The organism is Clostridium folliculivorans (assembly GCF_024341905.1).
GTDB lineage: Bacteria > Bacillota > Clostridia > Clostridiales > Clostridiaceae > Clostridium_AR > Clostridium_AR folliculivorans.
In genome coordinates, this window is the sequence record NZ_BQXY01000003.1 from 1 (window position 1) to 115,343 (window position 115,343).

General features: G+C 30.5%; 108 protein-coding genes and 1 other annotated feature (1 of these 109 running past the window's edge). Of the genes, 10 read left to right on the forward strand and 98 right to left on the reverse strand.

Features of this window, described 5'->3' with window-relative positions; translation table 11 throughout:
- Positions 1–631: 631 nt before the first annotated feature.
- From OCU55_RS10175 to OCU55_RS10185, 3 genes are all read right to left on the reverse strand, one after another.
- Positions 632–1,918 (reverse strand): VTT domain-containing protein, encoded by a 1,287-nt coding sequence (locus OCU55_RS10175; RefSeq protein ID WP_261852210.1) that lies wholly within the window; start codon positions 1,916–1,918, stop codon positions 632–634.
- A 475-nt stretch (positions 1,919–2,393) separates the two neighbouring features.
- Positions 2,394–3,515 carry an NAD(P)-binding protein gene (locus OCU55_RS10180; RefSeq protein ID WP_261852211.1) on the reverse strand — a complete coding sequence of 374 codons (1,122 nt, stop codon included), beginning with the start codon at positions 3,513–3,515 and terminating at the stop codon, positions 2,394–2,396.
- Positions 3,516–3,737: 222 nt separating this feature from the next.
- Positions 3,738–4,325 (reverse strand): DUF1349 domain-containing protein, encoded by a 588-nt coding sequence (locus tag OCU55_RS10185; RefSeq protein WP_261852212.1) that lies wholly within the window; start codon positions 4,323–4,325, stop codon positions 3,738–3,740.
- A 373-nt stretch (positions 4,326–4,698) separates the two neighbouring features.
- On the opposite strand from OCU55_RS10185, the gene OCU55_RS10190 reads away from it, so the two are divergent.
- The 5 genes from OCU55_RS10190 (at position 4,699) to ahbB (ending at position 9,217) form a co-directional block, all read left to right on the forward strand.
- Positions 4,699–4,908, forward strand: a complete 210-nt coding sequence (locus tag OCU55_RS10190; protein WP_261852213.1) for a hypothetical protein — start codon at positions 4,699–4,701, stop codon at positions 4,906–4,908.
- A gap of 700 nt (positions 4,909–5,608) precedes the next feature.
- Positions 5,609–6,784 (forward strand): putative heme d1 biosynthesis radical SAM protein NirJ1, encoded by a 1,176-nt coding sequence (nirJ1, locus tag OCU55_RS10195; RefSeq protein WP_261852214.1) that lies wholly within the window; start codon positions 5,609–5,611, stop codon positions 6,782–6,784.
- A 295-nt stretch (positions 6,785–7,079) separates the two neighbouring features.
- Positions 7,080–8,063: a putative heme d1 biosynthesis radical SAM protein NirJ2 gene (nirJ2, locus tag OCU55_RS10200; protein WP_261852215.1), complete on the forward strand. Its 984-nt coding sequence runs from the start codon at positions 7,080–7,082 to the stop codon at positions 8,061–8,063.
- 226 nt (positions 8,064–8,289) lie between these two features.
- Complete coding sequence (ahbA, locus tag OCU55_RS10205) at positions 8,290–8,757, forward strand: siroheme decarboxylase subunit alpha (protein ID WP_261852216.1); 468 nt, start codon at positions 8,290–8,292, stop codon at positions 8,755–8,757.
- Complete coding sequence (ahbB, locus tag OCU55_RS10210; protein ID WP_261852217.1) at positions 8,750–9,217, forward strand: siroheme decarboxylase subunit beta; 468 nt, start codon at positions 8,750–8,752, stop codon at positions 9,215–9,217. Before ahbA ends, ahbB begins: the two co-directional genes overlap by 8 nt.
- A 73-nt stretch (positions 9,218–9,290) precedes the next feature.
- Here the strand turns inward: ahbB and OCU55_RS10215 are convergent, their stop codons facing one another.
- From OCU55_RS10215 to spoIVA, 3 genes are all read right to left on the reverse strand, one after another.
- The gene (locus tag OCU55_RS10215) at positions 9,291–9,686 is read right to left on the reverse strand and encodes a bacteriohemerythrin (RefSeq protein ID WP_261852218.1); all 396 of its coding nucleotides are present in this window, start codon (positions 9,684–9,686) and stop codon (positions 9,291–9,293) included.
- Between the two features lie 141 nt (positions 9,687–9,827).
- Complete coding sequence (locus tag OCU55_RS10220) at positions 9,828–10,721, reverse strand: MBL fold metallo-hydrolase (protein ID WP_261852219.1); 894 nt, start codon at positions 10,719–10,721, stop codon at positions 9,828–9,830.
- 821 nt (positions 10,722–11,542) lie between these two features.
- Positions 11,543–13,021, reverse strand: coding sequence for a stage IV sporulation protein A (gene spoIVA, locus OCU55_RS10225; RefSeq protein ID WP_261852220.1), 1,479 nt, complete (start codon positions 13,019–13,021; stop codon positions 11,543–11,545).
- 505 nt (positions 13,022–13,526) lie between these two features.
- Here spoIVA and OCU55_RS10230 point away from each other — a divergent pair.
- Positions 13,527–13,976, forward strand: a complete 450-nt coding sequence (locus OCU55_RS10230) for a GNAT family N-acetyltransferase (protein WP_261852221.1) — start codon at positions 13,527–13,529, stop codon at positions 13,974–13,976.
- A gap of 146 nt (positions 13,977–14,122) precedes the next feature.
- Here OCU55_RS10230 and OCU55_RS10235 read toward each other — a convergent pair whose 3' ends face one another.
- From OCU55_RS10235 to OCU55_RS10290, 12 genes are all read right to left on the reverse strand, one after another.
- Positions 14,123–14,470 (reverse strand): inorganic pyrophosphatase, encoded by a 348-nt coding sequence (locus tag OCU55_RS10235; protein WP_261852222.1) that lies wholly within the window; start codon positions 14,468–14,470, stop codon positions 14,123–14,125.
- Positions 14,471–14,497: 27 nt separating this feature from the next.
- Positions 14,498–15,232, reverse strand: a complete 735-nt coding sequence (locus OCU55_RS10240; RefSeq protein ID WP_261852223.1) for an aminoglycoside phosphotransferase family protein — start codon at positions 15,230–15,232, stop codon at positions 14,498–14,500.
- Positions 15,233–15,300: 68 nt separating this feature from the next.
- On the reverse strand, positions 15,301–15,564 hold the full coding sequence (locus OCU55_RS10245) for a hypothetical protein (RefSeq protein WP_261852224.1): 264 nt from the start codon (positions 15,562–15,564) through the stop codon (positions 15,301–15,303).
- A gap of 209 nt (positions 15,565–15,773) precedes the next feature.
- Positions 15,774–18,149 carry a preprotein translocase subunit SecA gene (locus OCU55_RS10250; protein WP_261852225.1) on the reverse strand — a complete coding sequence of 792 codons (2,376 nt, stop codon included), beginning with the start codon at positions 18,147–18,149 and terminating at the stop codon, positions 15,774–15,776.
- A 367-nt stretch (positions 18,150–18,516) separates the two neighbouring features.
- On the reverse strand, positions 18,517–18,732 hold the full coding sequence (locus OCU55_RS10255) for a hypothetical protein (RefSeq protein WP_261852226.1): 216 nt from the start codon (positions 18,730–18,732) through the stop codon (positions 18,517–18,519).
- Between the two features lie 105 nt (positions 18,733–18,837).
- Positions 18,838–20,271, reverse strand: coding sequence for a DHA2 family efflux MFS transporter permease subunit (locus tag OCU55_RS10260; protein WP_261852227.1), 1,434 nt, complete (start codon positions 20,269–20,271; stop codon positions 18,838–18,840).
- A gap of 192 nt (positions 20,272–20,463) precedes the next feature.
- Positions 20,464–21,033: a TetR/AcrR family transcriptional regulator gene (locus tag OCU55_RS10265; RefSeq protein ID WP_261852228.1), complete on the reverse strand. Its 570-nt coding sequence runs from the start codon at positions 21,031–21,033 to the stop codon at positions 20,464–20,466.
- Positions 21,034–21,202: 169 nt separating this feature from the next.
- On the reverse strand, positions 21,203–21,994 hold the full coding sequence (locus OCU55_RS10270; protein WP_261852746.1) for an ABC transporter permease: 792 nt from the start codon (positions 21,992–21,994) through the stop codon (positions 21,203–21,205).
- A 1-nt stretch (position 21,995) separates the two neighbouring features.
- Positions 21,996–22,814 (reverse strand): ABC transporter permease, encoded by an 819-nt coding sequence (locus OCU55_RS10275; RefSeq protein WP_261852229.1) that lies wholly within the window; start codon positions 22,812–22,814, stop codon positions 21,996–21,998.
- Positions 22,814–23,821: an ABC transporter ATP-binding protein gene (locus tag OCU55_RS10280; protein WP_261852230.1), complete on the reverse strand. Its 1,008-nt coding sequence runs from the start codon at positions 23,819–23,821 to the stop codon at positions 22,814–22,816. The genes OCU55_RS10275 and OCU55_RS10280 overlap by 1 nt, the downstream gene beginning before the upstream one ends.
- Positions 23,822–24,536: 715 nt before the next feature.
- A complete protein-coding gene (locus OCU55_RS10285; RefSeq protein ID WP_261852231.1) occupies positions 24,537–25,661 on the reverse strand; it encodes an SGNH/GDSL hydrolase family protein in 1,125 nt (374 codons plus the stop codon).
- A gap of 113 nt (positions 25,662–25,774) precedes the next feature.
- A complete protein-coding gene (locus tag OCU55_RS10290; protein ID WP_261852232.1) occupies positions 25,775–26,410 on the reverse strand; it encodes a flavodoxin family protein in 636 nt (211 codons plus the stop codon).
- A 445-nt stretch (positions 26,411–26,855) separates the two neighbouring features.
- On the opposite strand from OCU55_RS10290, the gene OCU55_RS10295 reads away from it, so the two are divergent.
- Positions 26,856–27,215 (forward strand): winged helix-turn-helix transcriptional regulator, encoded by a 360-nt coding sequence (locus OCU55_RS10295; RefSeq protein WP_261852233.1) that lies wholly within the window; start codon positions 26,856–26,858, stop codon positions 27,213–27,215.
- A 138-nt stretch (positions 27,216–27,353) separates the two neighbouring features.
- Here the strand turns inward: OCU55_RS10295 and OCU55_RS10300 are convergent, their stop codons facing one another.
- The 13 genes from OCU55_RS10300 to OCU55_RS10360 all read right to left on the reverse strand — a co-directional run bounded on the left by OCU55_RS10300 (position 27,354) and on the right by OCU55_RS10360 (position 38,399).
- Positions 27,354–28,205 carry a pentapeptide repeat-containing protein gene (locus OCU55_RS10300; RefSeq protein ID WP_261852234.1) on the reverse strand — a complete coding sequence of 284 codons (852 nt, stop codon included), beginning with the start codon at positions 28,203–28,205 and terminating at the stop codon, positions 27,354–27,356.
- Positions 28,206–28,424: 219 nt separating this feature from the next.
- On the reverse strand, positions 28,425–29,069 hold the full coding sequence (locus OCU55_RS10305) for a YidC/Oxa1 family membrane protein insertase (RefSeq protein ID WP_261852235.1): 645 nt from the start codon (positions 29,067–29,069) through the stop codon (positions 28,425–28,427).
- 493 nt (positions 29,070–29,562) lie between these two features.
- Positions 29,563–30,276: a histidine phosphatase family protein gene (locus OCU55_RS10310; protein WP_261852236.1), complete on the reverse strand. Its 714-nt coding sequence runs from the start codon at positions 30,274–30,276 to the stop codon at positions 29,563–29,565.
- Between the two features lie 206 nt (positions 30,277–30,482).
- Positions 30,483–30,746 carry a hypothetical protein gene (locus tag OCU55_RS10315; RefSeq protein ID WP_261852237.1) on the reverse strand — a complete coding sequence of 88 codons (264 nt, stop codon included), beginning with the start codon at positions 30,744–30,746 and terminating at the stop codon, positions 30,483–30,485.
- 111 nt (positions 30,747–30,857) lie between these two features.
- Positions 30,858–31,904 carry an ROK family protein gene (locus tag OCU55_RS10320; RefSeq protein ID WP_261852238.1) on the reverse strand — a complete coding sequence of 349 codons (1,047 nt, stop codon included), beginning with the start codon at positions 31,902–31,904 and terminating at the stop codon, positions 30,858–30,860.
- A gap of 32 nt (positions 31,905–31,936) precedes the next feature.
- The gene (locus OCU55_RS10325) at positions 31,937–33,121 is read right to left on the reverse strand and encodes an MFS transporter (RefSeq protein ID WP_261852239.1); all 1,185 of its coding nucleotides are present in this window, start codon (positions 33,119–33,121) and stop codon (positions 31,937–31,939) included.
- A 382-nt stretch (positions 33,122–33,503) separates the two neighbouring features.
- Positions 33,504–33,683 (reverse strand): hypothetical protein, encoded by a 180-nt coding sequence (locus OCU55_RS10330; RefSeq protein ID WP_261852240.1) that lies wholly within the window; start codon positions 33,681–33,683, stop codon positions 33,504–33,506.
- A 280-nt stretch (positions 33,684–33,963) separates the two neighbouring features.
- Complete coding sequence (locus OCU55_RS10335; RefSeq protein ID WP_261852241.1) at positions 33,964–34,605, reverse strand: cyclase family protein; 642 nt, start codon at positions 34,603–34,605, stop codon at positions 33,964–33,966.
- A gap of 25 nt (positions 34,606–34,630) precedes the next feature.
- The gene (locus OCU55_RS10340; protein ID WP_261852242.1) at positions 34,631–35,284 is read right to left on the reverse strand and encodes a carbon-nitrogen hydrolase family protein; all 654 of its coding nucleotides are present in this window, start codon (positions 35,282–35,284) and stop codon (positions 34,631–34,633) included.
- 115 nt (positions 35,285–35,399) lie between these two features.
- The gene (locus OCU55_RS10345) at positions 35,400–36,314 is read right to left on the reverse strand and encodes a metallophosphoesterase family protein (protein WP_261852243.1); all 915 of its coding nucleotides are present in this window, start codon (positions 36,312–36,314) and stop codon (positions 35,400–35,402) included.
- A gap of 308 nt (positions 36,315–36,622) precedes the next feature.
- Positions 36,623–37,228, reverse strand: a complete 606-nt coding sequence (locus OCU55_RS10350) for a DJ-1/PfpI family protein (protein WP_261852244.1) — start codon at positions 37,226–37,228, stop codon at positions 36,623–36,625.
- Between the two features lie 250 nt (positions 37,229–37,478).
- Entirely contained in the window at positions 37,479–37,868 is a 390-nt protein-coding gene (locus OCU55_RS10355; protein ID WP_261852245.1) for an ACT domain-containing protein, read from the reverse strand.
- Between the two features lie 99 nt (positions 37,869–37,967).
- The gene (locus OCU55_RS10360; protein ID WP_261852246.1) at positions 37,968–38,399 is read right to left on the reverse strand and encodes a GNAT family N-acetyltransferase; all 432 of its coding nucleotides are present in this window, start codon (positions 38,397–38,399) and stop codon (positions 37,968–37,970) included.
- Between the two features lie 574 nt (positions 38,400–38,973).
- Here OCU55_RS10360 and OCU55_RS10365 point away from each other — a divergent pair.
- Positions 38,974–39,180, forward strand: coding sequence for a hypothetical protein (locus OCU55_RS10365; protein ID WP_261852247.1), 207 nt, complete (start codon positions 38,974–38,976; stop codon positions 39,178–39,180).
- Between the two features lie 240 nt (positions 39,181–39,420).
- Here the strand turns inward: OCU55_RS10365 and OCU55_RS10370 are convergent, their stop codons facing one another.
- Both OCU55_RS10370 and OCU55_RS10375 read right to left on the reverse strand, forming a co-directional pair.
- Positions 39,421–40,098: a lysozyme inhibitor LprI family protein gene (locus OCU55_RS10370; RefSeq protein ID WP_261852248.1), complete on the reverse strand. Its 678-nt coding sequence runs from the start codon at positions 40,096–40,098 to the stop codon at positions 39,421–39,423.
- Positions 40,099–40,122: 24 nt separating this feature from the next.
- Positions 40,123–40,464, reverse strand: coding sequence for a hypothetical protein (locus OCU55_RS10375; RefSeq protein WP_261852249.1), 342 nt, complete (start codon positions 40,462–40,464; stop codon positions 40,123–40,125).
- A 214-nt stretch (positions 40,465–40,678) separates the two neighbouring features.
- Here OCU55_RS10375 and OCU55_RS10380 point away from each other — a divergent pair, with 214 nt between their 5' ends.
- Positions 40,679–41,293, forward strand: coding sequence for a manganese efflux pump (locus tag OCU55_RS10380; RefSeq protein ID WP_261852250.1), 615 nt, complete (start codon positions 40,679–40,681; stop codon positions 41,291–41,293).
- Between the two features lie 105 nt (positions 41,294–41,398).
- Here the strand turns inward: OCU55_RS10380 and OCU55_RS10385 are convergent, their stop codons facing one another.
- From OCU55_RS10385 to OCU55_RS10650, 54 genes are all read right to left on the reverse strand, one after another.
- Positions 41,399–42,394, reverse strand: coding sequence for an NAD(P)H-dependent glycerol-3-phosphate dehydrogenase (locus tag OCU55_RS10385; protein ID WP_261852251.1), 996 nt, complete (start codon positions 42,392–42,394; stop codon positions 41,399–41,401).
- A gap of 4 nt (positions 42,395–42,398) precedes the next feature.
- Positions 42,399–43,715: a ribosome biogenesis GTPase Der gene (gene der, locus OCU55_RS10390; protein WP_261852252.1), complete on the reverse strand. Its 1,317-nt coding sequence runs from the start codon at positions 43,713–43,715 to the stop codon at positions 42,399–42,401.
- 2 nt (positions 43,716–43,717) lie between these two features.
- The gene (locus OCU55_RS10395) at positions 43,718–45,052 is read right to left on the reverse strand and encodes a DUF512 domain-containing protein (protein ID WP_261852253.1); all 1,335 of its coding nucleotides are present in this window, start codon (positions 45,050–45,052) and stop codon (positions 43,718–43,720) included.
- 626 nt (positions 45,053–45,678) lie between these two features.
- Entirely contained in the window at positions 45,679–46,335 is a 657-nt protein-coding gene (phoU, locus tag OCU55_RS10400; RefSeq protein WP_261852254.1) for a phosphate signaling complex protein PhoU, read from the reverse strand.
- A 23-nt stretch (positions 46,336–46,358) separates the two neighbouring features.
- On the reverse strand, positions 46,359–47,108 hold the full coding sequence (pstB, locus tag OCU55_RS10405; protein ID WP_261852255.1) for a phosphate ABC transporter ATP-binding protein PstB: 750 nt from the start codon (positions 47,106–47,108) through the stop codon (positions 46,359–46,361).
- An 11-nt stretch (positions 47,109–47,119) separates the two neighbouring features.
- On the reverse strand, positions 47,120–48,019 hold the full coding sequence (gene pstA / locus OCU55_RS10410; RefSeq protein WP_261852256.1) for a phosphate ABC transporter permease PstA: 900 nt from the start codon (positions 48,017–48,019) through the stop codon (positions 47,120–47,122).
- Positions 48,019–48,909 (reverse strand): phosphate ABC transporter permease subunit PstC, encoded by an 891-nt coding sequence (gene pstC, locus OCU55_RS10415; protein WP_261852257.1) that lies wholly within the window; start codon positions 48,907–48,909, stop codon positions 48,019–48,021. Before pstC ends, pstA begins: the two co-directional genes overlap by 1 nt.
- Positions 48,910–49,164: 255 nt before the next feature.
- The gene (locus OCU55_RS10420) at positions 49,165–50,073 is read right to left on the reverse strand and encodes a phosphate ABC transporter substrate-binding protein (protein WP_261852258.1); all 909 of its coding nucleotides are present in this window, start codon (positions 50,071–50,073) and stop codon (positions 49,165–49,167) included.
- A 160-nt stretch (positions 50,074–50,233) separates the two neighbouring features.
- The gene (locus OCU55_RS10425; RefSeq protein WP_261852259.1) at positions 50,234–52,234 is read right to left on the reverse strand and encodes a methyl-accepting chemotaxis protein; all 2,001 of its coding nucleotides are present in this window, start codon (positions 52,232–52,234) and stop codon (positions 50,234–50,236) included.
- A gap of 311 nt (positions 52,235–52,545) precedes the next feature.
- A complete protein-coding gene (gene pnpS / locus OCU55_RS10430; RefSeq protein WP_261852260.1) occupies positions 52,546–54,249 on the reverse strand; it encodes a two-component system histidine kinase PnpS in 1,704 nt (567 codons plus the stop codon).
- Between the two features lie 3 nt (positions 54,250–54,252).
- Positions 54,253–54,951 (reverse strand): response regulator transcription factor, encoded by a 699-nt coding sequence (locus tag OCU55_RS10435; protein WP_261852261.1) that lies wholly within the window; start codon positions 54,949–54,951, stop codon positions 54,253–54,255.
- A 12-nt stretch (positions 54,952–54,963) separates the two neighbouring features.
- Positions 54,964–55,689 (reverse strand): peptidoglycan editing factor PgeF, encoded by a 726-nt coding sequence (gene pgeF / locus OCU55_RS10440; protein ID WP_261852262.1) that lies wholly within the window; start codon positions 55,687–55,689, stop codon positions 54,964–54,966.
- 461 nt (positions 55,690–56,150) lie between these two features.
- Positions 56,151–56,624 carry a transcriptional regulator NrdR gene (gene nrdR / locus OCU55_RS10445; RefSeq protein WP_261852263.1) on the reverse strand — a complete coding sequence of 158 codons (474 nt, stop codon included), beginning with the start codon at positions 56,622–56,624 and terminating at the stop codon, positions 56,151–56,153.
- Positions 56,625–56,767: 143 nt separating this feature from the next.
- The gene (locus tag OCU55_RS10450; RefSeq protein WP_261852264.1) at positions 56,768–57,028 is read right to left on the reverse strand and encodes a YlmC/YmxH family sporulation protein; all 261 of its coding nucleotides are present in this window, start codon (positions 57,026–57,028) and stop codon (positions 56,768–56,770) included.
- A 145-nt stretch (positions 57,029–57,173) separates the two neighbouring features.
- A complete protein-coding gene (gene sigG, locus OCU55_RS10455) occupies positions 57,174–57,947 on the reverse strand; it encodes an RNA polymerase sporulation sigma factor SigG (RefSeq protein ID WP_200274257.1) in 774 nt (257 codons plus the stop codon).
- Between the two features lie 540 nt (positions 57,948–58,487).
- Positions 58,488–59,195, reverse strand: coding sequence for an RNA polymerase sporulation sigma factor SigE (sigE, locus tag OCU55_RS10460; protein ID WP_261852265.1), 708 nt, complete (start codon positions 59,193–59,195; stop codon positions 58,488–58,490).
- Positions 59,196–59,210: 15 nt separating this feature from the next.
- On the reverse strand, positions 59,211–60,017 hold the full coding sequence (locus tag OCU55_RS10465) for a sigma-E processing peptidase SpoIIGA (protein ID WP_261852266.1): 807 nt from the start codon (positions 60,015–60,017) through the stop codon (positions 59,211–59,213).
- 278 nt (positions 60,018–60,295) lie between these two features.
- Positions 60,296–61,393, reverse strand: a complete 1,098-nt coding sequence (gene ftsZ, locus OCU55_RS10470) for a cell division protein FtsZ (protein ID WP_261852267.1) — start codon at positions 61,391–61,393, stop codon at positions 60,296–60,298.
- 13 nt (positions 61,394–61,406) lie between these two features.
- Positions 61,407–62,639 (reverse strand): cell division protein FtsA, encoded by a 1,233-nt coding sequence (gene ftsA / locus OCU55_RS10475; protein ID WP_261852268.1) that lies wholly within the window; start codon positions 62,637–62,639, stop codon positions 61,407–61,409.
- A gap of 339 nt (positions 62,640–62,978) precedes the next feature.
- Positions 62,979–64,265: a glycosyltransferase family 2 protein gene (locus tag OCU55_RS10480; protein ID WP_261852269.1), complete on the reverse strand. Its 1,287-nt coding sequence runs from the start codon at positions 64,263–64,265 to the stop codon at positions 62,979–62,981.
- A gap of 811 nt (positions 64,266–65,076) precedes the next feature.
- Positions 65,077–66,129, reverse strand: coding sequence for a type IV pilus twitching motility protein PilT (locus OCU55_RS10485; protein ID WP_261852270.1), 1,053 nt, complete (start codon positions 66,127–66,129; stop codon positions 65,077–65,079).
- Between the two features lie 162 nt (positions 66,130–66,291).
- Positions 66,292–66,990: an RNA polymerase sporulation sigma factor SigK gene (gene sigK / locus OCU55_RS10490; protein ID WP_206869773.1), complete on the reverse strand. Its 699-nt coding sequence runs from the start codon at positions 66,988–66,990 to the stop codon at positions 66,292–66,294.
- Between the two features lie 290 nt (positions 66,991–67,280).
- Complete coding sequence (locus OCU55_RS10495; protein ID WP_261852747.1) at positions 67,281–68,672, reverse strand: MATE family efflux transporter; 1,392 nt, start codon at positions 68,670–68,672, stop codon at positions 67,281–67,283.
- 137 nt (positions 68,673–68,809) lie between these two features.
- On the reverse strand, positions 68,810–70,891 hold the full coding sequence (locus OCU55_RS10500; protein ID WP_261852271.1) for an AraC family transcriptional regulator: 2,082 nt from the start codon (positions 70,889–70,891) through the stop codon (positions 68,810–68,812).
- A gap of 581 nt (positions 70,892–71,472) precedes the next feature.
- Entirely contained in the window at positions 71,473–73,101 is a 1,629-nt protein-coding gene (locus tag OCU55_RS10505) for a penicillin-binding transpeptidase domain-containing protein (RefSeq protein ID WP_261852272.1), read from the reverse strand.
- Between the two features lie 69 nt (positions 73,102–73,170).
- On the reverse strand, positions 73,171–73,791 hold the full coding sequence (gene udk / locus OCU55_RS10510; RefSeq protein WP_261852273.1) for a uridine kinase: 621 nt from the start codon (positions 73,789–73,791) through the stop codon (positions 73,171–73,173).
- Entirely contained in the window at positions 73,791–75,017 is a 1,227-nt protein-coding gene (locus tag OCU55_RS10515) for a peptidase U32 family protein (protein WP_261852274.1), read from the reverse strand. Before OCU55_RS10515 ends, udk begins: the two co-directional genes overlap by 1 nt.
- Positions 75,018–75,022: 5 nt before the next feature.
- On the reverse strand, positions 75,023–75,667 hold the full coding sequence (locus OCU55_RS10520; protein ID WP_261852275.1) for an O-methyltransferase: 645 nt from the start codon (positions 75,665–75,667) through the stop codon (positions 75,023–75,025).
- 27 nt (positions 75,668–75,694) lie between these two features.
- Positions 75,695–76,711 carry an endolytic transglycosylase MltG gene (gene mltG, locus OCU55_RS10525; protein WP_261852276.1) on the reverse strand — a complete coding sequence of 339 codons (1,017 nt, stop codon included), beginning with the start codon at positions 76,709–76,711 and terminating at the stop codon, positions 75,695–75,697.
- Positions 76,712–76,880: 169 nt separating this feature from the next.
- Positions 76,881–78,698 (reverse strand): translational GTPase TypA, encoded by a 1,818-nt coding sequence (gene typA, locus OCU55_RS10530; protein WP_261852277.1) that lies wholly within the window; start codon positions 78,696–78,698, stop codon positions 76,881–76,883.
- A 105-nt stretch (positions 78,699–78,803) separates the two neighbouring features.
- Positions 78,804–79,154 carry a YlbF family regulator gene (locus OCU55_RS10535; RefSeq protein ID WP_261852278.1) on the reverse strand — a complete coding sequence of 117 codons (351 nt, stop codon included), beginning with the start codon at positions 79,152–79,154 and terminating at the stop codon, positions 78,804–78,806.
- 16 nt (positions 79,155–79,170) lie between these two features.
- The gene (locus OCU55_RS10540; RefSeq protein WP_261852279.1) at positions 79,171–80,838 is read right to left on the reverse strand and encodes a ribonuclease J; all 1,668 of its coding nucleotides are present in this window, start codon (positions 80,836–80,838) and stop codon (positions 79,171–79,173) included.
- Positions 80,839–80,881: 43 nt separating this feature from the next.
- Positions 80,882–81,340, reverse strand: coding sequence for a Fur family transcriptional regulator (locus OCU55_RS10545; protein ID WP_261852280.1), 459 nt, complete (start codon positions 81,338–81,340; stop codon positions 80,882–80,884).
- A 17-nt stretch (positions 81,341–81,357) separates the two neighbouring features.
- Positions 81,358–81,618 carry a DUF1292 domain-containing protein gene (locus OCU55_RS10550; protein ID WP_261852281.1) on the reverse strand — a complete coding sequence of 87 codons (261 nt, stop codon included), beginning with the start codon at positions 81,616–81,618 and terminating at the stop codon, positions 81,358–81,360.
- A 53-nt stretch (positions 81,619–81,671) separates the two neighbouring features.
- Positions 81,672–82,088, reverse strand: coding sequence for a Holliday junction resolvase RuvX (gene ruvX, locus OCU55_RS10555; RefSeq protein WP_261852282.1), 417 nt, complete (start codon positions 82,086–82,088; stop codon positions 81,672–81,674).
- Between the two features lie 318 nt (positions 82,089–82,406).
- Positions 82,407–82,664 carry an IreB family regulatory phosphoprotein gene (locus OCU55_RS10560; protein WP_183276796.1) on the reverse strand — a complete coding sequence of 86 codons (258 nt, stop codon included), beginning with the start codon at positions 82,662–82,664 and terminating at the stop codon, positions 82,407–82,409.
- Between the two features lie 152 nt (positions 82,665–82,816).
- The gene (gene alaS / locus OCU55_RS10565) at positions 82,817–85,456 is read right to left on the reverse strand and encodes an alanine--tRNA ligase (protein ID WP_261852283.1); all 2,640 of its coding nucleotides are present in this window, start codon (positions 85,454–85,456) and stop codon (positions 82,817–82,819) included.
- 240 nt (positions 85,457–85,696) lie between these two features.
- Positions 85,697–85,870 (reverse strand) — a binding site (T-box leader).
- Between the two features lie 244 nt (positions 85,871–86,114).
- Positions 86,115–87,140, reverse strand: coding sequence for an AI-2E family transporter (locus OCU55_RS10570; RefSeq protein ID WP_261852284.1), 1,026 nt, complete (start codon positions 87,138–87,140; stop codon positions 86,115–86,117).
- Positions 87,127–87,624, reverse strand: a complete 498-nt coding sequence (locus OCU55_RS10575) for a PRC-barrel domain-containing protein (protein WP_261852285.1) — start codon at positions 87,622–87,624, stop codon at positions 87,127–87,129. Before OCU55_RS10575 ends, OCU55_RS10570 begins: the two co-directional genes overlap by 14 nt.
- Before the next feature lie 89 nt (positions 87,625–87,713).
- Positions 87,714–88,319 (reverse strand): GNAT family N-acetyltransferase, encoded by a 606-nt coding sequence (locus OCU55_RS10580; RefSeq protein ID WP_261852286.1) that lies wholly within the window; start codon positions 88,317–88,319, stop codon positions 87,714–87,716.
- Between the two features lie 381 nt (positions 88,320–88,700).
- Positions 88,701–90,527, reverse strand: coding sequence for an ABC transporter ATP-binding protein (locus OCU55_RS10585; protein WP_261852287.1), 1,827 nt, complete (start codon positions 90,525–90,527; stop codon positions 88,701–88,703).
- Positions 90,520–92,250 carry an ABC transporter ATP-binding protein gene (locus OCU55_RS10590; protein ID WP_261852288.1) on the reverse strand — a complete coding sequence of 577 codons (1,731 nt, stop codon included), beginning with the start codon at positions 92,248–92,250 and terminating at the stop codon, positions 90,520–90,522. Before OCU55_RS10590 ends, OCU55_RS10585 begins: the two co-directional genes overlap by 8 nt.
- Entirely contained in the window at positions 92,250–92,702 is a 453-nt protein-coding gene (locus tag OCU55_RS10595) for a MarR family winged helix-turn-helix transcriptional regulator (protein WP_261852289.1), read from the reverse strand. Before OCU55_RS10595 ends, OCU55_RS10590 begins: the two co-directional genes overlap by 1 nt.
- Positions 92,703–93,158: 456 nt before the next feature.
- Complete coding sequence (locus OCU55_RS10600) at positions 93,159–93,443, reverse strand: DUF3846 domain-containing protein (RefSeq protein ID WP_261852290.1); 285 nt, start codon at positions 93,441–93,443, stop codon at positions 93,159–93,161.
- Positions 93,444–93,674: 231 nt separating this feature from the next.
- Positions 93,675–94,394, reverse strand: coding sequence for an SGNH/GDSL hydrolase family protein (locus tag OCU55_RS10605; protein WP_261852291.1), 720 nt, complete (start codon positions 94,392–94,394; stop codon positions 93,675–93,677).
- A 129-nt stretch (positions 94,395–94,523) separates the two neighbouring features.
- Positions 94,524–94,841: an immunity 53 family protein gene (locus OCU55_RS10610; protein WP_261852292.1), complete on the reverse strand. Its 318-nt coding sequence runs from the start codon at positions 94,839–94,841 to the stop codon at positions 94,524–94,526.
- A 358-nt stretch (positions 94,842–95,199) separates the two neighbouring features.
- Positions 95,200–96,159, reverse strand: a complete 960-nt coding sequence (locus tag OCU55_RS10615) for an acetylxylan esterase (RefSeq protein WP_261852293.1) — start codon at positions 96,157–96,159, stop codon at positions 95,200–95,202.
- 367 nt (positions 96,160–96,526) lie between these two features.
- The gene (locus tag OCU55_RS10620; RefSeq protein ID WP_261852294.1) at positions 96,527–97,693 is read right to left on the reverse strand and encodes an anti sigma factor C-terminal domain-containing protein; all 1,167 of its coding nucleotides are present in this window, start codon (positions 97,691–97,693) and stop codon (positions 96,527–96,529) included.
- On the reverse strand, positions 97,683–98,195 hold the full coding sequence (locus OCU55_RS10625) for an RNA polymerase sigma factor (RefSeq protein WP_261852295.1): 513 nt from the start codon (positions 98,193–98,195) through the stop codon (positions 97,683–97,685). Before OCU55_RS10625 ends, OCU55_RS10620 begins: the two co-directional genes overlap by 11 nt.
- A gap of 529 nt (positions 98,196–98,724) precedes the next feature.
- The gene (locus OCU55_RS10630; RefSeq protein WP_261852296.1) at positions 98,725–99,243 is read right to left on the reverse strand and encodes a GNAT family N-acetyltransferase; all 519 of its coding nucleotides are present in this window, start codon (positions 99,241–99,243) and stop codon (positions 98,725–98,727) included.
- Positions 99,244–99,433: 190 nt separating this feature from the next.
- The gene (locus OCU55_RS10635; RefSeq protein WP_261852297.1) at positions 99,434–101,353 is read right to left on the reverse strand and encodes an FtsX-like permease family protein; all 1,920 of its coding nucleotides are present in this window, start codon (positions 101,351–101,353) and stop codon (positions 99,434–99,436) included.
- On the reverse strand, positions 101,343–102,107 hold the full coding sequence (locus tag OCU55_RS10640) for an ABC transporter ATP-binding protein (RefSeq protein WP_261852298.1): 765 nt from the start codon (positions 102,105–102,107) through the stop codon (positions 101,343–101,345). Before OCU55_RS10640 ends, OCU55_RS10635 begins: the two co-directional genes overlap by 11 nt.
- A 73-nt stretch (positions 102,108–102,180) precedes the next feature.
- Complete coding sequence (locus OCU55_RS10645; RefSeq protein WP_261852299.1) at positions 102,181–103,206, reverse strand: sensor histidine kinase; 1,026 nt, start codon at positions 103,204–103,206, stop codon at positions 102,181–102,183.
- A complete protein-coding gene (locus OCU55_RS10650; RefSeq protein WP_261852300.1) occupies positions 103,196–103,903 on the reverse strand; it encodes a response regulator transcription factor in 708 nt (235 codons plus the stop codon). The genes OCU55_RS10645 and OCU55_RS10650 overlap by 11 nt, the downstream gene beginning before the upstream one ends.
- A gap of 144 nt (positions 103,904–104,047) precedes the next feature.
- On the opposite strand from OCU55_RS10650, the gene OCU55_RS10655 reads away from it, so the two are divergent.
- A complete protein-coding gene (locus OCU55_RS10655) occupies positions 104,048–104,491 on the forward strand; it encodes a hypothetical protein (RefSeq protein WP_261852301.1) in 444 nt (147 codons plus the stop codon).
- Between the two features lie 54 nt (positions 104,492–104,545).
- Here the strand turns inward: OCU55_RS10655 and OCU55_RS10660 are convergent, their stop codons facing one another.
- From OCU55_RS10660 to OCU55_RS10710, 11 genes are all read right to left on the reverse strand, one after another.
- Positions 104,546–104,833, reverse strand: a complete 288-nt coding sequence (locus tag OCU55_RS10660) for a putative quinol monooxygenase (protein WP_261852302.1) — start codon at positions 104,831–104,833, stop codon at positions 104,546–104,548.
- Positions 104,834–105,215: 382 nt separating this feature from the next.
- Complete coding sequence (locus OCU55_RS10665) at positions 105,216–106,412, reverse strand: ABC transporter permease (protein WP_261852303.1); 1,197 nt, start codon at positions 106,410–106,412, stop codon at positions 105,216–105,218.
- The gene (locus OCU55_RS10670; protein ID WP_280923795.1) at positions 106,409–107,122 is read right to left on the reverse strand and encodes an ABC transporter ATP-binding protein; all 714 of its coding nucleotides are present in this window, start codon (positions 107,120–107,122) and stop codon (positions 106,409–106,411) included. Before OCU55_RS10670 ends, OCU55_RS10665 begins: the two co-directional genes overlap by 4 nt.
- A gap of 25 nt (positions 107,123–107,147) precedes the next feature.
- The gene (locus OCU55_RS10675; RefSeq protein WP_261852304.1) at positions 107,148–108,557 is read right to left on the reverse strand and encodes an efflux RND transporter periplasmic adaptor subunit; all 1,410 of its coding nucleotides are present in this window, start codon (positions 108,555–108,557) and stop codon (positions 107,148–107,150) included.
- Positions 108,558–108,918: 361 nt separating this feature from the next.
- On the reverse strand, positions 108,919–110,466 hold the full coding sequence (locus OCU55_RS10680; RefSeq protein WP_261852305.1) for a sensor histidine kinase: 1,548 nt from the start codon (positions 110,464–110,466) through the stop codon (positions 108,919–108,921).
- A complete protein-coding gene (locus OCU55_RS10685; RefSeq protein WP_261852306.1) occupies positions 110,463–111,143 on the reverse strand; it encodes a response regulator transcription factor in 681 nt (226 codons plus the stop codon). The genes OCU55_RS10680 and OCU55_RS10685 overlap by 4 nt, the downstream gene beginning before the upstream one ends.
- 223 nt (positions 111,144–111,366) lie before the next feature.
- A complete protein-coding gene (nfsA, locus tag OCU55_RS10690; RefSeq protein WP_261852307.1) occupies positions 111,367–112,104 on the reverse strand; it encodes an oxygen-insensitive NADPH nitroreductase in 738 nt (245 codons plus the stop codon).
- A gap of 245 nt (positions 112,105–112,349) precedes the next feature.
- Positions 112,350–113,426: a tRNA 2-thiouridine(34) synthase MnmA gene (gene mnmA, locus OCU55_RS10695; protein ID WP_261852308.1), complete on the reverse strand. Its 1,077-nt coding sequence runs from the start codon at positions 113,424–113,426 to the stop codon at positions 112,350–112,352.
- A 7-nt stretch (positions 113,427–113,433) separates the two neighbouring features.
- The gene (gene nifU, locus OCU55_RS10700) at positions 113,434–113,862 is read right to left on the reverse strand and encodes a Fe-S cluster assembly scaffold protein NifU (RefSeq protein ID WP_183276773.1); all 429 of its coding nucleotides are present in this window, start codon (positions 113,860–113,862) and stop codon (positions 113,434–113,436) included.
- A 2-nt stretch (positions 113,863–113,864) separates the two neighbouring features.
- Complete coding sequence (gene nifS, locus OCU55_RS10705; RefSeq protein WP_261852309.1) at positions 113,865–115,049, reverse strand: cysteine desulfurase NifS; 1,185 nt, start codon at positions 115,047–115,049, stop codon at positions 113,865–113,867.
- Between the two features lie 19 nt (positions 115,050–115,068).
- A protein-coding gene (locus OCU55_RS10710) for an RrF2 family transcriptional regulator (protein WP_261852310.1) crosses the window boundary here: on the reverse strand, positions 115,069–115,343 show its 3' portion. The gene runs 172 nt beyond the window's last position; the window shows 275 of its 447 coding nt (coding positions 173–447); the start codon falls outside the window, past its right edge; the stop codon is at positions 115,069–115,071.

Below are 115,343 nucleotides of genomic sequence, written 5' to 3' on the forward strand. Positions count from 1 at the left end.
TCGTCCTGAGCCAGGATCAAACTCTCAATTTAAAGTTTAATCATAGCTTACTTACTTAGTAAGTCTTTTTTCAAAAGAATTGCTGGTTTAGTTTAAGTCTAGTTTTAGACTTTATGTTATCTTCTCTGTTTAATTTTCAAAGACCAAGTTTTTATCGCCGTCTTTCTGACAGCTTATTCATCTTACCACTGTAAGATTTCTTTGTCAACACATTTTTCAAAAGTTTTTTAAATCTAATTTAAATTTCACTTTAAAATCTTGTGTTATTTTGTCGAACTGCGTTGCAGCGACATAACCTATAATATCACATCCATTGATGCTCAATAATATGTAATATGTCCTTAGAGTAATTTAATTATACATTCTTTTAATATATCTCTATATTCCTAAATATTTCACTAATTGATACACTTGGAAGTGTTTTCGCCTAAATATTGTTACAAAACAAACTATAAAGACACTATGAACATAATATTCATAGTGCTTTTATGCTGTTACCCCTGATATTTTACACAGCTGTACCAGTCGCAAATAAAATCCATAAATTAAGTAAAGTTCTATTAATAGTTAAAAACTAAAGTAACTACATATTAGTAAACTTCACATTTTAAGTGTATAGATTACTTCTCTATTAAATTTTAGGTAATATACGATAACACTCTAATAGTATAATATTCAAGGTTAGCCATACTCCGCCAAAAACATATCCTGCATAAATATCACTTGGATATTGTGTTTGATAAAATAGAACACTTATTCCGCCGAGAAAACATATTACTATAGTTATAACTACAGATGATATTCTAAGCCAAGTAATCTTCGTATGGCGTAATATGAGGAAACATACAAATCCATATGTAACTATAGCCATCAAAGATTGCTCACTAGGAAAAGTATATTTAATATTTCCTGCGAGCGATATGCCAAGTGGTCCCATATGTTTGAAAGCAAGCCTTAATAGAGCTTGTAAAGCCTCTCCACCTAAAACAGTGAAAAATGCAAACCTAATTTCAAGAAACTTATCTATACCTTTTATCATTATAAATGTAATTATACAAACAACAACGAATATTAGTGTACTTAAAGCAGTTATATAATAAAACACACTCATCAAGAATCGCCAATTTTCAGTAAAGATTATTTTCATAAGATAACTTACGATTGTATCAAATTGATTGAATTCATTAGCTAAGAAATCTTCAATGACACCTATTAAAAGAGCAAAAAAAGTAACAAAGGCAATAGCAACACCTAACATTGCAACTTTAATCTTACCGAAGGAATTAAATGTCTTCATACCCTTTCTAAGTATTCTTATAGTAGCTTCAATAATCTGTTGCTTATGACTCCTATACAAATAGATAATGACTATAATTATAGATATAATCACTCCACCTATGATTAAATATTGGGTAATTAGTTTATGATACTTCTCCCACTTAGTTCCTAAAAGCTTACCTAATGAAATAAATGTTGTAGTCCATAATATAGCTCCTATGTAAGAATTCAAAGCAAACTTTTTATATGAAATCTCCGTTATACCTGAAAAATATCCTGTAATATGTCTAACACCTGGTATGAAATATGCTATAATTAGCAACCTATTCCCATACTTATTAAACCATACTGAAGTTTTTTCCAATCCTTTTGGTCCCAGATGTATAAAATGACCATATCTTTTAAAAAAGCGGACGCCTAATCTTTTGCCGATAAAGTACGAAATTGTTATCCCAATAATTGTTCCACTTGATGCAACTGCAATACTAAAGAACCAATTTAATTTTTGCTGATTTACAAGAAAGCCACAATATGTCATGAGAAGTTCACCTGGAAGTGGAAATGCAATTAATTCTAATACTAATGCAATTAGCAACACTATATATCCATAATGATCAAGTAGTCCCGTTATATACTGCATTTTTCATCCCTCCACGGCTTAATTTTTATAAATTCATTCTAAATATAAGATATGGTTCTAATAAAATTATATCTTATCTTATGAAATTATACACAGATTGTCCATTAAACATATTAATTTTTTAGTATTAATCCTTAATACTTCTCGCTGACCATTTAATATTTATATTATATACCATTTCCTGTATTGATATCCTACTAAAGTTTTTACACATTTCTAATTCGGAGTGTACCTTAGAAAAATCCACCAAAGCAACAAGATTTATTTTTCATTGTATGAACTAAAAACCATAGATGAACCACTTCATACTTAAGTCAATGGAAAATACTACTTTATCTAACATAAAAATTATCCACTTTCCTAATTTATAGTAAAATAATAAAGCCTATAGCTAAATAAAAGGTGATAATTAGGTATAAGCTTTATTTTGATAATCCATACTATTTTAAATTTTATTTATGCTCTTACTATAACATTACCTGCTATGGCTATGTTCTTTATAATTGTTCCATAATCTCATAACAGGTGTTGATAGTTTCATTAAATCAATGCCGTTTTCATTGCTGCATACTCTATCAATCATATAGTCTAGACTTTTATTATCTAAACTTTTAATATAAGTGTCCATTTGCTCATTAGTTTGACTCTCTAAAAATCTTCTAAGAGTCAAGGAGTGATTATAGTTTTCAAACAATGGTTTAGTTAGTTCCTCATAAACTCCTATGTTGCAAATATCGTATGCTGCATATACACCAGTTAAAATAGAAGCGAATTGTCCGAAGCCAAGTCCAGGTGATATGGTACCAAAACAATTTCCAACGAAATATGTATTGTCTATCTTAGCTTTATTACATATCCCCATCATGTATCTAGTGATTTCAAATTTATCAGTAATTTTAAAGTTTTGTTTTAGATCCTTACATACTAAACTATACGCTTTTTCCCACATTACCTCTATATCTAATTTTATGTTGTCAGGATAATCAGGATAAGCAATAACTATATTTCCTTCTTTTTCAGAGAATGGGATAACCCAAATATATCCTTTAGGTATTATGTCATAGTTAAACCATACCTGTGGATTACTAGTCACAAAGTTTCCTTCAACAGTAGCACCTTTTATCGTTACAGTTAAATCACACTTATAATTACCCATATCTGTTGAATATTGTCCATCACCAGTAGCTAACACTACACAATCGAAGTGTTTGCACAAGTATGGATAATCATAGGTTGAGTTAAAATTAATTTCAGATTGTACTTGTCTAGCTAATTGATTTTCGTATGAATTATTATGTCTTCCTCTTACATTTGTATATCCAATTCTTCCCTCGATGTTCCCTATTTCATTTTTAGAATGAATAGTTAGCTTTTGAACACGCTCTAGAGGTTCTAAATTTATATGGTAATTTTCCGAAATATATCCTATTCCATCTTTAGCAGGCCTGTTTAAAACACCAAACATAGCTTCAGCGTTAATAAATCTATCACCTACTATACTACGGCTTTCAAAAATCGTTGGTGTAATCCCATGTTTTTCTAAGGTTATAGCGCAGGAAAGTCCTGACATTCCAGCTCCCATAATAGCAACTTTCATTTACAACACCTCTTGATATTTAGAAATTTTCAAATTACTTCTATAAAAGAATAATTTCATCTTCTCCATAACTGCATAATTTCAACAATATTATTAAACATAGCCCTAAGTTTTTATTTAATAATACTATCTTGTTAGTGTTAACCTTATTAAAACTCCTATGCATTTACACTTCAAATAACTTTATATATTTACAAGCCATTCTAATATAGTTGACATTTATCATTTATGCTCTAACCATCTGCATTCAGTAATATCCATTTCAGTAAAGGTCGCTTTAAAAGAAGATTTCTCAGGACTGCAAGCGTATATACCAAATCTTATTTTATCTGAACCTTCAAAAAGGTGACAGATTCTCATTTGTTTATAATCCACTCCATCATAAGAGTATTCTATACAAAAGTCACTTCCACGACGACTTAATCTGTAATACATAGATTTTATATCTGCTGCTATATCAGTAGTAGCCCAATCTGAATATCCATTATTAGTAACCACACTACCAAGTCTCTGATACTCATCATTTTCATATTCAACAGATGCTTTAAGCCAGTTATCACTATCTTGGTAAAGTACTATACCACATTGATCAAAGCGATGCTTAGTTTCAAATTCTGTCTTTACTGTAAAAGAGAAAAACTTCTCATCAGTTTCCATGATTAGCGCTGGCGCATTGTCATTTCTAAACCCATAATAAGTTCTCTGCCATAAATCTGTATTTGGCTTAGTGATCATAACTATTTTATCCTGTTCTACTGACTTTTCTTCTAATTCTCTTATCCAAAATAATTGTTTAGCATCAAATTTCATTATTCTCCCCCACCTTTTAGCCTACTATTCTAATATTAATTTAAGTTTTTAAAATAACTTACTACCTTTAATAATATCTAATTTCTTTAATTATATTTAATTTCTTTAATTATATAACTCTAACAATTAAGTTATACATAAGCTACCATCTTCAATCATACGTAGCTACACCTTTATAGAATTTAACTACAGATACTTACCAATCACCTTTATTGTTTTTCATCTATTACTATTACTCAACTTATTATACCATAAATTCACAGTTTCCCTTTTGTATTCTATTACTCTACAGGCAATAATAATGAATACATATATAAACTCAAGAAGGAAAATATAAAAATAAGTAATTAGAATTATTCTGGAGGTTATAGTTATGGAGAAAAGTCATGTAGACATGGAAAAACTTAATGGAATAGCTGAAGGCGAGCATTTTGAATTTAGAGACGTTGTATCTGCCACTTTACCAAAAAATGAACATGCACAAGATGGAGCTATTTTTAATAGGGAAGTTGAAGAAGGAGTTTATAGAGACATAGTTGTTGTCAATGAGGATGTGGATCATGTAAGATATAAAAAAGTTTAATTTAAAAACGGTGAGCGGAACTTCTATTTCTGCTCACTTTTATAATTTATATGAAAGCATGAAATTTCCAAGTTAGTTAAGCCTAGATATTTCAATGGTTTTATAAGTTTTTTATGACTATACAGTAAAAATTAAATTTCAAATTTCATATTCAATCCTCTACCTCATACTATTAACAGTAAAAACTATAAATCCAGCCGCTAGAAGTAAAAATATTACCACAATTGTTGAAATAAGCAATAATATATACAATATTTTAAACTCACTTCTTTTCAGAAAAACAGATAATATTATAGAAATTATAATATCCCCCACCCATAAAATGTACCCCAAAGTATTATCTAAGATTGTCCAATTAAACATCCAAAAATATGTTATGAGTATATTTAAAATTATGAACAGTACTCCTACCAATTTTACTTTCTTAGCCCGTGACACAATCGCCAACCCCTTTTTTAATACAAATATACCATAATAAGGTTATTACTTCAATTTATAATTTAGTCCTTTATACCGTAGTGGTTAAAATATACTAAAAAAACATATGTCATAGTCTTTTAATTTTGCAAGTATAAAGCCAATGGAATTTATGCATAATAAAACAAAGATCCATGGCATAATATTCCTAAAACAGACTAAATTGTTGATTCTTAATGTGATTACGTAAAGAATTGATATTAAGAGAGGATACTAAATAAATATGATAAGTATAACTAAACTATTATGTAATTCTATGAATTACGGGGATAGCATAAGATATGTAGAAGGTGCTGCTTTAGAAAAGTATGGGGTTAGTCCTGGAAAGGGTCCCGTAGTTGCTTGGAATTGCACAAAAACCTGTAATCTAAAGTGTAAGCATTGCTATGCAAGTTCAGATAGTAAAAAATATGATGGTGAGCTTACGCTATATGAAGCAAAAAAATTCATTGATGACTTAAAGGATTTTAATGTACCTGCACTGTTATTTTCTGGTGGCGAACCATTAATGAGAGAAAACATCTTGGATTTATTAGCTTATGCAAAAGAAAGAAAAATCAGAAGCACCATCTCCACCAACGGAACACTTTTAGATAAATTTACTTGCAAAGCTTTAAAGAAAATAAATCTTGGATATGTTGGTGTAAGTCTTGATGGAATCGGATCAAATCATGATAATTTTAGAGGGGTTAAGGGTTCCTTTGATAACGCTCTTAAAGGTATAAGAAACTGTATTGAAGCAGGTCAAAAGGTTGGACTTAGATTTACTATAAACAAAAATAATTATAAAGAATTAGAAGATATATTTAAATTAATAAAAGAAGAAAAAATCCCTAGAGTATGCTTTTATCATTTAGTTTACTCAGGTAGAGGAAATAAAATGATTGAAGAAGATATTTCTAACGAAGAAACTAGGCAAGTTTTAGATTTAATCATAAATAAAGCTATAGAATTTGGCCCTAGTGTTGAGATACTTACAGTAGATAATCATGCAGATGCAGTTTACACATACTTAAGTTCAATAAACAAATTCAAGGATAAAACTGAAAATATGTTAAAGCTTTTAAAAACTAATGGGGGAAATAGATCCGGAATGGCTTTCGCTAATGTCGATTTTTATGGAGATGTTCATCCAGATCAATTTACATGGCAATATACTTTAGGAAATGTTAAAGAAGAAAGTTTCGGATCAATTTGGAAAAATTCTAATAACGAAATACTAAATGGTCTTAGAAATAGAAAGTCTTTGTTAAAAGGTAGATGCTCAAACTGCCAATGGTTAAGTGTATGTAATGGAAACTTTAGAACCAGAGCAGAAGCAATACATAATGATTTTTGGGCAGAAGACCCTGCTTGTTACCTCAATGATGAGGAGATCTTACTGCAGCCCCAATTATAGCAGTATATTCATACAACTATATATCTTTTTAACTATTTATATATTTAAATAGTTGATTATAAAGTTTTGTGAATTCTAAATCTTATAGTTAAACAGGTTATAAGCTTTATTCTAGTGAAATTATGGATGTACCACTTCGTAATGAAATTTATTATTTTTAAATTCTCTCACCAGAAGCCGTGAGAGTTTTAAAAATAAAGTGAGGTTCGAACTAGTACATCTATAAGTATATCAAGATATATATTGATGTAGCACGAAAATAAGCAAAAAATTATAAAAAGGTGTGTAAAAACAAGTGATAATATCCTGGAATACAACAAACAAATGTAATTTAAAATGCAGCCATTGTTATAGAGATTCTGGAAAGGAAGTTCAAGGTGAATTAAATACTGAAGAAGCAAAAAAACTTATAGATCAAATTGCAAAAGCTAATTTTAAAATTATGATATTCTCCGGCGGCGAGCCCTTAATGCGTAATGACATTTTTCAACTTATAAGTTACGCTTCTAAAGCTGGGTTAAGATCTGTTCTTGGAACAAATGGTACCCTTATATCTAAAGAAATGGCTCAAAGATTAAAAGATTCTGGAATTTCTGCCATAGGCATAAGCCTTGATAGCTTAAATCAAAATAAACATAATCTTTTCAGAGGAAATGCTACAGCTTTTAAAGATACTCTTAATGCAATGAAACATTGTAGAGATATTGGGATTAGGTTTCAAATTCATACAACCGTTATGGATTGGAATAAAGATGAGATTATTAGTTTAACTGATTTTTCAGTGGCCATGGGTGCAGCAGCACATCACATTTTCTTTCTTGTTCCTACTGGAAGGGGAAAAAATATAGAAGATGAGTTATTAAGTCCAAAAGAATATGAAGCTCTACTAACTTCCATAATGAAAAAGCAAAGTGAAGTTAATATAGAAATAAAACCAACTTGTGCTCCCCAATTTGTCAGGATTGCAGAAAAATTAGGTATTGATAGTAGATTTAAACGTGGCTGTATTGCCGGGATAGATTATTGCATAGTTAACCCTATAGGCGATGTTCAAGCCTGCGCTTATTTAACTGAGGTAGCAGGCAATGTTAGAGATAGTGATTTTAATGAAATTTGGAGAAATAGTCAACTTTTTAATAGCCTAAGAGATCAAAAATATAATGGTCACTGCAACAGTTGTTCCGCCAAAAAAAATTGTGGTGGTTGCAGAGCACGATCTGCATATTATCACAATGGAGATTACATGTCAGATGATAAGATCTGCATGATCAACAATTAGGACAAATAAACTATTTAATATATAGATAAACCAGTTCCAAGTGAAATGTATCTAACAAGTTAATTAATAATAATAGTTAAATGTATTATTAATGTGTTTTTTAATAATGGAAATGGGTTATCTATTCCACTTAATCAGATAAACTACTTCAGTCCTTAAACTCCTAGTATAGATTCTAATATGAAGTAGTTTATCTATACTAGACCATTTCTAAAGGAGTATTTTTATGGATGTAATAGATGAAAATTTACTTAACCTAATGCAAAATGAAGTTCCAATAGATAAAAGACCTTTTAAAATACTAGGCGAACAGTTGTCACTTACAGAAGATGAAGTTCTAAAAAGAGTAAACAGATTAAAAAGTGAAGGTATTATAAGACGAATAGGCGGTATCTTTAATTCAAAAAAAATCGGTTATATAAGTACTCTTTGTGCTGCTAAGGTTCCAGAAAATGAAATTGAGGAAGTTGCATCATTAATAAATCAGTATGATGAAGTAACTCATAATTACATAAGAGAAGCTGATTATAATATGTGGTTTACAGTAATAACCGATTCTCATGAAAGCTTAAATAATATCCTACAGGAGATACAAATAAAAACTGCCTTAAAAGATATAATAAGTTTGCCATCAATTAAGTTATTTAAAATCAAAGTAGCTTTGAACCTTCAAGGAGATGATAAGATTGATTGATAGTTTTGATAAAAAAATAATAAGAAAATTGCAAGAGAATATTTCAATAACTGCTACCCCATATAAAGAAATGGCTGATGAACTTAATATCAGTGAAGATGAACTTATACATAGAATAAAAACTTATAATGAAACTGGTGTATTAAAAAGAGTCGGAGCTATACTCTATCATAGAAAAGTAGGATTTAATGCTAATGCTATGGTAGTTTGGAGAATTGATAATGAGACCTTAGATGAAGCAGGAAAATATATGGCTTCTTTTTCTGAAATAAGCCATTGTTATGAAAGAAAACCTTGTGATTCTTGGAATTATAATCTTTATTCAATGATTCACGGAAAAGATAAAGAATGTTGCAACAAAATCATTGAGAAAATTTCTAATGATATAGGTGTTAAAAATTATAAAATTTTATATAGTACTAAAGAACTTAAAAAGACCAGCATGAGGTATTTCTTATAAAAAACCAATTATCATAACTTATTATTGAATAATTGGTTTTTTATTTTAACTATCACATTTATAAACATATGTACTATTTTGCGTTTACGTATTCTCTGTCTTTTTCCATTATGTGTTCTTTAATCCATATAACTATAAAATCTAATAGATCTTGAACATACTTATCTTGATTTGAATCAACATCATTTAAGTTAACATTACTCACCTTTTGAATAAAGGAATCATGTTCAATCTTATGAGTAAATAACTTTTTATATCCTATGCTTGCAAGATATTCCTCTTCAGCAGAAAAGTGAAATTGAGCATAATCTCTTAGCTCTACTATTATCTCCATTATTCTGTCATACTTGTCCACATAGAAATCATTCTTTAAAAGCTCATAGCCTTTATTAGCTATTTCAAATAGTTTCTTATGTTCATTGTCTATCTTTTCCATACCAAGTTCAAATTCAGGTTTCCAATTAAACATTATAACCGCTCCTCTTTAAACAATTATTATTCACAAATATAAATAATTATATCATGTATATCTAAAAAATACTGTAAATAAAAAATACATTTACAATAAATATTTTATCAAATTAAATTAAAACCAACTATTATAATTTTGTTAAGATTTCCAGTATTTAATTAATCCATCCTCTATCTGAAAAATTAAACTTCCTGTTTCGCTTAAATATTCAATATACGGTCTTAAAAGCCTTTCAATTAAACCATATCTAGCCATAGTATCTATTCTTAAATTGAAATTTTTAGTAACAGCTGACCTAATACGATCCATTGTCATACCATCTTCTATCACTTCATATACCTTTAAGGATATAGCTTTGTAGAATTCTAGGTTAGCTCCTATAAGCTCTGTGATATTCTCGTAGATTCCCTTATGTGCGACAATGTATTTGCTACATTTTAAAGCATAAAGCTTATTCTTACTTTTTAAATCTTCACTTACTATATAAGCATATGGAAGCTTTGCTCCTCTCATAGTTTCATAACTTACTAAAGCATCTCCTAAATAACAAACCTCATCTGGAGTGGTAATGCAAATATGAGCAGCACTATGCCCTGGAGTATGAAAAACATCAAACTTAATTCCGCAAACTTCCATATAACTTTGCTTATGAGAAATCATAATATCTGTTTCACAAACCATATCCCCAAACTGTTCTCTAATCTCAGTTAAGGTTAACATGCTGTAATATCCTTTTAAATTAACAATAGAGCTGCAAAGCATAGCTTCATAAGTCGGCATTGCAATAATGCAGTTATATTTATTCTTAAAATATGTATTATTTCCTATATGATCAACATGGGCATGAGTGCATATTATAGCCGATATCTTAAAATTATTATCTACAAGAAGTTTTTCAATTCCCTGTCTTTCTCCTTTGGCTAAACCAGAGTCCAACATAATTATTTCTTCATCATTTATCTTATAAAATGGAATATAAGTTCTTCCAGTATCTATACAAAAAGTATTCCCCTTAACTTCTTTTATCTTCATATAGTATCCTAGTAAAAGAGTGTGCTATATCTATTAGAGCCACTAAATACTTTTCCTTTCCTAATATGCTAATATACTACATCAGTTTAAAAGTATTTTCAATATCACCAAAAGATTGTCAGAGGAATGTGCTAAATCCTTTATTTATGTCTTGGACTACTCATCAATGGAATTTGGTTAATCTCAAGTCATTTTAATTTACTGCCTGATTTTTATTGGAGGATTATATGTATGTGCTGGATTATCCTTGATACTGGTGGGATTATATGCATAGAATCATGATATTTCTAAGTTAAAAAATTATGGCTATGTTTAAGAATATTGTTGAAATTGATTGGTTATACAGGAGACGCTATATGAGCAAGCAACTAGAATTAAATGATTTTTTCAGATGGAATGGCTCTAAAAAATCGCTAATCGTTCTTTATTAGTGATTTTTTTACGCATCTGCCTTTTCTGAACGTATGTGAAGAAATTCTGGCAGGCGATATATTTTTACTTTTTACTTTTTAATCAAATAACCTTTTTATTTTCTTAAATTTAAGATATGAAAGATTTATAAAAAGTATGGATTATTAAAAAGTAAAACTGTACTGTTCGAACGTAGTAAGTTTACAGTTTTAGCCATGGAATATGAAAAAATCATATTAATTCTTTGCGTAAGCTCATTAAAGCGTCAGATGATTAACCAATCAATTTCTACACGGTGCTTTAACTCTCCAAAATTACAAAAGAACTTTATCTAAAAAAGCTTTTGGAAAATAAAAATAACCAATTGCATCAATAAATAACGCAATTGGTTATACTTTTCAACTAATTTACTATAGAATTATGCAGATAAGTCCACCATTACCTTCATTTATTATCTTCTGAAGGGTCTTTTGGATCTTAACTTGTACGTCTTCTGGCATCTTGTAGAGCTTGTTTTGTAGTCCTTCTTTTACAAGAACTTCAAGAGACTTACCAAACATATTACTCTGCCATAGTTTTGTTGGATCACTTTCGAACTGTTCTAGAAGAGATTTAAATAGCTCTTCTGTTTCTTTTTCTGTACCCATTATTGGTGATATCTCTGTTTCGATATCTGCCTTTATGAAATGCAAGCTTGGAGCGCTGGCTTTTAGCTTAACCACATACTTTCCACCTTGCTTTACAAACTCTGGATCTTCAAACTTCATTTCTGTTAACTGAGGTGCTACAAGTCCATAACCGGTTTCTTTTACTTCCTTCAAAGCATCTGAAACCTTATCATATTCAACTTTAGCTTCATTAAGGTCTTTCATCAAAGTCATAAGTTCACTTTCTGATGATATATCGTTGCCACATAATTCACTAAGTATTTTGTAGAAAATGCCTTGCTTTGGATTTAGCTTTATTCTTGCTGTACCATCGCCTAGGTTCATCTCATCAATATCAGTTAATCCCATGAAATCTTCTTCTCTATATCCATCTAAGCAAGTCTTTATGTCTCTAACTTTAAATATGTTTTTACACATATCCTTAACTATGTTTAAGAAATTCTCTTTTAACCAGTGAGATGGATCTAATTTTTCTATCCATTCTGGCATATCTATGTTTACTTCCTTCACTGGGAATTCCTTAAGTACTTTTTTGAATAAATGGGTTATGTCTTCTTCCTTCATGGATAATACATCCATAACCTGCACTGGAACACTGTACTTTGCTTCAAGTTGAAGCTTAAGCTCCTTTGTTTCAGGTGCATTTACTTTAGTTGTATTAAGTACAATAATGAAAGGCTTATCTATTGTTTTTAATTCTTGAATTACTCTTTCCTCAGCATCAACATAATCTTCTCTAGGTATTCCTGTTATACTGCCGTCTGTTGTTATAACTAAACCGATAGTTGAATGATCTGTAATTACCTTTCTTGTACCAATTTCAGCAGCATCTTCAAAAGGAATTTCATAATCAAACCATGGAGTGGTAACCATCTTTGCTTGCTCACCCTCCATATAGCCTAAGGCTCCTTTTACAATATAACCAACACAATCAACCATTCTTACCTTGAATTTTAAGCCTTCATCTAAAGAGATTTCTATAGCTTCATTAGGTATGAATTTAGGTTCAGTAGTATGAATACTTTTGCCTGATCCTGATTGTGGCAGCTCATCCTTAGCCCTTTCTTTTTTATATGAATTTTCTATCTTTGGTATTACCATAAGATCCATGAATCTTTTAATAAATGTAGACTTACCAGTTCTTACAGGCCCAACAACACCAACGTAAATGTCACCTTGGGTTCTTTCAGCTATATCCTTATATATATTAAAGCTGTCCAAGATATACCCTCCTATATATATTATTAACACTACATATATATTGAAATAATTCGGAAAATATTCATAATTTTTTCTGATTTTAGAATATATATTAGTATTTTTGAAAATGAGAAAACCTCACACATCTCATATTTCAAATATATTCAAAGGATTATATAAATACTTCTTTTTCTAATGAAATAATTAAAAATATTTTTTATACCTTATTCATATTTTTAGGTCTTCCCCTATGTTTTCTATCTGAATCATACTGCTGCCACTATACTACTTTTTCATTATATTGAGTCCTCGGTTCCTTTACTTCTGCAAAATATCCAACATAAATACCTCCTAGAGGAATAACATGTTCTGGTATGTTTAAAATATTTCGAACATGAATGAAGCTAGAATCCTATAATTAAACTATGTTATAATTTACCGAGATCATAATAAATACTGGTATTAATAAAAAAATAACTTATACTATATTAAGTTATTTTTTCCTATATGAATTGAGGGATGAAGAATGAAAATTATAAAAAAGAACCCTACAGATTGTGATGCTATTATCCTGATGGAAGAGTTATCAAAAACTTTAGAGTCAATTACAGGTGACAGTGGAAAAAATTCTTTTGATCCAAGTGATGTCTGTATTCCACGTTCTTTGTTTGTAATTGCATACGACGAAGCTTACGAACCATTGGGCTGCGGTGCTATCCGCCCTATTGATGAAGATATAGCTGAAGTTAAAAGAATGTTTGCTAAAGCTAAAACGAAAGGGGTTGGAACGAAGATTCTCCTACATTTAGAATCGGAAGCATTAAAGCTAGGTTATTCAACTATATGGCTTGAGACTAGAGTGATAAACAGAGCTGCAGTATCTTTCTATAAAAAGAGAGGCTATATTCAGATTCCAAACTACGGTAAATATATAAATAACCCTAAAGCAATATGTTTTGAGAAGAAATTACTTTAAAGAAAGGCTGTGTTTAATAATATTGTTGAAATTATCCTTGTCTTTTCTTTTAACTTATATTTTATTAAATCTCTTAATAAGTCTACATTCTGCACATTAATAATATAATAAGGCCTAAATTATAGGATCTAAGAATTACATCTCTCCTACTTATATAAACAATAATACTCTGTAGTGAAAAATTGTTCTTGGAAATTCACTGCATTCTTTATATCTTCTTCTTTTAAAATAATATCCTCAGGAACTACAATCCACTTATCTTCCACATCATTTAACCTATGTACTACTGCTATTACCTTTCCAGTAAAACTTTTTACTGGAATATCAATTCCTAAAATATAAGCATCCTGTTCTGCCCCATCTCCAGCAATTATTCCTTCTACATACCCATAGTTTACGGTATAGAAAATAGTTTTGTGTCTAGGATGATATGTGCCTAGTGGTCTATCAACTGTAACTGTAACCATCTTTCCTAAAATATCATAGCTATTCATAAAAACTTTATCTCCTTTAATGAAATTTTATTCGTTTGGACATTCTCCCTTTCTTGCAAGGATGATTACAGATAAATAATCCTGTATCATTTCTCTTGTAACTTCCATCTCACTTAAATATAAATCCGCTAAAGCTTTTTTAAACTCTAGTAGTTGTTCTCTATTTCCAGCATTAGTTGGAACAGGTGTATATTCCACTAAAAATACTGTTCTTGCTACATCATACAAAAAATCTCCGTGGCATATATTCATAAAGTCAATAACAATAGCATGCTCGTTCGATATTAGTATATTATCTGGATGGAAATCTCCATGACAAAATGTATTACCTTCTGGAAGCATGTCTAATATACTCAAAGCCTTTTGCTGCTCTGTTGTTTTTAATGAAGATATATTTACTATATTTTCTCTTAAGAAATCCTTGTAATTAGGCACATCACTAACTTTATTCTGCCCCATTTTCTTGTGCAGTTTTGCCATAATTACTGCACACTGCTGCACATTTCCTGTCTTTATAACCCACTGGAGAAGTGATTCTCCCTCTACTTTATCGTATATAATACCAGTCTGTTCTCCTAAATCTAGGATTTCGTAAGCCTTTGGTTTTTCAAAACTCATGTCTTCAACGGACTTTGCATTATGAAATTCTCTTTCTATAGCATCTTTAGAATATCCTTTATGAAAAAGTTTAAGAACCCTATCATCTTCCCACTGATATACTGTAGCAGTATTTCCTATACCAATTATCTTCTTAATCTCCACTTCCAACCTCCTAATCATAAAATTACTAACTTCTTAAATTATAATTTCATTTTAATCGATATATATTTCTATCTTTTGTTACTGTTTTTTACTTTATCATATCCATTAACAACTAATACCGACGCTATTAAAGCTAAGAAATATGAAATGCTACTTATACCGCTTTCACTGCTTCCTTCAGTTGTAAGGAAATTTCCTGCTAGTATATATAGAACCAAAGACAATCCCAAAACTTTAAGTACATACTGATTTTCTTTTTTCTTTAAAAAGCTGCTTACAGAAAAATACTCTTCTTCGTCAGTTATATTCTTATTTTTATTATCCTCTTCCACAATAATCCCCTCCACAATTTCACCATTTCACAAACTGTATTACACTTCAATTAATGGTAATTATATCATAAAAAGATATCCGTCAATAATATAAATCTTAAATATTAAAACTCCAATAGTTTCAAATTAATACATTAAAACTATTGGAGTTCTCTCATAGGCTTTTTTGAACAACAAGTTATTCAATATATCAGAGTAGATGTCTTACATTATATATTTTTATTAAAAAGCTTATAATACACTGCTTCAGCATCAAACATCAATGCAGAAAAATGTTTCTTTAAACTTTTGTTACCTAATAGTTTTCCAACTTCCACCACTGCAACTATTGCTAACATCCCTATACCCAGAATACCATCAAGGGAGTTATCATTCACAAAATATGTCCAAGTGGAAAGCGGCGGTTTATTCCTCTCATTAATTTCTTCAAAGGTAATTTCTGAGTTTTGAAGTTTTATATAATCATTCTTTATTGACTCTTCTATCTCTTGCTGTAAAATTTCAAACTCTTCTACTAAAGTTATATTAAATACTGTTAGTGGATTTTTACCACCCAAGATATTAAGATGAATTCCTTCTTTAATGTTAGCAATTTTATCAAGATAGTCTGCCCAGCCTTTATCAATATGAAATAATCTTAGATTTCTTTTAAATTGTTCAATCTCAGTATCAGTATATTTTAGTTTTAATTTCTCATATAAGGTTGAAAAATCTTTATGCAAAATCTCATCATTAAATTCGCCATTAATTATTTCTATACGGTTATTGTACATGCATTGTCTTTGATCATTTAATATAAAGGCAAACCTATATAATTCTCGTCTTAAATCTGAGTTCTTTCCTTGAACAATCCTCTGCACTTGGTTTATTTTATAGTTGAATATGGGATTTGATAGTGCCTCATTCGTTTGTCTGGGCATTCTTTTCTCTGGAATAATATTCTGTATTCCATACTTTACGATAAGTTCATCCTCTAAACTTATAAAGAATCGTGTTATCCCTGGATCACCTTGTCTCCCTGATCTTCCCTTCAACTGTTTATCAATTCGTAGACTCTCATGAAGATTTGTTCCAATAACGTATAAACCACCCAAGTCTTTTATTTTTTCTCTTTCTTCCCCTTCAGGGCCACCTAGTAATATGTCAATTCCACGTCCAGCCATATTGGTTGAAACAGTAACTGCTCCTAAAACCCCTGCTCTTTCAATTATCTTTGCCTCTAACTCATCGTTTTTGGCATTCAGTACCTGGCAGTTAACTCCATTACCTAGTAATTGCTCTGCTAAATCCGAAGACTCTTTAACACTACTAGTTCCTATTAGAATAGGTTGACCAGTCAAGTGTACCTTTTTTATTTCCTTAACCAAAGCTTCGTATTTTGCTTCCTTATGAGTAAATACGTAATTTGGTAGGTCCTTTCTGATGGATTTACGATTAGATGGTATTACTGCAATCTCCTTACCATAAACATCATAAAGCTCATATTCTGCATCAACAGCAGTTCCTGTCATACCAGCTACACCTTCATATAATCCAATAAAATGCTGAAGGGTTATTTGTGTTATAATACGCCCCTTTGTCTGTACATCTAAATTCTCTTTAGTTTCTAATGCACCTTGAAGTCCATCAGGCCAATGTCTATTCTTTGCAACACGCCCTGTAAATTCATCTACCATTTCAATCTTGCCATCTCTTACAATGTAATCTATATCCTTTTCTAAAAGTACATCAGCATAAAGAGCGCTATTTACTTGTCTTAATAAATCAAAGTTTTCTTCTGCATACAGGTTTCCACAACCTAGTGACTCTTCAATATGATCTATCCCACTATCTGTTAGATATACATTTATTGAGTATTCGTCAGTAGTGTAATCAAAGGCTGGTTTTAGTGTTGCTACTGCTTCTCTAACCTTTCTAAGATTTAACTCTTTTTCATCTGAGCTAGAAGCTATTACAAGTGGAACTCTTGCTTCATCTATTAGTATAGAATCCGCCTCATCTATAATTGCAAAATGGAAAGGTCTATGTATTAAATCTTCTTTTCTGTAACAAATTGAATCCCTAAGAAAATCAAAACCTGCTTCCTTTGCGGTAACATATGTTATATCACAGTCATAAGCTTGCTTCTTTTCATTAATACTCATATTTTCTTGGATAAAGCCAACAGTTAAGCCTAAAGATTCATATATTGGTTTCATCCAAAGAGCATCTCTCTTTGCTAAATAATCATTAAAGGTAAGTATATGCACACCTTTTTTGAAAATTCCATTTATATAGGCTGGAAATACTGCTGTAAGAGTTTTTCCTTCACCGGTCTGCATCTCAATCAATTTTCTATCGTTAAGAGCTACAGCAGCTAATAACTGCACGTCATAAACTTCAAATCCTAAAGTTCTTTTTACAGCCTCTTTTACTAGAGCAAAGCCACCTATAAAAAGTTCACTAGTTAACTCTCCCTTAGATGCCCGTTCCTTTAATCTATTTGACTTACTTAATAATTCCTCATCACATAGAGATTTATAATCAACTTCTTTAATTGCTTCTACTATACTTTTATAGTTATTCATAATAGTTTTCTTAAGCATTTCAATTCCCTCCTTTGATTTTATACTCATATGATAAAATCCTAATATATCATATTAGAATCTGAAGCTCTCATTTACTTAGGCAATTACAATACAACTCTTTTAAATAGAAAAATATTTATAATAATCTAATACTACCATATTGTGTAAATGATACAATATATGATTGCAATAAAAAATCCGATTAAGTCTCCTAATAATCTATTCAACACAATTGAAATTAATAGGTTTATTCAGCTTGTAATTTTTATAATTCTTTATAAAGTAAAAAAAAGTTGGTACACATGAATTATCTATTTCATATGCACCAACTCTTCATCTGTTTATTTTTTTACTGCTTTCATCGCAATGTGTGTTAGGTAATTTTCTATATCAGCCTCATGAAGATTAAAGTCAGAGTGGCTCTCCACAACTCTTTTCCATCTTCTATTGTGTCTACATAAGTGACATCAACAATGCTGTTCTTACCCCACAATTTCTTCCACCAAATAGTACTATGGAAACAGTACATATCTGGCTCATAAAACTCTTTCATTTTCTCAGGTAGTCCGTTCGTGAATTCTCTTGTAAGTCCAGGACTCACAATTCCAAATTGCTCACCTTTCTTGCCTAACTTTTAATAATAGTTAAGATTATAACATCCTCTTATAACGCGATAAATATATTTATGATAAATATCTTATTTCTATTATGCAGCCTTCATATCTTCTTCAGTTTCTTTCTTAGTCCCTCCAAAGGAAAATGATAAAATAAGACCTACTACCACAATGCCAAAGGCTACCAATGCTGCACTTGAGAAACCTTTTGCCACTGCAGCTTCATTTGTCATATTGCCTAAGGCTAAAGTCTTTGTTTGAACCGCTGACATTATTCCAATAAAAAGTGAAGATCCAATAGCAGCAGAAACTTGCTGAAGTGTATTCACTATTGCAACTCCGTCAGGATAATACTTTTTAGGCAGCTGATTTAAAGAATGTGTTTGAGATGGTGACATAGTGAATCCTACTCCAATACATAAACATATATATGTTATTACAATTCTAGCCAATGATGTTTCATTACTAGAAAAAGATAATATAAGTGTAAAAACCGCCATTATAGCTATTCCCATAGGTACTAAACGTTTCACACCAATCTTATCATATAATTTCCCACCTATTGGCGTTGCTATCCCATTAAAGATTACAGCTGGTAACAGTGAAAGAGCAGCAACAAAACTTGTTTTTCCAAGTGACCCTTCGATATACATCGGTAGCATTACATTCATCGTAAACATGATCATCATAGATACCATAACTAATAATACACCTATTACAAACTTAGGATACTTAAAAGGAGATAAATTAAGCATTGGCTCATCCAAGGTAAGCTGTCGCTTTATAAAAATTGCTGTTGCAATTAGCCCCAGTATGAAGCTTACTAAAGCAACTTTAATATCACTGCCACTAATACTGCTTATCCCATATATTATAGCTCCAAGACCCAAAGTGGATAATATTACTGACATAATATCTAATTTTGGATTTGTAAGTTCTGCAATATTTACTAAGATTAAGTTTCCAGCTATCATAACTAATATTATGATTGGAATTAAAGCTATAAATAAAGCATGCCAACTGAAATACTGTAATATTATTCCCGATACTGTTGGTCCAAAAGCAGGTCCAAGCGATATTGCTGAGACACATATAGCCATAGATGCTCCAATTTTTTCTTTTGGTGCTACTAGTAATACTGTATTCATCATGATTGGAATCATCATCCCTGTTCCAGATGCTTGAACCATTCTTGATATTAATAGCATACTAAAAGAATTAGAAAATGCCGCTAATATAGTTCCTACAAGCAATAGCCCTAATGCACTTAAAAATAAGTTTTTGGTCTTAAAGCTTTGTATAAGAAAAGCAGTAACAGGCACCATTACAGACGTTACTATCATATATGCTGTAATTATCCACTGAACTGTTCCCGCGTTAACTCTCATTTCTTTCATGATCCCTGACAAGGCTACATTTAATATAGTTTCATTAAATGTAGCAATAAATGCACTTAATACTAATACTGCTATAATTGCTGTTGAATTCACCTTTTTTTTAGTGTTAACTTTGTTTTTTGCTTCCATTAATTCTCCTCCATTCACTAGACCAGTCTACATAATTAAACTTCATAAAAATGGAGCATCTAAAGATTTTTCGTATTTAAGTGTAATCTTTAGATAACTCCTATACTTTCATATACTTATAATTCTATTGAAATTAATTCTTTTGAGTAAGCTCATTAAAGCGTCGGATGAATAGCCAATTAATTCAGCACCTTATACTTTTATTAGTGCTCCAATTTGCTTAGCTGCTGTTCTCAAAGCTTCTCCATTTTTTCTGGTTAAACTAAGTATTATAGCGCCTTCTGTTAACGCCAAGATAAGCGTCGCTATTTCCTTAGCTCTATCTTTATCCACACCATACTCTGTAAGTTTTTCAAAATATATATGTTCTATAGAAGAAAAGGTTTGTTCACAGGCTTCACGTAAAATTTCACTAGTATCATAGATTTCTAAGGCTAATAAACTTATTGACATATCTCTTAGCTTCTTCTCATTTTCCAATATTTCAGCTAAACCTATGATATTAGCTGTAATACCTTCAATTGGGTTATTGAATCTATCTAAGGATTTTTTTAAATTCTTAGTTATCTTATCGCATGCAAATTTAATTGATTCTAATGCAAGTTCTTCTTTTCCATTTGGAAAATGATAGTAGAAAGAACCTTTTGGAGCTCCACTTTCCTTAAGTATTTCATTTAATCCAGTAGCGTGATATCCCTTCATTTCAAAAAGTCTACATGAAGTTTCTATAAATTTAGCTTTTGCATTTGTATTAATTCCCATAAGCTTATAAAATCTTACCTTTCAGTTTATTATGGTGACTGGTCTACATGTAAATTATAATTATATTATTTCAAAATTTCAACAGATTTTTTATTTTTATTTTTGGATTTTAAAAAACCCCTCTTAAAACTAAGAGGGATTTCAAAAATAGATTCTATTTAGAACTGGTTTAACTTCCTGAGCTTTCATAACTCTTAATTCCTCGAGTCCAAAGTCCGTATGCAAGTATCCAAGCCACCATTGCACAAAGTATAGTTCCCCCTACTCCATACACAAAACTGACCTTACCTAACATATATTCGGCAGGAACGAAGGCCGTAAAAGCAAATGGAACAATAAACTGAACTACAATACTTATTGCTCTTGGATAAATACTTATTGGATATTTTGCAAAAGTACTAATGTTATAAACCATAAAAACAAGGTTTATAGAATTTTTAATCCAAAATGCAAAGGATGCAAAAAATAACTTTATGGAGGTATAGATTACTGCTCCAGCAAATACAAGTATTATGAAAATTATGATATTAACTATAGATATAGAAATACTTATCTTAGGCACTGAAATCGCTAGAATTACTATTCCTACAATAATTTCTCCAAAGGCATCAGGTTGAAACCTCTCAGATATCATCTGAAAAAAAGGGTTTATCGGTCTTACTAAATATCTATCAAAAGTCCCTTGAATCACCATATCTCTTGCGAAAATCCAAATGTTATCCATAATTAAATGATCTATTCCTCTAGGTAACTGTGCAAATCCGTAAATAAATAACATATCATAATAACTCCACCCATTCAGAGTTGGGATATTATTAAATACTAAGTTAATAAAAGCTATACCAGAGGCTTGGATTAGGAAAAATCCGAACAACCCAAAGAAAAAATCCACTTTATATTCCATTAGACTTTTTAAATATTGAACTAAAAACTTTTTATAAAGCTTAACATATCTCATAATATTAACCTCCAAGTATGGTTAGTTTCTTCATTGATCTATTCCACATGAAAGTACTTAATAAAGCAAGCAGCACTATCCAAACTACTTGAACTAACAAACTATTTATAATTTCGTAGCCTTTTATTTTCCCTAAATATATCATTATAGGAGTATAATTCATTGATGAAAAAGGTACAAATTTTAATACATTCTGAAACCAGTGTGGAAAAAATACTAACGGTATTAGTGACCCTGAACAAAATTCAACAACTGCTGCTTGTATTTGAGAAATTCCCCATAAATTTGTGAAGGAAAATGCTAGTAAACCAACACAATAGTTAAAGAAGAACAGAACAAAATATGCTAATATGCAACTAATTAAATATAAGCCTAAAGTCATTATATCTGGTGGTAGTTCTCCAATAGTTACATATCTTACAATCAACAATATTACCCATAGAGGTAAGGCTGCAAATATCAGAAAGGCTGCTGTTCCTCCAAAGCATTGAAAAAGCACTCTTCCCATAAAATTTATCGGCTTAATTAGAGACATAGCTATAGAACCATCCCTAACTTCTCCTCCTACAAAATAAGTTGCATTATTATCTAAAATTCCAGCTGTTATCCTACTCATAAATACATATAAAGCCATCTCAGCAGCTGTAAACCCATACATAACTCCTTGAGGCGAATTGGCAAAAATAGCTTTCCAAAGATAATAAACTACAAAGGTTGCGATTATATTGCCTAATATAAACATGTACACATTTGCTCTATAGGCTACGAATCTTTGAATAGAACATTTTAAGAAAGGCATATAGACTTTTGCTAACCTTCTCATTAAACATTCACCTCATTCCTATATATCTTCTTGACTATTTCCTCTATGCTTGTTTCTTTGATTGATACATCTAGCACTGGACACTCTTTCATAATCACATAAATTATATCTGATACTGGAATTTTGTTCTTATTAAATGTGACTATTACTGCCCCTACTCCCTCTTCTATTAACAAATCTTCCTTTGAGAAATTTAATGATTTATTAATATCAAATCTTTCAAACACTTCAGTACTTTTTACCTTTATCTCCACTTGACTCATATATCCAAAGGTACTCTTTATTGCTTCAATACTTCCATCATATATTTTCTTACCATTATCTATAATAATTATCCTATTACACAGTTCTTCAATATCGTTTAGATCATGAGTAGTTAATATAACGGTTGTACCAAATTCTTTATTTATCTCTTTAATAGCTTTCCTTACTTTTTCCTTTACTATTACATCAAGTCCTATAGTTGGTTCATCTAGATATAGTATTTGAGGGTTATGAAGAAGTGATGCTGCAAGATCTGCTCTCATTCTTTGTCCTAAAGAAAGGCTTCTTACAGGTGTTGCCATGAATTCACCAAGTCCTAATACGTCATCTAAAAACTTCATCCTATATTCAAAATCCTCATTTGAAACTTCATATATCTCTTTCAATACAGTAAAAGTTTCTCTTAAGGCTAGGTCCCACCAAAGCTGAGTTCTTTGACCAAAAACTACCCCTATTTTCTTTGCATTTTCTGTTCTATTTTCATATGGCACTATACCATCTACGGTAACTTTTCCACTAGATGGTGTAAGAATCCCTGTCATCATCTTTATTGTGGTAGACTTCCCTGCACCATTAGCCCCTATATAACCTACTATTTCTCCCTTATTTATTGTAAAGGTCATGTTGTCAACTGCCTTTTTTAAAGTATAATCTCTTGAGAACAAACCTTTAAATGCTCCCTTGAGTCCTTCTTGCTTCTTCACTGTTTTAAATTCTTTGCAAACATTCTCTAATACAATCATGTATTCTCCTCCTAGCTCCTATACATAAAGATAGTCCTTCTAGCCTTAATATTCTTTAACAACTTATATTGAAAGCTTTTATTTACTAAATATTAATATTTTCAAAATCATCTTCGTGCTGTATTGCTTAGTTCTACAATAAGCAACCGATTGCACAAAGTAGAATAAAAAATCCACTTTATTGCCACTTTTCATTGTAGTTTGCTTTTATTTAGTTGTCAATATATGTAACTGTTTTTTGTAACAACCTATAAATCCTATTCTCATATAAAAAACTAACTAAACCGACCTTCTTCAGTTGTTTTTTTGCATCTACCTTTCCGAATGCTTACGAGAAAACTTACAGACGAACAAGTTTGTTTTTTACTATATCCCCTAAAAAGCTATGCTAAACACTCAAAATTATTAGGTTTAGCTAGCCTTAAAACTTTATACTTTCCTATGAAAAAAACAAGCTCCTTTTCATTACACTTTGTGAAGATTTTACTTTTATGACTGATTCCTTTACAGTAAAAAATAAGAACTCCCATGTATATGAGAATTCTTATCTTATTAATACTAAAATATCAACTACATACGCTATCAATATAACATTTAGTCTTTATATAGATGTACCACTTCGAACCGAAATCTATTTTTAAAGCTCTCACGGGTTCTGGTGAGAGAATTTAAAAATAATATATTTTATTACGAAGTAGTACATCCATAGCAATGATTATTTCAAAAGTTCTTTTATATATCCGCTTAGTTCTTTTGCTGCTTTTTCATGAGACAATAATCCAGGATGATTTCTTGCCCCCACTGTTTCATCTGTTGTGTTTGGAAGTTGGAATACAGTTACCTTGTCATCTTTTGTTGCTTTAACATAAGTATCTACAGCTCTATAGATGGCTGGCATCATAGGTATACCAAGCATTCCATATGCCCATATAATCTGAGCTTTCTTATTATATTTTCTGATTTTAACAAGAAAATTATAAACAGCCTCCTCAAAGGATTGTAGATCCTCTCTATTATAAGTACCATCTTCATTCAATCGTTGCTTATGAGTCTTACCACTTATTTCATCTTTCCATTCTGGATTATTGAATGCCCCTGAATCATTTGTCCCAAGATTAACTACTACAACATCTGGCTGCCAGGATTCAAAATCATTTTCTTTAAATGCCCCCAAACTTTCGTTTTTAGCCCCAGTGAGCAAACCGCATACCTTATTATAATATTTAGGTATATTGTAATAAGGATTATTATCCCAGCTTGTATATACTCCCCAACCACTTTGAGATATAATCCTATAATCTGCATTTAAAGCTTCGGATGTAAGATTGCAATAGTTATCTATTGCGCTAAACCACATAGGTATCCAATCCTCTTCAACTTTACTTCCTATTGCCCCTTCACCAGATGTTATACTATCTCCTATAAATTCAATCTTATATGGTTTTTCTTCTATTGGAAAAAACTCTCCATCAAATTTTACTGCATGTATTTGCATTAAGCATCCTGGATCTCCGCTCATAGCTTGTACATCTTTCACTACCTTAATATTTTTTATCATATCTTTATTCATTCCCCTAAATACACAAACCCAATATTTTCCAGCTACTAGCATTTGCCTACTTACAGGAACCGAATTAATAATTACACTAATCCAAGGTTCACAAACATCATAGTCAATTTCTACTTCAATCCAAAGTTCAGTTCCCTTTGCATTCAATTCAATAGCACTACCTGTCCAGAATAATGTAAGAGGTGAAAGACATCCAGTTGTCCTACCATGAACTTTTAAATTTTCTATATCAGATAATTTTTGCACCCTCAATTTTTCATTTTCTCTCACTATTTCCTCACTCCTAACTTTTATACTACTTTGAATTATATCACTATAGCTATTTTTCCAGAATAAGTTTTTAAGCAATTTAAAGAAAAACGGAGGTATTCCACAAAAAATACTTATCTTATAAAGTTAGTAAATATTTTGTCTTCTCTTTTATTCTCTTCTACGGTACCTTCCCCTGCCTTAACAAGCTTCAATAACCATGCCATATTTTTACCTAAAACGCTCATGATTTGCATTCCCTCTTCATCTTGTAGTGCTTCTCCAGGTGCTGTTCCATTGATTACATTCCAATAATTAGATGTAGGCATTAACATTTCAGAATAATTTAAATAATTATTTAGCTGATTGAACACAGGAACTCCTCCAGCTCTTCTTACAGCCACAACACTTGCTCCAACCTTATGTCTAAGCATTCCTTTATTAATGGATGTAACATAAAATGCTCTGTCTAAAAATGACTTCATTGTACCTGGTATTGCAGCATAATGTACAGGTGATCCCAAAATAATCCCATCAGCCTCTTTCATTTTTTGAATCCACTCATTAACTTCATCATTTTGCATTACACATCTTTCATTCATATTTCTGCTACATCCACCACAATCCATACATCCACGGATCGTCTTATTGCCTACATGAATAATCTCTACCTCTATATTTTCTTTCTCCAATTCTGCAGCCACTGCCTTTATTGCCTCATAAGTATTTCCATTCTTCTTTGGACTTCCATTAAAAGCTACAACTTTCATAATTAATACCTCCACACACTTTAATTTAAAATCATGTGCTTATTATATGATTACGCAAATTAAGCCACAAGTACGCACTTTTTAGTTAGATGACTTACCTTTTAGTAAGATTTATTGCAATCTCTATATTCTAAGCACAAATTAAATTTATATTATTATAGATGGGCCACTTAATAATTAAGCTTATATTTTCAAATTCTCCTCTCAGAACCTAGAGGAATTTTAAAAATAAACTTCAGACTAAAGTGTTTCATCTTTAGCAAACTCTATGTATTTTCATCAATGAATTTGCTATTATAAGTTCAGTTGATATATACTGTAATTCTAATTACTATTAAGTTAAATTAGACTCTGTTTAATATTATTGTTGAAATTAAGAGATTTCTAAAAGAATTATATTTACCAACAAATTGGACTATAAGATTGAAAGTAGGTAGTTAGTTAGATGATTAGTTATAATGGCAAAAAATATGTTTGCTTATTAGATTTTGCTATGGATTTTATTAGAGGTAAGTGGAAAGCTGTTTTGCTTTGTCATTTATACGATGAGCCTAAAAGATTTCTAGAACTTCAACGGATGACTAAAGGCATAAGCCAGAAGGTGTTGAATGAAAAGCTTAAGGAATTGGAAGTTGAAGATTTAATCGATAAGAAGGTTTATGCAGAAATCCCTCCAAAGGTTGAGTATTTTCTTACTGATAAGGGAAAAGACCTAACTAAAATTATTAAAGAAATTGAGTCTTGGTCTATTAAATATTATCCTCATTTAGATGAAGAATGTAAACAATCGCATACTGCAGACTAACTTTAATATAATAATTATTAAAATAAAAGCATCGTAAAATCCTATTTTTTGAATTTTACGATGTTTTAAACCGTTTTAAATTATGGAGTTGTTAAAGCCCCGTGTTAAAATCAGGTAATTAGCCATCCGATGTTTTAATTATTTCATCCAATGGCTTGGGCGTACTAACCTCAGTGGAAGACTTGTACTAGCATCTCCCCTTGCTGCATTTATCTGTGCTTGGTTAAGAAATATTGTATCTACAAGATTAGAACCACAAAAATCAGCATCTCTTAAATCTGCTCCTATTAAATCCGCACCACTCAAATCAACACCTTTAAGATTTGTAGCAATTAAACATGCGCCTCTTAAATCTGCTCCTATAAGCTCCATATTCCTCATATCAGCACCGAAATAATCAAACCTTTTAGCAGTTGGCCGTTTCTTTTTACTGTTGTATTTCTCTTTACTTTTAGCATTATTGCGCACCATTTCACTGGTATTTCTAAGAAATATGTTGACCTTATTTCTGTGAGCCTCTATATCGAATTTTAAAAGACCTTCCGCATCCAGAAGCGTAATTTCCTCTGTTCTATTAATCAATGCTCCTATTTCTTGTTTTATCTTACTCTCATTGTGAATATTAAAAGCTTCTGTAAGATACCATAACATTTCATGAAGCTGTCTCATTATTAAAAAAGCTTCGAACATTTGCTTAGATGCTTCAGGTACTTGCCGCCAGTCTTTTCCTTTATAAGTTACTTGAGCTATCTTTTGACCGGCACCAAAACATTCATATGCAGTACAGCCTTTAAGTCCCTTATTTCTAAGACTCGTATGTACAGAACAAGTAAAGTCCTCCTTTAAGTTTATACAAGATTTACCTGCGTCTTTATTGGTTGGGAAACCATCTGAAGCTGAAAAGTACAAAGCTATACAGCATAATCCGAAACAGTTTTTACAGTCAGCTTTTAGCTCCCTATTAAGTTTGTCTTGATCTATATATAACATATTTATTTACCTCATATTAGAAAAGTGTAATCAATTTTTCACTTTAATATTATATCATACAAAATATACTTTTCAGTTAAAGTTCTTACAAAAACAATGAAACTTGCTGTGGTTTTGAACTAATACTTATATTTTTTTAAAAATAAAAAGCAAAAACATCTCACTACTTATTTTGAATAGCGAGATGTTAAAAGTTTTATATATTAATAATTAGATTTTTTAAGCAACAAGTTCTCTTCTTCTTACATAAATCCTAAAGACTATTTCTTCTATAGCAGAAAATAAACTCGTAGTTATTAGATATAATCCAAGAGCAATAGGAGCTTTAAAAGTTATTATTGCACTCATTAGACTGGATACTAATATGTTAGTCTTACTAATTTTAGCCTGAGTTGTTATGCTTAGAAATGGTACATAAGGTAGTAAGTTTGGAATTAACACTGTTATAACATATGCAGTAGGTATAATAAAGAAATTATCTGCCATTTTTAAACTTGCTACCCAAGGAACAAGCATAGTTGCTGTGCTCATTGGCATTTTTAATATCACATTGTACAATGCAAAAAATATAGGTAGTTGAAGAAAGCTCGTTAAACATCCTAGCATGCTTTTTGAATTTTCCTGATAATATTTTTGTGTTTCACTTTCTAACTTTACTTTATTATCCTTATATTTTTCTTTTATTTCCTCTAGCCCTCTTGCAAGTTTTTGCTGTTCCTGCATTCCAAACTTCTGTTTAAAAGATAATGGCATTAACACTACTCTCACCGCTAATGTAAGAAGTATTATAGCTATACCAAAATCCCCTGTTATATTAAAAAAATAACCTAGTATCGAATTTAATAGATTTGAAATGATGTTCATAATTTCCCTCCTAATTATTAAAGTATATTAAGATACATCACTTCATCTAAAAAAGCTCACAATACCGCCAAATATCATATTTTTCATAGGAAAAATAGTTTTCTTTTATCATAAATCTAGAAAAGTCTAGATATTTCGAACATGTCCTCTTTATGTAATTATACTTAAACTTTCTAATGCAGTTCCTTGCTTCTCTAATTGTATAGGCAATAAAACCTATAAAGAATATTAGAATAAGGAATACATGTATACTGTTCAATAATTCCGCTCTCATAAAGTTACCTCGTCACTAAATTATATATGAATTATACCACTTTATAAGTTATTATCAACCACGTTTGTAATATTTAATAATTTCTTTATATATTCTTAAGCTTGAGTTCTGACTATTTCCTTAATATGAGCCAAGTTATTGTATCGCAAGAGCTTGTATTATTGGTACAAATAAAGCTTTCTTTTGTATCTTTCAATATAAAAAAACTAAAAAGTGTGATTAGCTTATCACACTTTTCATAGCCTTACCTTTTTCACAATAGCTAGTGTCATTTACAGATTCAACTGTAAAGTTTCCATCTTTATATATTATCTTTGATATGCTTGAATTATCCATATTTCTTAAATCAAAGCTTTTATCTAAATAGTTTATAACTAGTCTAATTATCCCTCCATGAGATACTACAAGTACATTTTCATCTCGATCAGTTAAATTTTCTAGGCAAATCTCTTTTAAAGCTTCCATAATTCTTTTTAATGCTGTGTCATGATCTTCTGCCTCCTTTGTTTCATCTAAGGCAGCAACTGAATTTACATATTCTTTTTGAAAATCATATTTTTCTACTGCTTCTTCAAAGGAACTTACCTTAAGGTAGTTAAGTATTGCATTGAACTTAACATGTTCAAGCTCTCCTTCAAATTTCCCAAAGTATACTTCTCTTAATCCTTCAACCTCTCTTAATTCTAAAGTGTCACTGGCTCTATTTTCCTTGATTACTATCTTTGCAGTCTTTGTAGCTCTACCTAAGTCACTGCTGTAAACAGCCTTAAATTTAACATCACTTACCCCTAATCCAACATTTACAGCAACTTCTGTTCCTTCTTTTGTAAGAACCCCATCACACCAACCTTGTACTCTTCCAGCCTTGTTTAAAATAGTTTGTCCATGTCTCATTAAATATACAGTAATCTTTCCCACTTTTTTATCGCTCATTTTTTCCCTCCATATTAAAAAATCGCCGAAGCGACTTTCTTAAGTAATTTTTTTCGCATCTGCCTTTCAAAATGTATAAAGAAACTTACAGGTGCAACATTCTTCTTTTCTTATTCTTTAACTTATATTATGTTTTAAGAATATTATGCATTCCTATCCTCAAATCTATTTAAATTATAAATTTTAGCAAAAAAACAAACTCTTTTTCATTTATCTTTTTCATCGTTTACTAGCTCGATAAATTTACTTTTTCTTTTATTGTACATCATCATTAATGATCTCAATACTTCATCATCACTATAGTTTTGTTTAACTTCAAGTTTAGCCTCAACTATAGAGATTTTCTTTATTAGCATTTCTAATATAAACTGTGTATCCTGCAATAATTGAAGCATAATTATATCTTTTTCGTGATTCTTGTTATAATCCTCATAATTTCCATCAACATTTTCATAATTAAATTCAATCATTCTATATCTCCTAAATATTAATTACTTAATTATATTTAAAAATAACTATCAAACCCATTTCTCTAATCCTTTGTTTTAAAGTTTGGTAGCCTTAAGACTATTGAAAGAAAATTATAATCTTTTTGTTGTCACTAGCCTAATCCCTGAATTCATTTCTTCAATAGTAAGATGCATTATTCCAGAAATATAATCCTCTCTATAATCCTCTGCGTATATGATTTTAGGTCTAACATTCTCTGGAATACAATTAGAACAATATTCATTTATTAAGTCTAAATTATGTTCTTCAAATGCATCTCCTCCTATTACAACATACTCTGGGTTTACTATACAACTTAGATTTCCTATAGCCATTGCTATCGCACTTGCATACTCATCATTTGTATGTTCTCTCATTACTGCATCAAATAAGTTATCTCCATTGCCCAGTTGAAGAAAAGATATTTCTCCAGCATAATTTGAAAAGCCTCTGATTAGCATTCCATTAGCTATAATCCCTGATCCAATACCAGTGGTCATAAAATTGATATAAATCATATTCAAAAAGTTAGAAGAAGCTCCATCTTCTTTAAGATGATTATTAGCAAAACCAACAACAATTGCATTAAGATCATTTTCCATAATCACTGGAACATTGTATTTCTTTTCAAGATAATCCTGAACATTAAAGTTATGCCACTCTTCTAATTTTGTACCTGTAAAAAGGCGTCCATTAGCTACCGCTGCAGGTACCCCAATACCAATACATTTTATTGAAGCAAACTTATCTATTAAGCATTTCAAAACTTCTTCCACTGCATTAATTTGTTTAGTATCAGCGATTTCTACTCGTCCTTCTTCTAATATAGCTCCAGCTGAATTACCCACTGCATAATCTATGTATTTATTCTCAACACATAAAGCAACTGCCAGAGAATAATTAAGATTAAGAGTATATCTCTCCGCTCTTCTACCTCCACTAGACTCATCGTAACCTTGATTTTGAACTTCACCATCTTCTACAAGCTTACTAAGTATAACTCCAACAGTAGTAAGACTTATTCCGGTTTCTTGTACTAATTCTGCTTTCGTTGCAGATTCCAAGTTTTTCAAAGCATTTTTGATTATGTCACTATTTAATCTCTTTAGAATATTAGGTCTTCCAGAAAGTTCACTCATTGAGTTCTCCTAAATCTTAATAACTAATAACTTTAAAATACATGTCCTTTTTTCACATCAAGTTTATCAAAATGGTTTGTCCTAATTAGAATAATTAACGCAACTACAAAAGCTGCAGTACCTAACATATAAATCATATAACTATTTCCATATTGATATACAATTCCAAATGCATACCCAAATATAGCTCTTCCAATGGACATTGCAGCATTGAACAAAGTAATTGCAGTACCTAAAACTGCTGAATTAACTGAATTCCTAATATAAGTCAAGTTTCCAACTGTCACCATTGCTACCCCTAAGCAATGAACAACGCTTACTGCTAAGAATGCATATTGATTATTAGAAAATGAATAAACTCCGAATCTTACTATCATTGAAATAACAACTAAGATGTAATATTTCTTAAAACCTATCTTATTAATAACCTTAATGGCAACCATTAAAAATAACACTTCTGGTAGCACTGTTATAAAAGTCATCCAGCTAATTAATGATTTTGTGCCATGTAGAGTAGAAACTAGATGATTTCCAGCATAACTCATTGCAGAGTCTACTACTACTGTTGTAAGAATAGCAATGCACAAAATAAATATGTAATTTTTATTGGCCAATAATTCTTTAAAGCTACTCTTTTGCAATTTATCTTCTTCTCGTTCTTCTTTGTTTCCGTTTTTAGGAAAAGTAAAACTAATTGGAATAGCTATAGCTAATAAAAAAGCATAACTAGCAAAAATAGGTCCATCTAATCCAAATTTATCTGCTAAGAACCCAACTGCCATACTGGCTAGCATATATCCGAGTGACCCCATAGCCCTAATGGCGCCATAATTACCACCACTTTCATGACAATACTTAGTAGTTACTGTATCTGTCATAGGTATAGTGCCTAATCTCATTGTTTCTAGACCAATTGCACAGAATATTATCATCGGGTATGTTGCTGCTTTATGATATAAAGCCACCATCACTAAAGCTCCAGCAAGAGACACTCTTAATAAAGCATTATATTTTCTAGTTTTATCGCCAACTACTCCCCAGATAGGAATCACAGTAAATCCAACAACTGAGCTCAAAGCTGCAATTAATCCAATCTGAGAACCATTTAATCCAACACTTTTTTCTAAATATACATTTACATATGGCATAAAGGTTCCAACAGCGCCTAAATATATAAAATAGAATGCTTTAAAACTTAAACTAAAACGATTTTTCATTGGTTGTCCCCACTCTCCAAACTTATTACGCAAACTTTTAAAAGTTTATGTAATAAGACTAGCATACCACCTTATATTAATCAATTATCGTTTCAAAACTTGCATACTCTTTTCTATTTCTGAAAAACATCATTTTAAGACTAACTTCTTTTCACATTTTTTTCTATATATAAGTAAAACACCGTAGCTATTTCTAGTACGGTGTTTTATATAATATTCAATTAGCATAAAGCTTATTAAATGAATAACTGGCTAAGATATAAAAACATTCTTATCATATGACTTTTTACACAAAAATTACATTAAGTATTTAATATGATAAATGCTTCTTCTATTTATGGAACTTGCCATCAGCAACTTTCAAACATAAAGTCCACTCAATTTATTTTTCTTGATTCCACCTATCAGCATTTCTAAAGATATTTAATATGTTTACAACTAATATTAAAACAAGTGCTGTTATTCTTGCTGTATTGTTATCTTCTCGTATACCAATAAACAAAATTATGGCTGATATTATTAACAATAAGATTGCTGATATTAATAATATTTTTTTCTTCATACTTCTCCCCTCATTTAGATTGATAAAACCATAATTAAAAGCTTATAGGCTCTACCCTTATCAATTATAATTATTATACATAATATATTTATATTATCTTCAATAATATGGTATGTAATAAACTACCAAAGTCTTTTAATTTATTTTTTTGTTTTAAGCCATTAAAGGGACGCCATTTTCAGGCCTCCCTTTATCATATTTTGCATATTATATATGGATGTACCACTTCATATTTTACTTTTAATGATTGACGTGTTTCATCTTTATTATCTTACTTGGCTTATAAGATTGCAATTGCCCTAATAGGCGCTCCATCAGCATTCTCATATTTTAAAGGAAGTGCGCATAGCGTAAACAATTCATTGCCAACTTTCTTTAAATTAGTCAAATTTTCAATAACAACTATTTCAGTTTCAGCAAAAAGTTTTTTGTGCAAGGTTAAATTATTATCTGCAATTGGATCTATACCAATTACATCTAAACCAACACCTTTCTTTTTACTTTTTATCAAATAGTCTGCAACCTCTTCAGTAATATAAGGATATTCTCCAAAATAGTCATCTGAACCCCAAAACTCATCCCAACCTGTTCTAAACAATATAAACTCTGCCTCATCAGCTTTTTCTTTCACATCTTCAATATACTTTATGGTGATTTTCTCACCTTCCTTTAAATCACTGCAATCAATAACTAATGCTTTTCCTACAAATTGCTCAGCAGGAAATGAATCTAAAGTAGTTTTTTTATCAAATATATGAGCTGGCGCATCCATGTGAGTTCCTGTATGAGAGAACATCGTTAATAATGTTTCCTTAAAACCACTTTTATCATATGTGTTTACAACCTCTAATTTAGGTTCATCTGTACCCGGATATACTGGCATTCTTTCTGAAATTATATGTGTTAAATCAATTACTTTCATAGTTTAATCTCACTTTTCATAGCTTCTATAGTTCAATTTCTAAGATTCCTTCTAACTCAGGAATGGATATAATAGTCCCCTCATTTATATAAGTACTAAAACCGTTATTTTTATCTGAAACTATACTACTAGCCAATACTGGAATTCTTCTTTCCCTTACAAATTCCTTTAGCTCTTTAATTCTTTTTTCATAATTCTCATTAGTGAAATGATAAATAAATAATACAAAATCTAAATCTTTTGTTTGTATAGATCTCCAATGTTTAAAATCCATACAAATAAAAATCTTAAATTTCTTATTAAACATTTGAAAAGTTTCATGTTCTTTCCCAGCTTTTATTCCTTGCGTTTCTTCTGTTGAATCCGGAAAAACCTTAATTTGTTTTTTATCTTCAGGTAGGAATTCACAACAGTTATAAACTTCTTCATTTATTTTTACTAAAGAATTAGTCAATAATAACTTCCCTACAGGTATATTCAAGTTTTTCTTTGCTACCTCTCCTTCAATTATCCACTTATCTACATCAACGTTATCTTCTGAAACCAATGAACCTGTAAAAGCATACTCTGGTAAAATCAATAAATCTCCCTTACTTGAATCAATCAACTCTTGTATGTGTGCAATATTATTTCTAATGTTACCTCTTTCTATTTTAGGCTGTAATAGTGAAACTTTCATTTTATTTCTCCATTCATTTAATATTTTTATATAATCTAACTTTCAATAACCCCCACTTTAATTATTAGTTTATTTTCTACTTAATATTATTCTAAAAAATATAATAAACCACTTACTACTTTCCAGTATTCAATGAAGAGATCCTAACTGCTATAGCGCGTCCATTCCACTCTCCTTCAATTCCAAGCTCTTTTGGCGAAACATTCTGATAGTGTCCTTCCATACCGTCTATTTTAATATTTCCATCTTGTGATATAGTTACAATAGTATATAGCCCCTCTTCATAAAGTACTAAATCTTTAATAAAAGGATACTTTTGATGTATATCCTCAGAATAAGTAAAATGCTCGTACTGTGGTCCAAACCAAATATAAGACATTGCATTTACTCCAAAATAATATGTATCTCCAATCTTTCTTATAGAGTCTGCATGATCATGGCCATTTAAACAGATTAGTACTCTTTTCTCAGTTTTATTTATATCATTGATTAACTGTTGCACTTCATTACGGTTATGAACTCCTCTTTTCATAAATTCATTTTCAAAACTATGATGAGAAAGTATAACAAAGTAAGGGCATTCTTCTTCAAGTTCTTTCTTAAGCCAATTTAACTCCTCCTCGGGTAATACTGGATAAATTCCAGTAGAAGAATCATAATTGTTTTTACAATATGGTACATACTCTCTGTCATACTGCATAAAGCAAGTATCCAAAGCAATAAATTTTATATCACCATACTTAAAGGAATAGTAGCTATCTTTCATACCAAAAAATCTAAGTACTTCTTCTCTAGCACATGAATCTGAATCATGATTTCCAATTAGGCTATAATAAGGCTTACCTGTCCTATTAATTATATCTAGTAATATATAATTTTCTTTTGTGGCTTTGCAAAAATCTCCTAGATTGACGATAAAGTCTATATCTTTTCCTCGCACATCAGCTAGGAAATTCTTTAATCTTCTTTGTCCATCGTGAATATGATCGTAATGCAAATCAGTAAAGACTGCAAACCTTACCTCTTTCATATAATTCTCCTATTACCTTTATTTAATGTCTAACTGATATATAAACTAATAATCTTGATAATAATATTTCATTTATATAAGTTCATCTATTCTTCTCCATCGATTAATAGCCTATAATATCCTTACTTCAACACTTTTCATAAATAAAACTTATTAAAACTTATATGTATTAACCTTTTATAATTTTTTATAATAAAAAGTAGCTTCATGAAGCTTACCGTTAATTGACTCTGCGTATTCAGGAATTTTCCCAACTTCTATATACTGAAGTTTTTTTAATGCTTCTACTAGTTTTTTAAGATGCTAAATTACTCATATAACTTAGAAAATGGATCATAACTGCTATCTTCGTTCCAAATATACTCTATCCTTCGACTAGTATCCAATGCTTTTTCTTTACCTAAAAGATCTTCTATAAATCCTAAGGTCATATCCATACCAGCAGATACTCCAGAAGATGTGTAAATATTTCCGTCCTTCACCCATCTTGCCTCTTTTACCCATATAACTTTTTCATCTTGCTCTGTTACCCACTTATAGGCTTTTTTATTTGTAGTTGCTCTTTTGCTATGTAGTATTCCTGCTTTAGCAAGTAAAGCTGAACCTGTACAAACACTAAGCGTATATTTAGCAAGTTTATGTAATTCTTTAATTAAGGAAATAAAACTTTCATCATCAACATTTTCTCTTGTACCATTGCCACCTGGTACAATTAAAATTCTTTCTGAGTCTTTCTCTTCTCTATATAAATTAGTTTCAACTCTTACCTTTTGGGAGCTTTCAGTGATTCCTCCATCTATTGATATGAAATTCAACTTAAATATATCAGGAAGTTTACCAAGTATTTCAACAGGACCAAATACATCCAAGGTTTCAAAATCATCAAATAAAAGTACATCAACTAAATAAATCATTGTTTTTCCTCACTTTGTTTTTGATATATTACCAACTAAACTTATGTTTCATATATTTTGTTTAAGTCTATAGGTCACTTAAGTCAAAATAGTTCTCTAGCTTCACAATAAAATTTCTTAATCTAAAGTTCAACTAATCATATTTGTACTATACTCAATACGCATTTATTAACATACCAAAAATCCAACTACGCTCAATATAATTTTAAACTTTATTATTTAAAGCCTTGCTATCGAAATTTAAAAGAATCTATTGAATTATTTCGTATCTTTCTTCAATTAATGATTTCACTGCGTTTTCTATATCCTTATTCTTGATTAGTATATAATCTGTATCATAGGTGGAAACAGCAAAAATACTGATGCCTTTATTTGCTAATATTGAACTAATTGACGAAAGTATACCAATCAAAGAAAAATCTAACTGTCCTTCAATCTTTAAGATCTTCCAATCTTTTTCACAATTTATATTGTCAGGAATATTACCTTCATGGCACACGATAGATAGCTCATCAGTTGTTTTTGTTATAGAAAAAAACTCTCCCTTTTGAGCCCAAGCAGGTATAAGCTCATTTTTATCTAATCTACAAACTCCATACGTATCTTTTAATAATATCATGGTCAATATTTTTTCTATCATCTTCTTTACGTCCTTTCTTCATAAACAAATTATTATACTTTTTACTAAGTAGTGCCAAACATGCAAGTTAGAATGTTTTTCTCTATAATTCTACTGCTTTTAATTATTATTTTGATTAATGCTTAAATTTCTATATACTAAATCATCTCTTCCTTCAAAACCAATAGATTTCCAAAATCTATTTCCTACATCATTTGAAGCAAAAGCAACAAGTGCAACTTTATTTATTTCTTCTTGTCTTAAAGCTTCAAGCACAGCTTTAACTAAAACTTTTCCAATTCCTTTACCCCGATATTCACTGCTCACTGCAGTATGATAAATATATCCTCTTCTTCCATCATGGCCACACAATATTACTCCTACAATTTCATTTTCTGCCTTTGCAATAAAATTAGTTGTAGGATTTCTTTTTATAAATTTATTTATTCCTTGAAAGGAATCATCTAAGCTCCTTATCCCCATACCAGATGTGTTAGTCCATAGTTTATATACTTTTTCATAATCATCAATAGTCATTAAACTTATATCCATAGCTTGCACCCCAAAACTAATATTTAAATGTATTTTTCAACCATCAAAAGATATTTTATATACACAATATACCATAAAATCATTCATTTATAGATACTATTATTCTTATTTAATTCAATTTTATGACAGAGCTCATTTTTAGTGCTCCACTATAAAACCTTAGTATCTTATTTAGGTATAGATATTCCATTTCCATGATTCAAAAATATACCAAAAATCATTTTAACTATTAATGGTGTTTTACTTTATAAATAGATTTGGTACTTAGGTGATACATCTTTAATAATAGGCGCTGTTAAAGCACCGTGTTGAAATTGATTGGTTAATCATCCGACGCTTTAATGAGCTTACGCAAAGAATTAATATGATTTTTTCATATTTCATGGCTAAAACTGTAAACTCACTACGTTCGAACAGTACAGTTTCTTAACGCCATTCCATCTTAAAAAATCATTTAATTCTAGTTGCTCGCTCATATAGCGTCTCCTGTATAATCAATCAATTTCAACAATACTCTTAAACATAGCCTAATAATAAAATACTAAATGAACATACTAAGCTTGGAGGTGGTTTTATGAAAAGAACAAAATCAAGTGAACATGATAAAGTACTTACTTCTTCTTCAACATCTGGTTCTTTTGGCTTATCAACTTCTTCAAACTTAACTGTTGAATCTTCAGACATTGAAGGTGATGGAAGCGATTCATTAATACCAGAATTTCTCAAAGATAAAAGTTGGTCTTCAAAAACTACTGCGACCTTTGATGATAATGATGAATAAGTAAAAGTAAAGACCATGCATATGAATGGGTATATCCCTCAACTTATGCATGGTCATTGACTTCCATAATATTAAATTTACTTATTGATATCCATATTTTATTACTATAATTGCAATATTTGTTTTTATATAGAATTCCTGGATTAACTATCAATTTATACTTGTACGAAAATCCTCAGAAGCAGCTATTTTCCAACAAGTATAAAATAAGTTTCGCCACAGGAACCCTTTATTAACAAACTACTTCATATACTTTTCAACAAGTTCATAGCATCTACTTTTTGTAGTATTTGCTAAAGAATAAGTATGTTCTACCGGCTCCAACGTGCCTCCTTTTACTCTTGCTGAATCTTCTTCTGCTTTTTTATCCCTATAGGATATCCATTTTACTTCTTCATCCTGCAATGCCTTCATCTCACTTTGAGATAACTGTGTCTTTAGCATGCCATAGATTTCATTTAAAGCCTGATCCCATTGCTTATAGGTTTCACCAGCTGCATTCCGCATATCTAAAGTCGTAGACGAATATTTAGGATCTTCTAAATATTTAAGACTTTGTTCCACTTTATCCAATTTCTCTTTGTATTGTTGCTTATTATTTTTCTGTTTTTCATTTTCTGTATCAGTCGCTGAAGAATCAATTTTTTTCTTCAAGTCATTGATAGTATTTTTTTGCGTATTATTAAGCTCTTTGTTATTTAGCTCGGTTATAAGCTTATTTGCATCCACATATTTTTTTTCATTAACCAAAGCCTCTAACTTACTAATACTACTGTTTATTTCCTCGTTATCATTTATCTTATTACTTTCTATATTGTTTTTTGAAGAATCATTAGATTCTTTACTTCCATCATTACTTTGACATCCTACTAAGGTTAATGCTATGGCAAATACTAAAAAGCTTATAATTTTCTTCATATTTATTCCTCTTATAAATAAAGCTTATTTTTCAATCTTCTTAATCTTAAATCCTTTATCTTTTTTAGGCGCAGCCATTCCAGTCTCAAAAATAACATCAGTAAAACTATTAAAAAATCCTATTATAATTCCAAATCCCACAACACCTAATTTAAAGAAATCTTTTATTAAAACAGATAAGACTATTGTTATTAAAAAACTAATATTTCTTATAAGTGCCTTTCTTTTTAACTTACTCACTACTTTTTTGATTGGTTTAAACAACTGTAATATACTTTCATCAAGCACACTAAGGATTATATAAAATATAATACCTGATGCAATCGCTGCTACAACACAATATAAAAACTCATAAAAAAACTCCATTGCTTATTCCTTTCTAGCAACTTTATTTGAAAATTATTCCTTTACTTGATTATATAATTAATAACTATATAGTTCAACCTACTTTAATCTCAATTTAGCTGCTCTATAATATGTATTCACAATATATATTTATGTTCCATATATTGAGATATAAGAGAATTTATAAAACATTTTTTAAACTTTAATTTACACATAGTTAAAAAGGAGAGAATCCATGATATTTTTTCTATCCGCCTTACTTTTTAGCCTATCTTCAAATCTAGATAACCTAGTTATTGGGATGGCTTACGGCATAAAAAAAATCAAGATATATTTCTTCAATAACCTTGTAATAGCTGGTATTACTACTACAGGAACTTTTTTATCAATGTTCCTAGGATTATTTATCTCAAAATTTCTATCTAATTCCATAGCAAATAAATTGGGATCCATGATAATAGTTCTTTTAGGCGTATACTTCGTTATTCAAAGTATAAGAAAACTTGTAAGTGATGTTAATTTAAAAGATTTGGCTTTAAAAGATATTAAGGATATGGTACAGTATGCAGAAAAATCTGATACTGATAAATCTGGTGACATAAGTGCTAAAGAATCTATTCTTGTTGCTCTAGGCTTAACCTTTAATAACTTAGGTACAGGCATAGCAGCTAGTATAACAGGTATAAGTGTCCCCTTAACAACTGTATTAACATTCATATTAAGCATTGTTACTATAATGTTTGGTCAAGCATTAGGTAGCAGTATAATAGGAAAACTTTTCGGAAAGTATGCTCCACTAGTATCTGGGATGTTACTTATAGCACTCGGTATAATCGAATTTATAAATTAGTACTTTCAAAAATAAAAAAGACTTGCATCCATCTCCAGATCATCCCTACAAATATCACTATCTGTAGACTGGGTTAAAAGCAAGTCTTTAAATTATACATATTAATTATTGATATTTTTCGGATTTCTTATCTCTTTCCATAAGTCCACTTACTGCTTCATTTGGACTCAGTCCATCAAAAAGTATTCTATGAAGAATATCCGTAATCGGCATATCAACATCAAGTTTTTCTTTTAATTCATAGAAGGCTCTGCAGGCTTTAACCCCTTCAACAACCATTCCTACTTCTTTTTCTGCTTCAGCAAGACTCTTACCTTGACCAATCAGTATTCCAGCTCTTCTATTTCTAGAGTGCATACTTGTACAAGTTACTATAAGATCTCCCATGCCTGTCAGTCCAAAGAAAGTTTCCATCTTTCCGCCAAGCTTAAAACCTATTTTACTTATCTCCATCATACCTCTAGTCATAAGAGCTGCTTTAGCATTATCTCCGTAACCTATACCATCACAAACTCCAGCTGCTAAAGCTATGATATTTTTTACTGCTCCTCCTATTTCTACACCAACAAGATCATCATTGGTATATATTCTAAGGTGTGGAGCCATAAATAGGTCCTGCACTTTTTCAGCAGATACCATATCTTTAGAACTTGCAACTAAAGTAGTTGGGTATTCTAAGGCAACTTCTTCTGCGTGAGAAGGTCCAGATAAAACTACTATTGGATTATTAAGCTCCTGCTCTATTACTTCCGATAATCTTAAATCAGTACCTTCTTCAATTCCTTTAGCTATACTTACAACCACAATATCCTCTGGAAGCTTTCCTTTTAGTGATTTGCAAGCATTTCTTATAACATGGGAAGGTACTGCAAGCACTAAACATCCTGTATCTTTAAGTGCTTCTTGTAAATCGTAATAGGCAGTGACATTTTCAGGAATGTGTAACTCCTTAATGTATCTATTGTTCGTTCTTTCGTTGTTTATCTCGTCAACAACCTCTTTATCTCGGTCCCAAATAGACACTGTTACACCCTTTTTGGCCAGAAGAATTGATAAAGCTGTTCCAAAGCTTCCTCCTCCTAAAAAAGTCACCTTATTCATACTTTTATTCCTTCCTTTCTCTATACTCTATTTCTAAGCCTGTTCCCTTAAAATCAAAGCTCTCTCTTAGCTGATTTTCAAGATATCTTCCGTAAGAAAAATGTAAAGCATTGCTGTCATTTACAAAGAATATAAATTTAGGTGGTTTATTTGCAACTTGAGTTGCGTAATATATCTTAAGTCTCTTAAGTCCAACTACAGGTGGCTCTTTCATAAGTACCGCTCTATTTATAACATCATTAAGGATCCCTGTAGAGATTCTCTTTGAGTAGTTATCATAGCAGCCCTTAGCCATCTCTAATACCTTATGCACTCTTTGACCAGTTAATGCTGATATAAATAAGAAAGGTGAGTAGGATAAGAACTTTAAGCTTGATTGAAGGTCTTTCAGATAAGTATTCATTGTCTTATCATCTTTTTCAATCAAATCCCACTTATTTACTATAACCATTATAGCCTTGTTCATTTCATGAGCAAAACCTATAATTTTTTCATCTTGATCAGTAACACCTTCTTGAGCATCAAGCATAAGTATAACTACATCTGCTCTTTCAATTGAAGCGTAAGTTCTTATAACACTATATCTTTCTATTTCTTCCTTAACCTTGCTTTTTCTTCTAAGACCAGCAGTGTCAATAAGTATAAACTTTCCTTCATCTGTTTCAAGGTAACTATCTATAGAATCTCTAGTAGTACCTGGAACATCACTTACTATAACTCTATCTTCACCTAGAAGCTTGTTTATAAGAGATGATTTACCTACGTTTGGTTTACCAACCATAGCTATTCTTACATATTCATCTTCTTCATCATCTGTTCCAAGATCTTTGAAGTGTTCTACTACTCTGTCAAGCATATCTCCAAGAGCGAGACCTTGAGTCGCTGATATTGTTATAGGATCACCTATACCTAAATTATAGAACTCATAAGCATTAGCTTCATCTTTTAAATTATCAATCTTGTTTACAACAAGTACAACAGGTTTTTTACTCTTTCTAAGCATTTGAGAAACTTCTTTATCTGCAGCTGTAAGTCCTTCCTTACCATCAACGATAAACACTATAACATCTGCAGTTTCAATTGCTATTTGTGCCTGTCTTCTCATTTGTTTTACTATAATATCTTCACTTTCTGGCTCAATACCACCTGTATCTATCATAGTAAATTTGTAATTTAACCACTCAGCCTCTGCATAAACTCTATCTCTAGTAACTCCAGGTGTATCCTGTACTATAGATATTCTTTTTCCTGCTAATTTATTAAACAATGTAGATTTACCTACATTTGGACGTCCAACTATAGCAACTATTGGTTTTCCCATGTTTATTCCTCCTCACAATATGTGTTTATAATTTGTATCAAGTCTTCTCCAGTGTAATCACATACAATGACTTTCACATCTAGCTGCTCTTCAACATCTTTTATCTTTAGATCATCAAGCATTATCTTATCCTGAGAATCACCTAGTTCATAACCTTTTCTGAACATATTATCAGCCATTATAAGGTATGGTGCTTCAAGGTTTTCTTTTAGCTGATTTATAATATCTTTACCAGTTAAAAGTCCATTTACTGTAATAGTTTCTCCAAAGAAATGATTTATAACTTTATAAACATCAATTTTTATATTATTGTTTTTATTCATAATGCTATCTGCTACTTTTTTTACTTCATCATATGCAGAAGCACCTGTAGCAATAGCGAAATGGCCATTTATATTGTCTTTTAGTTCTGATATATCTCTGTCGATGGTATTTCTAAGCATTCTTATAACACCTACACCATCTTCAATTTGCTGATATCCATCGTAGAAATCTTCGTTAGGTATGTCATAATCACTTAAAACATAAAACTCGTCGGATAATCTCACAAAAGGTGAACCTATCTCTTTCATGAACTTCTCTTGAAGCTTCTCTACCATCTCAATTTCTTTTCTTGCACTGTCACCATCAAAAATATCCAATTTTGCAAGTCCTTCTCTATGTTTAGTTACCCCGATAGGAACTGCAGCTATATTTTGAATAGAAGGATATAGCTTATATAGGTCTAAAACGGTCCTTTGAAGCTCTTCAGCATTGTTAACACCTGGTACAACTACTATTTGAGCATTCATTTCAATGCCAGCCTCTGCTAGTCTCTTAAGCCTGTCATAAACATTACCTGCAAATCTGTTATTTAACATCTTAACTCTAAGCTCTGGATTGGTTGTATGTACTGATACATTAATAGGACTTATTCTGTATCTTATTATTCTATCTATGTCACAGTCCTTCATATTTGTTAAGGTTACAAAGTTACCTTGAAGAAATGAAAGTCTTGAGTCATCGTCTTTAAAATATAAAGTATCTCTCATACCCGTAGGTAATTGATCTATAAAACAGAATATGCATTTATTGGAACAGCTTATTGCCTTATCCATTATAGAAGCCTCAAATTCTACGCCTAAGTCTTCGTCATATTCTTTTTCTATTTCATAAACCCAAACTTCACCGTCTGGTTTCTCTACTTCTACATCTAAGTATTCCTCTGCCATCAAAAACTTATAGTCTATAACGTCATTTACTTCTGTTTCATTTATCGAAATTAGATAATCTCCCACTTCAATTCCTAATTCTTCTGCTATTCCGCCAGGAAGAATCTTCGCAATTTTGTTTTTCATTTTTTTCACTCCTGAAAAATACTTCAATATGTAATATACCCTATTAGCCCTTAGTAGTCAACAATTAACGCTTCATGTACATTTCCATGTAATTCTAATTTTCCAACATTTATAGAATAAAAACTCTATTCATTATAAATTTTGTCCATTTTTTTAATAAGTTATATATTATCTGAAAAATTATTATTAGAAATCATTTAATTCTTATATAGAGGTACTATATAGCATATATATCCTAGCTACTCGATTCTAACACCATATCTTAATTATATTTTTTTGCGCATCTGCCATTCAAGATTAATATCAGAAAAATTTACAGATGAATACTTCTTTCTCTATATCTATAAAAACTTCTAACCCCATTGAAATATCTATATTTAATGACAATAACAATTCTACAATTTCATTTACAGTAAAAAATAGCCCGAATATCCTCAAGGAATTCAAGCTATTTTTATATTTAATAATAATATATTTATTAAATACCCTATTCACCATAGTTAAATTGTTAACTACATAACTTAAAATTAAACTGTTTATTTGTACATGTAAAAAAGTATACATATCAAATATTAAATAATTATACACTACTCTTTAACTAATTACTTATAGATACTACTTGATTATTATTCATTAAGATCAACAAAGTTACCAGTAACAAGGTAGATAGTCCACTCACATATATTAGTAACGTGATCAGCTATTCTCTCTAGATACTTGCATACAAATAATAATTGACTTGCTTGAGTCACTGTTTCATGATGAGAGTTCATATATGCTAAAAGTTCAGTAAATACCTTCTTATACACAGCATCTACTTCATCATCCATCTTACAAATCTCATAAGCTTTATCTGAATCTCCTTCTATATAAGCATCTATAGAAAGCTTAATCATTTCTTGTACAACTGATGCTATCTTTGGTATGTCTATTAACTTCTTAATATACTTTTCATCTTTAAGTCTTCTTGTTATCTTTGCTATATCAACTGCATGGTCAGCCATTCTTTCAAGATCTGTAACTATCTTTGTGGTTGTAAAAATATTTCTCAAATCTTTTGCTAGAGGCTGCTCCCTACCAATTAACTTTATACACTTGTCTTCAATTTCTCTTTGAAGATCATCTACTAAATCGTCACCCTTTATTATTCTTTCAGCTAATTCCACATCCTGATTGACTAAGGATTCAACTGAACCGTGTATTTGTTTTTCTACAATGCTTCCCATTTTTATTAGATCATCATGTAAAAGCTGTAGACCATAATCGAAAGATGTTCTTGTCATTTATATCACCTCATAAAGTAATTTTAACCGAATCTACCTGTTATATAATCTTCTGTTCTCTTATCTCTTGGCTTATAGAATATGTCATCTGTTTTTCCGTATTCTACTACTTCTCCTGTTAAGAAAAATGCTGTATTATCCGCAATTCTTCCAGCTTGCTGCATATTATGAGTTACAATTATAACAGTATATGTCTTTTTTAGTGTATCCATTAGTTCTTCTATTTTATTCGTTGAGATAGGATCAAGTGCAGAAGTTGGCTCATCCATTAAAAGAACTTCTGGTTCTACTGCAAGAGTTCTTGCTATACAAAGTCTTTGCTGCTGACCGCCTGAAAGACCTAAAGCACTTTTCTTTAATCTATCTTTTACTTCATCCCATAGAGCTGCTCCTCTAAGACTTTTCTCGATTATTTCATCTAACTTAGCTTTATTTTTTATTCCGTGAATTTTTGGCCCATAAGCTATATTATCATAGATGGACATTGGGAATGGATTTGGTCTTTGGAAAACCATTCCTACCCTTTTTCTAAGCTCTATTTCATCAAAGTCATTATAAATATTTCTGCCTTCGAAGAATACATCTCCTTCTATTCTAACAGAATCTATAAGATCATTCATCCTATTCAAGGTTCTCAAGAAAGTTGACTTACCACAACCAGAAGGTCCAATAAGTGCAGTTACAGTATTTGATTCTATATCAAGGCTTATGCCCTTAAGTGCATGATTATTTCCATAATATAAGTTTAAATTATTCGTTGAAATTATTGACATGTTGTATCCTCCTACTTACCACTATAAGACTTATAAAGTGCATTACCTACTAATCTTGAAATAATATTAAATAAAAGCACCATTATTATTAAAACTGCTGAAGCACCATTTGCGATTTGAGTAGCATCAGGCACTGAACCTTCTGATTTAAGTTTCCATATATGAACTGCTAATGTTTCTGCTGGTCTGAATAGATCATATGCAGACATCCTATCAGCAGAACTCATACCAAAAAGCGAAAATCTACCAAATTTAAATAAAGGTGCACTCATACCTGCTGTATATAAGAAAGCTGCTGCTTCACCAAAAATTCTTCCTGCAGCCAGAATAATTCCTGTTAATATTTGCGGCATAGCATAAGGAAGAGTTATCTTTCTTATAGTTTGAAATCTTGTTGCACCAAGACCAACACTTGCCTCTTTTACTTTTTTTGATGCTTCTCTTATAGCATTTTCACTTACTCTTGTCATCGAAGGAAGGTTTAATATGCTAACTGACAAAGCACCAGCTAAAACAGAATACTTCCATTGAGCCAACGTAACAAATACTAAAAGTCCAAAAAGCCCAACAACGATCGAAGGAAGTGAAGACATAGTTTCTATACATAATCTTAAGAAATTAACGAATCTTCCTTGTCCTGCATATTCTGAAAGATAAATACCAGCACCTAGTCCAATAGGAACTGTAATTATAAGAGATACAATTAACATATAAAAGGAGTTAAATAGCTGTGGTCCAATACCACCGCCTGCTGCTCCATTTTTAGGCTGACCGAATAAGAAATTAAAGCTAATCATGCCAGCCCCCTTGTATATAATATAACCTAAGAAAGCTATTAAAAGCAAAACTATTGATACAGAAATTATATAAAGTATTGAAGTTGCTATTTTATCTGCGGTTTTTGCCTTCATTATGCTTCACCTCTTCTTCCTATTTTTCTAACTATAACAATAAAGATAAAGGATATTATTAATAGCATCAAAGCTAATGACCATAAAGCATTATTCCACTCAGATCCAAAAGCTGTATTAGCCATATCCATTGTAAGTACGCTTGTAAGCGTAGTTGTTGATTGAAGAAGATTTGTTGGAAGCTTTAATGTATTTCCAATAACCATTTGAACTGCAAGTGCCTCACCAAAAGCTCTAGCAAGACCAAGCACTACCGCAGTAAGAACTCCACTCTTTGCAGCTGGAACAACAACTTTATATATGGTTTGCCATCTAGTTGAACCTAATCCATAAGCAGCTTCAATATAATCGTTAGGTATAGTCCTAATTGCATCAGATGATAGTGATGCAATGGTTGGAAGAATCATTACACTTAACACTAAAATACCTGCTAGAAGACTTGATCCATCACCATGAAAACTATTTCTTATTATTGGCACAAGTACGCTTAAACCAATCCATCCATATACAACAGATGGTATTCCAACGAAAAGCTCTAAAGCTGGTTGTAGAACTTTCTTACCATACTTTGTAGATATCATATTCATAAAAATCGCAAGAGATATTGCAATTGGTGTACTCACTATAACTGATCCTATAGCAACTGCTGTTGACCCTAAAATTAACGTCAAAGCACCAAATTGAGGTGAATCTGCATTTGGTGTCCACTCTGTACTAAATAAAAACTTAAATATAGAATATCTATCTTTTATGAACAAATTTAATCCTTTTGACGCTATAAAAAATATAATGGATAGAGTCAATACCACTATTAAGAGCCCACAAAACACTGCAAAACCTTTGCCAATATATTCAGATTTTAATTTTTGCCAAAAACTTCTTTTTTTCATAACTCTTCCCTCATAATATTTATTGTTGAATATCATTCATCTAATATTTATTGATTAAACACTTCATAATTAAATTTATATTTTCGGATTGAAGTGATTCATCTTTACAACGATTTGAAAATTATCATTATGCTTATTAGAACAAATTTTATTTACTAATTTCTTACTCTTAATTCATAAGAATTTTAAAGCTTGCATATATCTTTAAACACCTTAAGACTGGCGTAAGCCAGCCTTAAAAGCCAATTATATAAACTATTTAACCTTCATATCTCCAACTGAGATAAATCCCAAATCTTCAACTGCCTTCTTGTTATCAGCACTTGTTATATAATCTATAAATGCTTTAGCAAGGTCTTTAGCTTCACCCTTTGTATACATATGTTCCCATGACCAGAATATATATTTACCAGTTGTTATGTTTTCTTTTGTTGGTTGTACGCCTTCAATTGATACTGGTACTAATGATTTCTTAGCTTCATCATCTAATAAGTATGAAAGAGCTACATAGCTAATTGAACCCTTTGTGCTTTCAAGTGCAGTCTTAACTGAACCATTAGCATCTTGAACTACGCCTATTTTATCATTTTCAACATCTTTTTTACCATCTAAAACTGTCTTCATAAAAGTTGCTCTTGTTCCTGATGAAGCTGGTCTATGAACAACAGTTATAGGTAAATCAGTTTTTCCATCAATAGCTTTCCAGTTTGTAACCTTTCCTGAGAATATATCAGCTATTTGAGCTTTAGTTAAATTAGTTACTGGAACATCCTTACTTACTGTTACAGCAAATCCTAAAGCAACAACTTGATGATCTACTAATTGTGATGCTTCTTCTGATTTTAATTTATCAGCAGCTGGAACATCTGAATCTCCTATTTCAACTGCACCTTGCAACACTTGTGTAAGTCCAGTTCCACTTCCGCCTCCTTGTGAATTTATTTGCGCATCTTTATTCTTAGCTTGAAAATTTTCACCAGCTTTATCTATTAATGGCTTTAAAGCAGTTGATCCTGATATTGTTATTGATCCAGCGATTGCTGATCCTTTTCCTGAATCTGTAGCTGAATTATTATCGCTCTTCGAAGCACAGCCTGCGAAAATTCCAGTTGCCATAGTTAATGCTAGTGCGATTACACCAAATTTTAAACTTCTTTTATTCATATTTGATAACCTCCAAATTTTATTTACTAATTTATTATTTATCTACCTTACATAATAAATTATATTATCCTTAAGTTAAGTGAGTATTAGCTGTTTGTTAAGTAATCTTACGGTTATGTAAATTTTATTTAACAAAGCGTATAAATTTTATAAATATCTTTTACTCTACCTTAAAGTTTGAAATTGAGCTCTGAAGCTTGTAGACAGTCTGATTCATGGAGTTTTTAACCTCATCAAGCATTGCTGAATCTTCCCATTGTTTATTAACAGAAACTGAAACCTCTTCAATACTTTTGTTAAATTCCTCAAATGTAGTGTTAACATCTGATAATCTTTTATTCATTTCATTCTTATCATTATTAATTCCAGTTATATTTGTATTAACATCTTGTATATAACCAATAATCTTGTCTGTACTCTTTATAATAGTATTAAACTTATCTACACTTATATTTAATACATCCACTTGCATATTAAAGAAGTTGTTAAGCTCATCCATACTTTCTGAAGTCTCACTTATGTTGCTATTTATCACTTTGATTAGACTATTAATTGATTTCATTTCTCCTTCAATGGACTTCGACAGTTTTCCGATTTCTTCTGCTACAACAGAAAAACTCTTTCCAAATTCTCCTGCTCTTGCAGCTTCTATTGAAGCATTAAGTGATAATATATTTGTCTGCGTTGATATATTGGTTACACCTTGAGCTATTGTATTTATGCTATTTAGATTTGTTATAAGTTTTTTTATGCTTTGATTTATAGCATTGAAATTAATACCGGCATTATTTCCTATATCTCTTAATTCATATATAGAATTCATTCCTTCACTGTTCACTGTTCTTATAGAACTTGCATGCTTGTACATTTTTTCTGATTTCATATTAATTTCGTTTAGCTTTTCTTCATATCTTTCAAAACCTTCGATACACCATTTTATTGCTTCATCTATATTTCTAGTTTCCTCAACCATAACTTTTGATGACTCCTTTATAAAAGTCATGCCTTCATGATTATCTTCTTGAACTGCTGAGAAGCATTCATTTATGTTAAGCAGATCATTTGCTGAGCCTTTAATTTCATTTATTAAAACTCTTATATTTCCTATCATCTGATCAAAGTTATTAGATAAATCCCCTAATTCGTCCTTACTATTCACTCTGCTTAAAACAGTAAGGTTACCTTCAGATATTTTTTTTGTACTATTAGTGAGATTTTTAAGTGGCTTTAATACCGAATTTATCATAATAATTATTAAAGGAATTAATATTAACTGTTCTATAATTCCAAATATTATTAAAACTCTTCCTATGTATGTAGATGCTTCAAGAATTTCTGCTTTATCTGAAGTAAGTACAACCATCATTTTAAGTTCAGGTATAGTAAGGGTTTCCGCCACCATTGATTTTCCATTCTCTTCATACGATTCTATATTGCTATTATCCTTAGTCAGATACTCTGGATTTTTAATTAGGCTTGCAATTTCTTTTATGGATATAGGTTTGTTAATCTTATGCATATCTGGATGGTATACGATTTTATTAGAACTATCCACCATAAAAACAAATCCTGTATTAAGGAATTTAAAAGAATTAAATCTTTCAGAGAAATAACTGCTATCAACAACTTTTCCCACTGCCCCAACTATTGTTCCATACTGATCTTCTACCGGAACTAAGAAATACACAATAAACTTTCCAGTTATAATTGAACTTTCCACAGATCCAACTGCCTCTTTTCCTTGTTGTGTAGCTTTAAAGTATTCCTTTGTCGAAAGATCTAAACTCATATATTGATCATTTGAACTTGCTTTAATTACACCTTTTTTATCAGTAACAAAAATTGCTTCATCATAACTTGTAGAAACCTTCTTTAGTCTTTCATTTAGACTTGTCTGTTTCTCTTCACTTAGATTACTTCCATAGTATTCTGTTAAAACATTTTCTTTACCTATACTTTTTAAATTTTCTATTTGATATGCTATCGAGGATTTAAAACTATTTCCTATTTCGCTTGTTATTATCTTCATATTGTTATAGTTCGAATTCATAATCTTGTTATTTGCTACTGTATAGATAGAATAATTTGTAATAACAGTGAATACTACAAGGAAAAGACTAATTGTGGTTACAATTTTTATTGATATCTTCCTTTTTTTCATCCAAATAACTCCCCTTCAGGCATTTTTATAATGCGCTATTTTCTCTTATTGTTGAATATTTTGTTTCTAATGTATATTTTACATAAAAACTATTAAGCTAAGATTAACCAATATTAAGCCTGCGTGAACCACTGTTAACTATAGGTAAATTCCTAAGTTTTATTTTTTTACTGTATTACCTAAAAAATCATCCTAATCACTTGAAATCACTGGGTTTATCCGGTATTAAAATTTCATCTTTCTTATTCAGTAAAAAAAGACTAAAGAATTGTGATTATCTCAAAATCCTTTAGTCTTCATCTTTTTTTATTTTATTCTTTTATACCCTTCATCTTTATGATAAATTTGGTACCTACTCCAAGTTGGCTTTCTACCTCAATATTTCCATTAAAGGTTTTAACTATATGTTTAACAATAGCGAGCCCTAGACCAGTTCCACCCTTAGCTCTTGATCTAGCTTTATCAACTCTATAGAATCTTTCAAATACTCTTGCTACATCCTTCTTAGGTATACCAATCCCTGTATCTTCTACTGTATAAGTTATAATACCTTTTTTATTATTTGAGGTTATTAAAACTGAATCGCCTTCTTCAGAATACTTCACTGCATTATCAATAAGGTTTATCATCATCTGCTTAAACTTATCTGGATCCCCTACTAATGAAAGTGTATTATTTAAATCCACAGACAACTTCATATTCTTCTTTTCAGCTTCAATTTTCATTAAAGTATAAACATCTTCTATTATTCTATCTCCACTAAAGTTTATTCTTGTACATTCTATATTTTGTTCTATGTTGGATAAGGATAATATGTCATTTATAAGTCTTGTTAATCTCTCTGCTTCTTCATTTATAATATTCAAAAACTTTTGTCTATTTTCTTCATCCTCTACATATTTTAAAGTTTCAGCGAACCCTTTTATAGATGTAAGCGGAGTTTTAAGTTCATGAGACACATTAGCAACAAATTGTGATCTCATATTTTCAAGCTTCTTTATATCCGTTATATCCTGAACAACTGCAACAGTACCAATGTGCTCTCTATCATTGATAATTTCTGCAGTTCTTATTCTTAGTTCTCTCTCTTCTGGCCAGATTATTTTTATCTCTTTATATGCATCAGAAGTCTCAAAAACATTATCTAATTCAAAATCTCTTATATGATCCATAAGAGTTTCTCCGATTATATCTTTGTCTATTCCGAATATCTTTTCAGCATAAGGATTTATCATTATTATCTTATGACTTCTGTCAACTGCAATAACTCCACTATCCATACTTTTCAAAATTGCTTCAAGTCTATTTTGTTTATCGATTAATTCATCCATAGTAACTTCAAGCTTATCAGCCATTTCATTAAAGGTCATCCCTAGGCTTCCAAGTTCATCAACAGAACTAACTCTAACCCTTCCATCTAATTCTCCTCTTGCTATTCTTGCTGTAATAATCTCTAATTCCTTTACTGGGTCAACTATAAATCTAGTTAGTTTTAGTGAAAGAACTACTGATAAAACTATTACAAATACCAAAGTTATTAGATAATATTTTATGTTAGTGTCTTGAAATATTTTTACGTTGTCTAACGGTATTGAAGTTCTCACAATACTACCATCTTGGAGCTTAGTTGCATAGTAGACTAGATTTTTATTTAAACTTTTACTAAATCGTACACTTGATCCTTCACCACTTTTTATAGCTTGTGCTATCTCAACCCTCGTAAGGTGGTTATCAAGATCTTCAAGACGTTTATCCGTATCGAATTCTACAACTCCCGTTTTACTTATATAGGTAAAACGTATTTCTCTATCTAGAGCTTTTACTTGATTTAGTTTCACTATCTTATCAGGCTCATTTGCGAGAATTAAAGTCGAAAGCAAGTCATTATAATGCTTCAGATTTGCCTTAGAGTTCTCTAGGTACTGATAATTAGATATAGCTATAAAAGAAGATGTTACTACAACTAATGAAAAAATTATTGTTATAATTACCGAAAACATTATTTTTTTCTTCATAAATTATTCTCCGCTTGAAAATCTATATCCGATTCCTCTTATTGTTTCTATAAATCTTGGATTTTTATCATCATCCTCAATCTTTTTCCTTAAATGTCTTATATGAACATCTACAGTTCTTGTTTCTCCAATATATTCATAACCCCAAATCTTATCTAAAAGCATATCTCTAGTTAAGACCTTACCTCTATTTTGAACCAAAGTTTCTAAAAGTTCAAATTCCTTCAATGTTAATTCTACTTTCTCACCGTTCCTAAGCACATCATGTTTTAAGAAGTCAATCGTAAGATTTCCAATATTCAAGGATTTCTCAAAAGATGGAGTACTTACAGTTCTTCTAAGTACAGCCTTTACTCTTGCTACAAGTTCTCTTATTGAGAAAGGCTTTGTTATATAATCATCTGCCCCTAGCTCAAGTCCCAATATCTTATCAAGCTCTTCACCTTTTGCTGTAGTCATGATAATTGGGATATTAGCTGTCATAGAATCCTTTCTTATTTCTTTGCATACGTCAAATCCATCTAAGCCTGGCAGCATAAGGTCTAACAATACTAAACGAGGATGCTCTGATTTAGCAAGCTTTATAGCATCAATTCCATTGTAAGCTGTTATTATTTTGAATCCTGCATTTTCTAAATTAAATTTCATAAGTTCAACTATATGTTCTTCATCATCTACTATAAGAATTTTTTCATCAGCCATAATGTTCCTCCGTTATTTTAAATAGATGTAGGTAAACATCCTTCCTGAATGCTCCCCATCTTTTCTGTAAGAATGAAGTTTTGTATCTTTTTCGCATAAAGTACAAAAACCACTCTTTATTATATTATCTTTATTTACACCTATATACTTTAGTTGCATTTCAATACATTTTTCAAGACTTAAATATCGTCCATTATTTATATCTTGTTCTGCGTATAAGTTGTTTTTCTTAAACTTATCTATAAGTTCTTCACTCACTTCATAGCAGCACTGCCTAATATGGGGTCCTATAAAAACTTTAATAGAACTACTATCACAATTAAAATCTTTAATCATAACTTCTATTGTCTTTTTCACAATACTGTCAAAAGTACCCTTCCACCCACTGTGAACTGCTGCAATTACCTTCTTATTACCATCCCATATTAAAACCGGAATGCAATCGGCCGTAAACACACCGATCATAGTATCTATGCTAGTAGTAATAAGTGAATCCCCTTCAACTTGACCATGTAACTCAACGCCTTCACTCGCCATAATGATCTTATCACTGTGGATTTGCTTTAAATAACAAATTTTCTTAACTTGCAAAGCATTTTTAAGTTTTGTTAAGTTATTTCTGCCTTCTTCAGTATCAAACTTAAAGCTTGCGTCATTAAAAGCCGTTGTTACCCCTAATTCAACTAGTGAATCTTCATAGGTTAAAATCTGAAAATCATTTAACATTTTCTCTTTCATAAATTAACTTCCTTTACATTTTAGGTAAATTAATAAACTTTTTCAATCTTTTCACTTATAATTTTAACATTATCATTACATAAAGCAAATAAAAGCGAATTTATTTTAACTATCTTTAACTAACATTTAACAAGAAATCTTATTTCCTAGGCAATTTTATATGTTAAAGTAATACTACATTTAAGATCTTTTTTGAAATAAAATTGTTATGAAGGAGATGCTATATGAGCGAGCTATTAGAATTAAATGATTTTTTCATATGGAATGGCTCTAAAAAATCGCTAATCGTTTTTATTAGTGATTTTTTACGCACCTGCCTTTTCTAAGCGTATGTGAAGAATCTTACAGGCGAATAAGTTTTATTTATTTCTATATATCTATAAAAAACTTCTAAAGCCATTGAAATATCTAGATTTACCACGCATAAAGGTTTTATATCTCCCTATATAGAAATAAAAGAACTACTTTTTATGTAGTTCTTCTGACAATCCCATCAAATTTTTTATTTCTTCCATAAAAGTATTTATGTCTTTAAATTGCCTATAAACTGATGCAAATCTTACGTAAGATACTTCATCAACATTCTTTAATCTATCCATTACCATTTCGCCTATGTAATCAGTGCTAACTTCTGTAAGCATCTTATTACTTATAGTCTTTTCAATATCATCAGCAATATCCTCTATTTGTCTTCTAGATACTGGTCTCTTTTGACATGCTTTTATTAATCCATTGATTAATTTTTCTTTATTAAAATTCTCTCTAGTAGAATCTTTCTTTATAACCAAAGTTGGTATGTCTTCAACCTTCTCATAAGTAGTATATCTCTTACCACATTTTAAGCACTCTCTTCTTCGTCTTATGGCTGTGTAATCCTCAGTTGATCTGGAATCAACAACCTTACTTTCTTCGTATGAGCAGTATGGACATCTCAAGCTATTCACGCCCTTTCATTAATGCAACTTCTTTGACTTAATTTTATTTAATAAGCTAACCTAATGCTAACTCTAAAATCCTTCATTAGCATATAAGTGTTTATCCATAATATATTTATTATACACACTTATTACTATTTTTGCTACATATCTGATACAGTTTTTTCCTTACTATTAACCAATATAACATCTACACCAATTTTTACTACATCTTCCCATGGTATTTCAAGCATGTCCATTTTTCCAAACCAATTACTTTTCTGGACAGGTATCAATATCGATACAATTTTACTTTCATCACAATCAATCTTTAAATCTCTAATATAGCCAAGTTTTGCTCCTAGGTTTATATCAACTACCTCCATGACCCTTAGATTATTTAATGAATGCATATTCAATTCCATCTAACATCCCTCCATATAAAAATATATGATAGGAAATCATATAAAATGATATTATCTTTCTTCTAACAACAATTAAATATCAAAATAACACTTTCCTAAAATCTTGCACTTTTATTCACAGTAAAAAATAGAGCTCAAACGAGCTCTAAACATACTTTCTCATATGCTTTAATGCAGTCTTTTCCAGTCTTGATACCTGAGCTTGTGATATACCAATTTCATCAGCTACCTCCATCTGAGTTCTGCCATTAAAGAATCTAAGGGTAAGTATAAGTTTTTCTCTATCATTTAGTTTTTTCATTGCTTCTTTTATAGAAATATTTTCGAGCCAATTATCGTCTTGATTTTTACTATCTGATATTTGATCCATCACATAGATTGCATCTCCACCATCATGGTAAATAGGTTCAAACAATGATACTGGATCTTGTATTGCATCTAATGCAAATACAACTTCTTCTCTAGGTATTTTTAATTCTTTAGCTATCTGTGAAATAGTAGGTTCTTTATTATTATCATTTACTAATTTATCTCGAACAAGCAAAGCTCTATATGCAATATCTCTTAATGATCTGCTTACTCTTATGGCATTGTTATCTCTTAGATAACGTCTTATTTCTCCTATTATCATTGGAACTGCATAAGTAGAGAATTTAACATTTTGAGATAAATCAAAGTTATCTATAGCTTTCATTAAACCTATACAACCTACTTGAAATAGATCATCTACATTTTCGCCTCTATTATTAAATCTTTGAATAACACTTAACACTAATCTTAAATTACCATTAATAAATATCTCTCGAGCTCCCTGTTTACCATCCTTCATTTGAAGAAGTAATGACTTCATTTCTTTTTCTCTCAAAACAGGAAGTTTAGAGGTATTGACTCCGCATATTTCTACTTTATTGATTATCATGTGTAATCAACCCCTTATAAGTAATAGATACTACTGCATTAAAAATTATTTCCTATGGGAGCCATTTTTATACGATTTTAAAAATTTATAATTATATATAAAGTACTTGACAATTTCATTTTTATGCTAAAAACCCCTCAGAATATCTGGAGGAGTTTTGATAAATCTTAAGGCTATGATTAAAAATATTATTAAAATTAATTGGTTATGCCGGAGATATATTTACTTTTTAATCCTATAGCATTTTTATTTTATTAAATTTAAGATATAAAATATTTATGGAATGCATAGATTTTTAAAAAGTAAAACTGTACTGTTCGAACGTAGTGAGTTTACAGTTTTAGCCAAAGATGCACCACTTCAATCATTAAACTATTTTCAAAACTCTGCTGGGTTCTGAGCAGAGAATTTGAAAATATAAAATTTGTTATGAAGTGGTGCATCGGTGGAATATGAAAAAATCATATTAATTCTTTGCGTAAGCTCATTAAAGCATCGGATGCATAATCACTTAATTTAACTTTAAAACAAACTATATCTTTAAACCATTCTATTAATTTCTTTCTTCAACCTTTTAATTATTTTCTTTTCCAATCTTGAAATATATGACTGTGATATTCCAAGCATATCAGCAACCTCTTTTTGAGTTTTTTCCCTTGCACCATATAAACCAAATCTTAATTTTACTATTTCCTTCTCTCTCTCACTTAAATTCTTCATTGCCATGAACAATAGCTGCTTATCTACTTCATCTTCAATTAAATTATAAACTATGTCGTTATCAGTACCTAGAATATCTGACAGCAGAAGTTCATTTCCGTCCCAATCAATATTTAAAGGTTCATAGAAGGATATTTCTGCTTTTACTTTACTGTTTCGTCTCAAATACATAAGTATTTCATTTTCAATGCATCTAGATGCATATGTAGCCAGCTTTATCTTTTTTTCTGGATTAAAGGTATTAACAGCCTTAATTAAGCCTATTGTCCCCACAGAAATTAAGTCCTCTACACCTACTCCAGTATTCTCAAATTTTCTTGCTATATATACTACCAATCTAAGATTTCTCTCGATGAGTATACTCCTTATTTTATCGTCACCACCAGTAAGCTTAAGAACTAGGTTCTCTTCTTCTTCTTTTGTTAAAGGTGGCGGAAGTGCGTCATTACCTCCAACGTAATATATATTTTTTGCAAACAACTTCATTTTTGTTAATATTCTGTTGATTAAAACGCTAATACTTATCATGTAAATAACACCCCTCTATAATACTCCTCTAGATAATAGTGCACCATAATCATCATATGGGCTGAACTGATCCTTGCATAAACATATGACTGCATCTTTAGTGGATATCAATTTATCATCTTTATATAATTTTATTTGATTCATTCTAAACCCTTCCAAACTACCTTTTCCACCATTTATTACTTTGTATGGTACGATCAAAGACCCCTTACCTACCTCACTAAATCCTTCCAAATAATTTTTATTTATTAGTATCACTGGCAAAGTTGTAGCTGGTTCAGTTAACTCATTTCCTGAATCTAAAAATGCTTTAACCCTGAATTTCTTAGAATTATCTGAGAATTCAATTTCATAAAAGAAATCTGTTAAAGATTTTCTATCTCTTATAAAAATTATGGTTCTATAAGCAAAAACATAAATAATCATTAATGCTAACAGCATATACTTTAAATAGATATTTTTAAGAGTAAACGCCGAAAACAAATCATATGGATTGTTCATTAATGAAAATGCAAAAATAAAACCACAAAGCAAGATGGACCATAACAAAAAGACCCCTGAGCTTTTAAGCAAAACTAAACAATTAAGCTTTCCTATCGTTATATAAATCATAATTAAAGGAATAAGAAGCTTAACTGGAAGAGAGACTACTACACTTAAACTTGGAAAAAAATATAATAGTGTGTAGAAGGCACCTAAGATACTTCCTAAGGAAGCTCTAACAAATGAAAACTTTATTCGTACAGTTTGTAATGTTATTGTTATTAGAAAGAGATTAATTATGAAATTTTCTAAAATAATCACATCTACATATACCTTCATAAACTCACTCCTCAAAAACATTATAAGACTAAGCATTCTAAAATTTTGTCATAATGTAATGACTATAAAACTTTTTTATATGGTTATATTTTACATTTAATTCCATTATTCTTTTAACTTCTACTTTTTATAATATATTCTTCTAAATATTGATATGCTTCTAGATAGAATTTTAGAAGATAGCTTGTTAAAACAAAAAAAAATAAGACATGCTTTAACATGTCTTATTTTTAAGTATCATAATTAATCATTTACTTATAATATAAATACTTATAATATTATCTTTTTGTTCTTCTCAAAAAAGCTGGTATGTCCAATTCGTCTCCGAAACTTTGAGTGCTTGTAGTAGTAGCTGCAGCTTCTTCTTTTGCTACTGTTGGTTCAGCTGCAGTTTCTTCTTTTGGAGGCTCTACATCTCTAGCTATTTTTTCAAATCCTGTAGCTATTACAGTAATTCTTATTTCATCTTTTAAGTTTTCGTCAATTACAGCTCCAAATATAATGTTTGCATCTGGATCTGCAGCTTCTTGAACAATCTCAGCAGCTTCATTTATTTCTAAAAGACCTAAATCTGCTCCACCTGTTACATTCAATAGTACACCTGTTGCACCTACAATTGAAGTTTCTAGTAGTGGTGAAGATATAGCTTGCTTAGCAGCTTCTTGAGCTCTATTATCTCCACTTCCATTACCAACACCCATATGTGCAAGACCTTTGTCAACCATTACGGCTCTAACGTCTGCAAAGTCAAGATTAACTAGACCTGGAATTGTAATTAAGTCTGATATACCTTGTACCCCTTGTCTCAAAACATCATCAGCTAGTTTAAAAGAATCTAGCAGTGTAGTTTTTTTATCTACCATTGTAAGTAATCTTTCATTAGGAATTGTAACAAGAGTATCAACTCTTTGCTTAAGGTTTTCAATACCCATTTCAGCGTGTTTCATTCTTCTTCTTCCTTCAAAAGGAAAAGGCTTTGTTACTACACCAACTGTAAGTATTCCCATTGATTTAGCAATTTCAGCTACTACTGGAGCAGCTCCTGTACCAGTTCCACCACCCATTCCTGCAGTAATGAATACCATGTCTGCACCTTTTATAGCTTCTGATATCTCGTCTTTGCTTTCTTCAGCGGCTTTTTTACCTATATCAGGGTTAGCACCTGCACCTAATCCCTTAGTTAACTTTTCACCAATTTGTATCTTTTGATTAGCATGAGATAACATAAGTGCCTGTTTATCAGTATTTATTGTTATAAACTCAACATTCTTCAAGCCTTCAACAATCATTCTATTAACAGCGTTGCTTCCGCCACCGCCACAGCCAACTACCTTTATATTTGCAAATTCCTGCATATCAACATCAAAGTCTAACAAAATAATTCCTCCTTTAGAAAAAATCGTCGATTAATCTTTTAAAATTACGAATAAGTCCACTTTTCTTTTTTTTATTATTAATTTCATTATCATGGTTTATATTGCTTCCATTGTCATAAGAATCTTCATAGATTAATTTTAACCTATCATAGGCATCTTTAACAATACCAATTGAATTAATTATACAAGAATTTTGTAATTCAAGTTGATTTTTTGTCACAATAATTGTCTTTTTTCGCATTTTATCTTCAAAAAAGTACTTTACATCTTGAAACATAGCTAGGCCATTTCCAAAAATGTATATATTACTAATTTCGTTCAAATACCCTGATTCCTTTATATCTTTTTTAATTAATGTAACAATTTCTTCAATTCTAGATTCAACAACATCTTTAAATAACTTTATATCAATTTCTAAGGACTCAGCTTTAAGCGTACCAATGCTATGTTCTCTATATAAAGTTTTATAATTTTCACTATAATTTTGTTTTACTTGTTCAGCCTGCTCTTCCTGTATTCCTAAGCAGATAGCAATGTCCTTTGTCACATTCTGTCCACCAACTGGTAAGCTAGATAAATATTCTAATTCATTATTTTTATATAATGCTATTTCTATTACCTCTGCACCAGCATCGACTATAAGAACATTTTCTTTAATTGTTTTTTCATTTAAAATTATTTTTCTTAATTCTAAGTTATTAATATATATACCTTCAATGTTTATACCTGATAGTCTAAAGGCATTCCTATAACTATTTATTAGCTCGCTCTTTCCAACTATAACTGAACAGTTTGCTTGAAGCTTTGAGGCTTTCATAGCCAAAGGATCTTCTACTATAGTACTATCGTCTATACAAAAGGATTCTGTAAATGCATCAATTATTACTTCATCGGATGCAAGCTCTATCTTTTCAGCATCTGAAATTGCTTCCTTAATCTCTGTGGGCGTAATTAAATTTAGGCTAGTACTTAAAGCTACCCCTTTTGTTTTCACAAGCCTAGTAGAGGAGGAGCTTATTCCTATAAATGCCGAAGTAAAATTAATATTTGATTCCTTCTTTATTTCATCAACGCATTTTTTCAGACTCACGGTTAAATCATTTAGATTTATAATCTTGCCTTTTGATAATCCTTTTGATGGAGTATAAACACTACATATAACTTCAAAATCATTTTCACTGACTTTTGCGACACTTGCGCTTATATTATCATTTCCAATATCAATACCTACGATTGTCCTTTGCATTTATCTTACGTCTTCCCTCCTTAGTATAGGTTATATTTATTTATTCAACACAAATATATATTTTCCTTTTTATCTCACAAAAAAAATAATAGTAATTTATACCAAGATATCACAATTCTCATTTTTCCAAATTAATATAGATGTAAAAAGTCGCTGAAGTGATCTTGTTCAGTGATTTTTTGCGCATCTGCCTTTCCGAATGTATATGAAGAAAAATTGTCAGGTGAATAAGTTTTACTTTATACCAATAAAAACCTCTAAAACAATTTAAATATCTAATTTTAATTCTCCTAAAAACTTTATATTTCATATACAGAAAAAACTCTGCTTTCGCAGAGTTTAATTTGCTTTTTCTAAATCAGTTATATTTATACTTCTTGTATGAACTGTGTGTGACCACTCTTTGTTATTTTTATTAACTATTCCCTGAATACAAATAGGAAGCCAAGTTATACTAAATATAGGATAAATGAAATAGTATAAAAATATTTTTGGTGAAAGCTTTCCATCGAGTATTAATAGGAATGGTGTGTATATAAATTGAATTAATATAATTAGCAATGCACCTAATGTTATCAAAATAGATTGCAAGCTTGTATTTACAGAGTTAATATTGTTAAATAATTCTATAGCTTTACCAGAAAAATTTAATATATTTGGTACTATATTTATTATCGTCGCAACAGCTAAAAGTATAATAACTATAGGCTGTATGCTATATAATGCACAATCAAAAGCTACAAAGCTACGTTCCTTTATTGCCCTTTTTATTAGCTTCCAAAAATATCTAGAAGAAACATCTGCAAACCCCTGCATCCATCTTTTTCTCTGTGCCCATGATTGAGCTAAAGTTAAAGGTTTCTCATCGTAAACTACTGCTTCATGAGCCCAACCAACTTTATGACCATTTAAAACAAGCTTACAAGTAAATTCTAAATCTTCAGTTAAGCAAGTTGCTCCCCAACCTAAAGTTTCTAAAGTATCTGTCTCTATACAAAAACCAGTTCCGCCCAATTGATTAGAAAGGCCTAAATTGCTTCTTGAAAGCTGAAACATTCTATTTGAAGTCCAAAAGGATATAGAATAACATCCTGTTATCCAAGTATCTTTAGGGTTTTTACTATCTAAAAAACCTTGAACAACTTTAAATCCTTTTAATAACATCTTATTCATCTCAGTTAAGAAATTTTTAGATATAAGGTTATCTGCATCAAATACTGCAACTGCATCATATTTTTTATTCATTTTGAATATATGATCAAACATCCATTCAAGTGCGTAACCTTTTCCTCTTTTTTCTTTATCAAATCTTTCGTAAACCTTTGCCCCAAGTTTCTTTGCTTTTTCAGCAGTTTTATCAGTACAGTTATCCGCTATTACAAAAACATCATACATTTCTCTAGGATAATTAAGTCCATTAAGACTTTGTATTATATCTCCGATTACAGTTTCTTCGTTATGTGCTGCAACAATTAATGCAAAAGTTTTTTGGGGTTTTATATTATCTTTCTTTTTTAATTTTATTATACCAAATAATGAGAGCACCATATAATACATTGTTAATATAAATACTACATTTGAAAAAATTCCTAAAAATACCTCAAACGAACTTTTTATTACATTCATTAATATTCCCCCCTAGTTCATAGTTATTTTAGCATAAAATAACTTTAAATACTATATGTACTTTTTAAATTTATTTCTTTTTGAGATTAACATAAGCCTTACCATATTTTTTAGTGAACATCACAAATTATCTACTTTATCACTTACTGCTTATAACAAGCCATTTATATATTTATTTATAGAATTTTTTATAAAATTATTTAATATATAAATATATATTTTAAAATTTGTAAATTTTTTGAAAACTTTTATTCAAACAATTTCCCGACATTATAAATAAACTTCATTAATATTAAGCACAATGAAGCAACTATCATTATATTGAATATTAATCTATGAAATTATATGTTATTTACTATATATTGGCATTAATTGCTTATATAGCTACTTTATCATTGTTCCCAAGACTTTATATTTATACAACCTTATGATATAATATTATTAGAAAATTCGGCAAGGAGGTTTTAATATGTTATGAACTTGTGAAAAGGGATTTAAAAACTCTCTATTTCACAGATATGATGAATCCTTTGGCTAAGTTGTATTAGTTAAAAAATTAATACAATCTTAAAGGAGGACTTATCATGAAAAGAGATCTAATTATTAAACTTATAAAATCAATACCGCATAATTATGCAATAAATACGGATAATTACTGCATAAAGTTTCTTGACTATATGTCTTACTAATCAACAACATATATAAGACCCTAAATCTATCATTTCCGAAAAATTTTTTTTTATTTTCTTTTAATATAATCTACTAGGTAATTTAATAAAAGATTTAAGGCAACTCCAAGGAGTTGCCTTTATTACATCATCATTAATCTGCTTACCATTTCTCTATCAACCGAAAAGCTTAATGCCGTTTCTTCACTGATAATGCCTTTTCTATACAACTCAGCAAGACTCATATCCATTGTTTTCATTCCATACTTGCCACCAGTTTGCACAGAAGACTCAATCTGATGAGTTTTTCCTTCTCTTATAAGATTTTGTATTGCAGGAGTGCTAACCATTGTCTCTAAAGCTGAAGTTCTTCCACCTTGATTAGTAGGAACAAGCTGTTGAGAAACGATTCCTTGAAGCACAGCAGATAACTGTATTCTTATTTGTTGCTGTTGATGAGGAGGGAAAACGTCCACTATTCTATCAATAGTTTTAGCTGCACCAATAGTATGTAATGTTGAAAGAACTAGATGTCCTGTTTCAGCAGCAGTAATCGCAATAGCAATCGTTTCAAGATCTCTCATTTCACCTACTAGTATAACATCTGGATCTTCTCTTAGTATTGCTCTCAAAGCATTGTCATAGGATCTACTATCTTTACCTATTTCTCTTTGATTTATTATACATTTATTGTGTTTATGTAAAAACTCAATTGGATCTTCCAATGTTATTACGTGTGCTTCTCTAGTTTGATTTATCTCATTTATCATAGCTGCTAGTGTTGTACTCTTACCACTACCAGTTGGCCCTGTAACTAAAACTAGTCCTCTTTTTCTTTGACATAGTTCCTTAAGTATCGCTGGGTGGCCTAATTCATTTAAAGTTGGAATCTTTAACGCTATAACTCTTATAGCAAGAGCATGACTATTTCTTTGTTTAAATACATTTACTCTAAAACGACCAAGTCCCGCAATAGAATATGAAGTATCGAACTCACCTGCTTCATCATATTTTCCAAAGCTATCTTCTAGTATTTCTTTTGCAAAAGCTTCTGTATCCGATGGCATTAGCTTATTTTGTCCTATCTTCACTAAATTACCATTAACTCTTATAGTTGGTGGAATCCCTACTGTAAGATGAAGATCAGAGGCGCCTTCCTCTATTGTTCTTGAAAGTAATTCCTTTAATGTTATCACTGGTTATCCTCCTCATGTCATTTCAAAGTATATCTACCTACAATTATACAAATTTAATTAAAATAAAGCAAAATATATAAATAAAAAACAATAAATTATTTTAATTTTATTCGATAAAATTGGCTAAATCCTTCTGCTATCAAGAAGAATTTAGCCAAATACCTACCTTTTACTATTAAGTTCTTTAAATAGTTTTTTAAGAGCTTTCTTTTCAATTCTTGAAACATAAGACCTCGATATTCCTAACAATGCTGCAATTTCTCTTTGTGTTTTTGAATGTCCATCAATGAGACCATACCTCATCTCTATTATTTCCTTTTCTCTTATTGAAAGAATAGAATTCATCTTATTATAAAGTGATCTAATTTGTAAATTGCTTTCTACAGTTTCTAAAACTGAATCATTTTCACTACTTAAGACATCTATTAGGCATATCTCATTACCTTCCTTGTCAACTCCAATTGGATCTTGCAGGAATACTTCTCCTTTTACTTTTTTGTTATTCCTAAAAAGCATTAAGATCTCATTTTCGATACATCTCGCTGCATAGGTAGCAAGTCTAGTTCCCTTAGAAGAATCGTAAGAATCAATTGCTTTTATGAGTCCTACTGTTCCAATAGAAATTAGATCATCTAAATCTTTATTTTGAAAAGAATATTTTTTTACAATGTGTGCAACAAGCCTTAAATTTCTTTCGACTAATATGTTTTTTGCATTAGAATCTCCGCTCTTTAGCTTCGCGATATACATTTCCTCATCTTTTTCATCTAGTGGCTGTGGAAACGTACTATTACCGGTAATATAACCAGACAATAGAACTATGTTGCCAATCACATCAATGAAATAACTAAAAATAAACACAGATGCTCCTCCTATTAGTGCTTATTAATATAGTATGAGGGAAGTATGTACTTGTTTCCTATTAGAGATAATATTTTGTTTTATGAATAATTAATGAAATAGTTCTAAATAAAAAAATAGCTAAAGCGACTTTCTTCAATGATTTTATGCTCATATGCCTTGGCGAATGTATCAGATGAAAATTTGTCAGGCGACACATTCTTCTTTTTTACATTACTCTAAAAGCATAAAAAAGAAACAAGCTTAAAAAACAACTTGTTTCTTTAGAGTTCTTTCGATAATTCTTAATACTACTTTTTTAAATTTATTATAATATTATTAGTGACAAATAGATGCTTATCACTTTCTACTGTTACTTGCCTAATAAAGTGTATAGATGTAATTGCAGAAATAATATCTGATACAGGATAAGCTATCCATGCGCCTATTATTCCAAACAATTGAACAAATAATATTGATATTGGTATAAAAATAACTAGTTGTCTATATATTGAAAGCAAGAATGATGTTTTGGCTTCATCTATCGCTTGGTAATAATATATACATATATAGTAAATTCCTATTACCGGTATTATTGATATACATATTCTAAAAGCTAGCACTGCGTTATTTAATATTTCTGCATCTTTTAAAAAGAAACCTATAATTGAGTTTGCGAAAACCATTAATATTACCCAGAAAGTCATTGAAGCTACTGATACCGCTATGATAGCAGTCTTTAAGGCTTCCTTCATCTTTGTATAGTTACCGCAACCATAATTATACGCTACTATTGGCTGCATTGAAGAACTTATTCCTATTATAGTAATAAACATAAACATTGAAACCTTAGTTATAACTCCAACTATTATAATCGCACTATCTCCTCCATGAGACACTAGAAGATTGTTGAGAATTACTGAAACAACCGCATCGGATATCTCGATTATAAAAGTAGAAAATCCTATGGTAATTATATTAAATAAAAATTCTTTTTCTATCACGCTTCTAATATATTTGAATGAAAAACTTATATCAAAATTCTTTTTTACAACTCTAAATCTACTTATAGCAAAGATAAAAGCAAGTATTTGCGAGACAACTGTTGCTATTGCTGCACCTCTTACTCCATAATGCATTAATACTACTAAAATATAGTTTATTGCAATATTGAAAATAGATCCAATAATATTGGAGTACAGAGTTACTCTTGTATTACCAAGAGCATTCATCACATAACAAATTACAGTCGAAATACACTGGAATATTCCACCTATTAATATTATGGTTATATATTGATCTGCAAAGCTAAAGGTATTTACACTAGCTCCTAGTGCAATTATTATGCTTTTCTTAAATAAACATATTATAAGAATAACAACTGTAATAGATGCAATCGCTAACATAATAGCATTAATAATTGTTCTTTTTAAATGTTCTATGTTTTTCTCACCAAGACATCTTGATACAGAAGTTGAAGCTCCTATAGCTATTAACATTCCTATAGCTATCATAAGCCTTTGTATTGGAAAAGCTATTGTAAGCCCTCCTATGGCATCAGCTCCTACATACCTACCTACGAAAACAGTATCAACCATATTATATAATTCTAATACTAAAAGTGATATAATCGCTGGTATTGCAAATTTTAAAAGTACCTTGCTTACTTTTCCATCATTATAGATTTTATCATTTATCCCAATGGATTCACCTCTTTTTCTCTATATTAGAATTATAATCTAATTAAAGAAAATCTTTAACTCACTTAACTGCTTACTAAAAGGTACTTTTATGGTTTTATAAAAAAATTATATATTTCTATAAAAAGCAGAAAAACACCTTACTTAAGGTGTTTTTGTACTTCTTTTATTATTATTAACACTGCTCCATAACCTTCTAACTTAGCTTGTAAGTTCAAAACAGCACTCTTTTTAGCAAATTTAAACTCTACTTTCGGAAAAGCTGCCTTTAAAAGTATTTCTTTTTCTTCTTTATTTAATCGTACAGGCTTTCCCATATCAAGCCAATAATTATATGATGATCCCACTTCTTCGTCTATAAGATATGATGTAACCCTAGCTGAAGTTGGTATCTTCACAATATTTAATGAGAATTTCTTTTCAGTAGAATTCTTTAAACCTCTAAGCTTTGAATATTTCTTCAATTGAATAAGATTTATGATTTCTTCATTATAGCTATATAGAAGTATTTGATATTCTCCTTCTTTTTTAGTAACTATATACCCATTATCTTTTGCCACTAGAGTATCACCTAACTTATTCAAAAGATAATATGAGTAGAAAGATGCTTTTCTTATCCCCTTGTCATTTACCATACCTGGATACCCAAAGAAAACTTCATTCGTCAAGTAAGGTTGATTGTCTAAAACATCGAAAGCTCTAAGAGCATTTTGCTTACTTTCCTTATTTAATTGATTTTGGATTATAAAAGGCAGCATATACGAGGTATCATATATAGGGTCTACACTTAACTCATCGTTAAATCTATCTTCAATTATTCGAAGCTCGAATTCTTCTTCTATGATTATTCTAGATTTCTTAATATTATCATCCAATGTGCTTTGGGTAAATTGGAAGACAAAATCATTAATATTCAATCCTTCAAGCTTAGAGAAGAAATCTAAAAATGATTTTAAAACATCTAAGAATTCTTGCTGAGTTACATCCTTATCATCTAAAACTATTAAGGGTTTAACACCTATTGTATCTAGGTATTCTAGTACAGTTTCTGTTCTGCTCCAGTTATAAAACTTAACTTTTGGAAATATTCCCATATCTGAAGAAAATACATTTAGAAGCCTTGCATATTCAAATCCAATTTCATATTGAATTTCTTCTAAAATATCTTTATTATCTTCCAACAATAATTCAAAGGCATTTCCTACATTTATTATATCTTTAAAATTCTTTTCAAAAGGACCAAGTTCCTCACTAACATCTATATTAATCTTGTTTATCTTGTCCTCAAAATTAAATCTATCATAATCTTCAAGATAATACATAACGGAATCTATGGCATCTTTTAAATCATAATACTTTATCTTTTTACTTTTTTCTAAGGTTTCTTCATCAACTTTATATTTTTTTCTATAATTTAAAGGTGTAGTTTTATAATAAAACTTAAAGTTTTTGTTATAGTATCTCGTATGTGAAAATCCAACTTCTTCAGATATTTCAGAGATAGGCTTGTCACTATCTAGCAAAAGTTTAACAGATTCCTCTACTCTTGTCAGATTAATAAGTTCAGTAAAGCTATATCCTGTTGAATACTTTATCTCGTGAGAGAGATAGTGAGTACTTAAAAATTCTTTATCAGCAATATCCTGCAAGGTTATATTGTTATTATAATTATTGTAGATATATTTAGATATTCTATGATATCTATCTAACTGTTCATCATTTTCTCTAAGCTCTTCTTGTTCATGCATAAGATAATGAAAATTATTTATAAGATGATATAGAAGATCTACCAATGTATCTTCTATTTCCTCGTCATAATTGTCACTCTTTTGAACTAATTCACAAAGAACTATACTTAAAAAAGTCCTAAGTTCATCATACTCTTCATTTTCCTGCGCACCTTCTTCACTAGAATTTGTGTAGAAAAACATGTTTTTTATATCATTATAATATTTTTCAAAAAAGTATGGATCTATGTGAAATATAAGTACTTTATTATCTTTATCCTTTGAAAAAATGCGATGTGCTTCATCCACATTAATTATCTCTATTTCATTCTCTAGAAGCTCATAAGTTCCTGCATTTATGTTTACAAATACGCTTCCCTTAACTACATATAATATTTCAATATAATTATGCCAATGAAGGGGATATTCCTCTACGGTTACGAAATCTACACTAACCGGTATTCCTGTAGAGAAATCAATATACTCTTTTCTCATAAAAAATCTACTCCTTAAAGATCTACTAAAAAATTATCCTTTGTCTTATGTATATGTATCAGTTATTAATAGGATTTATGTTTTATTTATATTTAAACTGAATAATTGAATATATTTATCATGATATACAGATTGAAATTTAACTATCAAGTTATTGAGCACTTTACTTAAACTTTGAATTATCAAAGTTTAATAAATAATACTTTCATTTAGATTTTACACCGTAATCACTCGAATCATCAATGTATAAAATTGTAAGTTAACTTGATAAATACATTTCATTTGGAACTGGTATAAAGATGAACTACTTCAATACGAAATCTATTTTCAAAACTCCTCTGGGTTCTGAGAGGAGAATTTGAAAATATAAGTTTAATTATGAAGTGGTTCATCTATAGATGTACAAAGCGCTAATAAAGTCGATAAGATATGTATTTTGGGTCATGTCGAAACTTGTATAACTTTAACACAAAAAAATAGTACTACAGAACCATTTTATGATTCACAGAGTACTATTTTATATCTCAATTCTTTATAAAGTTCTCAAAAATAAAAATGACACTTTAATTTCTTTCTACTGTTTAGTTATTTTTCTGTTTATCTTTTTGAGCTATGCTCAAAACTATATCCTTAAATACTGGAGCTGCAGTTGCATTACCATTTTTACCTATGCTACTATTTTGATTGATATACGGAACCATAACCACCAATGAATAGTAGTCCCCATTTAATTTAAAATAACCTGCAAACCATCCGTGATTTTTAGAGTTTTCACCTTCAGCAGTACCAGTTTTACCACCAGTTTCAATGCCATCTATTCTTGCATTATACCCAGTACCCTTGCTTTCAGTTACTACACCTCTCATGTCATCTAAAACAGTTTTAGCTATTTCAGGCTTAATTACTTTCTGAGTATCAGCTGTAAACTTTTTGACAACCGTTCCATCATTTTGAACAAATTCATCTATTATATAAGGCTTATTATAAGTTCCATTATTTGCCGCAGTTGCAACAACAGCAGCCATTTGAAGTGGAGTTACGTTCAAAGTTTGACCCATTGAAACATTACCTATACCATTTTCTTCTTTTGGCTCAACGCCTTTTCCTTCGTATTGAAGATTAAGCACCTTAGAAAATAATCCTTGCTTTTTAGCCATGTCTACTAAAGGTATGAACCCTACTTTGAATCCAATTTTTCTAAACACAGTATTACAAGATTCTAAAAATGCATCATGTGCACTAAGGGTTCCGTGCGCATAGTTCTTACCCTCCTTAAAGCAATACCTTCCATCACATAGAAAAGTGCTGTCTTTGCTTAAATCTCCGTAATTATAAGCTGCCTCTTCTGTTATTATCTTAAAGGTTGATCCTGGCTCAAAACTTTGATTCTGTATCCCAATGGTTATGTTTGGTTGCGACTCATCCTTTTGAGCTAAAGCCTTTACTTTACCAGTTTTAGCTTCTATAAGAGCAATACCAATATTAGGAACATCCTTATACTTATCACTATTCAAAACGGCTCTTATACTGTCTTGCCAGTCTTTATCTAATGTAAGTCTCACATTTACATTAGATGTAGGTGCGGCATAATCCTTTAAAGAATAAATTCCATCACTATTTAATTGATTATACACTGATGGAGTCTTGTTATTTTTTGTATAATCATATATTAAATGTTCTAGTGTCCCTTCTTCTTTCAATTCTTTACCATCAGTTTTGTTTACATCTGAAAGTATATTCTCAATCTTCCAGGCTTCAGTTCTATTTACATTTGATGCTACATAAAAGTAAAGTCCCTTCATGGTTTTAAGCTCTTTTACCTTGTTATAGCTATCTTCACTTACAGTATAGTATATTTTTCCAGTAGTTTTTAGTATGTCTTTATATGAGAAATCTTTAACTTCATTTTTCATAATATAACTTAATGCTAATAGATTTCTGAGATTATTTTCAGTACTATTCAATTTAAAAACCATAGCATCTATAACTATAACATATTTTTTGTTATATGAAAGCAAGTCTTTATTGTTGTCGTCAATCAACGCATATTTGTTATCAGCTGTAGTATCTACTTGTACATTATGACTATATTCTTTTTCTATTGCATTAGGATTATATTCATTGCCTACATAAAAGAGTCTAAATACCAATACAATAAATGAAGCTATTACAAAATCCGCTATTATAATAAATCTTTTCTTAGTTAACATAAAAAACACCCCTCTTGCTGAATTCTAGCCTTTAGAGGAGTGTTTTATTCAAGTTGTTATTTGAAAATTCTATTTAAGTAAAATTTGTTTAATCTTTGCTACTAATATGTCTATAGCTACCTTATTATGTCCACCTTCTGGGATTATCAAGTCAGCATACCTTTTAGTAGGTTCTGTAAATTGTAAATGCATAGGCCTTACTACGCTTAGATATTGGTTTATAACCGATTCAACTGTTCTCTTTCTCTCAGTTATATCCCTTTGCAATCTACGTATTATCCTAACATCAGAATCAGTATCTACATATATTTTAATGTCTAAAAGATCTCTTATTCTACTATCTTCTAAAACTAATATTCCTTCGACAATTATTATATCCTTTGAGTCCACACTTACAGTTTCAGTTACCCTATTGTGAATCGAGAAATCATATTTAGGTTTCTCTATACTCTTTCCTTCTACTAAAGCCTTTAAATGTTCAACTAATAAAGAATTATCAAAAGCATCTGGGTGATCGTAATTTGTTTTCTGTCTATCTTCCATAGATAGATAACTTTGATCCTTATAATAAGAGTCTTGTTCTATCATTGCAATACAAGTTTGATCAAACTTGTTGTATATCTCTTTAGCAATAGTGCTTTTCCCTGAACCAGTTCCTCCAGTAATTCCTATCAAAATTGGTTTTGACATTAGTTGTCCCCCTTACTCTTTATAAGCATATCATTTTCTCTAAGCTCCGTTTCTGAACTTATAGTAAATATCATTTGTGCTCTTGGAGCAACCTCAATCTTATTTCCTAAATGATCTTTCATATCAGATAGACTTACTTCAAACGAATCCCCTTCAGGTCTTAATACTTCAACTACATCATTTTCAAAAACTCTGTTTTTTTGTTCAATAGTTGCAATTTTAGCTTCTTTATCATAACTCTTAACTACACCAACAATATCATAATCTCTCACATATGAAGAAGTTTCGTACACTTGTTTATTCTTTTCACCAAAATAGAATCCTGTGTGATAACTTCTATGACTAACTTTAACAACAGTATCAAGCCATTCTTTTTTAAATTCATAGTTCTCAGGATCTGCCCAATATGCATCAAGAGCTTGCCTATAAGCTTTAACCACTGCTGCAACATAATAAGAACTCTTCATTCTTCCTTCTATCTTAAATGAGTAAATCCCACTCTTCACAAGCTCAGGTATATGTTCTATCATGCATAAATCCTTAGAATTTAATATATATGTACCTTTTTCATCTTCAAATACAGGGAAATACTCTCCTGGTCTTTTTTCTTCAACTAGATAATATTTATATCTACATGGTTGAGCACAAGCACCTCTATTAGAATCTCTTCCTGTCATATAATTGGAAATCAGACATCTTCCTGAATAAGACATACACATAGACCCATGAACAAAAGCCTCTATATCACAATCTTCTGGAATTTTTGAAGTTATGTCTTCTATTTCTTTCATAGAAAGTTCTCTTGCAAGTACTACTCTCTTTGCACCTTGATCATACCAGAACTTTGCTGATCTCCAGTTTACATTGTTAGCTTGGGTACTTATATGGATTTCCATATCAGGAACTACTTCTCTTGCTGTAGCGAATATTGCTAGGTCAGCAACGATTATAGCATCAATTTCTAAATCTCTTAAATTTCTTAAATATTCCTCTAGTCCTGCTAAATCACCATTATGAGGAAAAACATTCATTGTTACATAAACCTTCTTCCCTCTTTCATGTGCATATTTTACACCTTCACTTATTTGTTCATTTGTAAAATTATCAGCAAAGGCTCTTAGATTCAGTTTACTTCCACCTATATATACAGCATCTGCACCAAAATCAATAGCAGTTTTTAATTTTTCAAGACTCCCTGCTGGAGCTAGTATTTCCGGTTTTCTCATTATTTTTACCTCCTCTTTGTCACAGCTATTCCATCTCCCATAGGAATGATAGTTGTGATTAAATTCTTATCTTTGGATATCTCTTCAAGATACTTTCTCATTCTTTTAACTATCGTTATTTTTCTTCTTATAACCAAGTCATTAGAAGCAACCATTCCTCTAAAAAGAACATTATCTGATATTATAATTCCATCTTCAGCTAACAGTCTTAGACAATGAGGTAAAAAGTGATTATAGTGCCCTTTACCAGCATCCATAAAAATCAAATCAAACTTATCATCTAAACCTTCTAATATTTCTAGACAATCACCTTTAACAACTTTAATTTTATCACTAAAATTATACTTTGAAATATTACTCTCTGCAATAGATACCATATTTTCATCACGTTCTATTGATGTTATACTTGCATTTCCATTAGCAGCTTTACTCATAAGGATGGCAGAGTAACCAATTGCAGTTCCTAGTTCTAATATTTTTTTAGGTTTTTTCATAGAAACCATAAACTCTAAAAACTTACCTGCTTCTTTTTGTACTATGGGAACTGAATTTTCTCCTGCATACTTTTCTAACTCATATAGTTCATCTTCGCTGTCTCCAATCAGACCTCTAAGATATTCCTCCATGTAGTCATGTGTAATTCCACTCATAATTTCCTCCAACAAATTTGGTTATAATTAATATCCTAATTCTTTCTTCATCTTTAAAAAATCATTATAATCAGCAGTAAAATAGTGTTCATTATTTTTCTTCAGTAAGTAATATAAGAAGTTAGTATCTTCCGGCTTAACTGCAGCTAAGATTGACTGCTTTCCTGGATTACATATAGGTCCCACTGGTAATCCTTTACTTTTATACGTATTATAAGGAGATTTAACTTCTAAATCCTTAAGGGTTACTATATCTTTATGTTGTCCTATAGCATATAATATTGTTGCATCTAATTGAAGAGGCATATTCTTTTTTAATCTATTATCAATAACTGAAGATATTAAAGGTCTATCAGAATCCACTCTAGCCTCTTTTTCAATCATTGAAGCCTTATTTATTATGTTCTCATAATCAGAATCTGATATTGGTTTATTAGTTTCCTTTTGAACTTCGCTCATAACTTGTTGAAATCTAGCTATCATTGCTATCATTATGTCATCAGATTTATCACTCTTCTTGAAAAAATATGTATCTGGAAATAAATATCCTTCAAGTTGATATCTCTTATCTTTATTTTCTTTTATATACTTAGGCAATGGATATTTTTTTACTGCAGTTAAAAACTCGTCTTTAGTGACAAGGCCACTCTTCTCAACCTTTAATGCAATTTCCTCCACATTCAATCCTTCAGGAATTGTTATTTTAATGTTGTGTCCACCTTCTTTTAGCAAACTAATAATTTTGTCAAGAGAAGTTCCTATTAAAATATCATATGTACCCGGTTGAATTTCTCCACCTAAGTTGTTTTTCTTTATATAGTACTTTGCTGCATATAAACTCTTTAGTGATTTTTCACTGTTTAAATGTTCAAGAACGTCGTAAAGACTTTCTCCTTCTTTTACAACTACACTTACTGTACTTCCCTTTCCTTGGAGAGGGTTATTTATAGCTCTTAAATATTTTATGTAAAAAAATGTTATTGAAATAAGAACTATTAATATAAAGGAAGAAATAAAAATTAAAGGCTTCTTAAAGTTTCTCATAATATCCCCCTGCTTTTAAACCGTATAACCTATTACAAAAGCTATACTAAAAATTAATATGTACAATAATTATATTTTTATATAGTATGTTTAAAACCCTTTATATACAAAAGTAAATAGCCTAATAGGCTATTTACTTAATTATACTATTTTTATGCTAGCAAGCAAATTACTTTCTTCCAGCTCTCTTTCTTTCATTAGAATCTAATAATCTCTTTCTCATTCTAATGTTCTTAGGGGTAACTTCTACAAGTTCGTCAGAATTTATAAATTCTAGACATTCCTCTAGAGAAAGTTTCTTTGCTGGAGTTAATCTTAATGAATCATCAGAACCAGAAGCTCTTGTATTAGATTGATGTTTTCTCTTACAAACGTTAACTTCTATATCTTCCGCTCTTGAACACTCACCACATACCATTCCTGAGTAAACTTCAGTACCAGGTTCTATGAATAAAGTACCTCTTTCTTGAGCATTGAATAATCCATATGCTATTGCATCACCAGCTTCAAAAGCAACTAATGACCCTCTGCTTCTTCCAGGAATATCACCTCTGTATTTATCATAACCTTCAAATACGTGGTTCATTATACCATTACCCTTTGTATCTGTCATGAATTCACTTCTGAATCCTATAAGACCTCTTGCAGGTACTAAGAATTCCAATCTTGTATATCCATTTACTGCTGAAGTCATATTAACCATTTCAGCTTTTCTAGGTCCTAGCTTTTCCATAACAGGTCCCATGAATTCTTCTGGAACATCTATAGTTAAGTACTCAATAGGTTCTACTTTCTTTCCATGCTCTTCTTTAAATATAACGTTTGGCTTAGAAACTTGGAATTCATATCCTTCTCTTCTCATTGTTTCTATAAGTATTGAAAGATGTAGTTCTCCTCTTCCGCTAACTTCAAAACGATCTGGAGAAAGCTCATTTACTCTTAAACTTACATTTGTTTCAAGTTCCTTCATAAGTCTATCTCTTAAATGTCTTGAAGTAACAAAATCACCTTCACGTCCTGCAAATGGTGAGTCATTTACCATGAAGTTCATGTTTAATGTAGGCTCGTCTATATCAACAAATGGTAGTGCTTCTGGATTTTGAGCGTCTGCTATAGTCTCTCCAATATTTACATCAACTATACCACTTAAAGCTATTATATCTCCAAGTGCAGCTTCGTTTGCTTCTTCTCTCTTTAGTCCATTATATGTATAAAGACTTGAGACCTTGTAATTAGATGTTGATCCGTCTTTTCTTACAACAGCAATATTTTGGTTCTTTGCTACACTACCACGAACAACTTTACCTATTACAATCTTACCAACATATTCGCTTGAATCTATTGTTGTAACAAGCATTTGAAGTGGAGCATCCAAATAACCCTTTGGTGGTTCAACATGTTCTATTATAGTGTTGAATAAAGGTTCCATGTTTGTACTTTCATCTTCCATCTCCAGTTTTGCAAAACCTTCTCTAGCTGAAGCGTAAACTATTGGGAAGTCTAACTGCTTATCAGTTGCTCCAAGTTCTAAGAATAATTCAAAAACTTCATCAATAACATCAGTAGGTCTAGCATCTTGTCTGTCTATCTTATTGATTACAACTATTGGATCCAAGCCAAGCTCTAAAGCTTTCTTTAAAACGAATTTAGTCTGTGGCATAGGTCCTTCATAAGAGTCTACAACTAAAAGAACGCTATCAACCATCTTTAGAACTCTTTCAACTTCTCCGCCGAAGTCAGCGTGTCCTGGAGTATCTATTATATTTATCTTAATGTCATTATATGTAACTGCTGTATTCTTTGAAAGTATAGTTATTCCTCTTTCCTTTTCTAGGTCATTGGAGTCCATTACTCTTTCTTCTACTTTTTCATTTGCTCTGAATATATTGCTTTGTCTTAATAGCGCATCAACTAAAGTAGTTTTACCATGGTCAACGTGAGCAATTATTGCTATGTTTCTTATATCATTTCTTGTTATTAATTCCATATTTATCCTCCATTGGTTTTAACCACAAAATAAAATTGGATACCGTTGTATCCAATTTCAACATTTTAATTCTAATATTACTTTCTACAAAAGTCAACTAAAATACTAGGAATTTGGTGTAATTATATCCACACCTATTGCATCATTTAATATTTTTAGTAAATCTTCCCAGATAACAGCGAATTGAGCTTCGTTTTGAAGGTATGCTGCTACAGTAGGATTTATCATTACTACACTTCCAACTTTTTGCATTTTTTCTCTAGTTGCATCAGTTACAGTTCCAGTCTGCATTTGTTCACTATATGCTTCAATTTGAACTTTTCTAAAGTCTTCCACCATTTTTTTTAGTTCTGGACTTTCAGAAATTTTCTTTGAAGCTTCCCTATATGCAACTACTTCTGGAATTTCTTTAAGCTCATTTGCAAATTCATGAGCTTTATCATATATATTAGCCATACTTATTCCCCCACAATTATATTTCCATTATTATTGGTAATATCATAGGTTTTCTCTTAGTTTTCTCATATAAGAAAACTCTTAATTCATTCTTCATGTTTGACTTCATTGTAGCCCAGTCAGAAACTTTATTTTCTTCGCATTGTCTAAGTACTGACTTAACAATTTCCTTTGCCTGATCCATTAAATCTTCTGACTCTCTTACATAAACGAAACCTCTTGAGATTATATCAGGTCCTGCAATTACATTACCACTTTCTCTTTCGATAGTAACAACTACGGTAAGTATACCATCCTGAGATAAATGTTTTCTATCTCTTAGTACTATATTACCTACATCGCCTACACCTAATCCATCAACAAAAACATTTCCTGAAATTACTGTCCCATTTTTTCTTAGATTATCTCTAGTAATTTCAATAACATCTCCATTTTCAGGTATTAAGAAATTCTTAGGTGGTAATCCTAACTTAACAGCAAGTTCACCGTGCTGTTTTAGATGTCTGTACTCTCCGTGAACAGGTATAAAGTACCTAGGTTTTGTTAATGTATGCATAAGCTTTAGTTCTTCTTGACATGCATGACCAGAAACGTGAACCCCTGCAATAGATTCATATATTACCTCTGCACCTTTTTTGAATAATTGATTTACTATTCTCGATACAAATTTTTCGTTTCCAGGTATAGGAGTAGCTGATATTACAACCAAATCTCCCTCTACTATATTTATCTTTTTATGTTCAGACGAAGCCATTCTAGCTAAAGCTGACATTGGCTCTCCCTGACTTCCAGTAGTTATTATCACAAGTTTATCATTTGGATATTTATTAATATTATCTAGAGTTATTAAAACCTCTTTATCAATTTGTAAATATCCAAGTTCAATAGCAACTTGAACAATGTTTTCCATACTTCTTCCTGAAACAGCTACTTTTCTCTCATTCTCTTGAGCTGCAGTTATTATTTGTTGAATTCTATGGATATTAGAAGCAAAAGTTGCAACTAATATTCTTCCCTTTGCCTTTGCGAACATTTTTAAGAAATTATCGCCTACAATGCTCTCAGACATAGTATATCCAGGTCTCTCAACATTGGTACTATCAGCCAACAGCGCAAGTACACCTTTCTTACCAAGTTCTGCGAATCTAGCCAAATCAATTACTTCTCCATCGATTGGAGTATAGTCTATTTTAAAGTCACCAGTATGCAATATAACTCCCATTGGAGTATGGATTGCTATAGCTACCGAATCTGCTATACTGTGGTTTGTCTTAATAAATTCAACCGAAACCGAATCGAGTTTGATAACATCCTTTGGCTTAACTACAATACGTTCTGTAGTACTTAGAAGACCGTGTTCCTTCAATTTGCTTTCAACTATACCTAATGTTAGCTTTGTTCCGTATATAGGTATGTTAAGCTGCTTAAGCACGTAAGGTAATGCACCGATATGATCTTCATGTCCATGTGTTAGAAATATACCTTTAACTTTGTCTTTATTCTTTAGTAGATACGTTATATCTGGAATTACAATATCTATTCCGAACATATCTTCTTCTGGAAATTTTAATCCGCTGTCTATGACGATTATATCATCTTTAAACTCAATGGCAGTCATGTTTTTTCCTATTTCATTTGTGCCACCTAAAGGAATGATTTTCGCCTTTAGTTTTTCACGCTTCATATGTCCCCTCCTTTAGATTTATTTAATTTTTTATTATAAAGCTTTATATGTCTTTATCAACACATTCGCTGCATAAGCCATAAAATTTTACGCTGTGATCCATTATTTTGAAGTCGCATTTTTTTTCAATAAGTTCTTCTAAATCATCAAGTAAATCCGCTTCAACTTCAATTACCTTACCACAGTTATTGCAAACTAAATGATGGTGTCTATGATGCTCATCATCGTGAGCCATTTCATATCTTGCACTTCCATCATTTAAATCAAGTCTATATATTATTCCCATCTCTTCTAAAAGTAAAATAGTTCTATATACAGTAGCTAAGCCTATCTCTGGACAACCTAATTTCACTTCATCATAAATTTCTTCAGCTGTGAGATGCTTGCCTTTATTTAATAGAATAGTATCTACAATTGCTCTTCTTTGTGGAGTCAATTTGTAGCCTTTTTTTTTCAAATCTTCTTTCAATTGATTATAGTCTTTTGATGATACCTGTGACATGCTAAAACCTCTCTTTATTAATTTAAGTCATCGGCAAAAAGGGTTTCATATGCTTCTGCAACCATTGCAAATTCTTCCTCATCTTCCACTGTTATCAAAGCATCATTTCCCTCTTCATCTGTAACGATTTTTAAAGCGATTGCGTCATCTTCTGATCCATCTACTGGAACTACGATTACGTATTCATTTTCTTCAATATCAAGTTTTGTAATAACCTCAAATTCAGTTTCAATTCCATCTTCATCTAGCAATACTATTGTATCAATATTATTTTCCATTAAAAAACACTCCTTCTATATTGTATATTAATTTTATTGATAATGAAAGTCAATTATTGATTTGCCAATCTATCAAGATAACCTTGAAGTATAAATGTGGCAGCAATCTTATCAACTATCTTTTTTCTTTTATTTCTTGATAAATCCGCTTCTAGCATTGCACGATGAGCCGCAACAGTAGTAAGTCTCTCATCCCAAAATTCAATTTTAGGGTTGAATAATTCAACAAGTCGTTTTCCAAAGTCTTGAGCCATTTCGCCTGAGGGACCAATTGTTCCATTCATATTTTTAGGAAGTCCTATAACAATGAGCTCTGCATTGTACTCATCAAAGATTTTCTTCACTTCTTCGAGATCATATCTGAAGTTTTTTCTTCTAATCGTTGTGATTCCTTGAGCAGTAAATCCTAAGGGATCTGATACTGCCACCCCAATAGTTTTTTGTCCAAAATCTAATCCTATTATACGCATCGTTTTCTCCTATAGGGTCTATTAACAATACTTATTTATACGTTTTACTTAAATATATGAATTAAATTACTATTCATTATATATTGTGTAAATAAAATTCATCTTATTAAAGAAGATACATGAATTATTTATGGTTTTATTAAGTTACAGGTATTTTAATATTCTTTGAAAAAATATCTTTAATTAAATATTAATTTCCCCTATTAGTTAAATAATAACCTTCTTAATTAAAAAAAATTCAATTATACCCAAAGTAAAAGCTTGAAAATAAATTTTGTTATATTTTATAACATTAAAGGGTACCCAAATGGGCACCCTCTATTTTATCTCTAGATAAGATTTTATTACCTCTTCAAGAATTTCATCTCTTTCAAGTTTTCTTACCAAAGCCCTTGCACCATTGTAATTTGTGATGTAAGTAGGGTCTCCTGAAATTAAATAACCTACAAGTTGATTTACAGGGTTGTAACCTTTTTCCTTTAAAGAATTATAAACCTCATTCAAGATAGCCTTCGTTAAGTCTTTTTTATTCTTTGTAAAGTCAAATTGCATTGTATGATCTAAATTATTTGCCATAAGTTCGCTGCTTAAAGTGGCAGCTTCACCCCCTTACTGGTTCACATGAAAAAATTATTTAAATATCATATAAATTAGTATTAACCTACTAACAATTGTTTATTCTGTTTTATGTTTAATATAATTATAAATGATATTTATGGAAATGTACACTATTTTACCAATAATTCTACTAACTCATTTACTTTTGCTAAAGCTTCGTTTAGCTTTTCTGGATTCTTACCTCCGGCTTGAGCCATATCTGGTCTTCCGCCGCCGCCACCGCCAGCGATTGTTGCTACTTCTTTTATAATCTTACCACAATGTATTCCTTTTTCTATAGCATCTCTAGTTGCCATAGCTACTAGATTAACTTTTCCGTCAGCTGCACTTCCTAAAACGACTACTCCACTACCAACTTTATTTCTTATCTTATCAGCTAAATCTCTTAGTGAATTTCCATCAAGGCCTTCAACAGTTGAAGCTACAACTTTTACACCTTTAATTTCTTTGGCACTAGCTAAAATATCATCTTCAGAACCTTGAACCATCTTAAGTTTAAGCTCTTGTATTTCTTTTTCCTTTTCTTTTAAGTCAGCAGTTTGTGAATGTAACTTTCTTAAAATATCTTTTTCATTACATTTTAGTGTTGAAGTAACTTCTCTTATTATCTCACTTTTGCTTTCAAAATATTTTATTGCATTGAAGCCAGTTAATGCTTCAATTCTTCTTATTCCAGCTGCAACACCAGTTTCAGAAACTACTTTAAATAATCCAATTTGTCCTGAATTACTTACATGAGTACCTCCACAAAGCTCTTTTGAGAAATCACCTATTGATACTACTCTAACTTCATCACTATATTTATCATCAAATAAAGCCATAGCACCACTGTTCTTTGCTTGATCTATAGTCATAACATCTGTACAAACAGAGTATGCTTCCATTATTTTTTCATTTACTATAGTTTCAACTTTATCTAACTCTTCAGCTGATAATGCTGAGAAATGAGTAAAGTCGAATCTTAGTCTTTCGCTATCTACATATGAACCAGATTGGTTTACATGTTCACCAAGTACTTCTCTTAATGCTTCATGAAGCATATGAGTAGCTGTATGGTTTTTGCATATACTATTTCTTCTGATATTATCGACTTCAAGACTTACAGTATCGTTAACCTTAACAGTACCATAACTAACCTTTATAACATGATAAATCTTTCCACCTGGGTTCTTTTTGCAATCTAAAACTTCCGCTTTAAATCCTTCACCAGTTATTATTCCAGTATCTCCTACCTGACCACCCATTTCAGCATAGAATGGTGTGCTATCAACAACTAAGAAACCTTCTTCACCTTCTGATAACTCTTCTTTAAATTCTGTAGTATCTGAAAGTAAAAGTACTGTTCCATGATGTTTTATTGTTCCATAACCATCAAAGCTTGTGCTTAGAGTTGCTTCTATTTTATTTACAGGAATCTCATCACTGCCCATGTAACTTGTAGTTCCTCTTGCAGCTCTTGCTCTCTCTCTTTGTTCCTTCATTTCCTTATTAAAGCCTTCAAGGTCTACCTTCATGCCCTTTTCTTCAAGTATTTCTTCAGTTAACTCTAATGGGAACCCATAAGTATCATATAATTTGAATACTTTCTCTCCTGAAAGAACCTCTCCTTTAGCAACTTCAAGTTCATTTATATATCCTTTAAGTATATCCATACCGCTGTCTATAGTTTCATTAAATCTTTCTTCTTCTAGTAAAACTACCTTCTTTATATACTGTGCCTTTTCTAAAAGTTCAGGATAACCGCTTGAATAGTTTTCTACAACTGAATCAACTACTTTAGTTAAGAATAGCTCTTTAATGCCCAATAATCTTCCATGTCTTGCAGCTCTTCTTAGTAGTCTTCTTAATACATAACCTCTTCCTTCATTTGAAGGTTGAACTCCATCACATATAAGCATAGTTACACCTTTTACGTGATCAGTTATTATTCTTAGTGAAACATCTTTACTGTCATCCGATTTATATTCTACGTTTGCAATTTTACTTACAGTTCCTAATATGTTTTTAACTGTGTCAATCTCAAAAATATTATCTACGCCTTGCATAATTGTGGTAATTCTCTCAAGACCCATACCTGTATCTATATTAGGATTAGCTAATCTATTATAATTACCATTTTCATCTTTATCAAATTGAGTGAAAACTAGATTCCAGAATTCTACTACCCTATCTTCATCAGCAGCCTTTACAAATTCTTCTACGGAAGCAATCTTCCCGTCACCTCTGTCAAAGTGAATTTCTGTACATGGTCCACATGGTCCAACTCCTATTTCCCAGAAGTTATCATCCTTACCTAGTCTAAAAATTCTACTTGGATCTACATCAGTCTTGGAAGTCCATATATCAAAAGCTTCGTCATCTTCTAGGTATATAGTCACATATAATTTATCTTTAGGTATAGAAAGAGTCTCAGTTATAAATTCCCATGCCCATGGAATTATTTCATTTTTAAAATAATCTCCAAAAGAAAAGTTTCCTAGCATTTCAAAAAAAGTACCATGTCTTGAAGTCTTTCCTACATTCTCTATATCACCAGTTCTTATACACTTTTGACAAGTAGCCACTCTCTTTCTTGGTGGTTCTTCAACTCCCGTAAAATATGGCTTTAAAGGTGCCATACCAGCATTTATTAAAAGTAAGCTCTTATCATTTTTTGGTACTAATGAAAATGATGGCATTACTAAGTGACCTTTACTTTCAAAAAATTTTAGATATGCATCTCTTAATTCGTTTGCTCCCATGTATTTCATATCTTTTCCTCCATTCTTTTTAATACAAATATTTTAAAATTTAGTAAAAAGTCGCTGAAGGGATCTCTTCAGTGAGTTTTTTTGCGCATCTGCCTTTTCTCAACATACATGAAGAAATTCTGGCAGGAGGTAATCCCCTTATTCTTTAGTTGATTATAATTTTTTCTTATAATAAAATATAATCTTCCAAAAACTTATATATTATGATTTCCTAAAGAACAAAAAAAAGCCTTCATCCCAGCAAGGGACGAAAGCTATACTTCCGCGGTACCACCCTAATTATGTACTTAAAAATACATCTCTTAAGAAAAGTGTTCTAAGATAGCCTTCAATAACTATGCTAAGAAGTTTTCACCAACCACTTCTTCTCTTTGTAGCCATAAGTTATTTACTTATTCTCGTCATCACACTACTATTAACTTTATAGGCAAATTATATGATAATGTTCTATCTCTGTCAATATTTACTTAGAAAATCCGCTCAATTTATGGATTAAATTGTTATAAATAACGATTTATAGGCATCCGTTTATCTTTATAAATAATTACTTATATATTTATAGGATTCATAGCTCAACTACTAATTTATACATGCTCGATAATATTTAGAAATCTTGATTATACAACAAGTATAACTTAAGCTCAGATAAGGTATTCCTTTAGTACATATGATAGTCAATATCTTCATAAATCACTTTAATTATAACTCCAATAGGTATTGCTAGTATCATTCCAAAAAACCCACCAATTTTTTCTCCTATTAGTAAAAGTATTATTATTAATAACGGATGCATTTTTATACTTGAAGCCGTTATTTGAGGAGAAATCAAGTTACCTTCAACCTGTTGTATAATAAAAAGTAATATTGTGGCATATACAGCTTTTGTTGGCGACTGAATCAAGGCAACTAAAATCGCAGGTATTGCCCCTATCAAAGGGCCAAAGTATGGTATTATGTTTACAACTGCATTAAAAATTGACAACAAAATAGGAAACTGTATCTTCAAACTTATGAGCACAAAAAATGTAAGCACTCCAATAATCACACATAATACGAATTGACTAAATATATATCTGCCTAAAGCCTTATCTATATCATTTATTATTCTTTTAATAATAGATCTTTTTTTCATAGGGACTAAAAGTAAAAGCTTATTTTCTATGATATTTCCTTCAGCCAAAAAATAGTAACTTACAACCGGAACAACCGCAAGAGAAAGTAGATTTTCACTAAAGTCTACTAAGCTATCAAAAGCCTTCTCAGAAAAATCACTTAATGCTACATTTAATCTTTCGTTAATTTGCACACTTAAAGTATCAAGAATTCCATATTGGCTCATATGCACTTTTGAATTAACCCAGTTTGCTAACCGCTCTACAGAATTCATTATAGTTTCTATATTTGCACCTTCCTTAAAAAGTGAAGGAATTACCCCTACTACTGTAATAACAACAAAGCTGAATACAGCTAAAATGATTACCCCCGCTCCAAACTTCTTATTTATCCTGGTCTTTTCCATACTATACATTAAAAGTGGTTTTAATGTATAGGAAACAATAAAGGAAAAAATTATAATAAAAATAACTTCCCTTATAATCCTTAATTTAATATATAAAACCACAATCAATAGAATTATTACCGATAATATCAAATTGACTATAACTTTTTTACTAGGTTTCTTCATAGCAATCTCCTTTTGTAAAGTTATGGGGCATTGACTTTAATAGTACATTATAGCTTCCATAATACAAAATGAACTTTTCCCCTAGTATGATTTGACTCAGCAATACTATATTCTTTCCTTTTATCAATTTGTTTATAAAACCAGACGATATTATTAGTCCCTTAATGGTATAATCTGACGGATCAATAATTATATCTTCAACTACCCCTACTATCTCACCACATTTATCTACTACATCCATACTTTTTATCTTACAAAAAGGTAGTCCTTGCACCTTACTAAATTTATTAAATATTAAACTTTTGTTTAGCGTTATTATATCCTCAATAAGTATAAAGTTTTCTTTTTTTAACCCTCTTCTATTTACTTCAAACCCTTTAAGCTTTCCATTAAAAAAGTCAATATAAATTTCTTTTATAGATCCTAGCTTTCTGCCTTGTATATTATATACATTCATATATTCGAAGTCTTTAATTCTTTGCATACTCATCACCCTTAAATATTTAAGAGTAGTATTTACCAAAATAATCAAAACAATACCATAATTATGAAGTTGTAGTATATCTTCATAATTTACAAAAGATTTTTAAGATTATACTGACTATCAATATACTTTTCTCTAAATTCATCTTCTAAAAAACTCATAGTTACTAAATCATAATATCTATGATTAAAATACCAACCTTCTCTTTTTATTCCCTCTTTTTTAAATCCTACTTTCTTATATACTTCCACCGCTCTCTCATTAAAATTCAAAGCCTCTAGCTCGATTCTATGGAGATTTAGCATGCCGAAACCATAATGTAATGCTAATATTAACGCTTCAGTTCCATATCCTTTGTTAAAATCCCCTTTCTTAAATATACAAATTCTAAGATTGCTACTTCTATTATTTCTATAGATATCATTTATCACTACTTCTCCAACTATCTTTTTTGTACTCTTTGAGAATATAATAAAATCTATTCTTGTACTATCTAAAGATATATTCTGTAAATAACTTTCTACGTTTGTTTTATTAAACACTTGTTGTGTTCCAGTAAAAATAGTTGATTCTATATCACCTTCATTAAAGGCTTTCCAATAGTCATCTTCATATTCTTTTCCAAGCTTTTTTAGGAACACCTTTTCTCCACTAAGTTCCAATAACTCTTTAACATCAATACTCTTTTTAATCATATTCCATCTTCCTATCTATTTATAAAATTTGTATCAAATTTATTGAATTAAATAATATCCTTGTTATTTTTTGTACATATTCCTTTCCCAAATATGCATAAGTAAAGTTTTTCATGTAAGTAGACTTTATTTTTACTAATATTAGTAAGTTGTAAGTCATATTAGCTAATTTTTTATACTTTACTAAAAAAGAAAAAGTACTATAAGTAAAATTACATTACTTATGATACTTTCAATAATTTAGTTTAATTAAATTGTATAACACTAACAAAGCGAGCTCAATCTCATCTATAATTCTGCACGAATTTTGAGCATTTTTTTGTAATTACTTCAAATAATTCTTATCTATATTTTGAAACAAAATAGGTTCTACGAAAGTATCTATATACTCATCCCTGTATTAAACTGACTGTTGTAAAGATTATAATAAAAACCTTTATTATTTATAAGTTCTTCATGATGACCATTTTCAATGATTTCTCCATCTTTTACAACAACTATCTTATCAGCATTTCTAATTGTACTTAGTCTATGCGCGATTACAAAAGTTGTCTTTCCCTCCATAAGCTTTAACATGGCTTCTTGTATATGAACCTCAGTACGAGTATCAATTGATGACGTTGCTTCATCTAAAATAAGAATAGATGAATTAGCAAGAACTGCTCTTGCAATGGCAAGTAGCTGCCTTTGTCCCTGAGATAAATTACTTCCATTATCTGATAGCACAGTATCATAACCTTCAGGTAATTGTTTTATGAACAAATCTGCATTTGCAAGCTTAGCTGCGTTCTCAACTTCACTATCTATTGCAGTTATTCTTCCGTATCTTATATTCTCTCTTACTGTATCTGAAAAAAGAAAAGTATCCTGGAGTACTATTGATATTGTTTTTCTAAGACTTTCTCTTTTTATATCTTTAATATTCATATGATCTATAGCTATTTCACCACTGTCTATATCATAAAACTTATTTAACAAATTTATAATAGTTGTTTTACCTGAACCTGTAGGTCCTACAATAGCTATCGTTTCACCTTTTTTAGCTTTTATATTAATACCTTTAAGTATAGGTTTTTCCACATTATAAGAAAAATTTACATCTTTTAAATCTACTTCTCCTTCTATTCTTTCTACTTCCTTTGCATCGTATAAGTCCTGTTCTGGCTTTTCATCCATTACTTCAAATATTCTTTCAGCTCCTGCTAGTGCCGACTGAATACTATTAAATATGTTCAATATTTCATTTATAGGCCTTGTGAAATTCCTCATATATAAGATGAACGTAAGCACAATACCTACAGTAATATAAGCTCCATGAAGCATAAGATACCCACCACTTACAGCTACTACTAAGTATGTTAAGTTGTTAACAAAATTATTTATCGGTCCCATAATTCCAGATAACCCTTGAGCAAATATGGCACTTTTAGTAAGTCTTTTATTTATTTTAGAAAATTCCTGTTTTACATGTTCTTCTTTAGAAAATAGCAATATTGCTTTTTGTCCCGAAACCATCTCTTCGATATATCCATTTAGGTTTCCTAATTCTTTTTGCTGAGTTATAAAAAATGGCTGAGTCTTGCTTACTACAAGTTTTGTCATAATAAACATCAAAGGTGTAGTTAAAAGGCCTACCAACGTTAGTATGGGGCTTAAAACTAGCATTGCAATTAGCATTCCTAATATATTAATCACTCCAGAAAACAGCTGTGTTATATTCTGAGAGAGAGTGGTATTTATATTATCCACATCATTGGTAAGTCTGCTCATCAAATCACCACTAGAATGGGAGTCAAAATATTTTAGAGGTAGCTTCTGCATAGTTTTAAATAAGTCTTTTCGTATATCAGCAGAGGTCTTTTGTGCAATAATTACCATAATTCGATTTTGAATATAAGTTGAAGCTATTCCAATAATATATATACAACCCAGAATTATACAGATCTTTAAAAGCCCCTGCATATCGCCTTTTTCTATAAAGTTATCCACCGTATATCCATTAAGCCTTGTTCCTGTAATAGTTATCAATGTAGTTATGATACAAAGTATAAAAATGAACACCATTATCGTTTTCTTATCACTTAAGTACGCTAAAATCCTTTTTATAGTTCCTTTTGGGTTTCTAAGTTTTTCAGATTTCTTATTAAATCTGTTCATATGACCTGATCCACCTGGTCTAACTACTGATAATTCTTTATGACTAGACATTTAATACTACCTCCTCTCCAAGTTGTGAAATAGCAATACTTCTATATATCTCGCTAATATTTAAAAGCTCTTTATGAGTACCGATAGCTGCTATTTCCCCATTATCAAGAACAAGAATTTTATCTGAATCCATTACTGCTGAAATTCTTTGTGCTATGATTATCACAGTACTTGTTTCCATTCTTCTTTTTAATGCTTTTTGCAACTTCGCTTCAGTTTCCATATCTAAAGCACTAGATGAATCATCCATTATTAAAATATTAGGGCTCTTCATAAGTGTTCTCGCTATAGAAATTCTTTGTTTCTGCCCACCAGATAAATTTTTACCTCTTTGCTCTACTATACTTTTATATCCGTCCTCTTTAGTAGTGATAAACTCATATGCCTGTGCATCCTTTGATGCACTTTCTAACATATTAAAATCACACTCCGCAGCACCAAACTTTAAATTATCTTCGATAGTTCCTGAAAAAAGAATACTTTCTTGAAGTACAACACCAATTTTTTCTCTTATATCCTTCATTCTCAATTCCTTTACATTTATGCCACCAATTAGCACCTCCCCTGAAGTAGCATCATATAGTCTTGGGATAAGGCTTACAAGTGAACTTTTACCCGCGCCTGTAGCTCCTATTATACCTACCTTTTCTCCTTCTAAAGCTTTAAAACTTACATTTCTAAGAACATGTTCACTGTTATTATTGTATTTAAAAGATACATTTTTAAATTCTATATCGAAGTTCTTTATTTCTTTAGAGTCGTTTTTCTCTTTAATTGAAGAATTAGTTTCTAATACTTCATTTATTCTTTCAGCCGAAGCTGTAGCTCTAGAAAAGCTTAATACTCCCATTATTACCATCATAAGAGAATTCATAATCTGAATAAGGTAGTTTATGAAAGCCATTATTTTTCCTATCTCAATTGATTTTTTAAAAACCATATTTCCGCCAAACCATAAAATGCAAATTATACTAACATTCATTACAAAAGTTACTATAGGCCATAATATAATATTCACATTCTGAGCTTTGACACTCTTGTCCATTAAATCATCATTAACCTCATCAAATCTTTGACACTGTTTTCCCTCCATATTAAAAGCTTTAATTACACGAACTCCTAATATATTTTCACGCATTACTACATTTATATTATCAATACTTTGTTGAACTTCTAAAAATAATGGAAAAGACTTCTTAACAATGACTATTACTGAAGCTAACAAAACTGGGACAGCTCCTAAAAATACATATGATAACTTTATGCTAAGTGCTACTGACATCACGATACCGCCAAAGCACATAAGCGGCGCACGAACCATCATTCTTAAGGCCATTAGCATCATGTTTTGAATCTGAGTAACATCATTAGTTAACCTTGTAATAAGAGAAGAGTTCTTAAACTTGTCGATTTCTAAAAAAGATAAAGTTTGTATTTTGTCAAAGAGCCCCTGTCTAACCTTCTCCCCCATACTCATAGCTGCCATTGATGCGAAAATTGAACATGCACTACCACCTATTAGTCCAATTATAGCCACTAATAACATCTTTGCCCCAACATTAAAAACATAAGAAAGATTACCATTAGCCACACCAATATCTATAATGTCTGCCATTAGTTTAGGTTGTGTAAGATCCATAGTTACTTCTAGTAGCATTGCAATTGGTGCTATTACTGCCCATAAGATTGCTTTTCCTTCTAAAAACTTCAAAAGCTTTCTCATTACTTCCTATCTCCTTTTAGTAAATTATCATGTAACCGAATTAGTATCCTCTCAGCATCCAATATATCTTGTGTTGAAAACCCTGAAACGCATATTTTATCTAGATTTTCAAATACATTTTTTACTTCCCTTTGCTTCGCCCTACCTTCTTCAGTTAAAAAAACATTTAATATTCTTTTATCATTAGCATTTTGCGTCCTTTGAATAAGCCCAACCTTCTCCATATTAGCCAAAAGGCTAGTTACAGTTGCAGGCTCTATATTACAGCTACTTGCAATCTCTCTTTGAATACATCCATCATTAACATAAAGATAATCCAATATCTTTGGCTGCCCTTCAGTCAATCCAATACTTTGAAAAGCTTCATGAGCTTTTCTTCGATGTATCTTAGATAATTTTATAATCAACTTATGTAACTTTATAGCCTCTAAGTCTCTTTCTAAGTTATTCACCTGTATTCCTCCAAACAAAAATATAATAGTTAGACCTCTAATAGTTAGATATCTAACTATTATATTTTATCATATTTATGAGTTTATGAAACTATTACTATCACTCTAAGAATTTTTATTTTGATAAATTAGTCTTAAAATGTTTATCTTTAAAAATGTATGACAACTTACTCTTTATCAATGCTAAGTGCTAAAGATGTACCACTTCAATCTAAATTTTTTATAAACTCTACTGTGGTATGAATGAAGAATTTGAAAATATAAATTTCATTGTGAAGCTAAACATCCATAACTCAACAAATTATCTCATAAATTAAAAAGTTAATGGACTACTGATATTCATTTTTTGAATTTTGAAAATATTGTTCTTATACTAATACTTTCTCCCTATAGTCTCCTGATATTAACGCATTTATTTCAATTCACTATAAACCTCATGTAAGTAAATTAATCTCATCAAATCGTATCTTTTAAAATTGTATTGATGATATAATCAATCTGTTCATCATACAATGATACTATTTTACCGTATTGAAGACCAACCAAAATAAAATCATTATTTATATTGAGTCTATTATTAGGTTCCAAATTAGAAATACTTTCTCTTTTACATATAGCAGCAAAGGAATCTTCATTGAAAAACATTTTCATATACCCCTCCATTAAAGTATTCAGTATTTCTATTTGCTCCATTTCATAAATATATGGTTCTTTATTAACTTCGCATACAATAACTTTCATTACTCTCCCCCTTAGGTATAAATATTTATTAGTACTACAGGGACAGTAGTCCATCAACAGTGTTGGCTTATTCTTTCTTCAAAACCAACATATGTAATATTATCAAAAATTATCTAAAAATAAAAAGTTAATATATTCCAAGTTTTTGAGTATCTGCCTTTATAGCAAAAATAGCTTAAATTACCATTAAGTAATCTAAGCTACTTTTTATTTAAAACAAATTTATTTAATTTAATTACCTTGTAGTATATAACCATATTTTTCTCTTACAAACTTTAGAATAGTTTGAGCTATTATGCTATGACCTTCTTCATTTGGGTGTATTCCATCAATACATAAAAATCTGCTATAATCTATATATTTAAGAAATTCAGATCTTACATCAATTATAGTAGTCATAGTCTTTTCTGCTACTTCTTTTATGGTATCATTATAAAGACTATGCCATTTATAGATTATGTCCTCATCTCCAAGCCATTTTAATATGTTACATTCAAAATTTTTATCTTCTCTAGTAATCCATTTAAAATATCTTTCGGAATCTAGTGGTGGTAACGTCATTAAGATCGGTGTTGCCCCTGAACTCTTTACTGTTTCAATCATATTTAGTAGTATATTCTTAAAGGTTGGTATATCTGTGTTAGGCTCATGTTCTACATTAGGATTTTCAGCTACATCCTTCCAATTAAAGTCACAATCATTTCCACCAAATTCTATAAGGACTATATCAGGTGACTTTTTTATCACATCACTATATATCTTACTTATTCCTCTTTTTATTGTATTTCCAAACCTCCCAGCATTATAAACAGTACCATTTATACTACTGCTAACCAGGTTTACAAAACAGTCTTTTATATTTGTATATTTTGACTTATCACAATCGTATACTACTCCTCTAGTTATAGAATCTCCATATACAACCACACTATAGTTTTCTTTATATTCCATACAATTCACCTCTTAAAATTAAAATTATCCTATTGATGTACCACTTCATAATAGACTTATATTTTCAAATTCTCTTCTCAGAAACCAGAAGAGTTTTGAAAATAGTTTTCAGTTTGAAGCGGTACATCTTTAACACTGTTCTGCAAGTTTTGCAATTTGAGTTTCTCTATTACTAAGCCATTTATTAAATATTTCTAATATATCCTCTAAGTTCTCAACTCCACCAAAACCTTTAAATATTTGATTTTCTTTAAAACATCGTACCCAGTTATTTGAGCTTTTATGTATATCTACTGGATCAAAGATTTTACCTTCATATTCTGTATTAAACAAATCTATAAATACATTCCAACTTCCATCTTCAGCTGTAACTATTTGAATTCCAGTTCCAATTCCACATTTCTTATTTTTTTTATATAAATCTTGAAGAATATCTATATTTATCATAAAGGCTCTCCTCTACTTAATAAACTTTATTTCATATACATATTGTATCACGTAATACAAAATAGTCAACACATAGTTTATAAAACTACGTTAAATTATACGTATATATATTTTGTTAATAATCAAAATATAAGGATTATGCAATGAGTAAAAAAGCACGCTGATTATTAATAATCAACATGCTTTCACTCAGTATCTTATATTTTTTTCTTACTTTATCGAGATTAATTCCGTAGCGTTTTAATAAATTCCAAATTATAAATTCCAAATTATAAATTTAACATTTTAGAATTTTATTTCTAATTACTTGTGTAAACTTTATTAAAGATCCTTATAATGCTGGAATTGATACACATTTTTATAAATTATCTCTTAAAAATCTCAGTTTTATTTCATTCTGAAACTCTCTGCCACCTTCATGTCCATTAAACTGATATATCTCTATATGTTTTTCACTAGTTATTCTATTATAGGTTGCAAAATATAATTTAGCTGGGCAAGTAGTGTCTTTAAGCCCTACAGATGCCAAGACTTTACTTTTTATCTTATCCGCCATGTTCATGGTATCAAAATAACTTAAAGTATCTAATGCTTCATCTACCTTATCTGGATATAACTTTAAATACTCAGTTACACTAGCAAAAGAACCAAAAGCATTTTCCACTCTTTTTTCAATATTGCTATTGCTCGGTACATCAACCATAGCTAGGTATGGTCTTTCATCTAAAGCACATACTGCCATTCCTAGTGCTCCCCCTTGGCTTCCCCCCTCAATAATTATCTTAGTCTTATCAACTTCCTTTTGTTCATATGCAAAATCTATAGCTTTCAAACAATCCATATAAACAGCTCTATAATAGTATTCCTCTTTGTTTAATATACCTTTGCAATTCAAATTAGTAGTATATCCATTAGAGTATTTTGCAAAATTTCCTGTTAGGCCACTTTGATCTCTGCAATCAATAGATATGACAGCTACCCCCATTAGTATCCACTGCATGAAATCCGCAGGCTTGCCTCTATTCCATGTAAATCCATGATAGTGTATAAGGCATGGATATTTTTTATTCTTATCCTTCTCTATTCTTGGAATCATATACCATCCATGAATTCTAGTATCATCAAATCCATTATAAGATATTGAATATACCTCCACATATGGGCTAGGATAATCATATAACTCCATTTCTATGTTCATAGGCACTGACTTTGCAATACTAATTGTATCTTTCCAAAACTCATCAAAATCTTCTTTCTTAGTTAAAGGCGGTAAGTATTCAAATAACTCCTTCGAAACTCTATCTATATAACTTCCCATAAGTCCATCCTCCTTTTAAATTTAGTATCCCATGTATAGGGTTCCTGTTCAAAAATTTAATTTAAACTTGTTCGAAAATCCTGTTATCTGATAGTTTTCGGACTGTAAATTTAAAAGACTCTACTCAAGAGCCAGCAGTGCTTTTAAAACAGTTTTAGACTTAAAGCTATCCTTCTTTAATAATACTCTTTAGTAATAATTTTAAAATACACTATTCTTCAGATTTTGGTATATTTTTTTAGATTATTAGAAAACATCCCTTACTTAAAAAGCAACTCATTTAAAAAAACTCTGCTCATCCTAAAGCAGAGTTTTTAAAGGAATTTTTGACTAAATCATCATATTTTTATAAAGAACATTTATTATTTTAGTATTTATCTGATATTACTCCAAAGGTACTAGCTTTTATATGAGGATTATTTTTTAGTATTTTAAGTTGCTCCACTGACCCAGTAACTACTATCCCTCCAGTTTTTATAATTTTCGAATCATACTTTAGAGTTACATTTGAAGCATCTTCCTGTACTATATTTAATGATTTTTTTAAATAATTTACTTGGTCACTATTAATAGAATTCAAATCACCTTTACTATAATTATTCCTGTATAAACTTTCTATAAACTTATCTAAAGGCTTATCAATCTTATAACCATTTAAATCTATAGCTTTTATGCCAATAGCACTATCCTCAGAAACTATATGCCTAAATAATCCATCTTTTCTTGTGCCATTATAACCTTCTCTTATATTTTTTGTATCAGCATCATCATTTTTCAATATATTGTTCTTCTGTTCATCAGAAAGTGTATCAACCCAATACCAGGTAATATCTACGCCTTTTGGAATCATTGTACCTATCTCTTCAATTGAATAATACTTATCAAAGGATAAAGCTACCTCAGCTATTTTTTTATTATCTACCTCATCAAGCTTTTGCAGATCATTTCTATACAAATCCTTATAATCACTAAATGGATAGAAGAACATCATTTTTCTTTGACCCAGAGAGTTGAAAAACTCCACATCCTTAAGTTGATCATGAAGACTTTCTGGAGTTATTGTACTTACTCCTTTTCCTAAAATATTAACATGTGCTTCTTGTTCTTTCTCTGTTATAAGGTTTTCTTTTAAATTAAATTCTCTTTCAATTGGCTCAGTTGCTATTACATTTTGTCCTATAACTTTATAAGTTTCATATTTTATATTTGCAGAAAGAAATCCTTTGTTATAAGATAATTGCCCTAAATATTTATTAGGATGCATAATTTCATATTCTTTTTCTACATCCTTTGCTTCACTACTCTTTTTATCTAACAGTTTCAAATCAATTTCACTGATTGTAGTCTGAACTTTTACGTCTATATTTTTTATTACTATTCTAGTTGCTACCACATACAATATGGATGAAATAACTGCAATAATAATAGCAAAGATCCCAATTGTTTTTAGTTTTGCTTTCAATATAACCTTTCTAGTTTTCTTATTATTAACATCAAACAAGTCATCAATTTTATTCTCAAAATCATCTTTCATAATTCATTTCCTCCCAAACTTTAATAAATTGCTTACGGGCTCTAAATAAATAATTTTTCACAAGATTCTCATTTATATCTAGCAAAGCTCCAATTTCCTTATAACTTAAACCCATATCATATTTAAGTAAAAGCAAACTTTTGAACACTGGTTTTAAGTTATCCATTACAACTGATATTTGTCCACTAATCAAACTATTAATAATTATAGCTTCGCAATATTCTTCACTAGCTAAATTGTTAAGAAAAGTAATATCATCTATATTTACTGAAGGATATTTTGCGCTTTTCCTACACAAATCATAAAATTCATTTAGTGCCACTCTAAATAACCATGCATCTACTTTTTTAATATCAATTCCAGCTAAATTATTTATTAGCTTTATAAAGCAATTTTGGACAATATCTTCAGCATCATGATGGTTACATCCATTCTTTATTAAATATTTATATAATATAAGAAACTTTTCTTTTAAAACTTTGTTGAGTTCTTCATTGTACATCACTTTCTCCTAGCTAATTTTGAAAATACTTCCTACTAAACTGCATGCATATTAGTTTTTTGAGTCTACATATAAATAACGTTATATAATTCAAAATGTTAGCAGTTACTGGCAAAAAAATTATAGCATTTTTTAATTTCGTAAGACAGGCTAGTTTTTATTTTGGTGCTGTTAAGGCATCTTCTGTATAATCACTTAATTTCAACAATAGCCTTAAACATAACTATTATTTTTACATTTTCAATATCACTAGAGCTCTTCCATATAAATGTTGTATAAATAAAAGACACCCTATTACCCTTATAAGGATAATACGGTGTTAAAATATTCTACTCGTTTTATGGATGTGCAACTTCATAATAAGATTTATATTTTCAAATTCTCCTCATATACCCCAGAGTTTTTTTGGAAAATAGTTTTCGGTTCAAACTGATACATTTTTATCTTATGTATTTCTCTAACGAATAAAAAAACTTATTATATACTTGTTTCTTTAACACAACTTGCTACACTTGTAGTCCAAAGTTTACTATTCATTACTTGCTAAAATCTTATATTCATATAACTCTTCATTTTCTTCTTCATCAAAGATTACACCAAGCAATAGCCCATTATTCTTCTCTATAATCCTTTTAGAAGCTAAATTATATATGTTGCAAGTAACAATAGGTTCCTCTATTCCAATTTCTTTAGCTTTAGATATAGCTTGTCTTAATATTTCTGTACCATAACCTTTGTTTCTATAACGAGGGGATATATCATATCCTATATGTCCTGCTCCCTCTATTTCTTCGTGTCTCACTCTAACTACTCCAACAACATTATTGTTATCCACTAACCAATAATTTGTTGTTCTCACTGAATCCTCCGGTACATCAATACCTTCAGACAGCTTATATAATTCTTCTAAATACTCATGAAAATTCTCTATTGCTTTCATATATTTCTCAAAATAGTAATTGTTCTCTGCATTTTTATAAGAAATCGCATACTCTTGGAAGCTCTTTTCATAATCTTTGCTAGGTAATACTAAACATACATCTTTCATATATATCCTCCTCAATATTGATTTACATAAATAGCAATATTTATTAACTTAATATAAATCATAGCATATTAACAAACTTATTGTAATTGTACACACAACTTTAGCAAATAAATATGAAATAAAATGCATATATGTCAAATAGGTTAAGAGAAGTCACTTCATAATGACTTCCCTTAGTAATTACCATTTATTAGATCCATAAAGCTAATTTTCTCTTATAGTTTCTCTTGCATAGAATATAATATAAAACTTCTAATAAGATAAATATAAAACTTATTAAAGCATCACATAAAATAATCTGAAGGATATCTGAGGAGCTGGAACCTTTAAAGAAAGCAAGTGAATAGGTTATAGCTATAGGAACAGCTATAACTGGTGCCGCTGCAAATATTACCTTTAGTTCGTTACACTTTAACTTAAGGAATTCTTTTTCAGTTATTCCTATATTAAAGAGATTCTTATATTGTTCCTCATCACTATCGGAATCTGAGAAAACCTTAATGTATAATATTATAGATATACATAACAAGAAGAATATTCCTAAGAAACTTAGTAAGTAAAACAGTATCTTTGCACCTTGATTATTTTCATTATAAGCTCCTACTGTTGAGGATACTTCTAGGTAATATTTTTCTTCATACTTACTTTTAAAATTTTCATTCTTTTCTTTAAAAGTTTTTTGTAGGTTATTAACAAGTTCTTGCGTACCTCTCCAATCTTCAAAATTATAAAGTTCAACAGTTCCCTTATTTACTCCACTTGAAGTTTTTAATCTAAGATAGTCATTATTATTTATAATCACACAATTATTTAATATATAACCAGGAGCATTGAAAAACACCTTAAAAATAGTATCTTGAACAATAAAAGCTTCAATAAGCTTTCCATGGCTAATATTTTTTTCATCCTTACATCTTTGTATTTTTTCCTTCTGTGGTAAATCGTTTATTTGATAAAGCCTTATATACTTTCCTTCACTAATTTTGAAATCTTGTTTGAATATCTTTTTAAACTCAGCCTCTGATATAATTATCACTTTATCAAGCTTAGTTTCTATAAAATTTACCTTCTCATGTTTACTTACAACATTACTACTATTCTTTACCAGTTTATCTGCTTCTTGTATAGTAATATCATTCTTATCTGGTTCACGTATAAAAGATATGTGAAATGGATTATTTTTTGTTGCTGATCTTTCAGAGGATATTACAAGATTTAAGTAAAAGCCGTTTATAAACACTGTTACTATAACAATTAAAGTTATTATAAAAATAATCTTCTTAGTTTGTCCAAATTTATACTTTATGTTAGTTATAAGTAAAATATTCTTATGGTATTTTTCTTTTGTTCTACTCAGTAAATAAACTAAGAAGTTAGAAAGTTGATTTATAAAAATATATGTTCCTAATATAATAGCCACAGTACATTTAAGTAGTAAATCTCCTGTACCATCAAAATACAACAAAAGTATAGTTAAAGCTCCTGCAATTGTTATTACACCAAATGCACCTAAAAAAGGATTGCTAATTTTATTTTTTTCACTAAGCTTAGGAGCCTTAATTAAGTTCATTATGCTAAACCTACCCGTTGTTATGATAGTCATAATAACTGAGAGAAAATAAACTACCACAAAGATAGCCAAAGTAAAAGCATATACCTTCCAACCTAATTGGAAACTTAAATCTTCAACCCCAAGAATCCAACAAATTATTATAAAGAACAATCTAGCAAAAACTATTCCAGATATTAATCCCATAAGCATAGAAGTTATAGCAATTATGCTATTCTCAATAATTATTATTCTCCTTATATCACTAATGGACATTCCTAAATTCATAAGTAAGCCAAATTCTCTTTTTCTACTTTTTATAAAAATTGAATAAGCATAGTTGATAAAAAATATAGAGAATAATATCAGCACAACATTTGGAACAACCATTATCTTTGATATTCCTTCTATAAGCTTTGGCGAACTACCTATATCCTTATTAAACAACACTGAAGAATAAATAAAAAGTAACATTATAGAAAAACTATTGCACAAAAAAAATGAGAGATAATTTTTCATAGTTCCTTTAAAGTTTTTTATTGCTATATCTTTAAAAGTCACTGCTGTCACCTCCCAAAACAGCTACATAATTCATTATCTCATTAAAGAACTCTTTTCTAGTTCCTTTCTTGATAGCTTCATAAGTTATACTTCCATCCTTTAAAAAAACAATTCTATTGCAATAACTTGCCGCGTTTACATCATGAGTAACCAGCAAGATGGTGTTTCTAAGCTCTTTATTCATCTTTTCAAAACATTCCATTATAACCTTAGAGGATTTTGAGTCCAAATTACCTGTAGGCTCATCTCCAAACACAATAGTCGGATTATTAATTATTGCTCTCCCTACTGCCACCCTTTGCTGTTGTCCTCCAGATATATTATAAGGATATTTATTAGCTAAACTATGGATATCAAACAGCTTCATAATTTCATTTGTTTTTTTCTCCATTTGACTTCCACTGCATTTATCTAATATCATAGGTAGCATTATATTTTCCTTTACACTTAGGCTATCTAATAAATTGAAGTTTTGAAATACAAAACCTAATTTTCTCCTTCTAAAAACTGCTAACTCATCCTTCTTCATGTCATTGATTTTTTTACCTTCTATCTTTACGTATCCAGTGTTAGCTTTATCTACTCCACTCAAGATATTTAGCAAAGTTGTCTTACCACTGCCAGATGGCCCCATGATACCGACAAACTCACCTTCCTCAATTTTAAAATTCAGGTTATTTAATGCTCTAGTTGAACTGTATCCTTTTTCTCCTCCATATATCTTACAAATATCTTTTGCCTCTAAGATACACATATAATCACTCCTTCCATAAGAAAATAATAAATTATCTTAGACTTCAAACAAATTGACAAAGCTTAAAATAACCTTACATTTTTGAAAGGTAAGTAATTCTTACTTCTGTTCCTTCACCTGGCTTTGAATAAATCTTAATGTCATGTCCTAGTTTCTCTGATATTTCTTTACATATATAAAGACCAATACCACTAGAATTTCTATACTTTCTACCATTTTCTCCTGTAAAGAATGGTTCAAACACTCTTTTCAAATCATAAGTTTCTATACCTATTCCCTGATCTTTTATTGTTAAGACAACATTTTTATCAATCTTAGAGAGAGAAAAATATACGTTTTTGCTATTTGAAGTGCTTGCAGAATATTTAATCGCATTAGATATTATTTGAGATAGCAAAATTTCATTCCACTTGTAGTCTGTTAGAACATATTCAACTGCTTCATTTCTTTCATTAAAATTAAATACCGGAAAAACCTTATTATATATAAATTGATTTTTCTTTTCATTTATTGATTTTTTTAAGACTTCTACAATATTTGTCACCTTCACTTCATAATCACCTTCGAACTTATCTAACCTTAACAAAGTCAATAACTGCTCTACGCTGTTATATAGGCTTTCATTCTCCAACTTTATATCACTAAAGGCTGTACTATCAAAGCTTGTCTCCTTTAAACACTTCTGAATAATAAGATCAATTACAGATATAGGTGTCTTCAATTTATGAATCCACTGGGTAAAAAAATGATTTCTTTTTTCATAGTCATTCTTCATTCTATTTAATTCATTCATAAACTTACTATTTATACTTTTTATTGTAAGTTCTACTTCCTTTTGCTCATTAGTAAATGAAGCAATTCTATTCTGACTATCTAACTTAATTTCTCTTAGGCTTAAATTAAAGTTATAATATCTAAAAAATTCTATAGAAATCAGCATTATTAAGAAAAATAAACTTATAGTAATTGGATAAAATATCTCTATTTTCTTAGGTCCACTAAGATTGAAAAATATAATTAAGGCAACTATATTCAATGAATACATAATTAATATAACAAGCTTATCCTCAATAAACTTTTTTACTAATTCATTGTTCATTTTCTTCACCCTTTAACACTGAATAATCAAAAATATAACCAACGCCTCTCTTAGTCTTGATTATATTATTTATTCCAGCTTCAGATAATTTGTTTTTTAATCTAGTCATGTTTACCGTAAGAGTATTTTCATCTACAAAACTTTCAGTATCCCATAAGGCTTCAAAAATTTCTTCTCTAGTTGTTATTCTATCTTTATTATCTATAAGTAACTTTATCAATTTATATTCATTTTTGGTAAGGGCCACTAATTTATCTTTATAACTTAACTGAAAATTGCCTGCATCCAAGTTCAAATATCCAACGGAGTTGTTACTATTTGCTGAAGAATACTCTCCGTAAGTTCTTCTTAGTACAGCCTTCATCTTTACCATGAATATATCTAAATTTATAGGTTTAGTCACATAATCATCCGCACCTAGTTCAATCGCTAGCACTTGATCCATTGTTTCACTTCTCGCTGAAGTTATTATTATAGGAATACTTGAATTTTTTCTTACAGCTTTACAAATATAAAAACCATCGTAGTATGGTAGGTTTATATCTAATATTAAGAGATCTGGCTTAGCCCTAAAAATCTCATTTTCCATATCATTAAAATTTTCTACAATATAAATACTGTATCCATACCTCTCCAAATGCTCTTTTATCATTGAACAAAGCATAATATCATCTTCTATAATCATTAACTTATACATCTATTACCTCACATAAATCATAAATTCATATAAATCCCAAAGTTTTTATATTATAATGAATATGATACCATAATAGCTGTTTTTTGTATAAATTAGTTAATTTTTATAATAATTGCATTTACTAAAAAATAACGGAGAATCTTTATGAAACACAAAAGAATTACATCCAAATTTATTATACTATTGTTTCTTTTTTCTATTTTAGCAGTCATACTATGGAATTCAGATTTAGCCCATAATGCTGTAGCTAGAATTCAATGGACTCAGAAAAAGAAAGAATTTAGAAGTGATGACATTTCGAAGATCAGCTTTTATACTGGTGGTCTTAATGGGATGGAAATAGAGTTTATTGGAAAAGATAAAGATAATTTTATACTGACTTTATCTAACTCTAATTTTTATAAAAGCAATTGGCAAGGGATGCTTGATGATAGTATTTCTATAGAAATAACGTACAATAATAGCTCCAAACGTTATTTTGAGTATTGCGGAGGTGACATCTTCCAGCTAGGTTATAAGGGGAATTTATTTTCTATACGCAACAAAAACTTATCAGAGATATTATCAAAGTATATTAAAACAACCTAAAATTATGCAAGCATAACTTTAGGTTGTTTTCTTCTTATATAGAATTCATTTCTATTAAATTACCTTATTATAAACATTCATCTCAGTTGGCTTTTCCATAAACTTAGCCATTTTAGGTACTATAGCTTTGAAATGGTCTGATTCACTATGTTTCTTCAAAGCCTCTACACTTTCCCATTCTTCAAGCATTGTAAGTATTGTACTATCCTTTACATCTTGATACATACCATAGCTTATGCAACCCTCTTCTTTTACTGTGGCTGCTACTAATTCTTTAGATAACTCTATTACTTCTTCAACCTTGTCTGAAAATACGTAGTGTTTTGCTACAACTTTTATCATTATAATTGCCTTCTTTCCTCAAATACAAATTTGAAATAATCCTATTATTAAATATATAATTCTTACTTACTATATAATAGTAACACAATTCAAATCTATTTTAAAGATAGTCCATGTTTAAGAGTATTATTGAAATTAAGTGGTTATATATGAGATGCTATATGCACGAACAAATATAATTAAGGCATCAGATGACTTATCGCTTAATTTCAATATTGTGCTTTAACATAGCCTAAAGATAAAAAGAGGCTTTTACAAAACGTATATTTATAAACTTGCATGAATAAAGGCCATGCATATAAGGATTTTTGTTTTCCTTATGATACACGGCCTTTGTTTTTATAAAGAGCTTTTATGCATTTCGCAACTGCTATTTATATTATTATTCAAATCTTAAAGCTTCAATTGGATTTAACTTAGATGCTTTACTTGCTGGGTAAATTCCGAATATTATACCTACTGCTAATGAAAATACAAATGCAGCTATTACAATATTATTAGAAATCAACACTGTAGTTGAGAAGAATTTTTCCGCAACATAACCACCTAAATATCCTACAAGTACCCCTAGTATTCCACCGAATCCACTTACACTTGCTGCTTCGATAAGGAATTGTAGAAGTATTGTCCTTCTTTTTGCTCCAATAGCTTTTCTAGTACCAATTTCTCTAGTTCTTTCAATTACTGATACAAGCATTATGTTCATGATACCAATACCACCAACTACAAGAGATATTGCTGCTATTCCTGCAAGCATTGTAGTTAAGCTCTTATTTGTTGAGTTTGCAGTATCTAATATACTTGTTTGGTTCATGATTCTGTAGTAATTTCTTGTAGTATTACTGTTGCTTGTTGAGCTATTTAATTTATATTTTTTATTTAAGAACAGCTGCAAATATGCCATAGCTGTGTCAACCTTTTCCTTACTTTCTGCTTCTATATAGAAAGTCTTTGGGTTTGCACTCTTTAATAGTCTTTCACCAGTTGTTAATGGAACTATTATTCTATCATCACTTGAACCTGCTGCTGAAGTTCCTTCAGATTGTAGCAATCCTACTATTGTAAATTCAATACCATTTACATACATTGTTTTACCAACAACATTTGTAGTGCTGAATAAAGTCTGAGCAGTTTCACTTCCTATTACAAGAACATTGTATCTATTATCAATATCCCTTTGTTCTATAAATCTACCAGCACTAATTGAAAGCTTTCTTATCTCAGTATAATTTGGAGTTGATCCTTCTAAAGTAGTTGTACTTGAAACATCTCCATTTTTTACATTTACACTACTTGTTATTTGAGGTGCAATTTCTTTAACTCCAGGCTTTGTTTTAAGATCAGCTAACTCTTCAGTGGTGATTGTAGGTGTTCTATTACCAGTTATACTTACAGTTATAAGATTAGTTCCTAGTTTTTCTATCTGATCACTTACTTGCTTTTGAGTTCCTTGTCCCATTCCTACCAGTATAATAACTGAAGAGATACCTATTATTATCCCCAGCATTGTAAGAAAGGATCTAATCTTATTTTGCCAAACTGAAGTCAAAGCAATTTTTATAAGCTTTGTTAGTTTCATGCTCTCACCTCACTATCATTGAGCGTATCAGAGGTTATCATTCCATCTCTAACAGTTATAATTCTCTTAGCATGCGCTGCAATATCCATATCATGAGTAATCATTACAATTGTATTGCCTTCATTATTAAGGTCTGTTAACATCTTAAGCACTTCTTTTCCGGTTTTACTATCAAGAGCTCCAGTTGGTTCATCCGCAAGAATCATTTGTGGTTCTGTAACTAATGCTCTTGCAATTGCAACTCTTTGCATTTGTCCTCCTGAAAGCTCAGATGGTTTATGTTTTAAATGACTTGTAAGACCAACCTTCTCAATGGCTTCTCTTACCTTTTCTTTAGTTTTCCCGTTAGGATATCCTAGATATAATAGCGGCAATTCAACATTTTCATATATATTTAACTTAGGAAGAAGATTATAATTTTGAAAAATAAAGCCGATTTTCTTATTTCTTATTTCTGCCAGCTTATTATCATTACATTTTGTATCTAGCCCATCTAAAATGTATTCTCCAGAGGTAGGTTGGTCTAAACATCCTATTAAATTCATAAGAGTAGACTTTCCCGCACCAGATGGTCCTACTATAGCTACATATTCTCCCTTTGAAATAGTCAAATTTACATTACTTAGAGCTTTGAAGGTATTACTGCCCATTTTATATACCTTTTCAATCCCGGACATTTTTATTATCTCTTTATTTAAGTTCTCTTCCATAAATTGAATACCTCACTTATTTATACTAGTTTTTACCACCAGTGCTGCTACCACTATTACTTCTTTGATATCCTTGTCCGCCTCCTGCGTTGCCACCGAAGCCTCCCATATTTCCACCGAAGCCTCCAAAACCTGAATTTTGACCACTTCTGTTATTGGTTGTTGTAGTTGTTGTTTGTGGTAATTGAACTAGAACTTTTTCTCCTTCTGTAACTCCGTCAGTAATCTCAACATAGTTTTCTGTTTCCATTCCTGTTTTAACTGCTATTAACTTTCCACTGCTTGCAGTAGTTGTCATACCTCTTGTTCCATTTCCGTATCCTTGTGAATTTCTTTGACCATATCCACCATTTGAATTTTTTCCGTTAGTGGAATTACCATTACTATTAGAATTTTGAGTGTTAGTTTCTTGAGATTGCTTACTTGAATTGCTTGTACTATTGTTGCTGTTGCTTTGTCCACTAGTTGCAGTGCTAGTACTTTCAACTCTTACAAACTTTTGTCCGTTATTATCAACTAATGCTTCTGCAGGTATTACTAACGCATCTTGTTTACTTTCAACTGATATAGTTACATTTCCATTCATTCCAAGCTTAATTCCTGTTGGATCTTTTATTCCAACTACAACATCATAACTAGTAACGTTATTTGATGTAGTTCCAACTGCCGCAACTGTTTCAACTGTTCCTTCATAATTTTTGTCCTTTATCGCATCAAACTTCAAAGTAGCTGTTTGTCCAGCTTTTACCTTCTCGATATCAAGCTCGTCTACTGATAACTTAATCTTAATTGAACTCATATCAACTATTGTTAACACACCACCAGATGAACTAGATGAACTAGAACTTGAAGAAGATCCTGAACTTGAGCCAGATCCAGAGCCAGAACCACCTGATTGACTACTATCACCGTTTGAAGCATTAACTGCTGTAACAATCCCTCCAATAGGAGCTTTTACTGTCATATTATTAAGATTTGTATATGCATCGTTTAGTTGACTTTGAGCATCAGAAATATTTAGTTTATCCATTGCAACCTTATTATCATCAACTTTTGTAGCGCTTTCATCACTGGTTAAAGTAAGATTTTGCTTAGCTAGGTTATTCTGTGCAGTAGTTACTGCTTTTCTTAAGGTATCACTATCGGATACAAATAACTTTTGTCCTGCAGTTACAGTGTCTCCTACTTTGACATTTAAATCTTTTATCGTTCCAGTATTATTTGCAGTTACTTGTTTTGTTACTGCAGCATAGGCAGTACCAGTACCTTGTACTGTAACATTAAGATTCATCTTTCTAGCAGAAACAGTATAATATTGCACAGCTGAAGCTACAGTTTTCTTTGCAAAGAAAGTATTATATGCAAAATATCCACCTACCCCTACAGCTATAACAATTATTCCTGCAACTATTCCTTTGATTACTCTACTTTTCATCTTAATCCTCCTATAAATATGGTTAATGATTTCAATCCCTTAATTACACATTAAATTATTAGTGCTTTAACTCTTTATATTTGAATTATAGATGTAAATTACCGAAGTATTATCAAGGAATTGTGTGAAAATTATGTGATAAGCAAAAAAGTAGCCTATATGTACTTTCAAATACTGATATAGGCTATCTTTAATATTTATTGTTAATTTTACTTAACATTGATATGTGAGTACCGCTAAAGCTTATGTTATCTAACTTTACTTTTTATTGCACCAAAGCTGCATAAACGATTATTTGTACTACGTTACAAAAGTTTGACAAATAAATACCACATAATTTCTCAATGTTGTAATACATTCTCTAAATAGAATCTTCATTTGCTAGTGGGAATTTAATAATAAAGCTTACTCCTTCATTCCTATTTACAGCTGATATTTCTCCATGATAAAAATTGATTATCTTCTTGCAAATAGCTAATCCAAGACCAAAATTCCCTGTCTTATCCTTATATAAATTATCAAAAATACGATCCATATGAATCTTATCTATATTGGGACCATCATTATATATATCTAAAACAGCAAAGTTTCCTTCTCTCTTTAAACTAACTTTTATTTGCTCCTTAGCATATCTCAGCCCATTATCTAAGATATTTTCTATTGCAACTTGTATTTTTTCTACATTTCCATAGATGCTAAGCTCATTTAGCTCTAAATTCCAATCAATTTCGCTCTTTATCACTTCAAATCTGTTTATTATATGAAGCATCATTCTTTGGAGGTTTATTTCTGTTTCTTCATTTGTGTTATTCATCACATAATCCAAAGTATTCAAATAAAGCATTTGCTTAATCTTCTTCTCAAGGCTTATAGCTTCATCTCTTATTATTTCAGCAGTTTTCTCAACAGAGTCTATGTAAACTCCATCAATTATGGCATCGGCATGACTCATAATAACCATAACTGGTGTTTTTAAATCGTGCGAAATACTTTGAAGGAAAAGCTTTTCTTCTCTATCTATTTTTTGAAGTTCTGTCTGCATTGTGTTCATAGAACTTACCAATCTTCCTATTTCATCTTCCGTCTTAACTTCAATTGGTTCTGTCCAATCCTTGTGGGATATCCTCTTTGTATATTCCTCAAGTTGCTTAAGTGGTTTAGCCAAATAGTTAGCTATAAGTTTTGCTGTAAAAAACCCTATTATTATAAATGTAAATCCGATAGATACAACAGTATATAGTAAAGAATTATCTTCCATACTTGGAGCATAAGAGACCAAATATTGCTTCTCTCCACTTGTACTTTCCTTAGAACTTACTATTATAAAATATTTCCTACCTTTATAGTATTCCTTAAACTCTTTTTCAGAAATCTTATTACCTGATATAAAATTAGTCATCCACTTTTTAACATCTTGGTCGTTATAATCTTTCCCGAAACCATTATCACCAGTAATAAAACTTACTATACCATGTATAACATCTTTATCATTCTTATATGCTGGAGGCACTTCACTCTGGCTAGGCATCATTGGCATTGAAGATGGATCTTGAAGCTCATTCTTATTATTGCCATTGTTATTCGGAGATGTTATTTTCGGATATCCATTTGAATCAAAAACAATCTTCCAATTATCATCTGCAGTAACTAAAAAATGCTTACTTCCTTTTAAGTTTCCGAAACGGCCTAACCCTTCTGGTATACTTTTATTTAATACCATATCATGAGCAATCTTCAAATCTGCAATTACTGCATTTTCTCTGGTCCTTCTATAGGCAAAAATATACACTAAAGAGATGCTAAAGATTATTATTAAAATGAATGCGGTAAAGGTGGTCCATATTCTCATAGTTAAGGATTTAAACTTAAACTTGTTAAATGAGTTTAATCTTAGTTTGAAATTTTTCATGATTTGTATACCAATTTATAACCACAGCCATATATGGTTTCTATGCTTAAACTTAAAACCTTTCTTCTAAGTCTTCTTATAGTATCATCAACAACTCTATCTGATCCAAAATAGTCGTCTCCCCATACATGGTCAAGAATTTGATCCCTTGATAGAAGAGCATTTTTATTTTCAACTAAATACACTAATAATTCAAATTCCTTGTTTGTAAGCTGAATTTCCTCATCCTCTAAGAATACAGTCCTTTGTCTTTTACTTATTTTATACTCACCAATCTTTAAAAGTACATCTTGAACATCAGTGCTTTCTTTGCCGTACACTCTTTCAATTAATCTGTTAGTTCTTATTACTAGCTCTCTTGGTAAGAAAGGTTTAGAAAGGTAGTCATCACTTCCCATTTCAAGACCTACAACTCTATCAAGCTCTTCATTTCTAGCAGACATAAATATAACCGGAGTAGTCTTATCATTTGCTTTTATAGATTGTATCAACTCATAACCATCAATATCTGGAAGCATTATGTCTAGTATCCATACATCAGGTTTATCTTTTATTCTTTCCATAGCAGATAATCCATCCGAAAAGGTAGTCACTGTGTATCCTTCCCTTTTTAAATATTTTTCTAACAAAAGATTTAAACTCTTTTCATCTTCTACTAGATACAATGTCTTATCCATTAATCTCACCTCAAATTATTTATCTTTCTTAGTTTAGTTATCTTATGTACTTATTTTATCATACAACCTTAGAAACATTTTAGATAAATTGTGTGAACATTATGTGATAGAAAAAAATTATCTTTTAACAATATCTTTTAAAGTAATAATTCTATAATTCCTTAGTATAACCCTTAAAGCAATGTATATATGTTTTCACTCACAAAAATACCATAATATCATTTTATTTCATTAAAAATCCATGTCTTTCTAAAAATGCTTTCATATGAGGTCTTGGAATATTACTCATCATTCTTGCCATCATACCAGTCCAAGTATCAGCTCTCGCTCCCTTAGTTCTATCTAAATAATAACTCTTTATTCTCTCATCATATTCTTGTAATTTTTCTGAATCTCCTTCAGTTGTATAGCTATCCTTTTTAAACACAATTCCTATTGGAAGCCTTTCTTTTATATCATTGTCTTCATCTGGGTATCCAAGACACATACCGAATAGTGGATAAACATTCATTGGAATATTTAAAAGCTCCGATATCTCATCAGGGTTGTTTCTTATCCCTCCTATATATACACCACCAAGCCCAAGTGATTCAGCAGCAACCATAACATTTTGTGCTACTAATGCTGTATCAACAGTAGCTATTATAAAGCTTTCTGTATAACCTTCTTTCATCTCAGCACCATTCATCTCACAGGCAATTTTATGACGATTTAAATCTGCACAAAAAACTAAAAAGAGAGGACATTCTTCTATATATTTTTGATTTCCACCTAGCTTTGCAATCTTTGCTCTTTTTTCTTTATCTTCTATACTTATAATAGTGTATGCCTGTATGAAGCTTGAAGTAGATGCACTCTGAGCAGCCTCGATTATACTTACTATTTTTTCTTGCTCAATAGCTTTATCCTTATACTTTCTTACAGATTTGTGCGCTTTTAATAAATTTATAACTTCATTCATAATCCTATCTCCTTCTATTTAGTATTTTCTTATTTGCTTCAAATGTATATTGTCTTATTTTTCATAAAAAAAATATTTGTATTATAAAAATATTTTAATTTTACATGAGACTTCTAAATTTAATCTCAATTTAATTTCAACACAGTGATTAAATACATTCTAGCTTTACAAACAAGCAAATATTACTAGTCATAAGAAAAAAGCCACTTTTAGGGTTTCAGTATAGAAACCCTAATAAAGCAGCTTTAAATTATCTTCTCTATTATTCCGCCTCCAACAACTAAATCTTCATCGTAGAAAACTACTGACTGTCCCTTAGTTATTGCTCTTTGCTTTTCTTTAAATGATACCACAACCCTACCATCCTCTAATGGTCTAATAGTTGCATCTGAAGCTTTTGCAGAATATCTTATCTTTGCTTTTACCTTTATCTCTTTATCTAAATTATCAAGAGTGATAAAGTTTAAGTCTTTTGCTATTAGGTCAGTTTTGAATATATCTTCTTCTGGCCCTATTACAACTTCATTTCTTAAAGGATTAATATCAGTAACAAATACTGGTCTTCCAAGAGCTAACCCTAAGCCTTTTCTTTGACCAATAGTGTAATATACGATACCTTTATGCTTACCTAGTATATTTCCATTTTTGTCTACAAAGTTTCCTTGCTTAACCTTTCCTGGCTTCGCAAGCTTTATGTAACTTCCATGGTCATTATCAGGTATAAAACAGATTTCTTCACTGTCCTTTTTATTATGAACAGCAAGACCTATCTCCTTAGCTATTTCTCTTATTCTATCCTTAGTGTATTCACCACAAGGCATTAAAGTATGAGAAAGCTGCTCTTGAGTTAGATTATACAATGCGTAAGTCTGATCTTTTCTATCATCTTCTGATCTTCTAAGCACGTATCTTCCATCTTCACTAGTTACAGTTGCATAATGGCCAGTTGCAACATATTCTGCACCTATAGCCCTAGCTTTCATTAGAAGTTCATCAAACTTTAAGTACTTATTGCAAGCTATGCAAGGGTTAGGAGTTTTTCCTTCTATGTATTCATCTACAAAGTAGTCAATTACTTTTTCTTTAAAAGAGTCTCTGAAATTCAATACATAAAAAGGTATGCCTATTCTGTCAGCCACTCTTCTAGCATCATCAACGGCAGAAAGAGAACAGCATCCGCCTTCTCTTTCTTCAAATTCCTTATCCTCTTGCCATATTTGCATAGTGACACCTATAACATCATAGCCTTGTTCTTTTAAAAGATAAGCAGCAACGGAGCTATCAACCCCGCCGCTCATACCTACTACTACTTTTTTCTTCATATATTGATTATTCTCCATGAACTTGGTCGTGGATATCGTCATGTTCTTCGTAATCCCATGCTTCTAATCCTTGACTTATTCTGTAGTCATTAATTGCCTTATGTATAGCTTCTTCAGCTAATACTGAACAGTGCATCTTTACTGGTGGAAGTCCATCAAGAGCTTCTGCAACTGCTTTATTAGTTAATGTCCAAGCTTCTTCAAGAGTTTTTCCCATGATTAATTCTGTAGCCATGCTTGATGATGCTATAGCAGAACCACATCCATAAGTTTTGAACTTAACATCGCTTATTACATTATCTTCTACTTTTAAATATATCTTCATTATGTCTCCGCACTTAGCGTTTCCTACTTCTCCTACGCCGTTTGCATCAACTATTTCCCCTACATTTCTTGGATTTCTAAAATGATCCATTACCTTTTCACTGTACATCATAATTATTTAGCTCCCTTCTTTAGATGGTCTTCCCATAATGGTGACATATCTCTTAATCTTTGTATAATTGGTGGTACTGCATTTATTACAAAATCTACATCTTCTTCAGTAGTTCCGTCTCCTAAAGATAATCTTAGTGAGCCGTGAGCAATTTCATGAGGAAGTCCTATAGCTAAAAGTACATGTGAAGGATCTAGTGATCCTGAAGTACAAGCACTTCCTGAAGATGCGCAAACACCTTCAAAGTCTAGCATTAATAGTATAGATTCACCTTCTATAAATTCAAATATAATATTAGAATTACCAGCTAATCTGTTCTTTCCTCTTGGTCCGTTAAGTCTTGAATATGGAACTTTTAATAATCCATCTATTAACTTATCTCTTAATTTCTCAAGTCTTTCAGCATGTTCATCAATACTTGAAGTTGCAAGCTCAATTGCTTTTCCAAGACCAACTATTGCAGGTACATTTTCAGTTCCTGCTCTTCTTGCTCTCTCTTGACCACCACCGTGAACAAGATTGTCAATTCTTACACCTTTTCTTATATAAAGAGCACCTATTCCCTTAGGTCCATATATCTTATGACCAGCTAAGGATAATAAATCTATATTTAATTCTTTAACATTTATATGAACATTACCAACAGCCTGAACAGCATCAGTATGGAATAATACTTTTCTTTCCTTACAAATCTGTCCAATCTCTTTTATTGGTTGAATTGTACCTATCTCATTGTTTGCAAACATGATAGAAACTAATATAGTCTTATCAGTTATTGCATTCTTTAAATCTTCTAAGTTTATGAAACCTTCACTATCTACATCCAGATATGTAACTTCAAAACCATGTTTTTCAAGATATTCACAAGCATGAAGTACTGCATGGTGTTCTATCTTTGTAGTTATTATGTGGTTTCCTTTTTTCTTATGGGCAAAAGCGATACCTTTTAGTGCCCAGTTATCTGCTTCTGAGCCACCACCAGTAAAGTAAACTTCATTTGAATCACAACCTAGGGCTTTAGCTACTCTATCTCTACCTAGATCTATAGCCATCTTAGTATCTCTTGATATACTATAGAATGATGAAGGATTGCCAAACTTTTCAGTAAAATAAGGCATCATCTCTTCTAAAACTTCTGGTTTAACATAAGTAGTAGCTGCATAGTCCATATACACAACTTTATTCATTAACCTTCACTCCTATCAGCTATTTTTCAGCTATTTTGATGCTGTTTTGTCTGGCTTTTATGCCATTGTAATCATTAACGATATCCTGTAAAGTCACTGATTCCATTACGTCATCAATACTATTCTTTATTTTTTTCCATAACAGCGTTGTAGCACAACAATCTACATTGTCACAAGCTGTTCCATCTACGCATTCCGCGATTTCTATAGGGCCTTCCAATACATCCATAATATCTGCAACAGTTATATCCTTAGGTTCTTTGTTTAAAACGTAGCCACCTTGAGCTCCTCTAA

Coding starts and splice junctions, on each gene's coding strand:
- OCU55_RS10175 (WP_261852210.1), bottom strand. CDS start 1,918: ATGCAGTATATAACGGGACTACTTGATCATTATGGATATATAGTGTTG.
- OCU55_RS10180 (WP_261852211.1), bottom strand. CDS start 3,515: ATGAAAGTTGCTATTATGGGAGCTGGAATGTCAGGACTTTCCTGCGCT.
- OCU55_RS10185 (WP_261852212.1), bottom strand. CDS start 4,325: ATGAAATTTGATGCTAAACAATTATTTTGGATAAGAGAATTAGAAGAA.
- OCU55_RS10190 (WP_261852213.1), top strand. CDS start 4,699: ATGGAGAAAAGTCATGTAGACATGGAAAAACTTAATGGAATAGCTGAA.
- nirJ1 (WP_261852214.1), top strand. CDS start 5,609: ATGATAAGTATAACTAAACTATTATGTAATTCTATGAATTACGGGGAT.
- ahbA (WP_261852216.1), top strand. CDS start 8,290: ATGGATGTAATAGATGAAAATTTACTTAACCTAATGCAAAATGAAGTT.
- OCU55_RS10215 (WP_261852218.1), bottom strand. CDS start 9,686: ATGTTTAATTGGAAACCTGAATTTGAACTTGGTATGGAAAAGATAGAC.
- OCU55_RS10220 (WP_261852219.1), bottom strand. CDS start 10,721: ATGAAGATAAAAGAAGTTAAGGGGAATACTTTTTGTATAGATACTGGA.
- OCU55_RS10230 (WP_261852221.1), top strand. CDS start 13,527: ATGAAAATTATAAAAAAGAACCCTACAGATTGTGATGCTATTATCCTG.
- OCU55_RS10235 (WP_261852222.1), bottom strand. CDS start 14,470: ATGAATAGCTATGATATTTTAGGAAAGATGGTTACAGTTACAGTTGAT.
- OCU55_RS10250 (WP_261852225.1), bottom strand. CDS start 18,149: ATGCTTAAGAAAACTATTATGAATAACTATAAAAGTATAGTAGAAGCA.
- OCU55_RS10260 (WP_261852227.1), bottom strand. CDS start 20,271: ATGGAAGCAAAAAACAAAGTTAACACTAAAAAAAAGGTGAATTCAACA.
- OCU55_RS10265 (WP_261852228.1), bottom strand. CDS start 21,033: ATGGGAATTAATACAAATGCAAAAGCTAAATTTATAGAAACTTCATGT.
- OCU55_RS10275 (WP_261852229.1), bottom strand. CDS start 22,814: ATGAGAAGGTTAGCAAAAGTCTATATGCCTTTCTTAAAATGTTCTATT.
- OCU55_RS10280 (WP_261852230.1), bottom strand. CDS start 23,821: ATGATTGTATTAGAGAATGTTTGCAAAGAATTTAAAACAGTGAAGAAG.
- OCU55_RS10290 (WP_261852232.1), bottom strand. CDS start 26,410: ATGAAAGTTGTAGCTTTTAATGGAAGTCCAAAGAAGAATGGAAATACT.
- OCU55_RS10295 (WP_261852233.1), top strand. CDS start 26,856: ATGATTAGTTATAATGGCAAAAAATATGTTTGCTTATTAGATTTTGCT.
- OCU55_RS10300 (WP_261852234.1), bottom strand. CDS start 28,205: ATGTTATATATAGATCAAGACAAACTTAATAGGGAGCTAAAAGCTGAC.
- OCU55_RS10305 (WP_261852235.1), bottom strand. CDS start 29,069: ATGAACATCATTTCAAATCTATTAAATTCGATACTAGGTTATTTTTTT.
- OCU55_RS10310 (WP_261852236.1), bottom strand. CDS start 30,276: ATGAGCGATAAAAAAGTGGGAAAGATTACTGTATATTTAATGAGACAT.
- OCU55_RS10315 (WP_261852237.1), bottom strand. CDS start 30,746: ATGATTGAATTTAATTATGAAAATGTTGATGGAAATTATGAGGATTAT.
- OCU55_RS10320 (WP_261852238.1), bottom strand. CDS start 31,904: ATGAGTGAACTTTCTGGAAGACCTAATATTCTAAAGAGATTAAATAGT.
- OCU55_RS10325 (WP_261852239.1), bottom strand. CDS start 33,121: ATGAAAAATCGTTTTAGTTTAAGTTTTAAAGCATTCTATTTTATATAT.
- OCU55_RS10330 (WP_261852240.1), bottom strand. CDS start 33,683: ATGAAGAAAAAAATATTATTAATATCAGCAATCTTATTGTTAATAATA.
- OCU55_RS10335 (WP_261852241.1), bottom strand. CDS start 34,605: ATGAAAGTAATTGATTTAACACATATAATTTCAGAAAGAATGCCAGTA.
- OCU55_RS10340 (WP_261852242.1), bottom strand. CDS start 35,284: ATGAAAGTTTCACTATTACAGCCTAAAATAGAAAGAGGTAACATTAGA.
- OCU55_RS10345 (WP_261852243.1), bottom strand. CDS start 36,314: ATGAAAGAGGTAAGGTTTGCAGTCTTTACTGATTTGCATTACGATCAT.
- OCU55_RS10350 (WP_261852244.1), bottom strand. CDS start 37,228: ATGATTTATTTAGTTGATGTACTTTTATTTGATGATTTTGAAACCTTG.
- OCU55_RS10355 (WP_261852245.1), bottom strand. CDS start 37,868: ATGATAGAAAAAATATTGACCATGATATTATTAAAAGATACGTATGGA.
- OCU55_RS10360 (WP_261852246.1), bottom strand. CDS start 38,399: ATGGATATAAGTTTAATGACTATTGATGATTATGAAAAAGTATATAAA.
- OCU55_RS10365 (WP_261852247.1), top strand. CDS start 38,974: ATGAAAAGAACAAAATCAAGTGAACATGATAAAGTACTTACTTCTTCT.
- OCU55_RS10370 (WP_261852248.1), bottom strand. CDS start 40,098: ATGAAGAAAATTATAAGCTTTTTAGTATTTGCCATAGCATTAACCTTA.
- OCU55_RS10375 (WP_261852249.1), bottom strand. CDS start 40,464: ATGGAGTTTTTTTATGAGTTTTTATATTGTGTTGTAGCAGCGATTGCA.
- OCU55_RS10380 (WP_261852250.1), top strand. CDS start 40,679: ATGATATTTTTTCTATCCGCCTTACTTTTTAGCCTATCTTCAAATCTA.
- OCU55_RS10385 (WP_261852251.1), bottom strand. CDS start 42,394: ATGAATAAGGTGACTTTTTTAGGAGGAGGAAGCTTTGGAACAGCTTTA.
- der (WP_261852252.1), bottom strand. CDS start 43,715: ATGGGAAAACCAATAGTTGCTATAGTTGGACGTCCAAATGTAGGTAAA.
- OCU55_RS10395 (WP_261852253.1), bottom strand. CDS start 45,052: ATGAAAAACAAAATTGCGAAGATTCTTCCTGGCGGAATAGCAGAAGAA.
- phoU (WP_261852254.1), bottom strand. CDS start 46,335: ATGACAAGAACATCTTTCGATTATGGTCTACAGCTTTTACATGATGAT.
- pstB (WP_261852255.1), bottom strand. CDS start 47,108: ATGTCAATAATTTCAACGAATAATTTAAACTTATATTATGGAAATAAT.
- pstA (WP_261852256.1), bottom strand. CDS start 48,019: ATGAAGGCAAAAACCGCAGATAAAATAGCAACTTCAATACTTTATATA.
- pstC (WP_261852257.1), bottom strand. CDS start 48,909: ATGAAAAAAAGAAGTTTTTGGCAAAAATTAAAATCTGAATATATTGGC.
- OCU55_RS10420 (WP_261852258.1), bottom strand. CDS start 50,073: ATGAATAAAAGAAGTTTAAAATTTGGTGTAATCGCACTAGCATTAACT.
- OCU55_RS10425 (WP_261852259.1), bottom strand. CDS start 52,234: ATGAAAAAAAGGAAGATATCAATAAAAATTGTAACCACAATTAGTCTT.
- pnpS (WP_261852260.1), bottom strand. CDS start 54,249: ATGAAGAAAAAAATAATGTTTTCGGTAATTATAACAATAATTTTTTCA.
- OCU55_RS10435 (WP_261852261.1), bottom strand. CDS start 54,951: ATGGCTGATGAAAAAATTCTTATAGTAGATGATGAAGAACATATAGTT.
- pgeF (WP_261852262.1), bottom strand. CDS start 55,689: ATGAAAGAGAAAATGTTAAATGATTTTCAGATTTTAACCTATGAAGAT.
- OCU55_RS10450 (WP_261852264.1), bottom strand. CDS start 57,028: ATGGAATTGAATATGCATTCATTAAATAATCTAAGGGTCATGGAGGTA.
- sigG (WP_200274257.1), bottom strand. CDS start 57,947: ATGATAATCAATAAAGTAGAAATATGCGGAGTCAATACCTCTAAACTT.
- sigE (WP_261852265.1), bottom strand. CDS start 59,195: ATGATAAGTATTAGCGTTTTAATCAACAGAATATTAACAAAAATGAAG.
- OCU55_RS10465 (WP_261852266.1), bottom strand. CDS start 60,017: ATGAAGGTATATGTAGATGTGATTATTTTAGAAAATTTCATAATTAAT.
- ftsA (WP_261852268.1), bottom strand. CDS start 62,639: ATGCAAAGGACAATCGTAGGTATTGATATTGGAAATGATAATATAAGC.
- OCU55_RS10480 (WP_261852269.1), bottom strand. CDS start 64,265: ATGAATGTAATAAAAAGTTCGTTTGAGGTATTTTTAGGAATTTTTTCA.
- OCU55_RS10500 (WP_261852271.1), bottom strand. CDS start 70,891: ATGAGAAAAGAGTATATTGATTTCTCTACAGGAATACCGGTTAGTGTA.
- OCU55_RS10505 (WP_261852272.1), bottom strand. CDS start 73,101: ATGTTAACTAAGAAAAGATTTATTATAATAGCGGATTTTGTAATAGCT.
- udk (WP_261852273.1), bottom strand. CDS start 73,791: ATGTCAAAACCAATTTTGATAGGAATTACTGGAGGAACTGGTTCAGGG.
- OCU55_RS10515 (WP_261852274.1), bottom strand. CDS start 75,017: ATGAGAAAACCGGAAATACTAGCTCCAGCAGGGAGTCTTGAAAAATTA.
- OCU55_RS10520 (WP_261852275.1), bottom strand. CDS start 75,667: ATGAGTGGAATTACACATGACTACATGGAGGAATATCTTAGAGGTCTG.
- mltG (WP_261852276.1), bottom strand. CDS start 76,711: ATGAGAAACTTTAAGAAGCCTTTAATTTTTATTTCTTCCTTTATATTA.
- typA (WP_261852277.1), bottom strand. CDS start 78,698: ATGGAATTAATAACAAGAAATGATATAAGAAACATAGCAATAATTGCT.
- OCU55_RS10535 (WP_261852278.1), bottom strand. CDS start 79,154: ATGGCTAATATATATGATAAAGCTCATGAATTTGCAAATGAGCTTAAA.
- OCU55_RS10540 (WP_261852279.1), bottom strand. CDS start 80,838: ATGAAGCGTGAAAAACTAAAGGCGAAAATCATTCCTTTAGGTGGCACA.
- OCU55_RS10545 (WP_261852280.1), bottom strand. CDS start 81,340: ATGTCACAGGTATCATCAAAAGACTATAATCAATTGAAAGAAGATTTG.
- OCU55_RS10550 (WP_261852281.1), bottom strand. CDS start 81,618: ATGGAAAATAATATTGATACAATAGTATTGCTAGATGAAGATGGAATT.
- ruvX (WP_261852282.1), bottom strand. CDS start 82,088: ATGCGTATAATAGGATTAGATTTTGGACAAAAAACTATTGGGGTGGCA.
- OCU55_RS10560 (WP_183276796.1), bottom strand. CDS start 82,664: ATGGCAAATAATTTAGATCATACAATGCAATTTGACTTTACAAAGAAT.
- alaS (WP_261852283.1), bottom strand. CDS start 85,456: ATGAAATACATGGGAGCAAACGAATTAAGAGATGCATATCTAAAATTT.
- OCU55_RS10570 (WP_261852284.1), bottom strand. CDS start 87,140: ATGAAGAAACCTAGTAAAAAAGTTATAGTCAATTTGATATTATCGGTA.
- OCU55_RS10575 (WP_261852285.1), bottom strand. CDS start 87,624: ATGCAAAGAATTAAAGACTTCGAATATATGAATGTATATAATATACAA.
- OCU55_RS10580 (WP_261852286.1), bottom strand. CDS start 88,319: ATGATTAAAAAGAGTATTGATGTTAAAGAGTTATTGGAACTTAGTGGA.
- OCU55_RS10585 (WP_261852287.1), bottom strand. CDS start 90,527: ATGTCTAGTCATAAAGAATTATCAGTAGTTAGACCAGGTGGATCAGGT.
- OCU55_RS10590 (WP_261852288.1), bottom strand. CDS start 92,250: ATGAGAAAGCTTTTGAAGTTTTTAGAAGGAAAAGCAATCTTATGGGCA.
- OCU55_RS10600 (WP_261852290.1), bottom strand. CDS start 93,443: ATGAAAGTTATTGTATGCGAAGTTAATAAAGAACCATATATTTATGAA.
- OCU55_RS10605 (WP_261852291.1), bottom strand. CDS start 94,394: ATGGAATATAAAGAAAACTATAGTGTGGTTGTATATGGAGATTCTATA.
- OCU55_RS10610 (WP_261852292.1), bottom strand. CDS start 94,841: ATGATAAATATAGATATTCTTCAAGATTTATATAAAAAAAATAAGAAA.
- OCU55_RS10615 (WP_261852293.1), bottom strand. CDS start 96,159: ATGGGAAGTTATATAGATAGAGTTTCGAAGGAGTTATTTGAATACTTA.
- OCU55_RS10620 (WP_261852294.1), bottom strand. CDS start 97,693: ATGAAAGATGATTTTGAGAATAAAATTGATGACTTGTTTGATGTTAAT.
- OCU55_RS10625 (WP_261852295.1), bottom strand. CDS start 98,195: ATGTACAATGAAGAACTCAACAAAGTTTTAAAAGAAAAGTTTCTTATA.
- OCU55_RS10630 (WP_261852296.1), bottom strand. CDS start 99,243: ATGAAAGATGTATGTTTAGTATTACCTAGCAAAGATTATGAAAAGAGC.
- OCU55_RS10640 (WP_261852298.1), bottom strand. CDS start 102,107: ATGTGTATCTTAGAGGCAAAAGATATTTGTAAGATATATGGAGGAGAA.
- OCU55_RS10645 (WP_261852299.1), bottom strand. CDS start 103,206: ATGAACAATGAATTAGTAAAAAAGTTTATTGAGGATAAGCTTGTTATA.
- OCU55_RS10650 (WP_261852300.1), bottom strand. CDS start 103,903: ATGTATAAGTTAATGATTATAGAAGATGATATTATGCTTTGTTCAATG.
- OCU55_RS10655 (WP_261852301.1), top strand. CDS start 104,048: ATGAAACACAAAAGAATTACATCCAAATTTATTATACTATTGTTTCTT.
- OCU55_RS10660 (WP_261852302.1), bottom strand. CDS start 104,833: ATGATAAAAGTTGTAGCAAAACACTACGTATTTTCAGACAAGGTTGAA.
- OCU55_RS10665 (WP_261852303.1), bottom strand. CDS start 106,412: ATGAAACTAACAAAGCTTATAAAAATTGCTTTGACTTCAGTTTGGCAA.
- OCU55_RS10670 (WP_280923795.1), bottom strand. CDS start 107,122: ATGGAAGAGAACTTAAATAAAGAGATAATAAAAATGTCCGGGATTGAA.
- OCU55_RS10675 (WP_261852304.1), bottom strand. CDS start 108,557: ATGAAAAGTAGAGTAATCAAAGGAATAGTTGCAGGAATAATTGTTATA.
- OCU55_RS10680 (WP_261852305.1), bottom strand. CDS start 110,466: ATGAAAAATTTCAAACTAAGATTAAACTCATTTAACAAGTTTAAGTTT.
- OCU55_RS10685 (WP_261852306.1), bottom strand. CDS start 111,143: ATGGATAAGACATTGTATCTAGTAGAAGATGAAAAGAGTTTAAATCTT.
- nfsA (WP_261852307.1), bottom strand. CDS start 112,104: ATGAATGAAGTTATAAATTTATTAAAAGCGCACAAATCTGTAAGAAAG.
- mnmA (WP_261852308.1), bottom strand. CDS start 113,426: ATGAAGAAAAAAGTAGTAGTAGGTATGAGCGGCGGGGTTGATAGCTCC.
- nifU (WP_183276773.1), bottom strand. CDS start 113,862: ATGATGTACAGTGAAAAGGTAATGGATCATTTTAGAAATCCAAGAAAT.
- nifS (WP_261852309.1), bottom strand. CDS start 115,049: ATGAATAAAGTTGTGTATATGGACTATGCAGCTACTACTTATGTTAAA.